Source organism: Rouxiella chamberiensis (assembly GCF_026967475.1).
Lineage (GTDB): Bacteria > Pseudomonadota > Gammaproteobacteria > Enterobacterales > Enterobacteriaceae > Rouxiella > Rouxiella chamberiensis.
In genome coordinates this window covers 1,266,391-1,381,733 of record NZ_CP114058.1, presented here as the reverse complement: position 1 = coordinate 1,381,733, position 115,343 = coordinate 1,266,391, and the positions used below count along the sequence as shown (strand labels likewise).

At 54.9% G+C, this 115,343-nt stretch carries 74 protein-coding genes and 21 pseudogenes (2 of these 95 only partly in view); 34 read left to right on the top strand and 61 right to left on the bottom strand.

What is annotated here, in order from left to right; translation table 11 throughout:
- The 3 genes from O1V66_RS06555 to O1V66_RS06545 form a co-directional block, all read right to left on the bottom strand.
- Positions 1 to 492 carry the beginning of an ABC transporter substrate-binding protein gene (locus tag O1V66_RS06555; protein WP_045047940.1) on the bottom strand. It extends 507 nt beyond the left edge of the window, so only the first 492 of its 999 coding nucleotides appear in the window; it begins with the start codon at positions 490 to 492; its stop codon lies off the left edge, out of view.
- Positions 493 to 722: 230 nt separating this feature from the next.
- Positions 723 to 1,319 (bottom strand): HutD/Ves family protein, encoded by a 597-nt coding sequence (locus O1V66_RS06550; RefSeq protein WP_045047941.1) that lies wholly within the window; start codon positions 1,317 to 1,319, stop codon positions 723 to 725.
- A gap of 7 nt (positions 1,320 to 1,326) precedes the next feature.
- Positions 1,327 to 2,694, bottom strand: a complete 1,368-nt coding sequence (locus tag O1V66_RS06545; protein WP_045047942.1) for a formimidoylglutamate deiminase — start codon at positions 2,692 to 2,694, stop codon at positions 1,327 to 1,329.
- A 183-nt stretch (positions 2,695 to 2,877) separates the two neighbouring features.
- On the opposite strand from O1V66_RS06545, the pseudogene hutC reads away from it, so the two are divergent.
- From hutC to hutG, 3 genes and pseudogenes are all read left to right on the top strand, one after another.
- Positions 2,878 to 3,680, top strand: a pseudogene (gene hutC / locus O1V66_RS06540) (histidine utilization repressor).
- Between the two features lie 151 nt (positions 3,681 to 3,831).
- A complete protein-coding gene (gene hutI / locus O1V66_RS06535) occupies positions 3,832 to 5,082 on the top strand; it encodes an imidazolonepropionase (protein ID WP_045047943.1) in 1,251 nt (416 codons plus the stop codon).
- Positions 5,079 to 5,878 (top strand): annotated as a pseudogene (gene hutG, locus O1V66_RS06530) (N-formylglutamate deformylase). The gene hutI and the pseudogene hutG overlap by 4 nt, the downstream one beginning before the upstream one ends.
- 1,091 nt (positions 5,879 to 6,969) lie before the next feature.
- Here hutG and O1V66_RS06525 read toward each other — a convergent pair.
- Positions 6,970 to 8,088: pseudogene (locus tag O1V66_RS06525) on the bottom strand (dipeptidase); the annotation flags it as partial.
- A 244-nt stretch (positions 8,089 to 8,332) separates the two neighbouring features.
- Here O1V66_RS06525 and O1V66_RS06520 point away from each other — a divergent pair.
- The 6 genes and pseudogenes from O1V66_RS06520 (at position 8,333) to O1V66_RS06495 (ending at position 15,031) form a co-directional block, all read left to right on the top strand.
- Positions 8,333 to 9,927: pseudogene (locus O1V66_RS06520) on the top strand (ABC transporter substrate-binding protein).
- Positions 9,924 to 10,937 carry an ABC transporter permease gene (locus O1V66_RS06515; protein ID WP_045047947.1) on the top strand — a complete coding sequence of 338 codons (1,014 nt, stop codon included), beginning with the start codon at positions 9,924 to 9,926 and terminating at the stop codon, positions 10,935 to 10,937. Before O1V66_RS06520 ends, O1V66_RS06515 begins: the two are co-directional and overlap by 4 nt.
- Positions 10,934 to 11,848, top strand: coding sequence for an ABC transporter permease (locus tag O1V66_RS06510; RefSeq protein ID WP_045047948.1), 915 nt, complete (start codon positions 10,934 to 10,936; stop codon positions 11,846 to 11,848). The genes O1V66_RS06515 and O1V66_RS06510 overlap by 4 nt, the downstream gene beginning before the upstream one ends.
- Positions 11,848 to 12,678 (top strand): ABC transporter ATP-binding protein, encoded by an 831-nt coding sequence (locus O1V66_RS06505; protein WP_045047949.1) that lies wholly within the window; start codon positions 11,848 to 11,850, stop codon positions 12,676 to 12,678. The genes O1V66_RS06510 and O1V66_RS06505 overlap by 1 nt, the downstream gene beginning before the upstream one ends.
- Positions 12,675 to 13,421 carry an ABC transporter ATP-binding protein gene (locus tag O1V66_RS06500; RefSeq protein ID WP_045047950.1) on the top strand — a complete coding sequence of 249 codons (747 nt, stop codon included), beginning with the start codon at positions 12,675 to 12,677 and terminating at the stop codon, positions 13,419 to 13,421. Before O1V66_RS06505 ends, O1V66_RS06500 begins: the two co-directional genes overlap by 4 nt.
- A gap of 71 nt (positions 13,422 to 13,492) precedes the next feature.
- A complete protein-coding gene (locus O1V66_RS06495) occupies positions 13,493 to 15,031 on the top strand; it encodes a serine hydrolase domain-containing protein (RefSeq protein WP_045047951.1) in 1,539 nt (512 codons plus the stop codon).
- Between the two features lie 54 nt (positions 15,032 to 15,085).
- Here O1V66_RS06495 and O1V66_RS06490 read toward each other — a convergent pair whose 3' ends face one another.
- Entirely contained in the window at positions 15,086 to 15,739 is a 654-nt protein-coding gene (locus O1V66_RS06490) for a TenA family protein (protein WP_045047952.1), read from the bottom strand.
- A gap of 2 nt (positions 15,740 to 15,741) precedes the next feature.
- On the bottom strand, positions 15,742 to 16,584 hold the full coding sequence (locus O1V66_RS06485; protein ID WP_045047953.1) for a BtpA/SgcQ family protein: 843 nt from the start codon (positions 16,582 to 16,584) through the stop codon (positions 15,742 to 15,744).
- Between the two features lie 27 nt (positions 16,585 to 16,611).
- On the opposite strand from O1V66_RS06485, the pseudogene O1V66_RS06480 reads away from it, so the two are divergent.
- Positions 16,612 to 17,515: pseudogene (locus O1V66_RS06480) on the top strand (ribokinase).
- Between the two features lie 95 nt (positions 17,516 to 17,610).
- On the opposite strand, the gene O1V66_RS06475 reads toward O1V66_RS06480, so the two are convergent.
- A complete protein-coding gene (locus O1V66_RS06475; protein WP_082051010.1) occupies positions 17,611 to 18,588 on the bottom strand; it encodes an ABC transporter substrate-binding protein in 978 nt (325 codons plus the stop codon).
- Positions 18,589 to 18,945: 357 nt separating this feature from the next.
- Between O1V66_RS06475 and O1V66_RS06470 the strand changes: the two genes are divergently transcribed.
- The 10 genes and pseudogenes from O1V66_RS06470 to iolG all read left to right on the top strand — a co-directional run bounded on the left by O1V66_RS06470 (position 18,946) and on the right by iolG (position 30,955).
- On the top strand, positions 18,946 to 19,929 hold the full coding sequence (locus O1V66_RS06470; RefSeq protein WP_045047955.1) for a hypothetical protein: 984 nt from the start codon (positions 18,946 to 18,948) through the stop codon (positions 19,927 to 19,929).
- Between the two features lie 121 nt (positions 19,930 to 20,050).
- Positions 20,051 to 21,073 (top strand): LacI family DNA-binding transcriptional regulator, encoded by a 1,023-nt coding sequence (locus O1V66_RS06465; protein WP_045047956.1) that lies wholly within the window; start codon positions 20,051 to 20,053, stop codon positions 21,071 to 21,073.
- A gap of 419 nt (positions 21,074 to 21,492) precedes the next feature.
- Positions 21,493 to 22,284 (top strand): annotated as a pseudogene (locus O1V66_RS06460) (ATP-binding cassette domain-containing protein).
- 28 nt (positions 22,285 to 22,312) lie between these two features.
- Positions 22,313 to 23,311 carry an ABC transporter permease gene (locus tag O1V66_RS06455; protein WP_187329811.1) on the top strand — a complete coding sequence of 333 codons (999 nt, stop codon included), beginning with the start codon at positions 22,313 to 22,315 and terminating at the stop codon, positions 23,309 to 23,311.
- A 4-nt stretch (positions 23,312 to 23,315) separates the two neighbouring features.
- Positions 23,316 to 24,401, top strand: coding sequence for a phosphotriesterase family protein (locus O1V66_RS06450; protein WP_045047959.1), 1,086 nt, complete (start codon positions 23,316 to 23,318; stop codon positions 24,399 to 24,401).
- 47 nt (positions 24,402 to 24,448) lie between these two features.
- Positions 24,449 to 25,612, top strand: a complete 1,164-nt coding sequence (locus O1V66_RS06445) for a M20 family metallopeptidase (protein ID WP_045047960.1) — start codon at positions 24,449 to 24,451, stop codon at positions 25,610 to 25,612.
- 369 nt (positions 25,613 to 25,981) lie between these two features.
- Positions 25,982 to 26,521, top strand: coding sequence for a sugar dehydrogenase complex small subunit (locus O1V66_RS06440; protein ID WP_045047961.1), 540 nt, complete (start codon positions 25,982 to 25,984; stop codon positions 26,519 to 26,521).
- Positions 26,514 to 28,118, top strand: a complete 1,605-nt coding sequence (locus O1V66_RS06435) for a GMC family oxidoreductase (protein ID WP_045047962.1) — start codon at positions 26,514 to 26,516, stop codon at positions 28,116 to 28,118. Before O1V66_RS06440 ends, O1V66_RS06435 begins: the two co-directional genes overlap by 8 nt.
- 53 nt (positions 28,119 to 28,171) lie before the next feature.
- Positions 28,172 to 29,494, top strand: coding sequence for a c-type cytochrome (locus O1V66_RS06430; RefSeq protein WP_045047963.1), 1,323 nt, complete (start codon positions 28,172 to 28,174; stop codon positions 29,492 to 29,494).
- Positions 29,495 to 29,959: 465 nt separating this feature from the next.
- A complete protein-coding gene (gene iolG / locus O1V66_RS06425) occupies positions 29,960 to 30,955 on the top strand; it encodes an inositol 2-dehydrogenase (RefSeq protein WP_045047964.1) in 996 nt (331 codons plus the stop codon).
- A 36-nt stretch (positions 30,956 to 30,991) separates the two neighbouring features.
- Here the strand turns inward: iolG and O1V66_RS06420 are convergent, their stop codons facing one another.
- The 21 genes and pseudogenes from O1V66_RS06420 to O1V66_RS06315 form a co-directional block, all read right to left on the bottom strand.
- Positions 30,992 to 31,672 (bottom strand): ABC transporter ATP-binding protein, encoded by a 681-nt coding sequence (locus tag O1V66_RS06420; RefSeq protein ID WP_045047965.1) that lies wholly within the window; start codon positions 31,670 to 31,672, stop codon positions 30,992 to 30,994.
- The gene (locus O1V66_RS06415) at positions 31,669 to 32,556 is read right to left on the bottom strand and encodes an ABC transporter ATP-binding protein (protein ID WP_045047966.1); all 888 of its coding nucleotides are present in this window, start codon (positions 32,554 to 32,556) and stop codon (positions 31,669 to 31,671) included. Before O1V66_RS06415 ends, O1V66_RS06420 begins: the two co-directional genes overlap by 4 nt.
- The gene (locus O1V66_RS06410) at positions 32,546 to 33,412 is read right to left on the bottom strand and encodes an ABC transporter permease (protein WP_045047967.1); all 867 of its coding nucleotides are present in this window, start codon (positions 33,410 to 33,412) and stop codon (positions 32,546 to 32,548) included. The genes O1V66_RS06415 and O1V66_RS06410 overlap by 11 nt, the downstream gene beginning before the upstream one ends.
- Before the next feature lie 5 nt (positions 33,413 to 33,417).
- On the bottom strand, positions 33,418 to 34,470 hold the full coding sequence (locus O1V66_RS06405; RefSeq protein ID WP_045047968.1) for an ABC transporter permease: 1,053 nt from the start codon (positions 34,468 to 34,470) through the stop codon (positions 33,418 to 33,420).
- Positions 34,470 to 36,038 carry an ABC transporter substrate-binding protein gene (locus O1V66_RS06400; RefSeq protein ID WP_045047969.1) on the bottom strand — a complete coding sequence of 523 codons (1,569 nt, stop codon included), beginning with the start codon at positions 36,036 to 36,038 and terminating at the stop codon, positions 34,470 to 34,472. The genes O1V66_RS06405 and O1V66_RS06400 overlap by 1 nt, the downstream gene beginning before the upstream one ends.
- A 230-nt stretch (positions 36,039 to 36,268) precedes the next feature.
- A complete protein-coding gene (locus O1V66_RS06395) occupies positions 36,269 to 38,515 on the bottom strand; it encodes a TonB-dependent receptor (protein WP_045047970.1) in 2,247 nt (748 codons plus the stop codon).
- Between the two features lie 175 nt (positions 38,516 to 38,690).
- Positions 38,691 to 39,383: a gamma-glutamylcyclotransferase gene (locus O1V66_RS06390; protein WP_187329812.1), complete on the bottom strand. Its 693-nt coding sequence runs from the start codon at positions 39,381 to 39,383 to the stop codon at positions 38,691 to 38,693.
- A 267-nt stretch (positions 39,384 to 39,650) separates the two neighbouring features.
- Positions 39,651 to 40,157, bottom strand: coding sequence for an Lrp/AsnC family transcriptional regulator (locus O1V66_RS06385; protein ID WP_009636219.1), 507 nt, complete (start codon positions 40,155 to 40,157; stop codon positions 39,651 to 39,653).
- 201 nt (positions 40,158 to 40,358) lie between these two features.
- Positions 40,359 to 41,675, bottom strand: coding sequence for a 4-aminobutyrate--2-oxoglutarate transaminase (gene gabT / locus O1V66_RS06380; RefSeq protein WP_045047972.1), 1,317 nt, complete (start codon positions 41,673 to 41,675; stop codon positions 40,359 to 40,361).
- 357 nt (positions 41,676 to 42,032) lie between these two features.
- Positions 42,033 to 43,180 (bottom strand): annotated as a pseudogene (locus O1V66_RS06375) (M20 aminoacylase family protein).
- Between the two features lie 61 nt (positions 43,181 to 43,241).
- Positions 43,242 to 44,191 (bottom strand): annotated as a pseudogene (locus tag O1V66_RS06370) (2-hydroxyacid dehydrogenase).
- Between the two features lie 8 nt (positions 44,192 to 44,199).
- Positions 44,200 to 45,102: a GNAT family N-acetyltransferase gene (locus O1V66_RS06365; protein ID WP_045047974.1), complete on the bottom strand. Its 903-nt coding sequence runs from the start codon at positions 45,100 to 45,102 to the stop codon at positions 44,200 to 44,202.
- Positions 45,103 to 46,433 (bottom strand): annotated as a pseudogene (locus tag O1V66_RS06360) (NAD(P)/FAD-dependent oxidoreductase).
- Between the two features lie 50 nt (positions 46,434 to 46,483).
- A pseudogene (locus O1V66_RS06350) lies at positions 46,484 to 48,162 on the bottom strand (ABC transporter ATP-binding protein).
- 35 nt (positions 48,163 to 48,197) lie between these two features.
- A complete protein-coding gene (locus tag O1V66_RS06345; RefSeq protein ID WP_045047976.1) occupies positions 48,198 to 49,067 on the bottom strand; it encodes an ABC transporter permease in 870 nt (289 codons plus the stop codon).
- Between the two features lie 20 nt (positions 49,068 to 49,087).
- Positions 49,088 to 50,041: an ABC transporter permease gene (locus O1V66_RS06340; RefSeq protein WP_045047977.1), complete on the bottom strand. Its 954-nt coding sequence runs from the start codon at positions 50,039 to 50,041 to the stop codon at positions 49,088 to 49,090.
- 13 nt (positions 50,042 to 50,054) lie between these two features.
- Positions 50,055 to 51,671, bottom strand: coding sequence for an ABC transporter substrate-binding protein (locus tag O1V66_RS06335; protein ID WP_045047978.1), 1,617 nt, complete (start codon positions 51,669 to 51,671; stop codon positions 50,055 to 50,057).
- 69 nt (positions 51,672 to 51,740) lie between these two features.
- Positions 51,741 to 53,017: pseudogene (locus O1V66_RS06330) on the bottom strand (NAD(P)/FAD-dependent oxidoreductase).
- A gap of 58 nt (positions 53,018 to 53,075) precedes the next feature.
- Complete coding sequence (locus O1V66_RS06325) at positions 53,076 to 53,744, bottom strand: haloacid dehalogenase type II (RefSeq protein WP_045047980.1); 669 nt, start codon at positions 53,742 to 53,744, stop codon at positions 53,076 to 53,078.
- Between the two features lie 51 nt (positions 53,745 to 53,795).
- Entirely contained in the window at positions 53,796 to 55,268 is a 1,473-nt protein-coding gene (locus tag O1V66_RS06320; protein WP_045047981.1) for an aldehyde dehydrogenase family protein, read from the bottom strand.
- Positions 55,269 to 55,906: 638 nt separating this feature from the next.
- Positions 55,907 to 57,366, bottom strand: a pseudogene (locus tag O1V66_RS06315) (NAD-dependent succinate-semialdehyde dehydrogenase).
- Between the two features lie 544 nt (positions 57,367 to 57,910).
- Between O1V66_RS06315 and O1V66_RS06310 the strand changes: the two are divergent.
- The 7 genes and pseudogenes from O1V66_RS06310 (at position 57,911) to O1V66_RS06280 (ending at position 66,003) form a co-directional block, all read left to right on the top strand.
- Positions 57,911 to 58,057: a hypothetical protein gene (locus O1V66_RS06310; protein WP_160292250.1), complete on the top strand. Its 147-nt coding sequence runs from the start codon at positions 57,911 to 57,913 to the stop codon at positions 58,055 to 58,057.
- Positions 58,058 to 58,154: 97 nt separating this feature from the next.
- On the top strand, positions 58,155 to 59,441 hold the full coding sequence (locus O1V66_RS06305) for an HlyD family secretion protein (protein ID WP_045047984.1): 1,287 nt from the start codon (positions 58,155 to 58,157) through the stop codon (positions 59,439 to 59,441).
- A pseudogene (locus tag O1V66_RS06300) lies at positions 59,434 to 61,533 on the top strand (peptidase domain-containing ABC transporter). The gene O1V66_RS06305 and the pseudogene O1V66_RS06300 overlap by 8 nt, the downstream one beginning before the upstream one ends.
- A 472-nt stretch (positions 61,534 to 62,005) precedes the next feature.
- Positions 62,006 to 62,188, top strand: coding sequence for a hypothetical protein (locus O1V66_RS06295; protein WP_045047986.1), 183 nt, complete (start codon positions 62,006 to 62,008; stop codon positions 62,186 to 62,188).
- Positions 62,189 to 62,304: 116 nt separating this feature from the next.
- Complete coding sequence (locus O1V66_RS06290; protein WP_045047987.1) at positions 62,305 to 62,499, top strand: hypothetical protein; 195 nt, start codon at positions 62,305 to 62,307, stop codon at positions 62,497 to 62,499.
- Between the two features lie 107 nt (positions 62,500 to 62,606).
- Entirely contained in the window at positions 62,607 to 64,073 is a 1,467-nt protein-coding gene (locus O1V66_RS06285; RefSeq protein WP_269128217.1) for an HlyD family secretion protein, read from the top strand.
- Positions 63,961 to 66,003: a peptidase domain-containing ABC transporter gene (locus O1V66_RS06280; RefSeq protein ID WP_269128336.1), complete on the top strand. Its 2,043-nt coding sequence runs from the start codon at positions 63,961 to 63,963 to the stop codon at positions 66,001 to 66,003. The genes O1V66_RS06285 and O1V66_RS06280 overlap by 113 nt, the downstream gene beginning before the upstream one ends.
- Here the strand turns inward: O1V66_RS06280 and pdxR are convergent.
- The 7 genes and pseudogenes from pdxR to chaB form a co-directional block, all read right to left on the bottom strand.
- Positions 65,959 to 67,497, bottom strand: a complete 1,539-nt coding sequence (gene pdxR, locus O1V66_RS06275; protein ID WP_045047990.1) for a MocR-like pyridoxine biosynthesis transcription factor PdxR — start codon at positions 67,495 to 67,497, stop codon at positions 65,959 to 65,961. The two genes, O1V66_RS06280 and pdxR, sit on opposite strands and share 45 nt — an antisense overlap.
- Before the next feature lie 11 nt (positions 67,498 to 67,508).
- Positions 67,509 to 69,526: pseudogene (locus O1V66_RS06270) on the bottom strand (hydantoinase B/oxoprolinase family protein).
- Complete coding sequence (locus O1V66_RS06265) at positions 69,516 to 71,588, bottom strand: hydantoinase/oxoprolinase family protein (RefSeq protein ID WP_045047992.1); 2,073 nt, start codon at positions 71,586 to 71,588, stop codon at positions 69,516 to 69,518. The pseudogene O1V66_RS06270 and the gene O1V66_RS06265 overlap by 11 nt, the downstream one beginning before the upstream one ends.
- Positions 71,585 to 72,100 carry a GNAT family N-acetyltransferase gene (locus O1V66_RS06260; protein WP_045047993.1) on the bottom strand — a complete coding sequence of 172 codons (516 nt, stop codon included), beginning with the start codon at positions 72,098 to 72,100 and terminating at the stop codon, positions 71,585 to 71,587. Before O1V66_RS06260 ends, O1V66_RS06265 begins: the two co-directional genes overlap by 4 nt.
- A gap of 160 nt (positions 72,101 to 72,260) precedes the next feature.
- On the bottom strand, positions 72,261 to 73,217 hold the full coding sequence (uvsE, locus tag O1V66_RS06255; protein ID WP_045047994.1) for a UV DNA damage repair endonuclease UvsE: 957 nt from the start codon (positions 73,215 to 73,217) through the stop codon (positions 72,261 to 72,263).
- Positions 73,218 to 73,302: 85 nt separating this feature from the next.
- Positions 73,303 to 74,829, bottom strand: a complete 1,527-nt coding sequence (locus O1V66_RS06250; RefSeq protein ID WP_045047995.1) for a carboxylesterase/lipase family protein — start codon at positions 74,827 to 74,829, stop codon at positions 73,303 to 73,305.
- Positions 74,830 to 74,852: 23 nt separating this feature from the next.
- Positions 74,853 to 75,083: a putative cation transport regulator ChaB gene (gene chaB, locus O1V66_RS06245; protein WP_045047996.1), complete on the bottom strand. Its 231-nt coding sequence runs from the start codon at positions 75,081 to 75,083 to the stop codon at positions 74,853 to 74,855.
- Between the two features lie 483 nt (positions 75,084 to 75,566).
- On the opposite strand from chaB, the gene chaA reads away from it, so the two are divergent.
- Complete coding sequence (gene chaA, locus O1V66_RS06240) at positions 75,567 to 76,667, top strand: sodium-potassium/proton antiporter ChaA (protein ID WP_045047997.1); 1,101 nt, start codon at positions 75,567 to 75,569, stop codon at positions 76,665 to 76,667.
- Between the two features lie 120 nt (positions 76,668 to 76,787).
- On the opposite strand, the gene phoH is transcribed toward chaA, so the two are convergent.
- From phoH to putP, 9 genes and pseudogenes are all read right to left on the bottom strand, one after another.
- Complete coding sequence (gene phoH / locus O1V66_RS06235) at positions 76,788 to 77,576, bottom strand: phosphate starvation-inducible protein PhoH (protein ID WP_045047998.1); 789 nt, start codon at positions 77,574 to 77,576, stop codon at positions 76,788 to 76,790.
- Positions 77,577 to 77,650: 74 nt separating this feature from the next.
- Positions 77,651 to 78,064, bottom strand: a complete 414-nt coding sequence (locus O1V66_RS06230) for a hypothetical protein (protein ID WP_072045085.1) — start codon at positions 78,062 to 78,064, stop codon at positions 77,651 to 77,653.
- Positions 78,065 to 78,243: 179 nt separating this feature from the next.
- Positions 78,244 to 79,074, bottom strand: coding sequence for an N-acetylmuramoyl-L-alanine amidase (locus O1V66_RS06225; protein ID WP_414058474.1), 831 nt, complete (start codon positions 79,072 to 79,074; stop codon positions 78,244 to 78,246).
- A gap of 69 nt (positions 79,075 to 79,143) precedes the next feature.
- Positions 79,144 to 79,347: pseudogene (locus O1V66_RS21855) on the bottom strand (AMIN domain-containing protein); the annotation flags it as partial.
- Positions 79,348 to 79,611: 264 nt separating this feature from the next.
- On the bottom strand, positions 79,612 to 84,192 hold the full coding sequence (locus tag O1V66_RS06220) for a hypothetical protein (RefSeq protein WP_269128216.1): 4,581 nt from the start codon (positions 84,190 to 84,192) through the stop codon (positions 79,612 to 79,614).
- A 1,266-nt stretch (positions 84,193 to 85,458) separates the two neighbouring features.
- Positions 85,459 to 86,763 (bottom strand): iron uptake transporter deferrochelatase/peroxidase subunit, encoded by a 1,305-nt coding sequence (gene efeB / locus O1V66_RS06215; RefSeq protein ID WP_045048001.1) that lies wholly within the window; start codon positions 86,761 to 86,763, stop codon positions 85,459 to 85,461.
- A 61-nt stretch (positions 86,764 to 86,824) separates the two neighbouring features.
- Positions 86,825 to 87,965 (bottom strand): annotated as a pseudogene (gene efeO / locus O1V66_RS06210) (iron uptake system protein EfeO).
- A 42-nt stretch (positions 87,966 to 88,007) separates the two neighbouring features.
- Entirely contained in the window at positions 88,008 to 88,853 is an 846-nt protein-coding gene (gene efeU / locus O1V66_RS06205; protein ID WP_045048003.1) for an iron uptake transporter permease EfeU, read from the bottom strand.
- 411 nt (positions 88,854 to 89,264) lie between these two features.
- The gene (gene putP / locus O1V66_RS06200) at positions 89,265 to 90,749 is read right to left on the bottom strand and encodes a sodium/proline symporter PutP (protein ID WP_045048004.1); all 1,485 of its coding nucleotides are present in this window, start codon (positions 90,747 to 90,749) and stop codon (positions 89,265 to 89,267) included.
- 444 nt (positions 90,750 to 91,193) lie between these two features.
- Between putP and putA the strand changes: the two are divergent.
- Positions 91,194 to 95,166: pseudogene (gene putA, locus O1V66_RS06195) on the top strand (trifunctional transcriptional regulator/proline dehydrogenase/L-glutamate gamma-semialdehyde dehydrogenase).
- A gap of 94 nt (positions 95,167 to 95,260) precedes the next feature.
- Here putA and tcyN read toward each other — a convergent pair.
- The 5 genes from tcyN to fliZ all read right to left on the bottom strand — a co-directional run bounded on the left by tcyN (position 95,261) and on the right by fliZ (position 99,479).
- Positions 95,261 to 96,013 carry an L-cystine ABC transporter ATP-binding protein TcyN gene (gene tcyN / locus O1V66_RS06190; RefSeq protein ID WP_045048006.1) on the bottom strand — a complete coding sequence of 251 codons (753 nt, stop codon included), beginning with the start codon at positions 96,011 to 96,013 and terminating at the stop codon, positions 95,261 to 95,263.
- Entirely contained in the window at positions 96,010 to 96,678 is a 669-nt protein-coding gene (gene tcyL, locus O1V66_RS06185) for a cystine ABC transporter permease (RefSeq protein ID WP_045048007.1), read from the bottom strand. Before tcyL ends, tcyN begins: the two co-directional genes overlap by 4 nt.
- A 12-nt stretch (positions 96,679 to 96,690) precedes the next feature.
- Positions 96,691 to 97,494 (bottom strand): cystine ABC transporter substrate-binding protein, encoded by an 804-nt coding sequence (tcyJ, locus tag O1V66_RS06180; protein WP_045048008.1) that lies wholly within the window; start codon positions 97,492 to 97,494, stop codon positions 96,691 to 96,693.
- A 218-nt stretch (positions 97,495 to 97,712) separates the two neighbouring features.
- Positions 97,713 to 98,696, bottom strand: coding sequence for a D-cysteine desulfhydrase (locus O1V66_RS06175; protein WP_241481419.1), 984 nt, complete (start codon positions 98,694 to 98,696; stop codon positions 97,713 to 97,715).
- Positions 98,697 to 98,942: 246 nt separating this feature from the next.
- Entirely contained in the window at positions 98,943 to 99,479 is a 537-nt protein-coding gene (fliZ, locus tag O1V66_RS06170) for a flagella biosynthesis regulatory protein FliZ (RefSeq protein ID WP_045048010.1), read from the bottom strand.
- Between the two features lie 322 nt (positions 99,480 to 99,801).
- On the opposite strand from fliZ, the gene O1V66_RS06165 reads away from it, so the two are divergent.
- Positions 99,802 to 99,978, top strand: a complete 177-nt coding sequence (locus tag O1V66_RS06165; RefSeq protein WP_045048011.1) for a GhoT/OrtT family toxin — start codon at positions 99,802 to 99,804, stop codon at positions 99,976 to 99,978.
- Positions 99,979 to 100,045: 67 nt separating this feature from the next.
- Here O1V66_RS06165 and rlmC read toward each other — a convergent pair.
- The 9 genes and pseudogenes from rlmC to nfsA all read right to left on the bottom strand — a co-directional run bounded on the left by rlmC (position 100,046) and on the right by nfsA (position 108,942).
- Positions 100,046 to 101,180: pseudogene (gene rlmC, locus O1V66_RS06160) on the bottom strand (23S rRNA (uracil(747)-C(5))-methyltransferase RlmC).
- Between the two features lie 79 nt (positions 101,181 to 101,259).
- Positions 101,260 to 101,706, bottom strand: coding sequence for a YbjO family protein (locus tag O1V66_RS06155; protein WP_045048013.1), 447 nt, complete (start codon positions 101,704 to 101,706; stop codon positions 101,260 to 101,262).
- A gap of 47 nt (positions 101,707 to 101,753) precedes the next feature.
- Positions 101,754 to 102,600: pseudogene (potI, locus tag O1V66_RS06150) on the bottom strand (putrescine ABC transporter permease PotI).
- A complete protein-coding gene (gene potH / locus O1V66_RS06145; RefSeq protein ID WP_045048015.1) occupies positions 102,597 to 103,550 on the bottom strand; it encodes a putrescine ABC transporter permease PotH in 954 nt (317 codons plus the stop codon). Before potH ends, potI begins: the two are co-directional and overlap by 4 nt.
- A 16-nt stretch (positions 103,551 to 103,566) precedes the next feature.
- The gene (gene potG / locus O1V66_RS06140) at positions 103,567 to 104,715 is read right to left on the bottom strand and encodes a putrescine ABC transporter ATP-binding subunit PotG (RefSeq protein WP_045048016.1); all 1,149 of its coding nucleotides are present in this window, start codon (positions 104,713 to 104,715) and stop codon (positions 103,567 to 103,569) included.
- A gap of 222 nt (positions 104,716 to 104,937) precedes the next feature.
- On the bottom strand, positions 104,938 to 106,047 hold the full coding sequence (gene potF, locus O1V66_RS06135) for a spermidine/putrescine ABC transporter substrate-binding protein PotF (protein WP_045048017.1): 1,110 nt from the start codon (positions 106,045 to 106,047) through the stop codon (positions 104,938 to 104,940).
- 492 nt (positions 106,048 to 106,539) lie between these two features.
- A pseudogene (locus O1V66_RS06130) lies at positions 106,540 to 107,023 on the bottom strand (type III secretion system chaperone family protein).
- A gap of 274 nt (positions 107,024 to 107,297) precedes the next feature.
- Entirely contained in the window at positions 107,298 to 108,200 is a 903-nt protein-coding gene (rimK, locus tag O1V66_RS06125) for a 30S ribosomal protein S6--L-glutamate ligase (RefSeq protein ID WP_045048019.1), read from the bottom strand.
- An 18-nt stretch (positions 108,201 to 108,218) separates the two neighbouring features.
- Positions 108,219 to 108,942 (bottom strand): annotated as a pseudogene (nfsA, locus tag O1V66_RS06120) (oxygen-insensitive NADPH nitroreductase).
- Between the two features lie 328 nt (positions 108,943 to 109,270).
- Between nfsA and O1V66_RS06115 the strand changes: the two are divergent.
- Complete coding sequence (locus tag O1V66_RS06115; protein ID WP_045048021.1) at positions 109,271 to 109,537, top strand: GrxA family glutaredoxin; 267 nt, start codon at positions 109,271 to 109,273, stop codon at positions 109,535 to 109,537.
- Between the two features lie 81 nt (positions 109,538 to 109,618).
- Here the strand turns inward: O1V66_RS06115 and ybjM are convergent, their stop codons facing one another.
- Positions 109,619 to 109,987: an inner membrane protein YbjM gene (ybjM, locus tag O1V66_RS06110; protein ID WP_052673418.1), complete on the bottom strand. Its 369-nt coding sequence runs from the start codon at positions 109,985 to 109,987 to the stop codon at positions 109,619 to 109,621.
- A gap of 300 nt (positions 109,988 to 110,287) precedes the next feature.
- On the opposite strand from ybjM, the gene O1V66_RS06105 reads away from it, so the two are divergent.
- Positions 110,288 to 111,970 carry an aspartate:alanine antiporter gene (locus O1V66_RS06105; protein ID WP_045048022.1) on the top strand — a complete coding sequence of 561 codons (1,683 nt, stop codon included), beginning with the start codon at positions 110,288 to 110,290 and terminating at the stop codon, positions 111,968 to 111,970.
- A gap of 252 nt (positions 111,971 to 112,222) precedes the next feature.
- On the opposite strand, the gene O1V66_RS06100 is transcribed toward O1V66_RS06105, so the two are convergent.
- The gene (locus O1V66_RS06100) at positions 112,223 to 112,468 is read right to left on the bottom strand and encodes a hypothetical protein (protein ID WP_045048023.1); all 246 of its coding nucleotides are present in this window, start codon (positions 112,466 to 112,468) and stop codon (positions 112,223 to 112,225) included.
- A gap of 439 nt (positions 112,469 to 112,907) precedes the next feature.
- Here O1V66_RS06100 and O1V66_RS06095 point away from each other — a divergent pair, with 439 nt between their 5' ends.
- Together O1V66_RS06095 and ybjG are read left to right on the top strand one after the other, a co-directional pair.
- Positions 112,908 to 113,465, top strand: coding sequence for an isochorismatase family protein (locus O1V66_RS06095; protein ID WP_045048024.1), 558 nt, complete (start codon positions 112,908 to 112,910; stop codon positions 113,463 to 113,465).
- A gap of 372 nt (positions 113,466 to 113,837) precedes the next feature.
- Positions 113,838 to 114,461 (top strand): undecaprenyl-diphosphate phosphatase, encoded by a 624-nt coding sequence (gene ybjG, locus O1V66_RS06090; protein WP_269128215.1) that lies wholly within the window; start codon positions 113,838 to 113,840, stop codon positions 114,459 to 114,461.
- A 58-nt stretch (positions 114,462 to 114,519) separates the two neighbouring features.
- Here ybjG and O1V66_RS06085 read toward each other — a convergent pair whose 3' ends face one another.
- Positions 114,520 to 115,343, bottom strand: partial view of a serine hydrolase gene (locus tag O1V66_RS06085; RefSeq protein WP_045048026.1) — the 3' portion only. 445 nt of this gene lie beyond the right edge of the window; 824 of the gene's 1,269 nt are visible here — the last part of the coding sequence; its start codon lies off the right edge, out of view; its stop codon occupies positions 114,520 to 114,522.

Sequence of the window (115,343 nt, the reverse complement as noted above, 5' to 3'; positions counted from 1 at the left end):
GTCTTTCATGCTCATGCCATTTTTATCCAGCATCCACGCCAGCAGGAAATAAGACGACGTTCCGGGCGCATCCACGCCGATGGTTTTGCCCTTCAAATCGCTAATCTTGTTGATGCCCTGACGGACGGCAATGCCATCCGCGCCATAGGATTTGTCGAGTTGAACGATCTGTTTGACGGCTACACCCGCAGCGTTCCAGCTGAGATAGGTTTCAACCGTGGTGGCCGCGCATTGCAGGTCACCCGAGGCGATGGCCAGATGGCGCGACTGCTGCGGCACCCGTTTTAAGGTGACATCAAGGCCGTTTTTCTTGAAGATCCCGGCCTTGTCGGCAAGGGTCAGGGGAGCAAAACCGGTCCAGCCGGAAATGCCTATCGTCACCGGCGTATCGGCAGCCTGCGACGCGCCCGCCGCACACACCCCCACTGCCACCGCAAGACTCAAGCGGATAAAGGATTTCTTCAATTTGGCCTGTGAAAACATCTTGCTCATTTGCCACCTCGGTTTAAAGACCCTGTTGATAATTGCCCGATAACATCGCCGTGTTGTCTATACAAGCTGACTCAAGGATTACGCAAAGTTTGTGCCAGTTATCTTTGAAAAAATCGTCCGTTGTTGCGCCTATCGCGCGCGCTTTAAGGGTCTTTTTCTCTGCCAGTGACCCTTGCCGAGTTAAATAAGTGCACGACGTGCGCTATTTTGGCGCATAAAAGCGCGTCAAATTAGAACAGCGGCAGAATGGCCGCCCACAGTATCAGGCTGTCGGGGCTTTGGGCTTTCAGAAGCAGTTCCAGCGTAACGTCCTGCGTATTGGCCCATACCACGCCCTGATTGGCACGCAGCACGTTTTCGCCCTGCAACAACCATTCACCCTCGCGCACCAGCAATACCCCGCCCATCAACAATGGCGCATAGAAACTCTGCCGTTTGGCGCTGACGACAGAGCGGCAAATACCGCGACGGGTCATGATGTTGAAATCAGTGGTGACGCCACCGGTCAGGTTGGCATGCAAGGCGGTATCGCCCGAGAAGGCAAAAGGTTCGGCGGGGGTGGTGAGGGCATGGTCGATTTCGCCGTCGGCAAACAGATGCACGCCCTCGCCGGTCAATAATGTGATGGAGCGATCGACACCCGAAAAGGCGGAAAACGGGCCGTCCTGCGCAATGGTGGCTATGCTTGCGCGCCAGTTGAAGTCACTGGCGTGCGGCGGCATCGAAATGATTTCCCGCGTTTCGCCCCCGCCGTTGCGCCACGGTGTTACAGGCAAGCTTTCCACCGCGAAGAAGTTCAGGGAATCCGGTATCAAGGCAGTTTGCATAGCGACTCTACTCCTGACCAAGATGGGTTAACAGGGCAAGAAAGTCTGCGGCCGCTTCCGCTTGATGCGGATGACGTCCTGCAATAATTTTAGCCTCTCCGGCAACCCACACATCCTGAATTTGCGCGGCGCTACCGGCAAACAGCCAGCGGTTGAGCAGTTGGTCATCGCTGGCGGCAGCAAGATAGGGACAATCCGCGTCGAGTACCAGCCAGTCGGCGCGAAAGCCTGCCGCCAGCCTGCCAATCGTCACGCCGCAGGCCTGTGCACCGCCCGCCAGCGCCTGCGTATAAAGCACATCGCCGACCGAAGGCTGCCGGGGTGCGGTCAACCGGTTACGGCGCGTATCGCGCAGCCGTTGCCCATACTCAAGCCAGCGCAACTCCTCGACCACGTTTAGTGAAACGTGACTGTCAGAACCGATGCCCCAGCGGCCTCCCTGCGCAAGATACGCCACGCCCGGGAAAATTCCGTCGCCAAGATTGGCTTCGGTCGTCGGACACAGCCCGGCAACGGCACCGCTTTCGGCCAGTAATTCCAGCTCGCGGGCATCGGGATGCGTGGCGTGAATCAGGCACCAGCGTGCGTTGACCTCGACGTTATCGAAGAGCCAGGAAATAGGCCGTTTGCCGCTCCACGCCAGACAGTCCTCGACCTCTTTAACTTGCTCGGAAATATGCAGATGGACCGGCAACGTCCTGTCGCTGACAGCCAGTACCTGATGCATCTGCTCGGCCGATACGGCGCGCAGAGAGTGGAAGCACACGCCCTGATTTTGCGTGGGAATCCCGGCTATCTGCGACGCAATGACTTGCTGTTGCCGCAGATAACTGTCCACGTCCTGAATAAAGCGACGCTGCCCAGGCTGCGGCGGTTGCGCGCCAAAACCGGCGTAGGTGTAAAGCACCGGCAGCAGGGTTAGGCCAATCCCCGCGCCGTGAGCAGCCTGACTGAGCTGTGCGGTCATTTCGCCCGCATCGGCGTAAGGTTTGCCGTCGGGATCATGGTGAAGATAGTGGAATTCGGCGACGTGGGTATAACCGCCTTTAAGCATCTCGATATACAGCTGGCGGGCAATGACGCCTATCTGCTGCGGGGTCAGTCGCCCTACCATTCGGTACATCAGTTCGCGCCAGGTCCAGAAACTGTCCTGAGGATGGCCCGCTACTTCCGCAAGCCCCGCCATCACGCGCTGAAAGGCATGAGAATGCAGATTGGGCATGCCCGGCACCACGGGTCCCTGTAAGACATAGGCATCATCAACAGTAGCGTTGGCTACCGTATCAGTGATAAAACCCTGTGAGTCGACAACAATTCGGACGTTGTGCGCCCATCCATCAGGCAGTAACGCGCGGGCAGCAAAATAAGCGGGCATGGCGATGTTCCTGTAGTAAAAATACTCGAATGGAAATTTTTGATTTTATCGGTGCGACATTTCCGACCAGCTTGTCTATACATATACATACAGCAACAGGCGCTGTAAACTCTGTCTGTGTTATTTTTTAATAAAGCTCAAATAAAATGTTCTGGAAGATTTATGAAAAGCGAGGTGTCGGGCATGTCTGATTCACAGGGGCGATTACAACAGAATGTGGCGCTGCAAACCGTGTCACAGCAAACGCTGTCACAGCTTTCGGCAGCGATTAGCGATACCCCTGCGCCGATATATCAGCGGGTCAAGCAGGCCATCATCAGCCAGATTCGTGCGGGCGTCTGGCAACCTCATCAGCGCGTGCCGTCGGAAAGCGAGCTGGTCAACGAATTGGGCGTCAGTCGGATGACCATTAATCGCGCCCTGCGCGAGCTTACCAGCGAAGGATTTTTGATCCGCATGCAGGGCGTCGGCACCTTTGTAGCCGAAGCCAAGGCCTACACGCCCATGCTGGAAGTGCATAATATTGCTGATGAAATTGCCGACCGTGGCCATCGTCACAGCAGCCGTGTTCTGGTATGCGAGGCACGTCCCGCCACTGCCGAAGCCAGGCACTGCAACTGGGGATTGCCCGTGGTGAACCGCTGTTCTTCTCGCAAATCGTTCATTACGAAAACGAATTGCCGGTACAGATTGAAGAACGTTGTGTAAACCCGAAAACCGCGCCCGACTATATTCAGCACGTTTTCAATAACCGCATGCCTTACGATTATCTGATGCAGGTCGCCCCGCTCACCTCCGGTGAACATCGCGTGGAAGCGGTCAGCGCCAGTGAAGAGCAACGCAAACATTTGCAGCTTGGCGAACACGAACCCTGCCTGCTTATTCACCGTCGAACGTGGAGCGGCAATCAGGTGGTGACCTCGGCGCGGCTGTTGTATCCAGGGTCGCGCTACCAGCTCTTTGGTCGCTTCACCAGTCATGGCTAGGTTAAAGATTCGCCGTGAACGCTTTGGCATCAGACAGTTGGCAGCTCGAGCGATAAGAAAAAGCTATTGCCCACAGGCTTGCCGCCTGAAATAGAATCGGGTAGTTTCATGGCGGTTGTCTATACAAGATAGAATGATTCTGGAGATTTCTATGGCGACACCTCTTTACACCCCTGCGGCGCATGAAGGCGAACTTTACTGCGACAGCCTGTGGTTCGGCGCAGATATCGTGACCATGCACGACGGCCGCTACAACATCGTCGAAGATGGCGCGCTGGCGGTCAAGGAGGGCCGGATTCTGTGGGTAGGCCCGAAGCATCAATGCCCTGACTTCATTACGGAACACAAAACGGATTTTGGTGGCGGCATTGTGACGCCGGGTCTTGTCGACTGCCACACGCATCTGGTGTTTGGGGGCGACAGAAGCGCCGAATTTGAACAGCGGCTCAATGGCGTGAGTTATGCCGACATTGCCGCTCAGGGCGGCGGCATTCTTTCCACTGTCAACGCGACTCGCGAGGCGACGCAGCAGCAACTTTTCGCGCAGGCCGAATTCCGCCTGCGCACCCTGCTCGCCGAAGGCGTGACCTGCATTGAAATCAAATCCGGTTACGGGTTGAGTGTCGACAGCGAGCTGAAAATGCTGCGTGTTATCCGCGAGTTGGGCGCAACGCAGTCCGTTGACGTGCTTTCGACCTGTCTGGCCGCGCATGCCGTGCCGCCAGAGTTCAAAGGCAAAGCCGATGATTACGTTACGCTGATTTGTGACACACTGCTGCCGCTTGTGGCCTCGGAAGGTCTGGCCGATGCGGTCGATGCATTCTGCGAACATCTGGCCTTTTCGCCGGACCAGGTCGAGCGCGTTTTCGACAAGGCACATTCGCTCGGCCTGCCGGTCAAACTGCATGCCGAGCAGCTTTCGTCGCTGCATGGCAGTCAGCTTGCGGCGCGACATCACGCGCTGTCTGCCGATCATCTCGAATACGCCACCGAATCCGATGTCAAGGCGATGGCTGAAAATGGCACCGTTGCCGTGCTGCTGCCGGGCGCTTTCTATCTGCTACGTGAAACGCAGGTTCCCCCGGTTGCGCTTTTTCGCCGTTATGGCGTGCCGATGGCGCTGGCGAGCGATGCCAATCCCGGCACGTCACCCGCCCTGTCACTAAGACTGATGCTGAACATGGCCTGTACGCTGTTTCGCATGACGCCGGAAGAAGCGCTGGCGGGTGTGACCTGCCACGGGGCGCAGGCGCTGGGGCTCGGCGATTCGCACGGCACGCTTGCGGCGGGGAAAGTCGCCGATTTTGTCCACTGGCCGGTCAAACGCCCGGCCGAACTGGTTTACTGGCTGGGCGGTCAACTGCCCTGCACCGTCGTCTATCGAGGAGAGAGTCGTTTATGAGCATCGCTGAACCCTACCAGTTTATTGCAGGCCATGCGCCGTTACTGATCAGTATTCCGCACGCGGGCACGCGCCTGACGCCTGAAGTCGCGAGCGGCCTGACCGATGCCGCGCTGCCCCTTTCCGATACCGATTGGCATCTGCCCCAGCTGTACGATTTTGCCCGCGAGCTTGGTGCCAGCATCCTCATCGGCAACTATTCGCGCTTTGTTATCGACCTGAATCGCCCCGCCGATGACAAACCGTTATACACCACCGCGACGACGGGCCTGTATCCCGACACGCTTTTCGATGGCCGCCCAACCTTCAAAGCGGGTCAACAGCCGGACGACGCGCAGCGCAAAACCTATCTTGATGAGATCTGGCAGCCTTATCATCAAAAGATCGAGCAGGAACTGGCGCGCATCAAGGCCGAGTTCGGCTATGCCCTGCTCTTTGACGCGCACTCTATCTCCTCGGTTATTCCGCGCCTGTTCGAAGGTCGTCTACCGGACCTTAATCTCGGCACCAACGATGGCCTGAGCTGCGCCGCCGGGCTTGGCGAGGTTGTCACTGGCGTCTGCAAGGCACAAAGCACCTTCACTCATGTGCTGAACGGCCGTTTCAAAGGCGGATATATCACCCGCGCCTATGGACAGCCCGAAAAAACCAGCACGCCGTCCAGCTCGAATTAGCCCAGTGCAACTATATGGACGAGATAGAGCCTTATCCGTACATCAATGACAAAGCCGAGCAGTTACAGGGCGTTATCAAGCCTCTGCTGGCGGCCATGCTGCAATGGGGACGGGAGATTTAAGCTTGACCGAGCATGGCGGTTTTAGATTTGGGAAATCTAAAGGCAAACTGGATTTTTAGATTGAAAATCTAAAGGCAACCTTCTGTTTTTTTGCAAAATTTTTTTGATTTCAAATCTAAGATTAAGGTCGAGTTCAAATTCAAAGGCATGCGCTGCGCTTACTGGGCGGCGGCCCAGACCGCCCAAAGGGTGTGCCTGGGCCCACACCCTTTGGAATCCCGGGCCCTTTGCCCTCGCGACGCGATAAGTGCAAAATAACGACATCGTTTCAGTTACTCCGCCGTGTGGCGTAGGTCGCGGCGCTCCGCGCTCCCGTCACTCCGCTCGCGAGCCAAACACGTCTCGCTCACGCCGTTCCGCGCCGCCCTGATACCGCCAATCACAGCCTCTACCCCAAAACCGGCAACCCGCCCGCGGTCAAGACCCCTTCCCTCCAAAGGCGAAACCTATTTTCTTTGAACGGAGACGGCCTAACCCTTTTGAGTTTTAATCATTCTGGAAATGGGGGTAAGTAAGGTCTTTCATCTTTTCGCTTGCAGAAATAAGCCGTTTGTGGGCAGGCGACGCGGAAGGATGAACACGATTTTGGGTAGAAGCTGATACTGGCGGATTCGGGGCGGCGCTGAGTGAAGTTGAGCAAGACGTTTTTGGCTTGCGAACGAAGTGAAGGGACCGCGGAGCGGCGCGACCTACGCCACGCGCGGGCGCGTCTGGAAAGATCTACAAACTTGAGAATGGCACGGCTTGGCGAGGACAAAAGGCGCAGAGATGCAAGAGGTGGCGCCTTCCACCTCTTGCCCGGTTCCGGCGCTGTGGGTCAAATGCCCATTGAAGTATTGAAACCGGAAAAATTCCTCGGAGCCCGTTGCCCTGAACATTGGCATTAAAGCCGCGCCTCCGGGCCGCCGCCCAGTAAGCGCAGCGCATGCCTTTGAACTTGAACTTGAACTCGACCTTAATCTTAGATTTGAAATTAAAAAATAATTTGAAATTAAAAACCCAATCCTTGCCCTAGATTCCCAATCTAAAAACCAAACTTTGCCTTTAGATTTCTCAAATCTAAAAAAACCAACCGCTTTTGGGCGGTCACTCCCCCATGTACGTTCAAGCACAGCTATCCAGTTCTTGTGGCAAATCTTTTCCAGAACGTGCTGGTTATAACCTGCGGAACGAAGCGCGGCTTCGAGTTTACGCAAGCCGCGCACGTCGACCATATCGGGCGTCAAAGTGACGCCGTCGAAATCCGAGCCAAAACCGACGTGGTCTTCACCGAGCTTTTCGACCAGATAATCGACGTGACGCACCATTTCCATCACAGTGCCGTCCGGTGACTTCTGTCCATCTTCGCGCAGGAAAGACATGCCGAAATTCACGCCGACAAAGCCGTTGCTCTCTTTGATGGCCGCCAGCTGTTTGTCCGTAAGGTTACGCGACTGGGCACTCAGTGCGTGGGCATTGGAGTGACTCGCCACCAGCGGCGCATCGCTGTGTTTCGCCACCTGCCAGAAGCCTTTTTCATCAAGATGCGATAAATCGACCATGATGCGTTTCTGGTTACACGCCTTGACCAGCTTGATACCGAGGCCGGTAAGACCCGGGCCAAGATCGGGCGTGGAGGGATATTTAAACGGTACGCCGTGACCAAAAATATTCGGCCGACTCCAGACGGGACCTAGAGAGCGAAGCCCCATCTGATAGAGCACATCGAGCAGATATAGGTCAGGGTCGATAGCCTCGGCCCCTTCAATATGCATAACTACAGCTAATGACTCGTTCTTGATGCATTCACGGATTTCTTGCGCAGTGCGACAGATTTTCACCGCACCCGCCGACGCTTTTTCGATACGCAGCAAAAAGGCCATCATGCCAATTGTGACGTCGCGCGCAGAATTAATGTCCGGCGTAGGATAAAAATCTGGATGTTTTTTAATACCTTCAACGAGGAAACGGGTATCCACCCCAGATTGCGGCACGATACTTGCTTCTTCCGGTGAGTCAGACAAGGACGGTGACGGAACGTAGGCCGCAAACAGGCCACCGGCGAATCCTGCTTCACGACAGCGCGGCATGTCCATCTGCCCGCAGGCGGGACCTTCGAGGAAGGCTTGCTCGGGATTCTGGTGATGATTTAACCAAAGTTGCATTAAAACATCATTATGGCCATCAAAAACCGGCACCAGGTTTTCGTATTCACTGACTTTGCTGTTCATAGAAAAGATCTACCCTTGGTTAGGCACGACGTGAAATTAGCTATTTTCGCTCTTTGAAAGTGCATGTCTATACAAGACTGCACCAGCAACGAGCAGTGATTCACATTACATTTTTTTGTAGGTGAACAAGGCGAAACGGGCAATGCGCTGGCTTTCATTAGTGACAAAGCCCGTTCGACAAGTCAAGGGCGAGACGTAATAATTTTAAAATAAAATCTTATAAATCAACACAATGGGAGTCATCATGGTAACAAGGCGTAGTTTTATCACCGGCTTTTCGGCAATTCCTGTTTTGTCTTATCTGAACTTTAATAATGTGTTTGCCGCAACGCCTAAAACCATTCTGGTGATGGCTATCCAGCTGGACATCATCACAAGCCTCGACCCGCATGAATCCTTTGAATCTGTTGGCAGCGAAGTCACGGGCAACATGTACCAGCAGTTGGTAAAACCTAAAATCACCTCGCCCGATGAAATCGAAGGCGATCTGGCTCTGAGCTGGACCACGTCGGAAGACAAGAAAACCTTTACCTTCAAGATGGATCCCAAGGCCAGATTTGCCGACGGCACGCCGGTTACCGCAGAAGATGCCGCCTTCTCTCTGCAACGCGCCGTAAAACTCGACAAGAGCCCGGCCTACATCATCAATCAGTTTGGGTACACCAAAGATAACGTCGAGCAGTACATCAGCGCGCCGGATAAAGAAACGCTGGTGATTAAAACGACCGATCCCGCTTCCGAATCTTTCCTGCTTTACTGCCTGTCGGCCAACGTCGGGTCCATCGTGCAGAAATCGGCCTGTCTCGCAAACCAGAAAGGCGACGATCTGGGTAACGCCTGGCTGAAAACCAACAGCGCGGGTTCTGGTGCCTTCAAGCTTCGCACCTGGAAAGTCAGCGAAACCGTTATTCTGGAAAGCAACAAGAACAACCCGCACGCGGGTAAAATCGAGCGCGTGATCATGCGTCACATTATCGACCCTTCTGCCCAGATGCTGATGTTGCAAAAAGGCGATATCGATATTGCCCGCAACCTGACCACCGAGCAGCTGCGTCCGTTGAAGGAAGACAAAAACTTCACGCTGGTCCAGAAAGGTATCGCAGGCACGCTGATGGTGTCCGGAAACGTCGCCCATCCGAATCTCTCGAAACCGCAGGTGTGGCAAGCCATCAAGTGGGCTATCGATTACGAAGGCATTCAGAAAAACATTATTCCGCTGACGCACAAGATTCATCAGAGCTTCCTGCCGGAAGGTTTCCCGGCGGCGGTCAATTCCATCATGTACAAACGTGACGTTGCGAAAGCCAAGGCATTGCTGGCCGAAGCCGGTTTCCCGAACGGGTTTGAAATCACGCTGGATCACTATTCTGCCTCGCCATCCACGGATATCGCCCAGGCGATTCAGTCCAATCTGGCCGAAGTCGGCATCAAGGTGACGCTGCTGGCTGCGGAAAGCCGTCAGGTGCTGACCAAGATGCGCGCCCGTCAGCAACAGTTGGCCATCACGCAGTGGGGGCCGACTACTTTGACCCGAACTCCAATGCCGAAGCTTTCTGCAGCAATCCCGACAACAGCGACAAGGCCAAAAGCCGCACGCTGGCCTGGCGTTGCAGCTGGCAGGACAAGGCTATCTCCGACCTCGCCGCCAAAGCGCTGCACGAGCCGGACCCCTCGACCCGCATCAAGCTTTACGAGCAGTTGCAGACGCAGCACATGGAAACCAGTCCGTTCATGATAATGTTCCAGCCGACCCTGACTGCGGCGTGCCGTCATGATATTACGGGCGTGGTATTGACGGTCATGAGCACCAGTCCTTACGAAAAGGTTATGAAAGCGTGAGCAAGAGACTCAACAGTTTTCTGAGTACCTGCATCAGCGTTTGTCTTACTTTGTTTGGCCTGTCGGTCATCACCTTCTTTATCGGAAGAGTGATGCCGACCGACCCGGTACTGGCTGCGGTCGGCGATAATGCGCCGGAGTCGGTTGTCGAACGTGTACGTCACGAAATGGGGCTGGATCAGCCCCTCTGGATGCAGTTTCTCCACTATCTCGGTCAATTGGCGCACGGCGACCTGGGTCGCTCTGCGCTGACCTCGAATGCCGTCACCAGCGACATTGCGCGTTATTTCCCTGCCACGCTCGAACTTGCCACCGCCGCGATAATCATCGCGACGCTGATAGGTATTCCGCTGGGCGTCTGGGCCGCAACGCGACAGGGAAGCTGGATTGACCAGACCATTCGCGTGGTATGTCTCGCCGGTCACTCGCTGCCCGTGTTCGTGCTGGCGCTGCTCAGCCTGCTTGTCTTCTATTCGGCATTGGGCATTGCGCCGGGGCCGGGCCGTCAGGACATCATCTATCAGGACATGATCCCGCAGGTCACCGGGCTGCTTACCGTGGATTCGCTGATAGCGGGCGACATGGGCGCGTTCTGGGATGCGCTGGCGCACATGGTGCAGCCGGTGCTGATTCTGGCCTATTTCAGTATGGCCTACATCACCCGTATGACCCGTACCTTCATGCTTAACGCGCTGGGCGGCGAATATGTGATTACCGCCCGCGCCAAAGGGCTGTCGGCGAGCCGCGTCATCTGGAAACACGCATTCCCGACGGTCGGCGTACAGCTGATTACGGTGCTGGCGCTGACCTATGCCGGCCTGCTCGAAGGCGCGGTGGTGACCGAAAACGTCTTCTCGTGGCCGGGTCTTGGGCAATACCTCACCGTGTCGCTGATGAACGCCGACATGAATCCGGTCATCGGTTCCACCTTGCTGATTGGCGCGATCTACGTGCTCCTCAATCTGCTGGCCGACCTTCTCTATCGTTTACTGGATCCTCGCGTAAAATGAGCCAACTTTCTTCACGACCGGGGACACGAGCCTGGCTGCTCGATGAAACTCCGAAGAACCGTACCCAGGCCGTCTGGGGTCGCCGCTATCGCATCTGGCTCGGGCTGCGTGCCAATCCGCTGGCCTTGATTGGCCTGATAACCGTGCTGCTGGTGCTGGTGATTTCGCTGTGCGCGCCGTTGCTGACCCACTATCATCCGGGCGATCAGGATCTCGCCAATCGCCTCGCCAAACCTTCGGCGCTGCATCTGCTTGGCACCGACGAACTGGGCCGCGACACGTTTAGCCGCATTCTTTACGGCGGGCGCATTACCCTCGGCATGGTCATCGTCGTGGTCGCTATCGTGGCTCCGCTTGGCCTGCTGATTGGTTGTGTCGCAGGCTATGCGGGCGGCCTTGTCGACCGCATTTTGATGCGCATAACCGATGTGTTTCTCGCCTTCCCGCGTCTGATTCTGGCGCTGGCCTTTGTCGCGGCCCTGAAACCCGGCATCGAGAGCGCCATCCTTGCCATCGCCCTCACCGCCTGGCCGCCCTATGCACGACTGGCGCGTGCCGAAACCCTGCAGGTGCGCGGCACCGATTTTATTGCCGCCTGCCGCCTGACCGGCGCAACACCGGCGCGTATCGTGTTTCGCCACATCATGCCGCTGTGCGTGCCGAGCCTGGTGGTCCGCGTTACGCTCGACATGAGCTCGATTATCATCACCGCCGCGAGTCTGGGCTTTCTCGGCATGGGCGCACAACCGCCGTCGCCGGAATGGGGCGCGATGATTGCCACCGCCCGCCGCTTCCTGTTTGCCGAATGGTGGGTGCCGCTGATTCCGGCGATCGCCATTTTCGTCACCTCGCTGGCCTTCAATTTTCTCGGCGACGGTTTACGTGACGTCCTCGATCCCAAGGAACGCTAATGCTGGTTGATATCAAAAATCTGCACATTACCTTTGAAACCCGCAGCGGCAGTTTCGACGCGGTGCGCGGCGTGTCGTTGTCGCTCGGCAAGGAAAAGCTCGGAATCGTGGGCGAAAGCGGATCGGGCAAATCGCTGACCGCGCGCTGCCTGATGAATCTGCTGCCTTCCAGCGCCAAATGCCGGGCCGATACCCTCTCCTTTGACGGTATCGATCTGCGCAACGCCAGTGAAAAACAGATGCGCCAGATCCGCGGCAAACGCGTCGGCTTTATTTTGCAGGACCCGAAATACTCGCTGAATCCGGTGATGACCATCGGCAAGCAGGTCGCCGAGGCGTGGCAGACGCATAAGGGCGGCAGCAGAAAACAGGCGATGGAAGCCGCGATTGATTTACTGGACCAGGTGCGGATCCGCGACCCGCATAAAGTGGCCGCACGCTATGCCCATGAAGTCTCGGGTGGCATGGGTCAGCGCGTCATGATTGCCATGATGCTGGCGCCCGATCCGGAGTTGATGATTGCCGACGAACCGACCAGTGCACTGGACGCCACCGTGCAGGCCGAAATTCTGCGCCTGCTCGATGACCTGGTTTCGAGCCGCGGTATGGGGCTGATTCTTATCAGTCACGACTTGCCGCTGGTGTCGAAATTCTGCGATCGCGTAGCGGTCATGTACGCCGGTCGCATCGTCGAAACCTTGCAGGCCGGTGATCTGCGCCATGCGCAGCATCCTTACACACGTGGCTTGCTGGAGTGCCTGCCATCGCTTGTGCATCCAAGAGAACGGCTGCCGATTCTGGTTCGCGACGAGGCATGGAAGACATCATGATAAATCTGGAACAACTGCGCATCGCCTTTGGTGATACCGAAGTCGTCAAAGGCGTGAGTTTTACCGTCAACAACGGCGAGAGTTTCGGCATTGTGGGAGAAAGCGGATCGGGTAAATCGACCATTCTTCGCGCGCTGGCCGGACTCAACGAATCCTGGTCCGGCGCCATGAGCATTGCCGGTGAGCCTCAGTTGCCGAAACGCCCAAAACGCTTTTACCGTCGCGTGCAGATGGTGTTTCAAGACCCCTACGGGTCGCTGCATCCGCGTCAGACCATTGACCGCATTCTTGCCGAGCCGCTGGAAGTGCATGGCTTTCTGAATATCGAGAGACGTATTGCCGATGCGCTCAATGAAGTCGCGTTGCCGCAAAGTGTGCGCTTTCGTTTTCCGCATCAGCTTTCGGGCGGACAGCGCCAGCGTGTCGCGATTGCGCGCGCCCTTATCTCGGAACCCGACGTGCTGCTGCTCGACGAGCCGACCTCGGCGCTGGATGTGTCGGTACAGGCGGAAATCCTCAACCTGTTGACTGACATCCGCCACGAGAAGAAATTGACCTATGTGATGGTGACCCACAATTTAGCCGTGGTAACGCATCTTTGCACCAGAATCGGAGTGATGATCGGTGGTCAAATGGTCGAGCTTGTGAGTGCGAACGATTTACGGGCCGGACGCGTAACGCATCCGCATACTGCCGAGCTCAGGCGACTCAGTCTTGATCTCGAAGAACCGGAAATCGATTAGGGCAACCTTTGATTTTAGCCGACGCCCATCGTCACAGTACGGATGATGGGCAATGGATAATGGAGACAGGAATGAATTCCTCAAGTTCTGTGAATTGGCAAGCGGCATTGGAAGCGGCAAAGAAAGTGACCGAAGGATGGAATCGACCGGGTGAACCGGGCGGGGCCATTGCTCTGTTTGATAGCGAGTCCCTGCGCGGCGAAGCCTGCGGCGGTCTGGCAAATCTGACCACCGGCGAGCCATTTGGCATCGACAATGTGGTGCGTTACGCCTCGGTAACCAAGCATATTTTCGCCACGCTGGCGCTGCTGCGAAGCGATGCGGGTCTGTCGCCCGATGATACGCTCGGCAGTTATCTCCCCTTCCTGCAACCGCCGATGGCGGACGTCACGATTGGGCAGGCGCTGGACATGACGGGCGGATTGCCGGACGTGCGCGAAACGCTGTCACTGCTCGGCATCTCAGTGTATAACGTGACCGAACCTGACGCACTGCTCGACTTTCTGGCAACGGACGGCAGCCTGAACTTTCCGGCCGGAAGCGAAATCTCTTATTCGAACACCGGCTACCGCTTGGTAGAAGCCATTCTGAAACAGAAAGGCATTCTGTTCGACGACCTCATTCAGCGCCATATTTCATCCCCTCTCGACATTGCGTTTCATGCGCCCGAAACCTGGTTTGATATCGTGCCGAATCTGGTGCCGGGATATTGGAAATCCAAAACGGGCTGGAAAACCTCGAGTGCCGGTCTGCATCTTTCGGCCTCGGGCAGCGTGACGGGCAGCCTGCGTTCCTTAAGCCTGTGGTTGCAGAGCCTGTTGCAGGACAGCGGCCCCGGCGCGGGCGTCCTGTCGGCCCTTAGACAGCCGCGCACCTTGCAGGATGGCACCCCGACCGATTATGGATTGGGCATCACCCATTCAACACTCGGCGAACATCGGTTGCTCGGCCACGGTGGATCGCACGCCGGTTACAAGACCTACTTCCTGCTGCATCCGCAGCTAAAAGTGGGTGTGGCGCTGGTGTCCAATCGCGAAGATACCGCCTCTTATACTGCGCTGCTCAACGTGATGTCTGCCCTGCTCGACACGCCGCTACCCGCCCGAAGCACGGCGCTGAAAGACGGGCTGTATACCAGCCAGGCCGAGCCTTACTGGCTGTCGGTAAAAGACGGCGTCGCGACCTATCTGGGCGCGGGCGAAAATCTCTATCAGGCGCAAGACGGCAGCGCCGTCTCGCTTTCTGCGCATCTGCCTATGCGCCTTAAGATGAATGGCGATGCCATCGAGGGCGAAATCGGTCTGGCGAAACGCTACTTTACGCCTATCGACCCGCATAACTGTCTGGAATTGATTCAGGGGCGCTGGTTCCATCCACAATCGAAAGCCGCGTTTGATATCGAGGGAGACAAACTGATGATGGGCGTGGGTCCGTTACGTGCAAGCGGAACGCTGACTTCGATTGGTCAGGGGCGTTTACTGGTCAATATGCCGGACGGTCCCTGGGAGAAATCCTTCTGTCTCTATTTCCAGGGGTATAATGTTCGGCTGATTTCCAACCGCAGTCGCGTGTTGAGCTTCCGCCGCGATGAGTGCCGCATAAGCTGGTAAAGGGTGAAAGGTTTACCTGTTTCGACAACGAGACAGGTAAACCGGCCAGTGGCGTTAATTGAAATAGGCCGCACTGTGAAAATCGATTTCCCACTGCAACACCTGTGCATATAACGCCGAAAGCTGCGCCCGCTGCAAGTGATTGAGAGTGGCGGCCAGCGTATCCAGTTCTGCCTTCAGCCAGCTTGCCTGCTCGATAAAGGTCCGTTCGGCGTGCATCACCACCCAGTCTTTGACATCCGCATCGCGGATTTCTGCCTGACTTACCCTCTTGCACCACTGGTAATACATCCATTCGGCACCAAACATCAGGGTAAGGATTTCTGCATAGCTGCCGGTTTCTGCCACGCGCAGCATGCCCTGACTGAATCGGTAAACGTCCGGCGTCGAGCGCAGATAAGCCTCGGCGGAGACACCGCGTTTTTGCATGACGCGCTCGAAATAGGCAATCTGCTCGTTGGCCAGCGCGTCCAATACACCAATCAACCTGCGCTGATGGGTCATGCTGGGCGCTTTGATAACCGCGTAGGAAAATATCTGGATGGCCGTTGCGACAAAATCGCCTTCAAAGACCAGATACTGATTAAATACCGACGCATCCAGTTTGCCCTGCTCGATATCGGTGACAAACGGATGCTGCTGCATTGCCTGCCAGACTGCCTGATTCCGCGCCAGTAACTGGTCGGTAAAGCTTGTTTGCGTACTCATCTTCAGTCTCCAAGCTCGGCCTGCGCTATCGCCATAAAATGTTTCACCCGTTCAGGCTCGACCTGATTCCACCACACGCCGCCATATTTCAACGTGCTGGCTACGATAACGCCTTGCGTACGCTGAAGAATTTCGCAAATGTTGCCGGGCGTAACGCCGGAGCCAACCAGCAAGGGCAATGAGGTTGCCGCCCCGATTTCGTCTATTTCATCAAGCGTGGCGGTATCGCCGGTGCGCTGTCCGGTGGCTATCACCGCGTCGGCCTGGAAAAAATCGACATCGCGGGTAAGTTCGGTGATGGTTCTGTCGGCCACAATCGCGTGGCTGCCGTGTTTGACGTGGCTATCGGCAAAAATCTTGATGTGTTCGGCGCGCAGCAGCGAACGATAACGCAGGGCTTTGGCGGCGGCCCCTTCGATAAATCCTTCATTGGCAATATAGGCATTGGCCCACTGATTGACGCGCACAAAGTCTGCGCCACTCGCCAATGCCGTCGCCAGAGCCGGAATGGCGGCATTGGCGAGAACATTAATGCCGAGCGGACAGCCAAACTCTTTTTTTACTCTATCGGTAATGACTGCCATAAATGCCGCCGTTTCATAGCCGATGTCTTCCGGTTTTGAAAAGGGAATATCGCCGTGGTTTTCAATAATCAGTCCATGAACGCCGCCTGTCAAATAGGCTTCGGCATCACTTAATGCAATATCCATAATTTGATTGATTGATTTTCCACGGTAATTAGGCGACCCCGGAAAAGGCTCGCAATGGACCACGCCAATTATTGCTTTCTTTCTTGAAAATATCTCTTGTATTGCGCTGTTTTTTTCTGCTGATATAGATGCCATAACATCACTCTCCTCAAGGAATACAGTATGAAAGTCTTCGTTGTCGGCAATATTGGCGTTGACGAAACCTTTATGATTAATGAATTGCCCGCCAAAGGGGCGTCCATTCATGGAATTAAAACCCATCAGGATCTCGGCGGAAAAGGCGCCAATCAGGCCATCATCCTTTCCCGCTGCGGCATTGATACCACACTTGTCGCCGCCCTTGGCAATGACACGCAGGGGCAATGGTGCAGGGAAACAATAAACCGCGAACCGCTCACGCTGCGACCTGACTATTTTTGCGCGGCGCGAACCGACAGTTCGCTAATATTTACCTGCGCCGACGGAGACAATGCCATAATAACGACAACCACGGCAGCGCAAGCATTGTCGCTGGACGATATTCATCAGGCATTGTCATTATCCTGCGAGCAGGATGTCGTATTACAACAGGGTAATTTCTCGGCCGAAAAAACCGAGGCAATATTTCGCCTTGCCCGTGAAAATAAATTAACCACGGTATTCAACCCTTCCCCCTTTACTATTCAATTCAAGGCGATTCTTCCTCTGGTAGATATTTTGGTGGTCAATCAACTCGAGGCGCAAGGGTTAAGCGGTGTGTCTGACATAGCCCACGCGGCCAAAAGTCTGCTCGAGGCGGGGGTCGGTCAGGTCATTATCACCCTCGGCGCTGACGGCGCGCTGCTTTTGGACGCCCACCAGCGCCAGCAGATAGCCGCTGCGCCCGTTGAAGTCGTCGATACTACAGGGGCCGGAGACACCTTCCTCGCCGTGATGCTCGCGTCGGCACTCAAACGTCGGTTACCGGTCTGCCGGCAAGATTTAGTCTGCGCTGCAATGGCCTCGGCAATCACTATCGGCGAGAACCGGCACGCTGAGCGCCTTCCCGAACCAGCAGGAGCTTGCCGATATCCTTGCCGCGCCCTGACGCGTTATCACTTATCCGCGCTGGACAAACCTTGCGCCAGGCCGATCACTCAACGCATTCAGTGACCGGCTTCGCGCACCCCTCTACTTTTCAGATTATTTAAACTCGGCGCGGTATTTATCGACATTGGCCTGGGTGACCACGGTCGCAGGCACATTGATATTCTTGGTCACGGCCTGACCGGCAACAATCTTGTTCATCGCCTTGACGGCCTCGACGCCCATATTGAGGGGATCCTGCTGCAAGACGGCGGTGACATATCCCTGATCGATACCCGAAATCGCTTTTGAAGTCAGATCCCAGCCAAAGACTTTTATGTCTTTCTGACGCCCCTGATTCTCTACCGCAGCAATCGCGCCGAGCAGCGCGGGTTCTCCGGTGGCATATATTGCTGTCATGCTCGGGTTGCCTGTAATCAGATTTTCTGCCGCGGTCAGAGCATTGTCCTGAATATTTTGCCCATCGACGACGCCCACGACACTAATTCCTGAATGCCCTTTCAGGGTATTCTCGAAACCTTTCTGGCGATCGTTTTGAATAGCGGAATTCAGTGCACCTACAATGCCTACCTTGGCTTTGTCGCCCATGCTCTTTTTAACGTAATCGGTAAAGTAATGACCCAGTATTTCACCGCCCTTGATATTGTCGACGCCAACCTGCGCTTTCTGCTGCCCCGCAGGCAGGACGGCATCGATGGCGATAACGGGAATATTTTTGGCGGCGGCTTCGGCAATGGCGGGCATAATCCCGTTGACGTCAATGGCATCAACCATAATGCCTTTCACACCCTGCTGAATATAGTTTTCAATTGCGTCATTCTGGGCAACAGGATTATTGTTGGCATTGAAAATAACCAGTTTGACCCCCGACTTTTTAGCTTCGTCGGCGGCCCCTTTATTCATCTGATTAAAGAACAAGGCCTGCTGGTTAATTTGCACCATGGCATAAGTTGGGGATTCGGCCGCGTTGACAGTCGCTGAAAATAGCAGGCTTAACGTCGCGACGGCGAGCGTGGTACGGGTAAAACGGGCGAGTTGAGAGGAAAAAGAGGGCTTACCGGCATTAATCAACATAACCACATCCTTAAATTGACGAGGACAACGATAAATATCGACGGAGGATCGTCTCAATAAGTCCACACCTAGCGCGGCTTATTTAAAGGCGATCGGTCGATTGACGTTTGGCGGGTCAGACAGGAAAAGTTCGGTATGTCGTCGAATAGTGGCGTTCCAAACGGCGCTATTTCGATAAAACGGTGATGCGGGTAATTGCCGATAACAATCAAATATGGCGCAAGAATTGTCAAGAGGAAATTGGCGATTAATTTCGCCCTGACAAACCCGTCGAGATTCACGAAGGAAGGGTTCCACCTTATCTGTTTGAAATTAATCACCTAGTCTGAATGATATCTCGTTATCTGGACGTTAATCATGTTTAAAGGCAAACAGGCAGTTCCCAAAGCAGGCACCTCTGCCTCGCCCAGATCCAGCACGCTTCAATCAACCAGCGCCCAGGAACCCAACCCTCGCGTGAAAGAGATTTTATCACATGCGATGGGCATGAAAAAAAACCCCGACTTCATTGAAAAATATAATGAAGATCCCAACGCTACCTTAAATATCCTGAGCGATATTCTCGTAGACAAGGGATTCGCCTTACCGGACGTTCAGGCGGCACTAAGACTTTTTTATCAGCATATTTCATCGATATCGAAAGCGGCTTCGCTGACCTCTGCCATGCAAAAAATGAAGATAAAGGCTCCCACCAAGCCACAACTCGCACCCGAAATAAGGTTGGCTTTTCAGGATGTCTATTCCACCAATGTCGGTTTTACGGCTATCAACAAGAGTTTGAGAAGCGGAAAAATCTCTCTCATTTCAGCAAGTGATGTACAAAGTGAAATTACGAGACGCCACGGTGACGCAGTATTTTATGGTCAGGATGGCAAAAGTATTTTGCAGGATATCAAATCGGTTATCAAAGATTGGAATAGAGGCATGACCTCAATATATACCGATTCGGTTTATAACCGGGAAGGCACCCGACAGACTTACAGTCATCGCGGGCAAGGTTTGAGTGCCGCCGGCCTTGAGCAATTGAAATCCATGAAACCCGGCGATATTGTCCACTCAAAAAGCATTATGTCCGTCTCCAATCAGTCAGACGTCGCCGAAACCTTTGCGGCACAGTCCGATTTACCGGATAAACTCACCTACCGGATTCTAGGAACCAGTGCCTTGCCAAATCGCGGCAGAAATAGGGTCGAAAGTGAGAAAGAGTCGTTATTTTCTCCGCTTGCAAGCTTCAAAATCGTCCGATTTGTCGAGAAAAGAAGAACCCGAAATCATATTCTGGAGCTTGAGGAAATTCATCCCGATCAGGAGGTCGGTGACCGCCAACCTATCCCATACTGATTGTGGAACGTGATTTAATTCGTTTATGTTCGCCGCTTTGTAATATGCTGTCTTTAATTTAGGATTAGTGCGAAACAGGCTTTGTGTCAACGGCCATTCCGCCAGACAGCAGGGATAAATTATGGCTAACAAACGGGTTGTGTTATCGGATGTCGCGAATATGGCGGGCCTTTCAAAAGCCACCGTATCAAGATACATGAATAACAGTATCATCTTGCCGCAGCAGACCATTCAACGAATCGAAGACGCGATTAACACGCTCGGATATCGCGCCAACAGCCTCGCGCGCCGGTTGAGTATGGGCGGCAGCGAGACCATCGGATTAGTATTACCCGATATCGCCAATCCCTTTTTCGCTGAATTGGCCGACGCCGCCGAAGAAGCTGCCTCCGCCCATAAATACAGTCTGGTGCTCTGCGTTACCCGCAACAATCTCGAAAAAGAGTGCCAGTTTATTCGCTGGCTGGACACTCGCCAGGTCGATGGTCTGCTGTTTGCCACCAACCGCCCGGATAACGGCCAGTTATGTATCGAATTAAAAGATCAACGCCATGTCGTGTTGATTGATGAAGATGTGCCCGGATGTACCCTGCCCAAAGTCTTCTCCGACAATGTGCACGGCGGCGAGCTCGCCACCCAGGCTCTGATTGATGCCGGACACCGGCACATCGCGTTTGTCGGCGGTCCCGGCCAGTTGATGAGCGTGCGTGAACGCCATCAGGGATATCAGCAGGCGCTGGCGAATAGCGGTCTGGACTATGCCCCTTCACGGGTGTTGTACGGCAACTACGACCGCACCTTTGGCCGACAGGCGCTGGAGCATCTCCTTGCTCTGCCCGCTCCGCCTACGGCCGTATTTGCCGCGAGTGACTATCTGGCGCTGGGTCTGCTGGACGGCCTGCGTGCCAAGGGATTAAGCGCGCCGCATGCCCTTTCGCTGGTCGGTTTCGATGACGCCATCTATTCCGATTTAATCACACCGCGACTCTCGACCATCCGCCAATCGGCACGTGAATTAGGGCGTACCGCCGTTGAAAAGCTGGTCAAGCTGTTCAACGATGATGACGAAAACGTCGCCCCTGTCACTCGCATTCCGGTTGAGTGGATTGCCCGCGATTCTATCGCTACCCCCCGCATCCGATAATCTCGCCCCACTTTGGGGCTTTTGCTCATTTTTGGCGCAACACGCCTATAATTCATTGGGCTGTGCCGTGCCTTTTAGCGTCTTTGATTTAACGCGCGAACAATTTTTATAGCGGTTCATCATTTTTTATTTCAATGATTATTAAAGGCTTAAAGATGGGGATAGCGCTCAGGCTCGTCGAGATTGCGTCATCGGGGCAGATTAATTGGCATGGTTACTGCTTCTCTCCCTTCGGCGACTCAGATATCCAAACTCATTTTTGCAATAACAGGTTGGGCCGGAGAAAAGATTCGCCGTTATTTTTGTCATTTGGGTAAACCGGTTTACAAGGAGAGAGAAATCGGAAATGACAGTAACGGCGCGTCTTAAAAGCAGGTTTACCTGTTTCCTCCGCCTGCCCTTTGTAATGGAGCCGATTTATGTCCAGAGACCTGTCAGGCCCGCCGAGGGTTGAAATGGTAAACATTACCAAAACCTACGGTTCAATCCGCTCGCTTCGCGGCGTTAATCTCAGTCTGGCTCCCGGCGAAGTTCTGGGACTGGTCGGCGATAACGGGGCCGGAAAATCGACCCTGACCAAGATTCTGGCGGGTGCCGTAGTGCCTAGCAGCGGCACGCTGCGCATCGACGGCGAGGAGGTCGGCTTTGCCAACCCTTCCGATGCCCGGCGCTGCCACATTGAAATGGTGTATCAGGACCTGTCGCTGTGCGACACTGGTCAACGTGGCCGGCAATCTGTTCATGGGCCGCGAGCCGCAAACCCGAATTCTCGGGATCCCTTTTCTCGATGAAAAAAGATGCACGAACAGGCGCGTGACATGCTCAAAGGGCTGGGGATTTCCATTCCCGACACTCGCCTTCTGGTGCGTAATCTGTCGGGCGGGCAGCGTCAGGCGATTGCCATTGCCCGGGCGGCGGCCTTTGACCCAAAAGTGCTCATCATGGACGAACCTACCGCCGCGCTGGCCGTGGCCGAAGTCGAGGCGGTACTGGAATTGATTCGTCGTGTCAGCGCACGCGGCGTCAGTGTGATTCTCATCACCCACCGCTTGCAGGATCTTTTCCTGGTCTGCGACCGCATCATGGTGATGTACGAAGGCACCAACGTGGCCGAAAGAAAGATTGCCGACACCAGTCTGTCCGACATCGTGAATCTGATTGTCGGCCAGAAGTTTGATGCACACTCGGCGCGTGAAACCGTTCATCACTGAGTCCTGTTGAGGTCATTCCATGAGCATCGTGAATATGTCGAGTCCAAGACTGATTAAACATTCTTTCTCGCGCCGCATTTTGCATAATCACTCCGGCGTAGTCAGCATCGCGGTTTTCTTTATCTTTTGCTGCGCGGTTTTTACTTTTTCCACCGACGAATTCTTTTCGCGCTTCAACTGGCTGAATATTCTTCGCCAGAGTGCGCCGCTGCTGATTGTGGCAGCCGCCATGACGCTGGTCATTACCACCGGTGGGATCGACCTGTCTGTGGGGTCCACCCTGGCTTTGGTCGGCGCACTGTCGGCGATTGCGCTTAATACCTGGGGCTTGCCGTGGCCGGTGGTGCTGCTCGGTGGACTGGCGCTGGGCGCGTTCATTGGTGCAATCAATGGCTATTTCATTGCCTACGAAGGCATCCCGGCGTTTATCGTTACTCTGGCAACCCTTGCCGTGATCCGCGGCGTGGCTCTGTTGCTGACGCAGGGTTATTCGATTCCGATTCCGGCAGACAGCAATTTTGTCTGGCTGGGTCGCGCATGGTTATTCGGGCTGCCACTGCCCGCCATTCTGGGCGTGCTCGCGTTGCTGGTCGGCCATATTCTGCTCAACCACACGCGCTTTGGCCGCTATGTCACCGCGATTGGCGCCAATCGCGAAGGTGTACGGCGTGCGGGCGTCAATACCCGCTCCATGACACTCTGGGTCTATATGCTGAGCGGCATGGCGGCGGCGCTGGCGGGCATGATCATTACCGCGCGTCTTGGCAGCGGCTCGTCGAATCAGGGTGAAGGGTTTGAATTGCAGGTCATTGCCGCCGTGGTTTTGGGCAGCACCAGTCTTTTTGGCGGGTTCGGCACCATTATCGGCACCCTGCTTGGCGCGCTGTCCATTGCCGTGATTCAGAACGGATTAATCCTTTCGCACCTCTCGCCTTTCTATACACAGATTGCGACCGGCCTTATCATTTTGCTGGCTATCTGGCTCAATACCCGCATCTTCAACCCGGTTCGAACCCGCAAAGGATAGCGCCATGAATTCAGCCTCACTGTTTCGTCATCCCGACCCTTTCCCGCTCGGCGTCGCCAGCGGCCATGTCACGACCGTACTCGGGCCGATGCCGGTCAGCGCGTTGGGCGTTACGCTGATGCATGAACATATCTTGCTCGATGCCTCCGGAAAATGGGTGCCGCCCTGCTGCTGTAGCGACAGGCATATTGCCGAAATGCCGATGCGGATGGAGAATCTCGGCGAACTGTCGCTCAATCCGCTCTCGAGTCGCGACAACTGCCAGCTGTTCGATGTCGATTTGGCTATCGAAGAACTGATGAAGTTCAAGGCGCTTGGCGGTCAAACGGTGGTCGACCCTACCAATATCGGCATTGGTCGCGACCCTAAAGCTCTGCAACGCATTTCACGTTTAACCGGATTAAATATCGTCATGGGCACCGGATTTTACCTTGAGCCTTCGCATCCGGCCTATGTGAAAACGCATTCGCTGGAAACGCTGACCGATCAGATTATTTACGATGTGGGCGGCTTTGACGATAAACCGGAAGTCATTGCGGGACTTATTGGCGAGATTGGCGTTTCCAGCGCCTTTACCGCCAGCGAAGAGAAGTCGCTACGGGCTGCGGGCCGCGCCAATGCCGCCACCGGCGTGCCCATCGAAGTGCATCTGCCGGGTTGGGAGCGGCTGGGACACAAGGTGCTGGATATTCTGGCGGAAGAAGGTGCCGACCTGCACCACACGGTGCTTTGTCATATGAACCCGAGTTTTGCCGACAAAAATTATCAGCGCACGCTGGCCGAGCGCGGAGCATTTCTGGAATACGACATGATTGGCATGAACTATTTCTATGCCGATGAAAGTGCGCAGTCACCGTCGGATGAAGAGAATGCACGCGCCATCTGCGAGCTTATCGACGACGGCTTTATCCAGCAGGTGCTGCTTTCCCAGGATGTCTTTTTGAAAACCATGCTGACCCGCTTCGGCGGTCACGGCTATGGCTATATTCTCAAGCACTTCGTGCCACGATTGCGCCGTCACGGCGTAACGGGCGAACAGCTGGAACAACTGCTTATCGCCAATCCGCAGCGCGTCTTTGGCAAGCGTTGAACCCTTTTAAACTTTGTCTGACTTATATTGCCCAACACCAGGAACTTATGCGCGACAACCCAATCGACCGTGAACAGGCCATCATTGAACGCAAGGTAATTGAACTTGCGCAGAAACTATTGGCTTTCGACACCATCAATCCGCCGGGAAACGAACAGGATTGCCTGACGTGGCTCGCGGATTTCCTGCAACAGAGGGGATTTGAGGTCACGAGACACACTTTTGGCGACAGGAGAATGAACATTATCGCGCGGTTGCGCGGCACTCACAGCGGCAAGCCGCTGGCCTTTTCGGGACATCTCGATACCGTGCCGCTCGGCAGTGCAGAATGGCAGCACGATCCTTTCGGCAGCGAAATCGCCGAAGGGAGACTCTACGGTCGCGGCAGCAGCGATATGAAGGCCGCCGTAGCCGCGTTTATTGTTGCCAGTCTGGAGGAAAAGCAGGCTATTCAGGCCGGCAACGGTGTTGTGCTTCTCCTGACCGGCGGCGAAGAGACCGGTTGCGACGGTGCGCGTGCGTTAATTGCCGACCCCGATATCGAACTGCCTGTACCCCTTGCCGTTATCGTGGGTGAAGCTACGCAAAACTATCCGGTGATGGGTCACAAGGGCGCACTCTGGCTGCGCTGTGAAACGCGAGGAAAAACGGCGCATGGCGCGATGCCGGAACTTGGCATCAACGCCATTTATCTCGCCGCCGATGCCATTGGCAAAATTCGCAGCTTTGAACTGGGTCCGGCGCATCCGCTGATGAAGCAGCCGACGCTGAATGTAGGTGCCATGCGCGGTGGTCTCAATATCAACTCCGTGCCGGACCGCGCCAGTTTTGATGTCGATATGCGCACCGATCCTACTCTCCATCATCCTGATATTACGCAACGATTACAGCAGCACTTAAGTGACGCCGTCACGATTACGCCACTCGTTGACCTCCCCGCCGTGCTTACCGACGTCCTCGATCCGTGGGTGCTCCAAACCATCGCGCTCTGCCAGCCTTATCATGACGTCCCCATCACGCCGCGTATTGTTCCCTATTTTACCGATGCAGCCATTTTGCTCGCCGCGCTGGGTCATCCGCCCTGTGTGATCCTCGGGCCGGGTGAACCTTCCCAGGCGCATCAAACGGATGAATTCTGTGCCATCTCCTCTCTGAAGAACAGTGTCGAGCTCTATCGGACGCTCATCCTGACCGCCAGTTCAATACCCTGAATACGGTATAAATCCCCTTTATTCCCCTGTTAAAAATAGTGCTATAGCTCACATTTTTGTTTTTTTCCAATTTTGAAATGTATCAATCGGTTCGCAATAGCACAAATTGTATAACCCCAGACATGACGAGGCCTTCAGGCCCGTTTTTTCCCAAAAACCTCGCTAGATACCCCTAATTAATTACTTTACTTACTAAACCATTTATTCACTTACGAAAAGAAGTGAATTAACATCCGCGAAACATTTGAAAATATCTCAGTCACATTTTGGGTTATTCGAACCTATTGATTCGATTGTTTTAAAAAGGCGTTTTACAGGGGCCCGGCTTAAACGGACTGTTTTAACCGAATGATTTTACGGAAAACCACCATGATCAATCTTTCACGCCGCCGAATGGTATTGGGTACTGCGAGCCTCCTTGCGGCTGGTTTTGGAAGCCAGCTGCTCGGTAGCAGTGTATTCGGCAATCAGGCGCACGCTGCGCCGCCAATGGCGTCGGCAGTGACGATGCCAGATAACTTCATGCAGCTTTCCAGAAAGCTGACCGCAATGGAGCACCTCGAGCCGCATCTTGGGCAGGCCTTGTACAGCTGGCTTCACCACGAAGAGCTTGATGTCCAGCTCGACGCGCTGGTGGCGCTGCTCGATGCCCACAGCGATGTGATAGGTGATCCCCTGCATCAGTTGCTGGCACAGCAACCTGCTGCGCTGGGTCAGCTTTATCAGCAGCTGGTCAATGGTTGGTATCTCGGCGTGGTGGGTCAGCCGGGAAGTCAGTTATGTATCGGTTTTGAAAATATAGTGAGCTATGAACTCGTGAAAGACAGCGTATTACCGCCAAGCTATGCGGTCGGCGAACCTAACTTCTGGATCCACAAACCTGATAGCGAGGTCATTACCCGTGGCTGATTCATTACACGCAGACGTTATCGTCATTGGTGCCGGTATCGCCGGTTCACTGGCTGCGGAAAAAATGGCGAAAGCCGGTGTCTCGGTACTGATGCTGGAATCGGGTCCTTTTATCAAGCGCGACGAAGCCGTCGAGCTGTTCCGTCAGTCGCCGCTCAAGGGCGACTTTACCGAGCCGTATCCCCCCAAACCCTGGGCACCTCAGCCCAAGTTCCAGCCAAAGGACAACCACTATCTGATTCAGAAAGGACCGGATATTTATGCGGCCCAGTATCTGCGCGGCGTAGGTGGAACCACCTGGCACTGGGCAGGACAGGCATTCCGCCTGCTGCCAAACGACATGAAGCTGAAAACGCTGTACGGCGTGGGTCGCGACTGGCCTATCAGCTATGAAGAGCTGGAACCTTATTACACCGAAGCGGAAATCCAGATGGGCGTATCCGGCGACGATGACCTGGATTCACCGCGCTCTGCGCCTTATCCGCTGCCGGGCATTCCTCTGTCCTACGGGTTCGAGCGAATCAAAGAACGCGTGGCTCCTCTGGGGTACGTAGTCGGAATCGGTCCACAGGCGCGTAACAGCATTCCTTATGACGGCCGCCCTGCCTGCTGCGGGAACAACAACTGCATGCCGGTATGTCCTATCGATGCGCAGTATCACGGCGGCATCTCCGCGCGCAAGGCGGTGGAAGCCGGGGTGCGCGTCATTGCCAACGCCGTGGTTTACAACATCGAGGCCGACGACAGCGGCAACATCGTGGCCGTGCACTATCTCGATTCTGAAAAACAGACGCATAAAGTCACCGGCAAACGTTTCGTGCTGACAGCGAACGGGCTGGAAAGTCCAAAATTGCTGCTGATTTCAACCAGCGACAAATATCCAGACGGCATCGCCAACAGCTCCGGCATGGTGGGTCGCAACCTGATGGACCACCCAGGCACCGCTGTCGAGTTTCTGGCGGATGAGCCGGTGTGGTTTGGCCGTGGGCCGATGCGTCCGGGCAGCATCAACAACCTGCGTGACGGGGCATTCCGTTCCGAACGTTCCGCGCTGCGCGTCGATTTGGCAAACACCTCGCCGGTGCGCACGCTGACGGAGCGTTTGGTCAAACAGGGTTACTACGGCAAGGCGCTGAATGAAAAGCTGGCCTATCAGGCCGAGCGCTATGTGCTGATGAACTGCCTGCTCGAGATGCTGCCGGAGCCTGAAAACCGCGTCGTGCCGAGCAAAACCGAGAAAGACGAATGGGGCATTCCGCGTCTTGAGGTCTATTACCGTTTCCCGGAATACGTGCATAAAGGCTATGACCAGTCGATGCTCGATTTCCAGAAAATTGCCGAAAGCATGGGCGGCACCGACGTGGTGTTCAGCAAGCGGGGAGTTTACAACAACAACCAGCACATCACCGGCACCATGATCATGGGCAGCGATCCCAAGGATTCCGTGGTCGACGGCGACTGTCGTACCCATGACCACCCGAACCTGTTTATCGCCGGTACCGGGATCATGCCTTCCGCTTCCACCGTTAACTCGACGTTAACCGGTACGGCGTTGGCGCTTCGCATGGCAGATACGGTGCTGAAAAGCCTGGCCTGATTCTTCTGAGCAATTGCGGTCGCCCACTTTGGGAACCGCATGGGGATGTGGAAATGAAAAAGAACTATTTGCTGGCGGCCCTTTTGCCGCTGGCAGCCGCCACCAGCGCTTTTGCCGACGATGCCTCGCATTCGGCAGACCTGATTAAACGCGGTGCCTATCTGGCTACCGCCGCAGACTGTACCGCGTGCCACACCGCGCCGGGCGCGCCGAAATCGGCGGAATTCGGCGGCGGTTATCCGCTGGCTTCGCCGTTTGGCGTCATTTATGGCACCAATATTTCGTCTGACAAAGAGTTTGGTATCGGTGACTGGAGCGATGACGAGTTTGTACGCGCCGTGCGTGACGGAGTGGGCAAGGACGGACAGCAGCTGTATCCGGCAATGCCTTATGACTCTTTTACCAAAATGAAGCGTGACGACGTGCTGGCCATCAAAGCCTATCTGATGTCGCTGCCAGGCGTCCATCAGGCCCCGGCCAAAACCGACCTCTCTTTCCCGTTTAACCAGCGCTGGGGCATGACGTTCTGGAAATGGTTCAACTTTGACAAGGGCGAGCTGAAAAACGATCCGGCAAGAAGTGACGAGTGGAACCGCGGCCGTTATCTAGTCGATGCCATGGAGCACTGCGGCACCTGTCATACGCCGCGTACTCTGACTATGGGCATGGACAACGATAAAACTCTCGGCGGCGGTGACCTTGGGTCATGGACGGCGTTCAACATTACTTCCGACAAGAAGGCAGGCATCGGTGACTGGTCTCAACAGGAGCTGGTGACCTATCTGAAAACCGGCTATGTTGCGGGCAAGGCATCGGCCTCAGGCGCCATGGCGGAAGCCATCGAGCACAGTCTTCAGCATCTGACCGATGCAGACCTGAATGCCATCGCAACCTATGTGCGTTCCGTGCCTGCCGTCGCCGACAAGGATCAAACCAAACCGCGCGATCAATGGGGTAAACCGGCCACCGACGTCTACCCGGATCGTGCAGGCGCGGTTGCCTTCGACCAGTCTGCCTCTGCGCTGTTCAACAGCAACTGCGCAGCCTGTCACGGCGCCAACGGTCAGGGCATTGGCAAAGGTTTCCATGCCTATCCGTCACTGTTTAACCACACCAGCACCGGTGCTGCCGACAGTCGCAATGTCGTATCCGTGATCCTGACCGGCGTACAGCGCCATATGGAACAGGGAGAGGTGATGATGCCGTCCTTTGCCAATCAGCTGAACGACGAGCAGATTGCCCAGGTTGCCAACTATGTCACCACGCAATTTGGTAATCCGGCGGGCGCGACAGTCACGGCCAAACAGGTCGAGAAAACCCGTAAAGGCGAGGATTTAACTTATCCGCCGAAGATTGAAGACGGCACGCAAAAATAATGACATTGCGTAGGCAGGGGAATATCGAGCAAAAATTTTGTCTCGAAACGCCTCTGCGTTTCTTCCTTCAAGATGCGACTTTCTGCTAGTATTCGGAGCAAAAAAGCTAAAAAAAGCGTCCTGCCAGCGCTCAGATACCGCATCAATCTGAACGCTAACGGACGCCTCTTTTATTGAATTTTACCGAGCCAAAGGTCGGTAACTTTATGAAGCATCTTGCGTGCCAACTTTTCATCTCCCCTCTCTGCTTTGCTTCTCAATCACTTAGCTTGTTGCCCTCTTTTCACCGACCGCCGTCTTGCACCGCGGCTGAGCATTTGCACGCTTCGGCGTCACCCTTTTTTATCGGCCATGACGCTCGCCCCACAAAAAAGAAACCAAATATTTCATAATTAGGCAGAATTGAAATAAAGCATCTATATTAATTGGTTGAAAACAACGAATGATAAAGAGATGAGGAACGCTATGTTAAAAGTTGCGCTTTTAGGGGCAGGCAGGATTGCCAAGGTTCATGCAAAACACATCGACGATAATCCCGATTCCGTGCTGTTTTCCGTTTCAGGCCACTCTTCGGAGAGCGCCAAAAAATTGGCCGAGAAATATCACGCCAAGGTGTTGTCTGTCGAAGAGGCTATCAATCATCCCGAGGTGGACATTGTTCTGATTGCCACGCCAAACGATACTCACGCAGATTTTGCCCGGCAGGCCGCGCGGGCGGGCAAGGCCATCTTCTGCGAGAAGCCTATCGACCTGGACATCGAACGGGTCAAAGCCTGCGTCAAGGTCATCAAGGATAGCGGTGTCCCCTTCATGGTCGGCTTCAACCGTCGTTTCGACCCGAATCATGCCGGCTTGCAGCAGGCCCTGTCCGAAGGTGCCATCGGCAAGCTCGAGCATGTGCAAATCAACTCCCGCGATCCCTCGCCGCCTCCGGCCGAAAGCTTCCCGGATTCTGGCGGTATCTTCCGCGATATGACAATTCATGATTTCGATATGGCGCGTTTCCTGTTGCAGGAAGAGCCGGTCTCCGTGTTTGCGATGGGTGCGGCGCTGGTCAATCCCGAGATAGCGGCAGGCGGCGATCTTGATGTCATTTCCATTACGCTGCAAACCGCGTCCGGCAAGCTTGTCACCATTAACAATAGCCGCCGTTCCGGTTATGGCTATGATCAACGCGTTGAAGCACATGGCCAGCTGGGCAGTCTTCAGGTGAATAATGTGCCGTCGACGACCGTGATCAAAATGACCGAAGACCACGGCATTCAGTCGCAAAAACCGCTGTATTCCGTGCTGGATCGCTATTACGATGCCTTTAACGGCCAGTGGAAGGCGTTTATCGCCGCTGTGAAAGACCATAAACCGGTGCCGGTAACGGCGGAAGATGGCCTCAAGGCATTGCTGCTGGCCGAAGCCGCCATCGAGTCTTACAAAACCAAAAAAGTCGTGTCCATTACCCTCTAGGCAAAAAAAGGGTCCCTTCATGAGGGACCCAGTCTGTCAGTTCAACACAATGCCCTTCGCCATCGTCACATGGCGGTCACACATGTGATCGATAACATCGGCATCATGGCTGACCAGAATCATGGTGAGCGATCCCGCCGCTTTCAGTTCGTTCAGCAGATTGAGTATCTCCGCCTGCACCGACATATCCAGCGCCGACGTCGGCTCATCCAGCAGTAGCAGCTTGGGTTTCAGCAGCAAGGCCCGCACGATGGCGACGCGCTGACGCTGGCCGCCCGACAACTGATGCGGATAGCGCTGCATCAACGCCGGATCCAGTCCTACCTGACGAAAACCTTCGGCCACCTTCTGCTCGATATCCTGTTCTTTCAGCAGCTTGAGAGGTTCGCTCAACGTGCGCAGCAGTCGATGTTTGGGATGCAGCGACGCATACGGGTCCTGAAACACCATCTGCACTTCGCGGCGCAGCAGACCCGTGAAAGGTTTGCCGGGCGACAGTCGATGCCCAAGCAGGGTCATGTCCCCGCTCCACTGTGTATTCAGCCCGGCCAATACCCATAATAATGAGGATTTTCCGCAGCCCGAAGGCCCGACCAGCCCAAAACATTCGCCCTGATTGATGGTGAGATCGACATCGTGCACTACGGTGCGAACGTCATAACCCTGACGATGTGACACACTCAGCTGATGCAGCTGGGCGATGATTTCCCGACTCATGATGGCTCCTGCTCGGCGCCGAGACGCGCCAGTAATTCCCTGTCCAGTACCGGCAACACTTCACCGCGCGTCGCCAGACTCGGGCGACACGACCACAGCGTGTGGGTATAGGGATGCGTGGCATGAGCCAGCTGACTGGACGCCAGTCGGTCGACAATCTGCCCTTTATACATAACCATCACCTGCTCGGTATATTCCGCGACCTGCTGCAAGTCATGACTTATCAGCACCAGCCCCATGTTGCGCTCGTCGACCAGTCGTTCGATCAGTTTCAGCACCTGTTCGCGCATTTCAAAGTCCAGCGCGGACGTGGGTTCATCGGCAATCAGCCAGCGCGGATGATTGATAAGCGCGATGGCCAGCATCACGCGCTGCCCCATGCCGCCGGAAAGCTGATGCGGATAGAGTTTGCTGAGCTGGGCCGGATTAGGCAGCCCGACGGCGTTGAGCATATCCAACCGCTGCTCTTTGCGCTCGCTGCGGCTGAAACGACCGTGCAGGCGCAGCGGTTCTTCCACCTGCCTGCCGATAGGTTGCGCCGGATTCAGCGCGTGTTTGGGGTCTTGCATGACCATCGCAATCTGGTTTCCGCGCAGCTGGTTCCACTCGCGTTCCTTGAGGTGCGTCAGACTCTGTTCACCCAGCGTTAACTGGCTGGCCTGCATCACACAGGGATGCGGCAACAGCCCCATCAACGCGCGGGCGGTCATGGATTTGCCCGAACCGGACTCGCCCACCAACGCCACGCGCTGCTGGCCGACGCTAAACGAAATCGATTTCACCAGCTCGACCGGCTGCGGGCCAGGTACATAGACCGTTAAATCCTTGGCGATCAGCAGATTGCTGTCGGCGGCGGCGTCCCTTGAGGTGGAATTAATTGCCATTTCGGGTATCCATCTTGTCGCGCAGGCCATCGCCCAACAGGTTAAAGGCCAGACTGGCAAACAGAATCGCTCCGCCCGGTGCGGCGGCAACCCACCACTGGTCGAAGATGACTTTACTGCCTTCGGCAACCATCGATCCCCATTCGGCGGTCGGTGGCTGAATGCCCATGCCGAGAAAACCCAGACCGGCCGAGGCGAGAATAATGCCGCCAAGGCTCAGTGCGGCGCGCACCACGGCGCTTGGGAGGCACAACGGCAGAATATGGCCGACCATCAGCCGGAAACCGCCAATGCCCTGCATTCTTGCGGCGGCCAGATAGTCGCTGCGGCGCAGCGCCAACGTTTCGGCACGCGCCTGACGGGCAAACGGCGGCCAGCTGGTAAACGCCAGCGCCAGCGCACCGTTCATCAGGCCGGGTCCCATAATCGCGACCAGTGCCAGCGCCATCACCAGGCTTGGCAGAGAGAGCACGATATCGGTGAAGCGCATCAGAATACGTTCGACCCAGCCACCCAGATACCCGGCGCTTATCCCGACCAGCAGGCCAAACGGAATGGTCAGCAGCAGAATAAGCGACACCAGCAGCAAAGTGGGACGCGCACCAAAGATGACGCGCGACAGCAAATCACGGCCGAATCCGTCGGTGCCGAGCCAGTGTGCGGAAGACGGCGGCAGCAGGCGGATTTCAATGTGTTGAATGTTGGGGTCAAACGGTGCGAGCCACGGCGCAAACAGCGCGGCCAGCACCAGCAGCACGACCAGCGCCGCGCCTATCGTCAGCGTCGTCAGGCGGCGCGGCCCTTTACCGGGAACGACGCGGGCGAGCGCAGGTTGTTCGGGAATAAGTTGAGTCATAAGGCTTACCGGGTTCGCGGGTCAAGAAGATAGGTCAGCGCGTCGGCCAACGTATTGAGCAGCACAAAACAGGTGCCTATCAACAGCGTCGAGCCAAGAATCGCGGGCGTGTCCGAGGCAAACAGCGCGGTGGTCAGGTAGCGTCCCACGCCGGGCCAGGCAAACACCGTTTCCGTCAATACCGCGCCTTCGAGCAGGCTGGCATAGGACAAGGTCAGCACGGTAATCAATGTTCCAAGCACGTTCGGAAAAACGTGGCACAGCAGCACGCGCGCACGACCCGCCCCTTTCGAACGGGCAAGGACTACATATTCCTTGTTGATTTCACCGAGCATCGAGGCGCGCAGCAGACGGGTGATACCCGCCATCGACAGCAGCCCAAGCACTGTTACCGGCAGCCACATGTGACGGATGGCGTTAAAGAACATCTCACGGTCGCCGGAAAGCCAGGTATCAATCAACACGAAACCGGTGCGGGGTTCCATCGTATAAAGGTAGACGTCATCCAGCCTGCCCGGCCCGCCAGCCCAATGCAGTACCGCGTAGAACAGCAGCAGACCCAGCAGGCTGAGCCAGAAAATCGGCACCGAATACCCCAGCAGCGAGACGAGCCGCACGACGTTGTCGAGCCAGCTGCCCGGTTTGTAGACTGACAGCAATGCCAGCGAAATGCCGAGAATGGCACCCAGTATAATTGCGCAGGTCGCAAGCTCTACGGTGGCCGGGAAGGTGTGCATCAAGTCGCTGGATACCGGCTGACCGGTAATGCTCGACATGCCCATATCGCCGCGCGCCAGATGCTCGAGATAGTGCCAGAACTGCACCGCCATTGGCTGATCCAGCCCCAGATCCTTGCGCACCTGCGCATAGGTCGCTTCACTCGCGTGGTCGCCGGCAATCTGCATGGTCGGGTCAATCGGCGCGAGATGGGAAAGCGCAAAGGTAAAGGCCAGCAGCCCGAGCAGAGTCAGCATCAACGAAACAAGGCCGCCCAGCAGGCGGCCCGACCAACGCCAACCCTGCCGGACTAATCCGGCAGGAGGAGTTCTTTCAATCATTACTTGGTGACCTTGCTGTAGAACACCATGTCAGGGTTGATGCCCTGCACATAGCCTTTGATGTTGTCACGTACGGCGATAAGGCTGCGCGCCTGCAGGCCAATCACGAACGGCGAACTCTTCTGTACTGCAAGCTGCAATTGACGATAGTCTTCGACGCGTTTCGCCTTGTCATTCTCGGCGGTGGCGGCCAGTGTCTGCTTGCTCAGCGCCGGAATGCTCCAGTTTGCGCGCCAGGCCAGCGTGTTGCTGCCGTCTTCCGGATTATAGGCGAAAGCGGCGGCATTGGTGTTCGGGTCAAAGTAGTCCGGCCCCCACGAAGACAGCGTGGCATCGTAGTTGTGAGACTTCACGCGCAGAGAAATCTGCGAACTGACGCCCGGCTCGAGTTTGACGTTGACGCCCGCCTGCGCAAAGCTTGCCTGCAATGCCTGGGCAATATCCAGATACGGCGGCTGATTGGTTACGGCAATGGTGAAGCTGACATTTTTCAGCCCGGCCTTTTCCAGAATCGCCTTTGCCCTGGCAGGATCAAACTTGTAGGGATTGTCATTCAGCGCGCCCAGATAGCCGTCCGGCAGAAATGCCTGATGCACCTGGAACTGCCCTTTCAGCAAGTCTTTGGCGATATGGTCATAGTCGAACAGATAGCGCGCGGCTTCCCAGAAGGCCGGATTACCCAGCGCCGGAGAAGCTTTGGTGTTGAAATAGAGGAAATACAGCGAGGCATAAGGCACGGCCAGTGGTTTGACGCCCGCCTTGCCTTCCAGTCCGGCCATTTGATCCGCACCCAGATTACGCGCCATATCGGCATCGCCCTGCTCGATAAGCAGACGACGTGCGGCGGCATCCGGCACATTCTTGATAAGCACGGTCGGGATCTTCGGCGCGCCTTCCGGCGAGGCAGGGTTCGCCTGCAACACCAGCACCTGATGCGGCACGTAGGTCCGAATCTTGTAAGGCCCGCTCCCCGCCGAGTGGTCACTCAGCCACTGATGGCCGAGATCATCGCCCTTGGCATTTTGCTGGACCAGCTTCGCATCGACAATGGATGAAACAGGCGCCGACAGCAGGCTCAACACGAAGGTCGGGCTGACATTTTCTGTCCAGCTGATTTTCACATGCTGAGGGTCGACCTTGGTCAGGAAGGTCTCGACATTTTTACTGTTCCAGCCCAGCTGGGTCAGAATAAAGGAAGGCTCAAGATTGAGTTTGACCACGCGCGACAGCGAGAAAATCACGTCATCGGCAGTCAGCGGGTTGCCGCTGGCAAAGGTGGCCTTTGGATTCAGGGTAAACGTCATGCTCTTGCCGTCGGCTCCGGCCTGCCAGGAGGAGGCCAGCGCAGGTTTTAAATCGACGGGATTGGTCGGATCGGATTGCACAAGACGTTGATAAACGTTGTTGAATGCCTGCACGGTGGTCAGTTCAAAACCCTGCGCAGGGTCAAAGCTTGACGCATCATCCAGCGACTGGGCAATGACCAGTGTATTTGACGGTGTCGCGGCCTGTACCCCAAAAGATGCAGCAATGGCTGCAAAAAGCATGGACGGAAGCAATTTTTTCATTGATAGACGCTCTTGTAATATAGCGAAGTTGCTAATGATTTTAGGAGTGTAGGGCAGTTTTGAAGAGACAATAAAGTCCTTTGGGAACTTTAGTTATGCATTTTTGCATAACGTGTCGTAAACGGTTATAAGTTGCGCGAAACGGGCGGGGTTTGCAGAGCGGCGGTCAAAAATTATAAAAAATAAGGGGGAATCATCTTCCCCCTTTATCATGCTATGTGGGGTCTGAATTAGAAGTCGTAACTCGCAGAAAGCTTGAACTCGCGCGGGTCGCCCTGCGTCAGGTAACCGCCGGTGGCAGAAGCCCAGTATTTCTCGTTGGTCACGTTTTCCATTGTGGCACGCCAGGTCAGGGTGCTGTCCTTGAGCGGCATGGTATAGCGTAGACCCAGGTCGAGACGCGTCCAGGCATCCACTTTCAGCGTATTGGTTTCATTGGCGTACTGTGAACCGGTGCGCAGCACTTTACCGGTCGCGGTCACGCCGCTAAGACCCGGTAGATCCCACTCTCCGCCGACAACCCACTGGTAGCGCGGTACGCCTACCGCATCGTTGCCATCATACGCCCCACCCTGTGTTTTGGTGGTTTGCGGATCCATAAAGGTCGCGCTACCGTTGACGCGCACACCCAACACCGGCTCGCCAAACAGGTTCAACTCAACGCCGCGGTTGCGCACTTCACCATAGTTGCCGTAGGTGTAGGTGCTATCGCCGTTACCTGAGTACATGCCCACCGGCTTTTTAATCTCGAACAGCGCGAGTGAGGTCATGACACGGCCGAAATCGGCCTTCACCCCCACTTCATTCTGCTTGGAGGTCTCGACGCCGGAAACCTGTCCACCATTGGTAACCAGTCCGCCGTTATAGGTAGTTCCGGACGTTTCGCCCGGTTGCAGCGCTTCAATGTGGTTGGCGTAGAAGGAGACGTGTTCCCAGGGTTTCACCACCAGACCAAAGGCCGGAGTGACTTTGGTTTCATCAAACTTCGAGGTCTCTGCTCCGGTATAGCCGTAGTTCATCACCATCACGTTCTGGCGACGCAGACCGGCAATAAACTGCAGGCGGTCATCAAGCACGGACAGCGTATCGGAGAGCATCACACCCTCGGACCGCGTGCGGCTGACCACGCCCGGACTGGCCATATCGCCGCCGGCATACAGCGTGCCTGGCTGTACGTCCACAGCTATCGGGTCATAGAGATTGCTGGTAATCGAGCTGCTGCTGAGGGTGTAGGCGCTGCGAGTTTTGCGATACAGCGAGCTGACGCCAAGATTGACGCTGTGGCTAACGAAGCCGGTTTCGAACTTGCCGCGAATGCCGGTCTGACCCGAAACGCTGTCGGCGCGGTAAGGCACCGTCATGCGGCTGGCCTTGAAATCGCCGTCGTTATCGCTGAGCGTAGGCGAGCTGTAGATGCCGTCTTCGTGGTCGTGGTTCGCGCCGACCGCACCATAAACGGTCCAGCGATCGGTAAGGTCATATTCGGCTTTCAACAGGCCGAATTCATTGGTCATGTCGGTATAAGCCCACTTCTGACCGTAGTTGCTGCTCGCCTTCGGCACGGAAGGGATTTCGGTGGCGCTGCCCAGATACACGACCGGACGTCCGCCATGAATCGACTGCTTGGTCACGCCCACATCGAGAGAGGTGCGCAGGCGGTCGCCGCGATAATCGAGGCCTACGGAACCCATCGTCAAACGGTTTTTCATGTTGTCGATTGAGGCATCGCCTTCGCGGTGCACCATATTGACCCGCACGCCAAACTGGTTTTCATCACCAAAGCGACGGCCCAGATCAATGGCTCCCCCAATTTGCGATTTGGAACCGTAATCGACGGAAACGTGGTTGATTGGCGTGTCGGTAGCATGTTTCGGTTCGATATTGACGGTCCCGCCTACGCCCGTGCCGCCCGGCGGAACGCCGTTAAGGAAAGCGCTGGACCCTTTGAGCAGCTCCACACGTTCGGCGAGATCGGTCGGGATAATCTGGCGCGGAAGAATGCCGTACAGGCCGCCGTAGGAGATGTCTTCACCGTCGAGCGAGAAGCCGCGAACGACAAAGGTTTCGGCATAGTTGCCGTAGCCATAGCCCGTCTGTACTGACGCATCGTTGCTCAGCACATCGGCAAGCGTGCGGGACTGCTGGTCCTGCATCAGTTTCGAGGTGTAGCTGACAACGCTAAACGGCGTATCCATTGCACTCTGCTGCCCCAGAAAACCAAGACGTCCGCCGTTGGCAAAGCCGCCGTCAAGATACGCGGGAACCAGTTGGTCGCCACCGGAAGTAAACTTGTCGGGCGCGGCGGTCACGGTAATGGTGTCGCCATTGGCGGCTTTGGTGTTGCCGGTGGAAGCGGTCGCGGGTGAAGTCGCGGCCATGACTGGCAGGCTAAACAACGCCAACGCCGTAGAGATTGAAACGGACAACAGCTTACGTGGCGATTTTATCGCTCTGATAGCCTGTTTTTGCGCGTGCATACATTTCCCTGAAATTGATAATGAGAATAGTTATTAAAACGGTTCACATTATGCTCAGCATCGGGAAGATTGCAACTCCCGTTAAGCGTATCAATAAAGGAATTTGTAAAAGTTCCGCAGAAAGCAAAAAAAAGCCCAACCCTTTTGGGTCAGGCTCTTAGTAACTTGAATAAGGCTAGCCGAGCAGAATATCGGCAGAAGGCGTAGGGGAAATGCCGAGCAACATGCGCACCTGATTAACCAGTTCACTCATGCAGTCATCCCGCATGCCATAGTTTTTCAGCTCTTCTTCCAGTGAAAACAGGTATTGGGCATTGGTACCCAACGGACCTGAAGCCCTGGCAATCAAGGGCGCGATGACTTTATAACTGGTGTCGGCTTCAAACAGAGGATGCAGCGGATTCATGATAAACACCAATGCGGTTACCGTACGTCCGTCGCTAAGCTCAAGCTCGCACCAGGTCGGATTGTAGCAACCCGTCAGCATTTCGCGTTTCCATAAGAGCTCTAGGTCTTCGCGTAGCTTGTCTTCCGGCAGACGAAATGCCAGTCCCGTGGTTTTGCCTCCCTCTTTGAGAGCCAGCATCCGGCCAGGCTGTGCCTGGGTGCCGCGACCGGCAATGAGACGAAGACAGAATGCGCGATGATAGCCGTTGAGTGTGGCCGGACAGGCCTCTTCCGACTCGAAGATAGGGTTCCACATCAGTGATCCATAACCAAAAATCCATACCGGACTTTGGTCGGGTCTTTTCGCCAGCGTACAGTCGAGCGAGGCCAGGCGTTGCTCCGAGGACAGTAACATTGTTTCGTCAATGCTGCCGAATGCTGTTTTGCAGTCTGCGTTACGCAGAAAATCTCGAGTTAACACCATTCAATACCTCCACCCATTAACCTTGCCATAACTTTAAAAGCGTCTTCTCCCTCGCCAGGAATGTATCTTGATTAGAAACCTGATTAAGCCCACAGAATTAACAGGCCGATAGGACAAACCTTATTCGTTTATTCCCCAGCAATCAAGATTGAGATCGATCACAAAACGAAAATAAAGCATAAAAACGTAAAAAAGCCCTCATTATTCTGCAATAAAGGCTCGCGACCCGTTTTCATGGTCGAAAGCCGCAGAAATAAAGCCTGATTAATTGGTGTTTTGCATTTGCTGGGTCAGCAATGTACGCAACGGCACACTGCTTTTAATAATCGGGGATTTAATGACGATATAGCTGAAATACTTATCGATACCAATATTCTTATCGAGTAAAGATTCAATGACTTCCTGATAGTGCTCAATGCTGCGAGTAATGAAACGGAGCAGATAGTCATAGCCGCCGGTAATGAGATGGCATTCAATCAGTTCATCGTATTCACGAATGCAGTTTTCAAACTTGGAAAACTCTTCACGTCTGTGACCTTGTAACGTCACCTCGGTAAATACTGTCACGGAATCGGTGATTTTCGGCAGATTGACGTGCGCCTCGTAGCCCGTGATGTATCCCGCGCTTTCAAGACGTTTGACCCGTTGGAGGCACGGACTCGGCGACAGCCCCACCGCATCGGCCAGGTTGACGTTACTGATACGTCCATCTTTTTGCAGTTGAACCAGTATATTGATGTCGATGCGATCAAGTTTTAAAAAGCCGTTCATAGCACCTCACTGTCATCTTGAGCGTCGACCCGGAATAAAGAGCAGCTGTCCCTCTGCGCCTGATTCGACCCTGAAATTACATATAATTCATGAATACTACACTACGGTATATCACGATATTATATATAAACACCAGCGCCGGACGCAGAGAGTTTTCAGCGGGAAATAATTTCGAAACTCATTGAAATAAATGGATAAAAATTAATCCAACCGCCCGGTTCCACGCGCCAGTGCGATATCAAAGATGTGCATCGCCTCTTCCAGCTGGGCATCGGTCGTCACCAACGGAGCCAGGAAGCGGATCACGTTGCGATAAAGCCCGCATTTGATCAGCAGCAAACCGGCATCGCAGGCGCTGTGCAGAATTTTTTCCGTCAAGGCGGCGTCGGGTTTGCCCGTGTCGTAATCGACAATTTCCACCGCCTGCATAAAGCCCACGCCGCGCACTTCACCGATGCAGGCATATTTTTCTGCCAGCTGCTGCAGGTGCGCTTCAAGCTGTTGACCCAGTTTCACGGAGCGCTCGAGCAGACGCTCGTTTTCCAGCACGTCGAGTACGGCCAGCGCCGCCGAGCAGGCCAGCGCGTTGCCACCGTAGGTGCCGCCCAACCCGCCAGGTGTAGGAGAATCCATGATTTCGGCTTTGCCGACTACGCCTGATATCGGCAATCCGCCGCCGAGGCTTTTTGCCACGGTGATAAGATCCGGCGTGATATCCGAATGCTGGAACCCAAACATTTTTCCGGTGCGACCAAAGCCGGTTTGTACTTCATCACAGACAAGCAGAATGCCGTGACGCTGAGTCAGGTCGCGCAACGCCTGCATAAAGGCTTTTGGCGCAGGCAGGAAACCGCCGTCGCCCTGCACCGGTTCGATAAGAATGGCGGCCACGCGGTCGGGCAAGGTCTGGGTGGCAAACAGGGTTTCCAGCGCTTTCAGGGAATCTTCCGGCGTAATACCGTGGAAGGCATTAGGATAGGGAATACGATAAATATCGCCCGGGAAAGGCCCGAAGTTTTGCTTATAAGGCTGGCTCATGCCGGTCAACGCACAGCCTAATAATGTACGGCCGTGAAAAGCGCCGTCAAATACAATCACGCCGGAACGGTTGGTATAAGAACGGGCAATTTTCACCGCATTTTCGACCGCTTCCGCGCCCGAAGTAAACAGCACCGATTTATAATGCTCGCCCTTGCCGACCACTTTATTGAGACGTTTGGCCAATTCGATATAAGGAGGATAAGCGACTACCTGGAAACAGGCATGAGAGACATTCTCAAGCTGTTTTTGCACCGCCCTGACGACCTCCGGATGATTATGACCGACGTTCAGCACGCCGATCCCGCCGACGAAATCCAGATAGCGGCGACCTTCATCGCTCCAGACTTCCGAGCCTTTGGCTTTGGTTATCACCAGATTATGTGCGGTAACCACACCGCGTGGAACATGCTGTTCACGCAGTGCAAGCCAGTCTGTTTCATCCTGGGTGGCAAGGGGTGTATTCAATACGTTGTGCATGGCAATACCTCATTCGGTTAATTCGGGGCGCAGTCAGAATTTGAATTAGTATCTCAATCCCCCGATTTATTTCGTGCCGTAATGACGGTGTGAAAAAAATATCATGCGGTTTTCGGCGCGCTAACGCGGTTAATTTCGCTCTGCTTAATTTTCATTTCAGGTTGCCCTCGCCTTATCCTCACGACGGGAATATCTGCGCCCTATTTACTGACAGGCTTTGAATGAATTCGACTCGGTGCACAATGGTATTAAGAATTTTAGTATGTTGTAACTAATGAACGTGCTCTGAAGAAAGGCGAGAAAATAAAAGGCATCCGCCGTGGGATGCCCGTGAGGAAATAAAACGCGGGAAATAAACTAGAGAGTCAGTCGATGTTCGAGCTGCTTTTTGACAACCTCGACAAACCATTTCACGCCCAGCGGCAGCACATTGTCGTTGAAGTCATAGTTTGGGTGATGCAGTGGCGCAAGCGGTTTGGCGCTGCCATCGCCCTGCCCCAACCACAAATAGGCGCCCGGCTTTTGCTGCAACATAAAGGAGAAATCTTCCGAGGTCAGCGCGGGTTTCGGGGCCACGCTGGTGTCAAGTCCTGCACTGGCCGCCGCCTGCAAGGCGATGTCGGCCTCTGCCGCCGAGTTGATGGTCGCCGGATAATAACGTTTATATTTTACCTCGGCCTGCAAACCATGCGCAGCCGGAATGTATTCGGCGAGACGGCGAAGGCTGGCTTCGATAATATCCTGCGCACGCAGGTCAAAACTGCGTACCGTGCCGGTGATGCGGGCTTCGGCCGGGATCATGTTATGCGAGAAGCCGCCCTGCACCTGCGTTACGGTTAACAGCGCGGGATCGGTCGGGTCGATGCAGCGTGAGATAATCGTGTTGAGTTGCACGACAAGCTCGCTGGTCGCCAGCATGGTGTCCGGCGAAAGATGAGGCTGCGCCGCATGGCCGCCTCCACCGAATACGCGAATATCGAAACGATCCGCCGCCGCCATGATGGCGCCGTGACGCGTCTGTGCAACGCCTTCGGGCAGTTCCGGCCAGTTGTGCACCGCAAACACGCTGTCACAGGGGAAACGGGTAAACAGGCTATCGTCAATCATCGCTTTCGCGCCCGCCTGCCCCTCTTCCGCAGGTTGGAAGATAAAGTTGACCGTGCCGCTGAACTCTACCGTTTTTGCGAGCAACCATGCCGCGCCGAGCAGCATGGTCGTGTGGCCGTCGTGCCCGCAGGCGTGCATTACGCCGTGATTCTGGCTGACATACTCGGGCGTACCCTGTTCGATAATCGGCAAGGCGTCCATATCGGCGCGCAGGCCCACACTCCGGCTGCCGCCCCTTTGCGCAGCACACCGACCACGCCGGTTTTTCCGACGCCTTCATGAACCTCAAGCCCGATTTCACGCAGAAAATCGGCGACAATCTTCGCCGTACGGTGTTCTTCGAAGCCGAGTTCGGGATGCATGTGCAAATCCTGGCGCATTCCCACGAGTCGCGGCAGGATCTCCTTGAGCGCTTCATCAACGTAAGCCTTTTCCTGGCCACCGGTCATACTGCTCATATCAATACCCCCTGATTTTATCTATTTCGCCCTGCATGGGACGTCCTTGTTCGAAACACTGCAAATTGGCCAGCAGCGCATTGACTGCCGTTTCGGGCTGAGTCTGGCTTGCGATGTGCGGTGTAATCCAGACCGCCGGATGCGACCACAGCGCGTCGTCGGCCGGTAAGGGTTCGGGGTCTGTGACATCGAGCACCGCCGCGCCAAGCTGGCCGCAGTCCAGAGCCGCAAGAAGGTCGTCGGCCACCAGATGTGCTCCGCGCCCCACCTGAATCAACGATGCGCCTTGTGGCAACAGGGCAAAGAGCTCTGCGTTCAGCATGCCGCGCGTGTCGGCGGTTAAAGGCAGCAGGCACACCAGAATATCGCTGTGCGCCAGAAATTGCGCCAGTTGTTCTACGCCGGCCCACCCTGTCACGCCCTCGATAGCTTTCCCGGAACGGCTCCAGCCATGACACTCGAAGCCGAAATTCATCAACATCTTAAGTGTAGCCTCTCCGAGTTCCCCAGCCCCATCACGCCGATACGCCGTTTGGACGCACTGACCATCGGGTGGCTTTTCCATTGCTGTTCACGCTGCTGGCGCAGATAGCGCGGCATGTCGCGATGCAGACCCAGCGCGGCGAAAGTGACATATTCGACCATGCCCTGCGTCAGTCCCGGCTCGACCATTCTGACCACCGGCAAACCGGCTGGCAGTGCACCGAGGTCGAACTGGTCGACACCGGCACCAATCGAGAATAGCACTTTCAGCTGCGGAAAACGTTGCGCCAGACCTTCTGGCGGCATCCAGACGACCAGATACTCGACCTCGGCGAACACGGCCGGATCGCCTCTGGAAAAATCGAGGTCCGTCCACTGAATGAATCGATATTGCGGTGCGATGTCGGCCAGAATCCGTTGCCATAATGCACCGCGCGCGGGGTCGGACTTATAGAGAATGGTTTTCACGATAACTCCTAGCCCATGGCCTGTGTCGCCAGCACAAGATTGCGCCAGCCGTTGGACGCGCGAAGCGGCGCACCGTCTTTGTACATGGTGGTCGGGCTATCGACACACGCCAGCCCCAGCGTATCGAGCCATTCGGCCAGACCGCTGTCTGCTTCAACGTCCAGACGCACAAACTGACCCGGAATTTCGTGCAGCAACTGGGCAATCAATTTTTGGGCATCCTGCACATTTTGCGTAATCACGGGACCCAGCGCATAACCGCGACCAAATTCACGCAGCATGGCGAAACCGGCGGGTTCGCCGTCCCGGGTCAGCATCAGGCCTTTCACCATGCGCATCGCGCTTGTCGGGTCGCCCAGCGCCTGATACAAAATGCCACGCTGCATACCGCTCGACTGGGCATCCAGCGCCGTCATCTTGGTCACATCGTCGGCATTCAGGGCACGCAATGCTTCGTCGACGGTCAACTCTGGCGGCGCAATGGCGGGCAATTCGCGGCTCTGCTGCTGACGGATTTCACCGGTGGCGACGAAACCGAGTTTCTCGTACAGCGGGCGGCCTTCCGGCGTAGCGTGAAGACGAACGATGCTGCCGTCGAGTTTGCCGGTCAAGGTCAGCAGCAACTGCTTGCCAATCCCGCGCCCCTGACATTCGGGGCTGACGATGACCAGACCCAGCGTGGCGTAGTCGCTGCCCCACTGCCAGTAGATGGCGCTGCCGACTACCTTGCCTTCGGCTTCGGCCACCCAGCCTTTGCCGCAGTGCAGCGCCAGTTGCCAGTCTTCCAGACGATGCGGCCAGGAAACCTGCTGCGATAATCCATGACAGGCAGGCAGATCGTCGGCCGTCATCTCACGAAGGGTAATAGGAGAAAGCGTATTGGGGTGCATCACTGCGGACTGTTCTGTCATTTACATCATTCCCGGTTTGTTAATGTCACTGCCATCGTTGAATCGGTTATAACGGAAAGGCGTCGGATCGACAACCGGCACGCTGCCGGTGACCAAATCCGCCATCAGGCTGCCCGCCCCCGGACCAATGCCGAAGCCGTGCGCGCTGTAGCCTGCCGAAATAAACAGGCCAGGCAGTGTGTCCACGCCAGAGATAACCGGCACCGCATCGGGCGTACTGTCGATCATTCCGCCCCACGACTGCACGACCCGCACCGCGCCCAACGCCGGAAACTCACGGCGCATGGCGTCTATGCCCTCCTGCACCATGGCACTGTCGGCGGCGGGGTCAAGCACGCGGACCTTTTCAAAAGGCGATGGCGCGTCGAACTGCCATTTCCCGAGCGCTTCCGGCCCTCTAAAAAAGGCGCTCGGACTGAAATGCACCTTGAGATTTTTACGCCGTGCCTGAAAGGTCGGATAGAATTTTTGGCGTAGCGAAGACCCTGCGGCCCGATAGCCACCCGGCCACGACCCGACACCGACAGCGTGTAACTGCCGTCGAGCTGCGGGCGGCAGGCAAAGCCTTCCGTGTACAGCGGCATCTTGATGACCTGCTCGATAGGCGCTGTCCGCATGGCGGTGCCTATCACATTGCCAAGCGGCAGGTCGATGCCGTGACGACGGCAGAACATCGAGCTCCACGCGCCTCCCGCGCACACGACGGACGCCGCCCGAATCAGACCGCGTTCGGTCCATACTCCGCTGACGCGCCCTGCCGAGACATCGAGTCCCCGCACGGCGCAATATTGAAACACCTGCGCGCCGAGCTTCTGCGCGGCAATAGCCAGTCCGGGTGCCGCGAGCGAAGGTTCGGCGTGGCCGTCGGTGGGCGAATAGACTCCGCCACGCCATGTTGAAACACTGCCTGCGGTCAAGGCCTTGGCGCGCTCTGCGGTAAGGATTTCGCTGTGCATGCCGTAATTTTTGGCCATCTGGCCCCACGTTTCCCAGGCATCTATCTCCTCCTGTTTTTTGGTGGCGTAAACCAGACCCGTGTTGCGAAAACCCAGCTCCTCGCCGGTTTCCTGCCTGAGCGTTTTCCAGCGTTGCAGCGCATGAATCGACAGCGGCAGCTCGCGCTCGTCGCGATTCTGCTGACGGCACCAGCCCCAGTTGCGGCTCGACTGTTCGGCGCCAATCAGGCCTTTTTCGAGCAGTGCCACCGAAACGCCGCGCCGCGCCAGCTCATAGGCGGTCGCGACTCCGGCAATACCGCCGCCTATCACCACGACGTCGACTGCGTCGGGAAAATGGGGGCTGTCCTGTACAAATCTAATCGGTGCGGGCATGAACGGCGGTTCCTTGTTAAACGTCGTGTCTAAAGCAAAAAATGTCGGCATTATTCGGCCAGCGGCAGACCCAGCGGTTCGCCGTCCTGCTCTTCGAGCCAACCCTGACGCAGTTCCGGCACGGCGCGTTTCAACCGCTCGTAATAGAGACTGCTGGAGGCCTTGTCGTAATCGTTGCGGCTCACCTGCGTGGCTATCTGGCCGTTGTTGATAACGATGATGTCGTCGCACACGGAGCGCACGGCATGCAAATCGTGACTGATAAACAGGAACGACACATTGAGCTCGCGGCGCAACTCCGAAATGAGATCCAGCACGGCGGCGGCCACGACGGAGTCCAGCGCCGAGGTGACTTCATCGCAGAGGATAAGATCCGGCTCTGCCGCCAGCGCCCGCGCCAGATTGACGCGCTGCTTCTGCCCCCGGAAAGCCCGGCCGGTTTACGATGCAAAATGCTGTGCGGCAGACGCACCAGATCCAGCAACTGTTTCAGTCGGGCATCCAGCGCCTTGCCGCGCAGACCGTGGAAAAACACCAGCGGGCGTTTGAGAATGGTGGCGATGGTCTGACTCGGATTGAGTGCGGTATCGGCCATCTGGAACACAAACTGGATGCGGCGCAGCTCGTCGGGGCTTCTGGCCGTCATGTCGCCTTTCAGATAACTTTCATTAAACAGAATATAACCGTTGCTCGGCGCAATCATGCCCGCCACCGCCCGCGCCAGCGTGGTCTTGCCGGAGCCGGACTCGCCGATTATGCCTATCGCCTGACCCGGATAGAGCTTGAAATTGATGTCCTGCAAGATGCTGATTTTCGGGTTGCCATTATCATCCAGCGGACCATATCCTGCGGCGAGGTCTCGCACTTCGAGCAAGGCCTTGAGCGGTGCCGCTTCCGGCTGCCACGGGCTGTTACGCGGCTTGTGCTGCGCGGCGTCGAGCAAACTGCGGGTGTAAGGCGACTGCGGGCGTTGCAGCAACTCTTCCGTCGTGCCGTACTCGGCAATCTGCCCTTTCAGCAGCACCAGAATCTTGTCGGCCATCTGCGCCACTACGGCAAGATCATGACTGACGTAGATGGCCGTGGTGCCGCGCTGTTTAACCACGCGGCGGAAGGTTTTCAGCACTTCAAGCTGGGTGGTCACATCCAGCGCCGTGGTGGGTTCATCGAGAATCACGACCTCAGGATCGCCGATAAGCGCCATGGCCGCCATCACGCGCTGCAACTGTCCGCCCGAGACTTGGTGCGGATAGCGCTTGCCGATGGTTTCCGGCGAAGGCAGCGCCAGTTCACGAAACAGGTCGACGGCTTTTTTCTCGGCCTCGGCGCGTTTCATGGTGCCGTGAATCAAGACGGGTTCCACCACCTGATCCATCAGGGTCATGGCCGGATTAAAGGACGCGGCGGCACTCTGGGCAATATAGGCCACCGTCGAGCCGCGAAACTGGCTGAGTTGACGGGCAGAAAGGTGTGTGACGTCGGTGCCTGCCAGTTCAATGTCACCGCCGCTGATGCGACAGCCATGACGGGCATACCCCATCAACGCCAGCGCGATAGTGGTTTTACCGGAGCCGGATTCGCCGATCAGCGCCAGCACTTCGCCTTTTCTGACCTCGAAATTGATGTCGGACACCAGTGTAATCACCTCGTCCGCATCGTTTTTGGCCTGCACCTCGAGATGGCGAACGTTGACTATCACCGGCTTGTCGGTTTGAGGTGCCTGTGTCATATCGTGATGACCCGCAGAATGGATGGATTGACTCTTCATGCCGCCTCCTCTTCAAGTTGCAGACGAATGGTGCGACGCGATTGCAGGCTGTCGATGAACAGATTCACGCCGATGGTCAGGCTGGCGATGGCGAGCGCCGGAATAAGCACGGCGGGCGATCCGTCAAACAGGGCCTGAAGATTTTCATGCACCAGTGTGCCCCAGTCGGCATAAGGCGGTTGCACGCCCAGGCCGAGAAAGCTCAGACCGCTCAGCAGCAGCACGATATAGACAAAACGTAGCCCGAAATCCGTCAGCATCGGGTGCAGCATGTTGGGCAGCACGTCGGTCAGCGCAATATAGAGTTTGCTTTCACCGCGCAGATGCGCCGCCTGCACATAATCCATCGAGCGCAGATTCGAGGCCATCGCATAGGCGATACGGTACGCACCCGGCCAGTAGCTGATAACGGCGGTGACGATAAGCATCGGCAGCGAGGAACCAAACACCGCCACAATCAGCAGCGCCATGATCTTGCCCGGCATAATCAAAAGCGCGTCATTGATGCGGCCCAGCAACTCTTCCAGCCAGCGGCCGGACATCGCGGCCAGCAGCGCCAGCAAGGTGCCGAATACGCTCGCCAGCACGGCGGCGGAAAGCGCAAGGCCAATCGAGTAGCGCGCGCCATAAAGCACGCGGGTCAGCATGTCGCGGCCGAGATAATCCGTGCCGAGCAGGAAGGCACGGCTGAACCCTTCGTTCATGCCGCCTGCGCCGAGGTCTTCGACGTTATAGGGCGCAATCCAGCCGCCAAACAGCGCCATGCACAGCCAGAATAGGCTGATACTCAGGCCCACGCGACCGGTCACGGAGAGCGATAGCCAGAAGTTCAGCGCCGTTTTTAACACTCTTACTGTTTTACGCATCACGCGTCCCCTCTGGTAACTTACTGTTTAAGCTTCGGATTGAAGGCGATGGTCGCGATATCGGCCAGTAGCAGAAGCAGCAGATAACAGCCGCTGAACAGCATCACACATAGCTGCACAATCGGCAGATCGCGGTTACTGACGGCATCGACCATCTGGCTTGCCAGTCCCGGATAACTGAAAATGGTTTCGATGATAATCACCCCGCCAAACAGATAGGAAAGGCTCAGCGAGATGGCGTTGGCAATCGGCCCGACCGAATTCGGCAAGGCATGACGCAGCACAGCGCGCAGCGGACTCACGCCCTTCAGCAACGTCATTTCGAGATAGGAACTGTCGAGCTGGTTGATGATGGCCGAGCGCGTCATCCGCGCCATTTGGGCTATCAGCACACAGCAGAGGGTAAAGACCGGCAGCGCATAGGCGCGCAGGTAGCTCAGGAAATCCTGATCGGTGGAACCCAGCGACATCGCCGGGAACCAGTGCAGATGTACCGCGAACACCATGACTGCCACCGTCGCGACCAGAAATTCGGGCACGGCGACGACAGACATGGTGCCGACCACCAGAATGCGGTCAATCAGCGAACCCCGTTTCATCGCCGCCGTAATGCCTATCAGAAGCGCCAGCGGCACGGAGACCAGCGTGGTGATTCCGGCCAGTTCGAAGGTGGCGGGAATACGCTGGGCGACCAGTTTGCTGACCGGCAGATGATTGGCAAACGACGTGCCAAAATCACCGTGCAGCATCCCGCCGAGCCACATGAAGTAGCGCTGCCAAATCGGCAGGTTCAGGCCGAGCTGTTCACGCAGGGCCGCCACCGTTTCGGGGGTCGCGGCCTGCCCCAGTGCCTGCTGCGCCGCATCGCCCGGCAACAGGCTGGTGATGATAAACACCAGCGCCGAAACGATGAACAGCGTCAGCACGCCAGAACCGATACGACGGAGAATAAGGAACAGGATAAGCTGATTCATTGTTGCCTCCGGACTACGCGGTTAACCAGACAAACTCGGTAAAGCGATACCCCATCATCATGCCGGACGGATAGGATTCCACCCCTTTGACTTTATTGCTGTAGCCATCCAGTGCGCTGATAAACAAAGGAATAATCGTGCCGCAGTGGTTATAGACCAACTCCTGCATATCGCCGTACATCTGTTTGCGCTTCGCCTGGTCGCGCTCGCCGCGTGCCGCCGTGACCAACTGGTCGAACTGCGCGTTTTTCCAGCCGGATTCGTTCCACGGCGCATCCGACTTGTAGAACTGGCTGAACAGCATGTCCAGCGTCGGGCGCGGGTTGACCGAGCCGTAGCCGAGCGGATGTTTCATCCAGTGCTGCGACCAGTAACCGTCATAAGGAACGCGGCGCACCTTGAGATTCATGCCGACCTGACTGCCCAGTTGTTGCAGGAACTGCGCCCCTTCCATCGCACCTTCGATGTTGTCGGTGGCGACAATTTCCAGGCTCGGTTTGACGAGTCCGGACTTCTTGAGGTGGAATCTGGCCTTGTCCAAATCATTTGGCCGCTGCGGCAGGTCTTTGTTGAAAAACGGATGCCAGGGCGGAACCGGATGGTCGTTGGCCATCGTTCCAAAGCCCTGCACCACGGTTTTCAGCAGCATTTCGCGCGGCTGAAGGTACTTCATCGCCAGCACGAAATCGGGATTGCTGGTGATGGCGGCGTCCTGGCGCAGGATTAAATCGCTGTACATGCCGGACTTGCTCTCCAGTACCGAACAGGTGCCGGAACCGTTGACGCGCTTGACGTCGCGCGAGCTCAGGGTAGAGACAAAATGCAGTTCGCCGGAGAGCAGCGCATTGACGCGTGCGGCGGGATCGGTCACTCCCAGCAGCTCGACTTCATCGAGGTGCGGCAGGCCGGGCTTCCAGAAATTCTTGTTGCGCTCGCCCACGGTGCGGGTCCCCGGCGAAAACTCCTTGCACGTATAGGGGCCAGTGCCGATAGCCTTGCTGAAATCCTTGGTGCCGTCCTGCAAAATCAGGAATGCGGGAGTGCCCAGAATCGACGGCAGGTCGAAGTTGGCCTGTTCGAGTTTTAGCTCGACTTCCATCAGGCCCACGGCCTTGATACTGGCAAACTGCTTGGCGAGCGCGATTGCCGTGGACGCCGTAGCCGGGTCCTTGTGGCGCGACAGTGAAAACACGACATCTTGCGCCGTCAGCGATTTACCATCATGGAAGGTCACGCCCTGACGCAGCTTGATGCTCCACAAGATGCCGTCACTGCTGGTGATGGATTCGGCGAGTCCCATCTGCGGAATGAGCTTGGTGTCGAGTTCGGTCAGGCCGCTGTAGAACATGTACTGGCGCATGTAGTCGCCGCTGTTGTTGGCCTTGGCCGGATCCAGCGTATCCGCTGCCGACGAGTTGGCCGCGGCGGCGCGCAGTTTACCGCCTTGCACCGGCGCGGCCTCTACGGCCCATGCGCTGTTTGGCAGGCTGATTATCCCGGTGCTCAGAGCCGCACCGGCGGAAAACATTTTCATCATGCCGCGACGAGAAATATTGATGTCAGCGAGTGAACCCGCTGTTGATGCTGACTTCGGTGTATCTGGACCTGATTCTTTACGAAATTTGCTCATTGAAATCTCCCCGAATGCGGTATTTACCGAAAAAAGCCATGAAGTAACTGCGTTGTGTGTGCCGCCGACTCAGGAAACCTTGTCTTTGGCTTTGTAATACAGGCCCGCCACCGGTAAAAACCAGGGCTTGCCAAAATATCCCGGCATGGCGGCCCACTGGCTGCGCTGCCAAGGATTTCCAACCGGTTGACCGGTTATCAAGGCTGCCATCACTTTGCCCATGTACACCGACATTTGCGTTCCGTGACCGCTGTAGCCCATTGAATAGAACAGGCCCTCGTGTTCACCGGCGCGTGGCAGCCTGTCTGCGGTCATATCCACCAGTCCTCCCCAGCAATAGTCGATTCTTACGTCGGCCAGTTGCGGGAACAGTTCACTCAACCCCTGACGCAGCACGGCACCGCTGCGTGCGTCCGACGTAGGATTACTGATGGCAAAACGTGCGCGCCCGCCGAAAATCAGACGATTGTCGGCCGTTGTGCGGAAATAGTTACCGATATTCAGCGACGTGACATAAGTGCGATTGTTGACAAACGCCTCTTTGAGCTGGCCCGGCGTCAGGGGCGCGGTGGCGATAATAAAGCTGCCGACCGGCACGATACGGCGTTGAAACCAGGCGAACGGCCCTTTGTCCGAGGTGCCGGTGGCAAGCAGCACGCGTCCGGCATCGATATCGCCGCGTGCGGTACTGACGCGGTAACGGTGGCCGTCAATCTGCTGCAGGCCGGTAACCGGCGTATGCGCATGAATAACCGCCCCTTTTGCCGCAGCGGCCTGCGCCAGCCCCACGCCGAACTTGCCCATGTGCATCTGGCCGCCGCCTTTTTGCAGCAGACCGCCGTGAAAGGCGTCGGAGCCGATTTCGTCGCGAATATGGCTGGCATCAATCAGCTCGACATTGCTGTCGACGGTGCGCCTTAGCAGTTCATAAGTTTTAACCAGCGAGGGGAAATGCTTGGCCTTGCTGGCGAGTTTAAGCTTGCCGGTGCGGATAAGGTCGCAGTCGATCGCCTCTTCCTGCACCACCGAGTGCACATAGTTCACCGCATCGGCGTAGGCGTGATAATAGATAGAGGCTTGCTCGAGGCCGACACTGTCAACCAGTCCGGCAAAGTTTTGCGCCACGCCGGTGTTGCAGTGTCCGCCGTTGCGACCCGAAGCCTGACTCAGAACCTCGCCCGCTTCCAGCACCACGACATCGACTCCAGCCTTCGCCAGATTGTAAGCGGCAGACAGCCCGGTAAATCCCCTCCAACGACCACCACCTCGGCTTTTGCCGGAAGCTCGCCCGCCGCCGCACCGGTGAATACCGGTGCCGTTGCCTGCCAAAATGATTCAAGTTTCATACCTGTGCCTCATCCAGATTTACCGTGCCGTCTATCGCCTGCCCGCAGGCGTTGTGAATTACAGTCCGACTACGCCTGCCAGGCCGCCAATGTCCTTGATTTCGGTGTATTCGTAAGCCGGGTTGGCAGGATCATGCCCGCGGTTGACCCAGACTTTATTCTTGATCCCCATGTCGTAGCAGGTCATCAGGTCGTAACGCAGGCTGGAAGAGACATGCAGAATGTCTTCGGGACCACAGCCCAGCTCATCGAGCATGTACTCGAAGCCTCTCATTTTCGGCTTGTAGGACTGTGCCTGCTCGGCGGTGAAGATGCGGTGAATCGGTGCGCCAAGACGCGCGGCATGCTGCGGAATCAGGTCATTCATGGTGTTGGAGAGCAGCACCAGCGGGAATTCCCTGGCGACTTTCGCAAGACCGGCCGGGACGTCAGGGTGGGGACCCCAGGTTGCACAGGCTTCCATGATGCCCGCGCCGTCGCTGTCTTTGTATTCCACGCCCCATTTCCTGCAGGTTCTGATCATCGCCTGACACACGACTTGATCATAAGGTTTCCACGCACCCAGCACTTCGTCGAAACGGTAACGGGCGAAATCGGTGGTAAAGGCCGACATCTCTTCCGGCGAGACGCGATCGGCAAAAATGTTTTTAGCCGCACCGGCCATGTCGAAATTAATCAGCGTGCCGTAACAGTCGAAAGTAATGAACTTAGGTTTGAATACCGCCATGATAATCCCCTTCTCTGATAGTGATGTCGTGGTTAAAAGTGGTGATAACGATTAAAAATCAATCAGAACGCTCTTGTAACGCAGGCAGGCTTCGAAGGCCTGACGGCCAAGATCCTTGCCGATTCCGGACCCGTTGAAACCGCCGGTAGGAATAATGAAATCGCCGGAGCGGCCATAACGATTGATCCAGACGGTGCCTGCGGCCAGTCGACGCATGGCGCGCAAGGCGCGGTCGATATTCAGGGTGTGAACGCCCGCCGCCAGTCCGTAAATCGCGTGGTCGGCCAAAGCCAGACCCTGCTCTTCGGTTTCAAAGGTTTGAATAGTCAGCACCGGGCCGAAAATTTCTTCCTGCACGGCGGCAGATTCAGCGCCGACCCCCGCGAGCAGCGTGGGCTTGAAGAAATAGCCCTGCCCGGTATTCGGGAAGAACTCGCCACCCGCCAGCAGTTGCGCACCTTCGTCGATAGCCGCCTGCACAATGGATTCGATTTTTTTGGCCTGACGCACGTCGATAATGGGCGCGTAGCGGCAGCCGCCTTGCCAGGTATTGCCCGGTTCGACGCCTTCACACAACGCCACCAGTTTGCCGACAAGCGCCTCGGCAATGCCGGATTGCACCACGAGACGGGTTCCGGCCACACAGGCCTGTCCTCCGTTGGCGGTAAAGCCGCGGAAGATGCGTGCGGCGACCACATCGATATCCCCGGCGTCATCAAAGACCAGTTGCGGGCTTTTGCCGCCGAGTTCGAGGGTGACCGGTTTCATGCCATTCAATGCCGCCTGGCTCATAATCTGCGCGCCGGTGGCGGTAGAACCGGTAAAGGAGACTTTGCGGATGAGCGGATGATTGACCAGCGCACTGCCGCAGCTTGCTCCTCGCCCCTGCACAATATTCAGTACGCCTGCGGGCAGACCGGCTTCGATAGCCAGTTCCGCCAGACGAACGCTGGAGAATGGCGTCAGTTCCGAAGGTTTGAGCACCACGGCATTCCCTGCCGCAAGCGCCGGGCCGAGTTTCCAGGAGGCCATCGACAGCGGAAAATTCCACGGGGTGATGGCACCGATGACACCGTAAGGTTCCGGGACCAGCATGCCGAGACTCGCAGTGCGGGTGGGCAGCACGTCGCCGCTGTATTTGTCACAGCATTCGGCATAGAAACGGATGGCTTCGGCAGTGAACGGAATTTCATGATTGACCACGTCAAAGATAGGACGCGTCGAGCTTATCGCTTCGAGGCGGCCAAGGTCTTCGGCGTGGGCGTCAATCAGGTCGGCCCACCGACGCAGGACTTTGGCCCGTTCGCGCGGCGGACGCGTCCCCCATCCGCTTTCCAGCCAGGATTGATGCGCGTTGGTGACCGCAAGGTCTACCAGTGCGGCATCACCATCCGGGATCTCGCCGAGAAATTGTCCGTCAGACGGGCGATTGACACGCAGGCGTTCGCCGTCACCTTCATGGATTTTGCCGCCAATCAGATGCCCCTTTGGCAAAGACACGCTTTCCGGATCAAAACTCAACATAGTGAACCCTTCCTTCTTGATTACTGGTAAACAGTCACAGGCATTAATGTCATGGCGATTATTTCCCTCACGCCAGCGCGATCAATTAATAACCACTTTTACAAACTGGCTTTTATTTTCCCCCGGATAATCCTCATTGAATGAGCCGGTTAAAATAAACGCTTTCTTGGCTAATCAATTTACTCGGCATTTCGATTCGATTATTTTTTTGTCGACCCTCAATGCGGCTTATAAATAAGTAAGCATAAAGCGTGCCATATTATGGAAAACGTAATCTGCGGAATAACGAGTCCAAAAAACGTTTTATGCCGTCTTGCGGGGTAAAACTTCACGGATCGATTTTTGCAAAACAGCGCATCTCTGTTTATCGACGAGCGCTGCACCATAAGCAGGAAAAAGCCCGCGCAACCTGCACCAAAATGGATGCAATGAAACGCACGAATTGGCTTAACCCGTTATTTTTCATGGTTAAAAAGAGACTGCACCGTGAAAGTTCACGGTAAATCCGCATGGCACGCAGGCAAAAATCGGCAAGATGGCGGGAGGTAAAAAGGCGGCTGTCGGGGAGGTGACAGCCGCATTCCTTATGCTTTCAAGGATAAATCACAGAACACACAGCAATTAAGGGGAGAGATTAATTAATTCAGTCCGCCAATATGGAAAGATTTCATTTCGAGATATTCTTCGATACCGGCTTTCGCGCCTTCGCGACCAATGCCGGAAAGTTTAATCCCTCCAAATGGCGCTATTTCCAGCGAGACAGAACCCGTATTAAGCCCTACCATGCCGAACTCGAGTTTTTCCGCCACCCGCCACGAACGGCGCAGGTTTTCGGTAAAGTAATAGGCGGCCAATCCAAACGGCGTGGCATTGGCCAAATCGATAGCTTCCTGTTCATCGTCAAAACAGAACAGCGGCGCGACGGGCCCGAATGTCTCTTCATTGGCGATAAGCATGCTCGACGTCACATCGGCAAGCACGGTCGGTTTGGCAAAATGGCTGTCACCTTCTGCCATGCCGCCCGTCAACACCCGCGCGCCCTGGCTCAGGGCATCATCGATATGACGATTCACCTTCTCGACTGCGGCTTTATTGATAAGCGGGCCTATCGTGGTTGAAGGCTCGAAACCGTTGCCGACTTTGAGCTTCTGCGTCTCCTCCACCAGCCGCGCCGCGAATTTGTCGTAAATGCCGCGCTGCACCAGAATACGATTGGCGCAGACGCAGGTTTGCCCGCCATTGCGGAACTTGCTCACCATAACGCCTGCGATCGCCAATTCGAGGTCGGCATCGTCGAAAACAATAAAGGGAGCATTTCCGCCCAGCTCGAAACTCAGGCGCTTGACGGAGTCGGCACATTGGCGCATCAGCAATTGCCCTACGCGGGTTGAACCGGTAAACGACAGTTTGCGCACCAGCGGATTAGACGTCAGCTCGGCACCGATGCCCTGCGGCATGCCGGTCACAACCTGCAAAACGCCGGAGGGGATCCCGGCGCGCGTCGCGAGTTCGGCCAGCGCCAGCGCGCAGAGCGGGGTTAAATCCGAAGGTTTGACAATTATCGGACAGCCTGCGGCTATGGCAGGTGCGCATTTGCGGGTAATCATCGCAATCGGGAAATTCCACGGCGTAATCGCAGCGGCAATGCCAACGGGCTGTTTAAGCACCAGAATACGGCGGTCGCGGGTAGGCGCGGGAGGGTTTCGCCATAAATCCGGCGTGCCTCTTCGGCAAACCATTTCACGAAACTCGCGCCGTAACGCACCTCACCCCGCGCCTCCTCCAGAGATTTTCCCTGCTCGGCGGTCATTAAGATCGCCAGATCTTCGGTATTATCGAGGATCAGCTGATGCCACCTTTCCAGCATGGCAGCACGTTCTGCTGCGGGCGTGTCGGCAAACTCGTGACGGACATTCTCGGCGGCCATAATCGCCTCGCGGGTATCCTGCTCATTCATCGCCGGAACCCGGGCAATGATGTCACCGGTTGCCGGATTACTCACCTCGAGAGTCTCTTTACTGTGCGCATCGACCCAGCGGCCAGCGATAAGCGCCTGCTGGCGATAGAGGGTTGAATCCTTCAGGGGCAGTTGCGGCATATTCTCTCCATTCAGTCGTTCAATGTTTGGCCGTAAATAACCAGGCCAAAAATAATGAGGTATGAATTTACTTTACCGACAATGCCGAATTTTTTGTGGGGAATGCGCGCATTGGCACAGCACAATGTGCGTTATCCATGCGGCAAAAAACATTTCGTGTTTACCTGCCAAGGGGGGACAGCAAGCGGAAGGACAACAGATAGCGGCTCAAAGCCGTTTAAGACAACATTAAAATATCGACGCAAAAAGCTAACTTTACGTAAATTATTGGATTAGTAGACCTATCAAAAGATTTAATCCAGCATAAAACCCCTTATAAGTTTTCACGGCAAAATATTCACCCCGATATTGACTTACCTGCCAAATATTTCTCCGCCCATAAAACCACCAGGCGTTGCCTGACCCGGGAATTTATTTGCGCGATGTTGCAGCCCGTTGAGGGATAAGCCGAAATCCTTATGCGGCAGGTTATGCCGTCGGCGTTGGCCCGCATGGCGCGTGTTCAGTGCGGCGTATACCCTTAATACAGACCTCCGGCACCCGCTTGAGCGTCTCTCAATTGCAGGCAATTGCGGCAGCAAATGCAAAGCAGGCACTTAATACCGTGAACGAAGTGGCTAAAGAAGAAGTCGGTGACCTCGGCGACATCGCGGCTGAATCAGAAGATATTCTGATAGGAACGTTGAGATAACAAAGCGGGTAGCTGACTCTACTGTGACTTGAGCTGTCAGTCGCTAAATAATGAAGCACCTACAGAAATTGTCGGTGCTTTTAAAACTGGATAAACCATGCCCCCACTCTTTCGCCCTGAAGTCGCGACGCATCAGCAGTCACAGTGGCTCGGCAAGGCGCTGCTGCTCAAAGGCTGGCCGCCGTGGATTATCGTGATGCTTACGCTGGCGTTTATCTTCGCGCTGCTGGCCGCACTTATTTTTGCGAGCTATGCGCGGCGCATCAATGTGAATGCCGAAATCATTACCCAGCCGCAAACCATCAACCTTTTCTCCCCTGAACAGGGCGTGATAGCCAAACTGCTGGTGGGCAACGGAGAACGCGTCGGCGTCGGCACGCCGCTCTATCAGATTGACCTGAGCCGCAATACACAGGCCGGTAACGCCAGCACGTCAACACTCGCCGCGATCGCGAGGCAGCATCAGCAACTCGACGATATCATCTACCAGCTCGAAGGCAATAAACGGGCCACACTCGCCAATCTGCAACAACAGCTCGAGCAATATCAGGCTGCTCAACGCGGGCTAAACGAAATGGTCGCCTCCTCACAGGAAGGACTCAACGCCATGCGGGCCAGTCTCGCTTCCTACGCCACCTCATTGAAGCGCGGGTTGATCACCACCGATCAGCTCAATAATCAGCGTTATTTGTATTATCAACAGCAAAGTTCGCTGCAAAGCCTGAACGCGCAGATGATTCAGCAGTCACTGCAAATTAGCGGCCTACAGAGTGGCAAGGTGACAAAATCGGCAGAGTTCGATAACCAGATCTCGCAGTCGCGCTATCAGCAGCAAGGACTGGATCGCGAAATGGCGCAGGCGGATGTGAGAAATCTGCTGATGATCAACGCGCCATCCGCAGGCCGCGTTTCGTCGTTGAGTGTTACGGCCGGACAAATGGTGAATGCGGGCGACAGTCTGGCGCAACTTGTGCCCCTCTCCGGCTCGGCGTTTTACCTGATAGCCTGGCTTCCCGACGAGAGCCGCCCCTATATTAAACGGGGCCAAATCATCACGATTCGCTATGCCGCCTTCCCGTTTGAAAAATACGGTCAGTTTCCGGGTCGCGTGCTGTCTGTCGCCGACGCGCCGAGCACCGACAAAGAGATGCAGGGTTATATCAGTGCGCCGCGCGTCGCCAACGGCACGATAAGCGGGGCGTATTTCAAGGCCATTATTGCTCTTGATGATCGGTCGATGAGTTGGCGCGGCCAGCGGTTGCGCCTGACCAGCGGCATGCAGGCCCAAACCACGCTGTTTCTCGAGCAGCGTCCGCTGTATCAGTGGATGCTCGCGCCCTATTACCGCCTGAAAACCAGCATTATGGCGCCCGCTCATGAATGAGACATGGCATGAGGTGACACAGAAGCTGCATTTCGGTTTTCGCCGCCGCGTGCCGCCCATCATTCAAACCGAGGCCGCCGAATGTGGTCTCGCCTGCCTGGCGATGGTCTGCGGCTATCATGGCTTGCAAACCGATTTGCCGAGCCTGCGCCAACAGTTTGAGGTGTCGGTTCGCGGCGTGACCCTTAACACCTTGATGGCTATCGCCAGCCAGTTGCAGCTGAAATCGCGCGCCCTGCAAGTCGACATCAGTGATCTGAACGCGCTGAAAAGGCCGTGTATTTTGCATTGGGACATGAATCATTTCGTCGTGCTGGTTGCGGTGCGGCGTGGGCGGCTGGTGATTCAGGATCCGGCCTTTGGACGTCGCGTGTTAAGTCTGAATGAAGTGTCGCTGCATTTCACCGGCGTGGCGCTCGAGCTATGGCCCGACAGCGAGTTCAGCCGCACAAAAAAACGCCATCGCCTGAATTTAGGCCGTCTAGTTGGCAATGTCAGGGGACTGCTCGGCGCCCTGACCAAGCTGTTTTGCTTCTCGTTACTCATCGAGTCAGTAAATCTTTTACTGCCGGTCGCCATGCAATTGGTGATGGACCACGTCATTCCCGCGCAGGACAGCGCGCTTTTAACGCTGATTTGTCTGGGTCTGCTGTTTTTCGTGCTGTTTCGCACCGGCATCGGCATGCTTAAATCCTGGACTCAACTGGTCATGAGCACGCTGATTGACGTGCAATGGAAAGCCCGGCTGTTCGACCATCTGCTCGCCCTGCCGCTGGCCTATTTCGAGAAGCGCAAACTGGGGGACATTCAGTCGCGTTTTATCTCGCTGGATACTCTGCGCACCACGCTCACCACCAATGTGGTCAACAGCCTGATGGACGGCATCATGGCGGTCGGGCTGATTGTGATGATGATATTGTACGGAGGATGGCTGGTTTGGGTCGTGCTTGGCTTTACGCTGCTTTACTGCCTGTTTCGCCTTGCTACCTATCCGACCTATCGGCAGATATCAGAAGAACCAGCTGGTCAAAAGCGCCCGCGCCAGCTCGCATTTTATGGAAACCCTGTACGGCATGGGCACACTGAAAGCGCTGGGTCTGTCTCCCCAACGCGCCCAGCGCTGGCTGAATATGAATATTGACACCGCCAACGTCATGGTGCGAAAAACGCGCTTCGAGATGCTTTTTCCGGCGGCAACACGCTGATTGCAACACTCGACCAGATAGTGCTGCTGTGGCTGGGGGCAACCCAGGTCATCGACGGTCATATGACGCTCGGGATGTTTGTGGCATTCAATACCTATCGCGGTCAGTTTTCCGAACGCGCCGCCAACCTGCTCAACATGCTGTTGCAGTTGAAAATGCTGTCACTGCATTCGGAACGCATCGCGGATATCGCATTGAATGAAGCGGAACATTCTATGCCGACACGCACGATGCTGCGTCCCGGAGGGGCGGCCTCGCTCGAGGTGCATGACGTGTCATTTCAATACGATCCATTGTCACCGCCCGTTATCTCCCACTTCACGCTGACGGTCGCCGCCGGAGAAAGCGTGGCGATTACGGGCCCTTCCGGACAGGGCAAAACCACGTTGATGAAAATGCTTGCCGGTTTACTTTTGCCCACATCCGGGGAGATACGGGTTAACGGGCTGGATATCAGCAAGATTGGAGTCAACAACTATCGCGCCTGTATCGCCTGTGTATTGCAGGATGACACTTTGTTTGCAGGATCGATTGCCGAGAACATTGCCGGATTCGACCCGCAGCCTGACCCCGAACATGGGGTCGATTGCGCTCGCCGCTGCAACATTCATGCGGATATTCTGCGCATGCCGATGGGCTATGAAACCTTGATAAGCGAATTGGGCGGCAGTTTAAGCGGTGGTCAAAAACAGCGGCTGTTGCTGGCGCGGGCGCTGTACCGGCGACCCGGCATTCTGTTTCTCGACGAAGCCACCAGCCATCTCGATGTCGAAAACGAAGCGCATATCAATGCCTCGATTGCGGCGCTGAAGATGACTCGCGTCATTATCGCCCATCGGCCTTCCACCATTGCTTCTGCCGATCGGGTGATTATATTGGGCGAGTAATGACTCCTGTCTGTAATAAGTCTGCCGGTTTGACCGGCTATTTTCGCTCTCGCCCTGCCTTGGCCGAAATATCGACACCGCCGCGACATTCATTGACCTCTCTCGTTGCGTAATAAGTTACCAATACCCCTATAAATTTAATGTATTAATGTCGTACTAAATTTAATCATGCAATTTAACTTATCTATTAATGCCGTGTTTATCCGTTAAGAGTGTCATGCCCAATACCGCCAAGCCTCTGGTTATAAAGATAATAATCGGCACGTTATTTTTTATGATGCTAATAAATAAGAATTTTAATCTTTTTTAAGAAAACCAAAAGTCAAACTCATCAAGATAGTTTAGAGTAATTTCCGTCATCGCCGAGGGGCTAAATGTTTCAGCACATTTAATAATCAGCGATTACTGTTAAATTTTACTTATCTATTTTCTTGCTTTTTACTTAACTTATTTGTCAATAACAGAGGTGACTATGAAAGAACTGAATTCAGTTGAAGTCGAGCAGGTAGCAGGCGGCGGTTTACTTTCAAGTCTGGTAGGCAACGTCGTTGATACGGTGAGCCCGCTGGTAAGCCCCATCGTTAATACCACGATTCCTAATGCGGTAAACAGCGTCGCAACCGGCGTATCAGACGTCGTCACCGCGCTGGTTTAAGCCGCACGGACGGAACCTCGCGTTCCCGTTTCTCGCTCTCATTATCATCACCCGCGCTCGACTTGCGTGTTTACACGAAAGTCATCGAGTCGGGTCAATAAAATCTGGAGATTATCGTGAAAGAACTGAATATGGTCGAAGTTGAGCAAGTAGCCGGTGGCGGTCTGATTTCAAGCCTGCTGGGTAATGTCGTCGGTACGGTTGCCAACACCGTCGGCACGGCGGTGGACACTTTGGTGAACACCACTATTCCTGACGCGGTGAGCAGCGTTGAGTCAGGTGTAAACGACGTGCTGAAAGCACTGGTTTAAGTCCTGATTTAAAAGAATTCATGCGACGGGTCGCGCCATGCGTGCCCGTCGCATGACTCTGCCGCACTCGCCGCAGGGGATCCTTTATCTCCCACCAGAGTATGTTGATGTCCGCACTTTTCCGACAGGAAGCCACCACCCAGCAGCAAACCCAGTGGCTCGGCAAGGCGCTGCTGCTCAAAGGCTGGCCGTTATGGGTCACCGTGACCTTGACCGGCACCTTTATTGTCTTGCTGCTGCTGTTTCTGACCTTTGCGAATTATACCCGCCGCATTAACGTCAACGCAGAAGTCATCACCCAACCCTATACCATCAATCTCTTTTCGCCGCAGCAGGGCGTGATTTCCAGATTGCTGGTGCAAAACGGTCAGCAGGTCGAAGCAGGAATGCCGCTGTATCAGATTGATGTCAGTCAGGTTTCGCAATCCGGCAATGTCAGTACCTCGACACTGGACGCCATCAATAAACAGCGACGTCAACTGGACGACATTATCGCCCAGCAGCGCAACAACAAAACCGCGACGCTTGCCAACCTGCAACAGCAACTTGACCAATATACGCGGGCGCAGGTCGGCCTCAATAACATGGTGGCATCGGCAAAGGAAGGATTGGCGTCCATGGGTAAAAGCCTAGACTCCTACTCTGACTCGTTGAAAAAAGGGTTGATTACCACCGATCAGCTCAATAACCAGCGCTACCTTTATTACCAGCAGCAAAGCGCCTATCAGAGCCTGACCGCGCAGGTTATTCAGCAGTCATTGCAAATCAGCAATCTGCAAAGCGAAAAAGTGACCAAAGCCGCCGATTTCGACAACGAGATCTCGCAGTCGCTGTATCAGCAGCAGGGGCTTGACCGCGAGTTGGCGCAGGCCAACGCCAAAAACCTCATCATGATCACAGCCCCTACCGCCGGAAATATCTCGTCGCTGAGTGTCACGCCGGGCCAGATGGTCAATGCGGGTGACAGCCTGGTACAGTTGGTGCCGCAAAGCGAACATGATTTCTATCTGGTCGCCTGGTTGCCCGACGCCAGCCGCCCTTACGTGCATTTGGGCGAGAAAATCAACGTCAGCTACGCCGCCTTTCCCTTCCAGAAATATGGCCAGTTTCCGGGCAAGATTATCTCCGTCGCCAGTGCCCCGAGCACCGCAAAAGAGATGGCGGGTTACGTCAGCGCGCCACACGTCAATGCCGCCACGGCCGATGGCAGTTATTTCAAGGCAATCGTCTCGCTCGACCGGGGGTCGCTGCTCTGGCACGGCCAACCTCTTGCGCTGTCTAGCGGAATGCAGGCCGAATCGACCCTGTTTCTCGAGCAGCGCCCGCTGTATCAGTGGATGCTCTCGCCTTATTACAGCCTGAAAAAAGCATTACCGGACCGGTTAACAGCAGGACAAGTCTATGAACAAGCTACAGCTCGATGCACTGGTCGAGAGACTGCACTTCGGCTTTCGCCGCAGGGTGCCGCAGATTATTCAGACCGAGGCCGCCGAATGCGGGCTGGCCTGCGTAGCGATGATCTGCGGTTATCATGGGCGGCAAACCGACCTGCTCAGCCTGCGCCAGCAGTTTGATGTCTCGACCCGTGGCGTTACCCTGAAAACGCTGATGGCGATGACCCGGCAGCTAAACCTGAAATCCCGCGCGTTGCGACTTGATATCGATGAATTGACCGAGCTCAAGACCCCCTGCATTCTGCACTGGGACATGAATCATTTTGTAGTGCTGATTTCGGCAACGCGCGGGCGCATCGTGGTGCATGACCCCGCGTTCGGCAAGCGCGTGCTTGGCACGCAGGAAGTCTCGGCCCATTTCACCGGCGTGGCGCTGGAGCTGTGGCCCGATGCCGATTTCAGCCACAGGAAGAATCTCAACCGGCTGAATTTGCGCCGCATGGTCAGCAACGTCGGCGGTCTGTTTGCCACACTCACCAAACTGTTCTGCTTCTCGCTCCTGATCGAATCCGTCAATCTCCTGCTGCCGGTCGGCATGCAGTTGGTAATGGACCACGTTATTCCCGCGCAGGACCCCAATCTGCTGACGCTCATTTGCCTCGGGTTGCTGTTTTTTGTGCTGTTTCGAACCGGGATAAGCATTCTCAAGTCCTGGACGCAGCTGGTCATGACCACGCTGATTGACGTGCAGTGGAAGGCGCGGCTGTTCGACCACCTGCTGGCGCTGCCGTTGTCTTATTTCGAAAAGCGCAAACTGGGGGATATTCAGTCGCGCTTTGTCTCTCTCGACACCCTGCGCACCACGCTGACCAGTAATGTCGTGAACAGTCTGATGGACGGCATCATGTCGGTCGGACTTATCGTGATGATGGTGCTTTACGGGGGCTGGCTTGTGTGGGTCATCCTCGGGTTTACGACACTTTACTGCTTGTTTCGTCTGTCGACCTATCCCACCTACCGGCAGATTGCCGAAGAGCAGCTGGTGAAATCCGCCCGCGCCGGTTCGCACTTTATGGAAACACTTTACGGCATGGGCACACTGAAAGCGCTGGGATTATCTCCTAATCGCGCCCAGCGCTGGTTGAACATGAATATCGATACGGCCAATGCCACCGTGCGTAAAACGCGCTACGAAATGCTGTTTCAGGGTGGCAACACGCTGATTGCCACGCTGGACCAGATTGTGCTGCTGTGGCTCGGGGCAACCCAGGTGATAGACGGCCACATGACGCTCGGGATGTTTGTGGCATTCAATACCTATCGCGGTCAGTTTTCGGAACGCGCCGCCAACCTGCTCGATATGGTGCTGCAACTGAAGATGCTGTCGCTGCACGCCGAACGCATCGCCGATATCGCGCTGACCGACGTCGAGCATAATGTGCCGGAACGCGCCCTGCTGCGGGTCGGCGAGGCCGCTGCACTGGAGGTACAAAACGTCTCCTTCCAGTACGACGTGCTGTCGGCCCCGCTGATAAATCACCTCAATCTCAAGGTTGAAGCCGGTGAAAGTGTCGCCATTACCGGCCCCTCGGGCATGGGCAAAACGACGCTGATGAAGATTCTGGCGGGTCTGCTGCCGCCCACGTCGGGCGAAGTACGCCTGAACGGCATGGATATCAGTAAGGTCGGGGCGAATAATTACCGTGCCTGTACCGCCTGCGTCTTGCAGGAAGATACACTGTTTGCCGGGTCGATTGCCGAGAATATCGCAAGCTTCGAAGATGAACGGGACGTACAACACCTCGTCGATTGCGCCCGGCGCTGTAATATTCATGAGGACATCATGGCGATGCCGATGGGCTACGAAACCTTGATTACCGAATTGGGAGGCTCGCTTTCCGGCGGTCAGAAACAGCGTATTCTTATTGCCCGCGCGCTCTACCGTCGTCCGGGCATTCTGTTCCTCGACGAAGCCACCAGCCATCTCGATGTCGAAAACGAAGCGCACATCAACGCCTCTATTGCCGCCCTCGACATCACCCGGGTGATTATCGCGCATCGGCCGTCAACCGTGGCTTCCGCCGACCGCGTGATCGTGCTCGGCGAATAACGGCTCGGCGTTGATTTCGCCGAGCATCTCGTCCACCACCGCGCCGACGATAGCAATACCGTCGGCAATATCTTCCATCTTGATAGAAGAAAAGCCGAGACGCATATAGTGCGTAGGCCGCGTGCGCTGCGGGTCCTGCAGGAAATAGCTTTCACCGGGCTGAATGTAGACATCGCGCCGATAGGCACGCTGCGACAGTTCGCGAGTATTGATAGAGGGCGGAAATTTCAGCCACACGGAACTGCCGCCTTCGGAACTGGCAATGTTCGCACAGGGGATGTATCGCGCCAATGCCTGTTGCAGCGTTTGCCAGCGCCCTGCGTATTCATCATGAAAGCGCTTCAACAGCGATTCGTAATAACCGCCTTTCAGAAACAGCGCCACGGTGCGCTGATTATTGGCCGCCGGATGACGAATGCTCATTCGCCGCAGCGCCCTGGCCTGACGAATAAACGGCAGCGGGCCAACCAGAAAACCGACTCGCAGCCCCGGTGACAGCAATTTGGACAGGCTGGTGACATACACCACGCGCCCTTCGGTATCGATGGACTTCAGGGCGCTCGACGGAAAGCGGCCAAAGCGCGATTCCGTATCATAGTCATCTTCAATGATAATAAAATCGTGTGCGCTGGCCATTTCCAGCAACTGCCGACGTCGAGAAAGTGACAGCGTCACAGTGGTCGGTGACTGATGGCTCGGTGTTACATAGATAATGTCGCAGCTTTTCATCGCCTCGCAGAGAATAACGCCGTCTTCGTCGACCGGCAGCGGCTTGAGCACCGCACCGTGAAACAGCATGAGATTGCGAACATCGGGATAGGACGGATCTTCAATGCCCACCACCATGCCCGGTCGAAGCAGACATTGAATAGCCAGATACAGCGCGTGCTGCGCCCCGACGGTGACCAGCACTTCCTGTGTTGAGGCCGTAAACCCGCGCCGTGGCAGCACACGGCGACGAAACGCGTCGAGCAGCACCGGATCGTCTTCATCGACATAATCCACCGTCCAGTCATACATATCATGCAACGACAGGGAATCGCGGCTACATTTACGCCAGTTATCAATCGGGAAGATCCAGCGATCGTGCTGACCATACATAAAGGTGTATTTCTTGCTGCGCCAATCCCGAGGGTGTGTGATGTGCTCCATCGCCGCGGGATTGATGACGAGCTTGCTGTCCCAATCGACCGTCATTGGCCGCGACGACACCGCGTGACTCTGCGGCAGGCGAGAAACGGCGTCCGGCGCGACATAAAATCCGCGGCGCTGTGCGGAGACAAGCACGCCTTCCGCTGCCAGCGCTTCATACACCAGAGTCACGGTATTGCGCGAAATATCAAGCTGCCCGGCCATTATGCGCGTCGACGGCAGCGTTTGGCCCGGCTCGAAATCCCCACAGGCAATCGCTTCGGAAATTTTTTCGCGCAGCCTGGACTGTAGGGAACCTTGCGCCTTGCGGTCCGGCATGTTGGGAACAGAAAGAGTAAACATCGCGCCTCGCCCTATGGTTGATGAAGATTGTCCTCCGTCCGGGACTGGCGAACGACAATCGCCGGAAATCGGCGCGTCAACTCATGCAAGATATCGGCCATTTGTGCCTGCATCTGTTGTTCATCATGCACGGCAGGCTCGGCGGCGACCGCGGCAAACACCTGATGTTTGAGGAAATGCCGCCACACCACCGGCGCGGCGGCAAGAAAGTCGGTGAGAATGGCATAACGTTCGCGTGTCCACACCTGTTCAAAGGCCGTTCGGGCGCTGCCGTAATCAAAGTGGGTGGCTCGGGTATCGGGCATCTGGCTGCGGGCTATTTCGGTGGCGGCGATATCAATCTCGCCATCAAGAATAACCACACCATAATCACGACGTGCGCCCTCGACGGAAACGAATCCGCACTGCACGTCTCGCAACACGCTATGCGGCAGGCGTTCGCGGGCAGGCCCGTAGCCGCCCGCGCCGGGGCCGGTCAAACGCACGATGTCGCCGGGTCCGCATTTGATGACATCAATATTGCCGTGTTCGATACAGTGCGGCGTATCGGGATGGGTCTGAAAGCGCGAGTTTTTTCCGGCGTTGCCGCCCACCGCGCCCGCCGAGGCAAATACCGAGCGGTTGCGGTTTCGCGCCGTGACAACCGTGTTTGGCGCGGTGACCTCAAACTCCATCACGGTCGCCAGTCCGCCGCGATAACGCCCGGCACCGCCGCTGTCGGGCGACAGGCCATAGCGGCGAATCAGGATAGGCACTTCGGCTTCGTTGATTTCCACGGGAGTGTTTTTGAGAAAGGCAGAAAGCCCGCCGGAGCCATCGGGACCGTCGTGTTTTGGCGTGCCGCCCGCGCCACCGCCCACCGGACCTATCGACGCGACCACCGTTCGACTGCGGGCATCCACCGTCTTGATATTGACGATGGAATTACCGCCCGGTGAATTGGCAGGCAAACGGTCCGGTACCGCCAGCGAAAACGCCCCTAAGGTTGCGATTTGCGAAACCGCGCAGGTCAGGGAACGCATTCCCACCGCCGCAGGAGAGTCGCAATTCATTACCGTGCCGCTCGGCAGGATAGCACGCGTGGGTCGCAGCGTGCCCGCATTGAGCAACAGCCGCCGGTCTAGCGTCGACAGCACATAGGTAACCCCGACCAGCGCCAGCGGATGCCGCTCGCGACCGCCGGTGGGCATGTTCAGTGAGGACGTGAGCTGCGGATCGCTGCCAGTGTAGTCCAGTTCAAGGGTCTCGCCAGTAATGCGCAGCGTAACCGCAATGCGGCAGGGATAACCGCCATCAGTATCTTCATCGGCATAATCGGCATAGAAATACTCTCCGTCAGGCAAGGTGGCGATGATATTGCGCGCCTGCTGCTCGGCATAATCCAGAATTCCCTCAATGCCCTGCAGGAAATCCTCAATGCCAAAACGCGCGATAATCTCAAGCACCTTGCGTTCGCCCATATTGACCGACGCTATCTGGGCATTGAAATCACCCCAGTTTTGATCCGGCGCTCTGACATTAAGACGCATGATTCGTGCCACATCTTCATTGATTTTGCCGTCGGTGATAATTTTCAGCGGCGGAATGCGTAGCCCTTCCTGCACGATTTCAGTCAGGAACGCGACAAAGAAGCCGGTACTGCGCCGCCGACGTCGGTATTATGGATATGCCCAACCACGAAACAGGCTATCTGCCCGCCATAAAATACCGGCTTCCAGATGTGGATATCGGGTGAATGCGTCGCCACATTCCCGGCATAGGCATCATTCGTAATGCAGATATCGCCCTCGTGGTAGTCCTCAATCAGCGCCAAAACGGGCGCGTAATCGATGCCGCTGTACCAGGGTGCACCAAAACTGCGCGGCGAAGCAAACGCCAAGCCCTCGCGGGTCACTATCTGGCAGGAGAAATCCTCCGTCTCTTTGACAAAGGTCGAATGTGCGGTGCGCATCAGCGTAAACGCCATCGCGTCGGCTGCGGCGGCGCAGTAGTTCGCCAGAATTTGCAGATTGCGTCCATCAATAGCCATGCGGTGCGGCCTCCACTGAGGTGATGATCAGATTGCCAAAGTCGTCGACCTCCACGCGCATGCCGGTGGGCACACAGGTGGTACAGTCGTCCTGCGCGACAATTGCCGGGCCGTCAAAGCGCTGACCGGCGAGCAAGGTGCTGCGACGCACGACCATGACGTCGTGAAACGCGCCGTCGACCCAGGCATTCACTACCGATTGCGCCACAACGGGCGCAGCACTGCGCGCAAGCGTTTGCAGGTCGGGTCGGGACGTCGGCGAGGTAATCACCAGCCGCAGGTTGATGATTTGAATCGCCGCCTGTGCATCGCTGTGGCCGAAAAGCTGTTCGTGCTGCCGATTGAAGGCGTTGCCGAGAGCGACAAGCGCCCCGTCTTTCGCATCGGCCTCAAGCCAGCGGTTTTCAAGCGGCACCTCAATCTCAAACGACTGGCCGCGATAGCGCATATCGGCCGAAAACTGCAGGGTAAAAGCCAGCTCCGCGCCATGTTCGCGCTGCAGCCAGCGTTTGGCGTCCTGCTGCAATGACGCGGCGGCGGCGACAATGTCGTCCAGACAATCCGCGGTCAATTCGCGGTACAAGGTGAGAATGAAATCGTTTTTGATGTCGGCGACCAATCCGCCCAGCGCCGACAGCACGCCCGGTGTCGGCGGTACAATCACGCCTTTCATATTAAGCTCGCGGGCCAGATAGCAGCCCATCATCGGGCCAGCCCCGCCGAAGGCCAGAAAATAAAATTCACGCGGGTCGAGACCAAAACGTGAAATCAGCCCGCTGGTGTCGGTGTACATGCTGGAGATGGCCAGCTGAATGACGGTCTCGGCGGTCTCTTCGATGGAAATACCCAGCGGTTGCGCAAGCGCAGCGACCGCACGGCGCGCGGCCTCGACATTCACGCTGACCGCACTGTAACCCAATGCGCCGTGCCCGAGCAGACCGCTGGCGGCAAAGGCATCCGTGACCGTAGCCTGCGTGCCGCCGCGTCCGTAACATACCGGCCCCGGCAAGGACCCGGCGCTGTCCGGCCCCACCTGCAAGACGCCAAGACGGTCTATCCACGCCAGTGACCCACCGCCCTGACCCACGGAAGTCACCGACACGGACGGGATGAAGATCTGAAACTCGCCAATCACCTCCCCGCTGCCGTATTCCGGCCTGCCGTGCTGAATCACCGCAACGTCGGCGCTGGTGCCGCCGATATCCAGACTCAACAGCTTGTCGAACCCGCACTGGTCGGCAATATACCCGGCGCCAATCACTCCCGAGGCGGTGCCTGAAAGGATCATCTGCACGCATTCGGCCTTGGCCTGCGCCACGCTCATCACCCCGCCGTTGGACTTGGTCATGCGCGGCGGCACGGGCACGCCCATTTCATTCAGCGCCTGTTCAAAGGCACCGAGATAGTGAATCACCTTCGGCTGCACATAGGCATTGATGGTGGCGGTGATTGTGCGTTCATACTCGCGAATAATGGGCCAGATTTCGGCAGAACAGGAGGTCAGCATCTCGGGGGCCATCTCGGCGATAATCTCCCGCACCTGCCGTTCATTATGACCATTGCGGTAGGCATGCAGCAGAGAGACGACAATGCCTTCGCAGCCGAGCGCACGGGCTTTTTCAACCGCAACACGTACCGAGTCGGGGCAGACGGCCCGCAGGATCCGGCCCTGACTGTCGGTGCGCTCTTTTATCGCAAACACCCGGTCGCGCGAGACAAGCGGTTCGGGACGTCGCGAGAACAAGTCATGAATATGGGGGATCTTAAGCCGTGCGAGTTCAAGCACATCTTCGAAGGCTTCGGTGGTGAACAGCGCCAGTTTGACGCCCTTTCGTTGAATCACCGCGTTGACGCCCACGGTTGTGCCGTGCGTGAAGTAATGCACGTCGGCAGGTTCGATGCCAAACAGCGCGCGCAGTTGATTCAGACCGGTGGTTATCTCGCTGCCGGGGCTGTCCGGCCGTGACAGCACCTTCAATGTGCGAATGCGGTTGTCGCGTTCGTCCAGTACGGCAAAATCGGTGAACGACCCGCCGATATCTACGCCAATGCGGTAGGTCATTGCCCTTTCTCCCGAACATTCATCACGGTATGGTTCAGAAGTGTGGAGGCCCGACCCGCAGGATTGGCGGGCGAGATTTCCATCATCGATTCAGGATGATTCAACGCATTCCAGCCCGCGCGTTGATACACTGCCTGCGCATCGCGGGTGGTCAACAACCATTTGGGGATATCGAGCAACGCTGGATGCGTGCGCACCACTTCGGCAATCCAGCGGCCAAGACCGCGTCCGCGAAAAGGGGTGGCAATAAAGATATCCATCAGGTAGGCGAGACGCGCATAGTCGGTGACGATACGGGCAAAGCCGATTTGTTCGCCCTGATAATAAAGGCCGAGCGCCAGCGAATGGGCAATGGAGCGCAGCAGCTTTTCACGAGTCTGCCCCTGCGCCCAGTAAGATTCCACAGAAAGAAAATGATGGATGCGGTCGATATCGAGCCGCTCGCGATCGGTGCTGAGCTGAAAGCCCTCATACTCCCATTCCACAACCTTTTGGTCGTCTTCCCAAGCCATACGTTTGCCCTTCTGGTTTCTATTGCACGATAACTGCACGCGGAGTGCCTACAGTTAAAACATAGAAAGCCGGCCTGTGTTAGCGCCAGTCTCAGGGATTCGATGGTGCCAGTGAAGCGCGGTCGCCGACCAGAGGCAACAAACCCGTGGCAGAAACGGCCTATTTCGCCAGCAGATGGGCGTAAAGCTTGTCGCGCGCGAGATTCTTCATTTTGACTTCGCACATGATATCGAAGTCGGTGAAGGACAACGCCCAGTCGTTCAGGGTGTCATTGAAATAGAAATCCGAGTGCGCCCGCAGTTTGGATTTCGACACGCCGAGCGTTTCCTGATCCGGGTAGCCGTGCTCGGGAATCAGCCCTTCGACGGAAATCGAGTAGTGCATGACTGGCCTAACGCCCCGCCACGAGGCCTTGACGAGCGCGATACGCGGATCGTCATGGCGGATAAACTCGTTCTCCTTGACCCAGTGGTGATGAATATCCAGCACGATGGGACAAAGTTCGCGAGCCTGCAACACGTCGTCCAGCGAGCACGAGATCTCGTCATTTTCCACCGTCAGCATTCGTTGAGCTTCGGGGCTGAGCTTGTCGAAAGATTCCTTGAAGCCGTCGAAACCGCGTTTGCCGTTCATGTGGATATTGATTTTAAAATCCTGAAAAGTCTTGCCGTAGCCCATTAATCTGGCGCACAGCGCGTGATACTCCACATCGTCGATTGCCCTGTCGACGACCTGCGGATTATCGGATGCCAACACCGTATATTGCCCCGGATGGAAAGAGAGCCGGATGTCGTTGCGCCTTGCAAACTCGCCGCATTGTTCAAACAGCGGAGTCAGGTCAGGCAGAAACGCCTGATACAGCAGTGTAGCTTCGGGCACGGTATAGAGCGGCAGGAGGTCGCTGCCAATGCGCATCATGCGCAGCGCCTTGGGTTGTTCGGCCAACGCAGTGAGATTGAGAAAGAGATTATGCAGATTGGCGCGGGCAATCTCCTCAATCAGCTTGAGCCTTTCTTCTTTCTCCAGTCCCAGAAAACGGGTACGCGTTGTCGCCCTGAAGGGAAAAGGTTGTTTAAAGTTCGAGTCAAAATATTTGCATGCAAAGCCAAGTTTCATGTCTTCCCCTGTTAATTCTTGAAATTCCGGCCTCTTCCCGAGGCCCTTTTAATGGATAATCTGCATTAAACGGCGTGAATACTGGCTACTCAAGCTTGACCAGCCGCGTCATGAGAAGGCGAAAAAGCCGCAGTCGCAGACGCATAAAACGGGACTCGACCTTGAGCTCCCGCTGCCCGTGAAGGCCGAAACGCAGCGTCTTGTCGCCACGAGGTCGCCATCGCGGCCAGTGAACCGCCCCCTCGATGTAGGCACTTTTTGGCTGCACATCGCGCGCAAAGTTAAGCCAGTATTCGCTGACCACCTCGGCAAAGGCGCGGTCCTGCGACGTGAATTCCCCGCCGACCACCTGTGTGCTTTCAATCAGGTGCATATTGTTCATCACATAAGGGATTTCGCTGCCGTGCCAGGTGCCATTGGGACACAGGGCACGGGCATTTTCAGAAACGTAATCGAAATAATAGCGCCAGCCGGGCGCACCGGCCTTGTGCTGGCCGAGCATCGCGACATGGCTCATGGTCGTAAAGGCCATATCTCGGCTGATTTGGCGGCCTAGCTCACTTTCGCTTTTCACCCCGGGATAGAGCCACTTGATGAGCCGCAGTCCGAGAGGATGTTCCGCTTTTACCCGCTGAACCACCCCCGCCACGTCGATGTTGAAATAGCTGAGCACGCTGGCCTCATCGCTGTTACTGCCCACGATAAGCGGCAAGGGATGCTGCCTGCCGTGGCTGAAAACCTCCATCATAGGATGCGGAAGCACCGCGTCCCCGGCAATCGGCACGGGTGCCACGCCAAGCTTGCCACTCAGCGGCCAGAAGCTGTCGGCAGGCAATGCTCGTAGCTGTTCCGCCGTGGCCTGCGCCAGACCGAAATGACTGGCGAGCTTCTCCCCCTGTCGCAAGGCCTTGGCGCGAGGCGTATCGGGCAGCGTATAGGCGCTTTGCACAATGCCTTTATGAAACAATCCACTGGCACGCGGTGAGGCAAACAGTGACAGCACGGAGCGCGCCCCGGAAGACTCGCCAAAAATCGTGACGTTGTCAGGATCGCCCCCAAAAGCTGCGATGTTGTCCTGCACCCATTGCAGCGCCGCGATTTGGTCCAGCAGGGCAAAGTTGTTCACCGCTTCACCTGCAGGATACTCGGCATCCAGCGCGGGATGGGCAAAAAAGCCGAGATGACCCAGCCGATAATTCAGCGTGACCAGCACCACGCCGCGTGACGCCAGCGGTGCGCCGATATAGGGCGAAAGCCCGCCCGAACCAATGCTGTATCCGCCGCCGTGGATCCACACCATGACCGGTTTTTTATCACGTTCGGTTTCAAGTGCCGTCCAGACGTTGAGGTAAAGGCAATCTTCGCTGAAAACGCCGGGATCCCCGCCCCCGACCGCCATGCAGTAATCGCGGTTCTGCCAGCTCGAATGTGCGAAACGGTTGGCTTCTCTAATACCCTGCCAGCCAATAACCGGCTGGGGTGGCCGCCAGCGGAGCGACCCCACGGGCGGCGCGGCAAAGGGTATTCCTCTAAACGAGGCTATCTCGTTGTCCCATTCTCCTGCGACGGTGCCGCTTGCCGTTACAACCTGAGGAGCCTGTTTGTGGGGCATGCTGTGTCCTTATGCCAGAAACGCTATTTCTTGGGATGCCACTTGTCGTCATCCCCTTTTTTATAGGCGTGCTTCACCGCCGCCCAGGCGACCTTGTGCGCCGTTTCTTCACGACTGTCGTCGCCGCGCCGATCGCTAGAATCCTTGTATTCATCCCACGCGCTGTTGAAGGCCTCTTTATAGATATCCTGCGCATGGGGAGGAAGAACATGTTTCACCGAGTCGGGCAAATCAGTACGTTGCTTATAAGGCATGGCTTTCTCCTTTTACACTGTGTAACGCGTTTAACTTCATTTATCAGTCTAGCTGCTACGCTTGAAGATTATGGAGTTTAGGAACAATCAGGGCATTGTTCACTCTGCATCTCCCATGCCTTAAGAGAACTGCTTTTAAGGCAAGATTATTTACTTAATTTTTCAAATGCCCTTCTCGCGACAAATATCATTTTATATCGTTGTAAAATATGATTATATTTTCAAGTAAACTAGACTTGCAGCAGAGGATATTTGAGATAAAAAACCTTAAAAGCGCCTAAAACGGCCATTTCAAACAAAATACGCCATTAACGTCATTTTTACTGTTAATTGATTAGTTTATCGACTACAATGTTACAAGAAATTACTGTTTTATATTATAGAGGTAGCAGACTCTTCTTCAGATAGGCGCAATGTTTGCATCTTGGCAATTCTGACTTTTTGCCGAGGCGTACAGCATCATTTATAAGGAAAATATCTATCATGGTGTCTTCACAGAACCCACCCAAGCAAAAATCCCGTCATAAAGAGTTTTCTCTTATTTTCCCTATTATCGCCCTCATCGTATTGATGTTGTGGGGCAACAGCAGCAACTTCGGCTTTGTGGTTGGCATCAACATGATTGCGCTGGTCGGTATTCTGGCAAGCGCGTTCAGTGTGGTCCGGCACGCCGACGTCCTCGCGCACCGGCTTGGCGAACCTTATGGCTCGCTGATTCTGAGCCTGTCCGTGGTGATTCTCGAAGTCAGTCTGATTTCCGCACTTATGGCCACCGGCGATGCCGCACCGGCGCTGATGCGCGATACCCTGTTTTCCATCATCATGATTGTCACGACAGGGCTTGTGGGCGTGTCGCTGCTGCTCGGCGGCCGCAAGTTTGCGACTCAATATGTGAATCTCGGCGGCATAAAACAGTATCTGATGGCGATTTTCCCGCTGGCGATTATCGTGCTGGTGCTGCCCGCCGCCCTGCCCGGCGGTAACTTCACCACCTTGCAGGCACTGTTTGTTGCCGCAATTTCTGCCGCCATGTACGGCGTATTCCTGCTGATTCAGACCAAAACACACCAGAGCCTGTTTGTTTACGAACATGAAGACGAAGACGAATCCACGCCGCACGGCAAACCGTCTTCCCATAAAAGTCTGACTCATGCGCTGTGGCTGATTGTGCATCTGGTGCTGGTCATTGCCGTCACCAAGTTTAATGCCAATCCGCTCGAGACACTGCTGACGGAGCTCAATGCGCCTGCGCAGTTCACCGGCTTCCTGGTGGCGTTGCTGATTCTCTCTCCAGAGGGATTAGGTGCATTGAAAGCGGTGCTGAAAAATCAAGTTCAGCGCGCCATGAATCTGTTTTTTGGATCGGTACTAGCGACCATCTCGCTCACAGTGCCTGCGGTGACTATTATCGCCACGCTGACCGGTCAACAGCTGATGTTCAGTCTTGACCCTGCCAATATCGTGGTGATGCTTGCGGTACTGATTCTGTGTCAGATCTCGTTCTCGACCGGTCGTACCAATGTGTTGAACGGCACCGCCCACCTTGCATTATTCTGTGCCTACATGATGATTATCATGCTTTAAATACCCTGCACGGCGTCGGTCAATCTTTGACGCCCTATTGAGCCGAGCTGAAATAATAAAGGCCGCCATAATTGGCGGCCTTTTCTTTGGTAGTGATTGAATAAAACAAGGACCGGTTAATCAGGAATAGGCATTCAGAGTGCGTTGACACAGTTCCGAGCGCACACAGTCCTCTTTATTGAATCGAATGATGCCGACCATCTCGTCTTCTTCGAAGCGAGAAAGCGCATCGCTAAGCCCTGATACCACGCCACGCGGAAGGTCGCACTGGGTGATATCCCCGTTCACGATAACCGTCACGTTTTCACCGAGACGAGTCAGGAACATTTTCATCTGTGCGGCGGTCACGTTCTGGGCTTCGTCCAGAATAACCACTGCGTTTTCAAAAGTACGTCCGCGCATATAGGCGAATGGCGCAATTTCAACCTTGCCTATTTCCGGTCGCAGACAGTACTGCATAAAAGATGATCCCAGACGACGCACTAATATGTCGTATACCGGTCTGAAATAAGGAGCGAACTTCTCAGAGATATCGCCGGGCAGGAATCCGAGGTCCTCATCGGCCTGTAATACCGGACGGGTAACGATAATTCTATCTATCTCTTTATGAATTAATGCCTCTGCTGCTTTCGCAGCGCTGATAAAGGTTTTACCGCAGCCAGCTTCGCCTGTGGCAAAAATTAACTGCTTATTCTCTATGGCTAGTAAGTAATGACCTTGAGCTTCCGTACGCGCTTCGATAATGGAGGTATCGCGAGTGTCGCGAGCCATACCGATGGATTCCAAACCGCCCATTTGTACTAATGAGGTGACTGACTCTTCCTCACGTTGGCGGTGACTGCGTGAGTCACGTCTAATGACACGTTTCGCTTCACGACGAGCTTGGATCACTGCTTTTTGTCTTCCCATAGTGGCACCTTACAGTTTGTTTCACTTAACGCAAAAGGCCGAGGTGGCCCGTACGATTATGTTTCACATACAGATTAGGTTTGGTCTCCTTTTAGACCAAGTTGAGCCAATGAATAACGTAAAGAGGAAACGAGCGTGCTCAGGTTATTAATTAACCGTGCTGCTCTTTTCTTTTCACGTGGAGGCATTGTCATAAATGACAAACCACTGACCATGACAGTCAATAAGCCAGTAAAAAAACCAATAACAGAGTCGGGTTGATTCAGTGAGTGAGTTAGGTCAGTTAAAGAACGGGGTTGCTGAGAAGGTATAAATAAAGAGAATCTTTTAAATGTAAAACTGGACAATATATAAGAGCCTTTTTGACGACTCCTTGCTGCTGATAAATTCGAACGGTAAATCGTTGGTTGATACAAAAAGTCTGAAGGACGCATCAAGCACATCAGCGCTTTATTTTTACAGCCTAGCCCAAGCATGGACTTTACCATTCGACTTCCCCGCAGTGTCTGCTAGTTAATTTCAGTATAACGATATCTGGAAACTTCGCTAGGGGCATGACATGAATGTAAAAAAATAATTAGCATAGTCAACAGCCACCCGGATCCTTTTTGGATCAAACGCTCCGGCGATAAACCGGAGTGTTTCAACAAGATGACAGCGGTGTGGATCACGCGATCAGATTTTCCTGCCTCTCCTGATTCAGATAACTATGAATGCCTTTCGCCAGCGCGCTTGCCATTCGTCGCTGAAATACCGGCTGTTGCAGCAGTTTCTCTTCCTGATGATTGGTAATAAACGATGTTTCTACCAGCACCGAGGGAATGCGCGGCGATTTCAGGACCACAAAGCCGGCCTGCTCGATATGCTGATTGTGCATCGGATGAACCGAGGCAATATTCGTCGCCAGATGTTTGCCAAACGCCAGGCTGCGATTGATGGTTTCGGTCTGGTCGAGATCAAAGAGCGTCTGTTTCAGATAGGCATCATTGGTTTGTACATCAGTATCATAGATGGCATCGACGCTGTTTTCGCTTTGCGAGAGATAACGGGCCATCGCACTGCCTGCCCCGTGCTCCGAAAGCGCAAACACCGACGCGCCATGAACCTGGCTGTTGGTAAAACCATCGGCATGAATCGAGACAAAAAGATCCGCCTCGTGCTGGTGCGCCAGATTAACGCGATGATAAAGCGGGATAAACACGTCTTCCTGCCGCGTCAGCACGGCGTGAATTCCATACTGCTGCTGCAATTGGGCTTGCAGTCGGCGGGCGATATCCAGCACCACATGTTTTTCATAAGTCCCACTGCCGCCGATGGCGCCGGGGTCCTTTCCACCGTGGCCCGGATCTATCATCACCAATAAGGGCTTTTTCACCGCCCGTGGTTTCAAGGAGGATTCGTCGGTGGCTTCCTGCGCTAAGGCAGCCATGCCCGCTGTGGCTTGATGCGCCACGGTCACGGCATACTGGCTGACGCCCGAACCGCGTTGCCGTGCAATAACGGGCGGTTGAGCGAGCTCGAACACTATCCGCGCCGTCTCGGGGGTGAAATGCGCAATCTTTGCCTCTTTTACCCAGGCAAACTTTTGCTTCACTACCACCAGCGAATGCGTGAGTGACGACGGAAATGCCGTCATCGAGACATCAATGACCAATCGGTCTGGGTGTTGCAGGGTAAATACCCGCGCGCGCGAATCATGCGCAGGCAGACTAATATGCAAACTGTCGTGACTTGAACGAAAATCCAGCAGCGCCAATTTTTGAGCAGCCATTATTTTTGGCGATACCAGCGTCATGCCCATTCCAAAGATAAGCCATTTTCTTCGGGATTGATTAATGGTCATCGGTTACTCACTCTCCACAGAGCACGTTTGAAATTCATAAAGCGTGTGCGGATTTTGGCGTAACCTCATTAACGCGACCAGTAACAATCGATAAGTATTGTCTTTATTTGATGACTGTTTATGTCTGCAGGTTAAATATCATCCACTGGGTCATGCGCTTTATTATCTGTTTTCAGTTTTACAATTTTTGCATTACTTTGGCGATTTTTGTTGCAGATGTTTTTCAAAAATAGCGCTCAGGATGAGTGATGAAAAATAGTCTTCTTCTACGGTCTGCGCATTCACGGCGCGTTTGCTCGAATGTCCACGCGGCGCGCTCAGGGCCAATGCATGCTCATAGGCATAACCAAACAGCCCGCAAAAGATATCCGGGTTGAAATACGCCATGTTCAGCTGCATGGAAGGTTGCGAGAACAGCATGCTAATCAAGGGCCTCAACTCCCTTTTACGCGCCGCCGGATCATATTGATAAAAGGTGCCGGAACTGAAACTGTCCAGAAAGGTGGAAAAATATTCATGCAGGGCTTCTTTATGGACATTGTCCGTGGAGTGAGCAGTGAAATGTCGATAAAAAGCCAGGGCGAAATCAAAATCGCGGGCAATATAATCGAGAAAAAATGCCCTGTCGCTCATCAGTTTTCTGGCAACTCGCGATGCGCCGTAAATATTGAAGTTCTTGAGAATGCTGTCGGTGTTTAAATAAATTTCTTCCGGCATGGCATATTTTTTATTGTTGAAGGTTAAATGTCCCAGCTCGTGAGCGAGTGAATATTCGATAAATTCTTTGTTGGATAAATAATCCAGTAAATAGATGTGGTTGTCCTTGTCATTACTGTAGACAAAGCTCAGGACATTCTCACTGAACGCCAGTTTTTCCAGCGGCGTATTCAAACACCCCGCCACCAGTCTTCCTGCGGCGTAGCGGTCGGCGACCACGATAATATTGGTCATATCAACCCGATGAATCTTCTCAAGATACGCGAGCAGATTTTCTTTAAAACCCTGTACCTGAATATCGCTAAAAGGCGCACAAAAGAAGCTCTCGAGCACCTGTTTAAGATAATCGGGGAATTCGGGACTGGACAGTTTTGTGCCGATTTCTTCGGCCATTTGATTGAGTTTTGTGAAGGCATCACTGGCACCCTGATAGAGAAAACTGTAATCACGGGCAATTTTGGCGGGCGTTCGCGCTTTTATGATAAATTTTCCCTGGACCTTGTTCGGGTTTTTTATTCTTTCAATCCAGCGGTTGAGCCAATGGTTGGCTTTAAGATTATTGGCAATAAACGCGTTGAAATAGTCCACTCTGCTGGCATGAAATTCGAGTTTTGACTGCTTGTTGACGATGGACTTTTCCTTGAGCCGCTGGAATTGCTCCAAAAGCAGCTGAGTCCGTTGCACAAAGGCCAGACACTTTTCTCTTTCCTCTTCATCCAGAACTGCATCATGGCTAATCGAGTACGAAAAACGTGCCAGCGTATACAGCAAAGAAGGAAAAGCCTCGAACTCGCTGGCATCAATATTCCAGGCCAGTAACTCCCCCAGATATTGACGTAGTAAATCGGGCACTTCCTGCCAGATATCGCTGAAGTCTTCAACAATTGAACGCGCCAGATCGGCGCATTCGATCCTTTTAAGAATAAGGGGTTCAGGTAAATTACTGAATTCGGTCGAAAGCGCATTCAAGGCTTCGGCGCGGCGCGGATCACTTACGGGCGGGACAATCAGATAGCCGCAATGTGCCGGTGAAAATAACTGGGTGACAGACGGCCGCTCCGCCGGATTATTTCTCCTGACGCGCGCGGGCATCAGGCAGGAGATCTGTTGCATCCCGGATTCCCAGCGCACCCATCGATTACCCTGACCCAGCTGACGAAAATGACGGTTTCCTTCTTTGTCCAGCCATTCCACGACCAGCTTGTCTGTGGTCTTCTCCTGTAACCATATGGATTGAATGCGCCAACCGTTTGGAATATTTTCTATGTGATTCAAAATATTGTCGTAGATATTCTCACTGCCCGTGATGGACAGACGCGAAGACGGCGCAATCAGGCGCATCGCGTTATCGCCGCAATACTGCAGGCCATGCTCCGTCTGCTCGACAATGACCCACTCATCCTTTGCCAAACCCGGCGGTGACAACATCAGTTGAGGGCGAAGACCACTTTTCATCGTGGCGGGATAATAGTTCACCCCTTCGCCCGACTTGTCTGCGACAACAATAAACTCTTCGCCGATTTCACTGCCGGATTTCAGCGCGTACCGGGCCACATTGCGCATTTTGTCTTGCGCATAGAGGGCTTCACGCAGCGGTTCGGCATCTCCCGTGCGTAACGTCTCCGCCAGCAGACGCGGCTCGGTGATGTGCGCTTCATTCAGCATTCGCGATATCAGCCACGGCGAAGGGTTCGGCATCAACAGTCGATTGAGTTCATCGAGACGGTAGGCGCAAAGCTGGTCTTTGGTCGGAGACAGCAGAAAAAACAGCGCATTATGCAGGGGATCTCGCCACACCAGGGCCGCCCGAATGGAGGTAGACAGTGAGTTCAGAGGCAAGGCGGTATTGAGCGGTTTTGCCGCCAGAAAGGGTTTAAGCCTGTTATCCGCCGTCAATGAACGTTTTACCTGCGCAATCGACAGCAAATTCTCGCTAAACAAGTCTTCAACTTCTGAAATCGTGCTATCGAGTTTTGAGAGCAAAGATTCTCCCTCATCGGCTTTAAGCAATCCCTCAATGGATTTTTTCAGTACTTTTCGAATAACCGTGCCGACGGTTTTAAGCCCTTCCTCCTCTTCTGTCCCGCCCGGAAGAAAGGCATAAATGCAGAATCCGCCATCCAGTAATAAATTGCCGATATGCCCTTCAATCAAATCTACGACGGCGTCTTTACAACTTCCGAGAGGCGTAAGATAAATCATTTGCCCCAGAAGATGGCCCAGTCTGGCAATCATTCCGGCCGGGGTGGGCGCAGGTGATAATGTGGTAGGCGCTACGCCCGGAAGTAATGTCGTACTGATACTGAATTCTCTGTCGACAATATTTTGCACCAGCGGGTCAATCATCTCCTGCCAGTACAGCAAATCGGGCGACACCTTAAGTCCGCCGCTCAGATGGAGATCAAAATGATAGCGTTCAGATTGTCTGGCCATATCGTGGGACAAACGCTCCAGCAACTCGATTTTCCCCTGCTGATTAAAATAGTCCTGCCACTGAGTCACCTCCGCCGGCAACTGGCTGGCCATATTAATGAGGATGGGCTGGGTGGTGTCACTTTGAATAGGCAGCAGAGAGACAAAATACACCGGATTTATTGTTGAAGCGGTAGGCGTTTGTGCATTCGGGGTGAGAGATAACAAGAATCCTATCGATGGGCGATAATGACGACGCCGTTGTTCGTCATCACCCAGCCGGACAAACTGTAACCTGACTCCGTCAGCGCCCCGTAGATGATGAATAAACAGCGCCTGATCAGTTTCCGGAACACTTTCCAGCGCCAGCGCATAGAGTTGCAGCTTAAGTTGGCGATAGCGCTGAAACGCCTTGATATTGTCTTCGGGCGAAATGTCTGCGGTATGATAACTGGCGACCAGCCGCCGTTTGGCTTCCATAAACTGAATCAGCAACACGCCTTTTCGCTTGAGCTGTTCAACGGCATAGCGAATACCGTGACACGCCTCGCCTTTAAGCGCCGTGCACAATACTTCCATCTCGTTGAACTCTTTTAATAACGCGCCAAGAGGATTGTTGAGCAACAGATCCTGCCCCAGCTGAATCAGGTTTTCAGGGCTTAACGACAGTATCAGCTGCGCATCCGCCACCCTTCGCACCCCAAGATTCAGCAACAGGCCTTGCTCGGAGAGACAGGAGATATGCTGCAAACCCAGATTGCCGCGCAGCAGCATAAACGGGAAATCGTACTCGATCATCTGTTTGTGCCACTGGGCGATTTTGGCGAAGCCGCTGGTTAAGGGCGACATAAACACCGTCTCCGCCGGTGCATCCAACAAGGCGAAAAAACGGGCCTCGAAAGCGCCCTGAATCTCTGCCATGAGATAGTCCAGCTCGCGATAGGTCAAAGGCTCACGTTGGCCTATGCGCGTTCGAATGAAGTGGTAATTGTTCCGTATCAGCTGGCCGCTGACGGATAGCTTGTCGTCCAGCACCGCCAGCAGGCATTTCGACATCATGGGCGCGATAAAGGCGGTGGCCAGCAATGCAGCCCTCAGCTCTTCGTTGTGGTCAAACGGGGTATCGGCAAACAGCTTCGTTAGAAACAACTGAACCTCATCGGCCTCGAGGTGCCAGCTTTCATTGACGGGATCCCGTCGCAACAGCCATTCACTGGCACAGATGACCGTGTTCAGAAGCGGAAAAGCCTCACCGGCCAACTGCACATTCGGAGGGTTCGTCCCCTGCATGGCCCTGCTGTGAACATAGTCAGTCAAGGCCTGTTCGACGCGGGCAAGCGGAAGCGTCTCGCTATAAAGCAGCGCCTTTTCAATCATGTCACCCATATCGGTGGCGCGAACCGGTTGCACGGCAGCGGGCAGGCAGGACAAACAGTCAATGACGCTCTCCGGCGGAGCAAAAAGAGGTTGCTCCAGACCTTCGTCCACCAGTCGCAACTGATATAGCGGGTCGGCAGCGGGTTGACTTACGGCTGCGACTGGCCGCGAGGTCGAGCGGCCTTTGCTCATGACAAGCGCGAGCGGGCCATCGTGGATAACACCGCGCGCAGCCCGCAGACTTTGGCGGGCATCCGGTTTCTGCATAAAGGGGTTGCAGAGGCCAAGGCATCGTCGTCTCACGCTGGAGCGGCTCTGCCGACGCCGCAGGAAGACTCAGTAAATTCCCGGGGATCAGCGCACCAAGATGCCAAGCTGCTGGTGAAGCTTCACCCGCTGTATCGACTAGCAGCGCGTGATCGACTGGCTCAGGCGGCGTTGAATACGCCCGTGCGCTCACGGACTGCACATTGACGTGGAAAGTCGGCACAGCATCGGCCCGCGTGGTGACTGCCAGTGGCCTTTGCCCGGTGCTGATGGCATAGACGGCGTGATGCGCGGCATCGTCAAACCACAGATACAGCTCGGTTTCCGTCGCAGGCGTCGTCATGGCCGTGACATTGGCAGTCGCTGCTTTGTCAGGAGGCGCTACCGTCGACGGGCGATACCGGCCCGCAAAAACTGTCGATGAGGCGGGTGCCAACGTGTAATACCCGCTCGGGGAAGGACGTCCGTAACGCGGTTGCGCATCGGGAAGCCCCATCCGCGGCAGCGTTGAAGACATCGGCTGCACCTCGGCTTGCATCAACCCCTCCGGGTCGGAGTAGGTCGACACGCTCTGCCATGTGGGCGTAAATACGCGTGGGGAATGACTAATCGGCTCCGGGCAGACCATTTCGCTGGCACCGGCAAGATAGGCCGCCAGATACGAGCCATAAGGCGACGCAACCTGTGAAACGGGATGGTTGCAGGCGTTGGCAAACAGCGGATAAAGCCCGCAAAAAATGGCGCAGGGCCCAAGGAGATCAAGTGCCGAAAGCGCATGGCCCTGCTCGCGTAGCCAATGGTTGACACTGGCGAGTATCAGCGGCTCATTAGCGGTATATCCACTGCCATCGGCCCGCTCGCTTCGAATCTGCATCTGTTGCAGATAATCCACCGCCAAATTGAACAGGCTATCCCCCGCTTGCCAGCAGAAGAGGCGCAGTGAAGCCGGCAGGTTAAAGGAGACGGGCAACACCGGCTTCGGGCTGAGAGTTTGCAGATTATCCCTATAGCTATCAATTGCTTGACGAGGTTCGGTGGGCGCGTTGAAGGAGTTAGGATGAACCTGTCGATAGGCGGCATCAGGAGATGAAACAGCAGGCGTCGTCACTGGCATCGGTTTTTTATTCCCTGAAATAAACAGGTTTTTATAACAGACTCCGTGAACCGCAAACTCTAACGTTTCGATTAATATGTCGTGTTAATGAGCGTTTAATTGCCCCATTTGCCTGTATGAAAAGTGGGCCTGCCAGGCCCACCGAGGGGGAATTAGGCGTCGATCAACGCCTGCCCGAGATAATGATTTTCATCGGCAACACCCGGCAATGCAAAGAAAAATCCGCCACCGACCGGACGAATGTACTCTTCCAGCGCTTCGCCGTTGAGCCGTTTCTGCACGCTCAAAAAGCCTTTCTCCAGGTCATGCTGATAACAGATAAACAGCAGTCCCATCTCGAGTTGACCCGAATTGGACACCCCGAGCGAATAGCTGTAACCCCGACGCAGCATCAGATTGTCGTCGGTGGCCTTTGTGCGCGGATTCGCGAGCCGAATATGGGCATCCAGCGGAATCACCTTGCCTTCGGGATCCTTGCTGTAGTCCGGCACATCATGCTCTTTCTCCATGCCGAGCGGCGCTCCGGTTCCCTTGTGGCGACCAAAAATGGTTTGCTGCTCGTGCAGCGGCGTGCGGTCCCAGAACTCGACGCGAAACGGTATGATGCGCGCGGCCTGATAGCTGCCGCCGGTCATCCACGCGGGTTCATTCTGATCGGCAGTAACCCAGATAGCCTTGTCCATCAACGGCTTGTCCTGCGTGTCGGGATTTGCGGTGCCATCCTTGAACCCCAGCAGATTGATGGGCGTTTCTTTGCCCTGACTGCGCGCCGCATGGGAGGAGATAAACCCGTCCCGCCGCCAGCGCACCGCCAGTAAATCAGGGGTGTGCTTGATGATATCGCGCAACGCGTGCAGCGCCGTGTCGGCATTGTTGGCGCAGATTTGCAGCAGCAGGTCGCCGTGGCACAGGCTGGCATCCAGCGAATCGTTCGGAAAACGCGGCATACGCTGGAGGTGTCTGGGCTTTTGCGGCTGTAAACCAAAACGCGCATCAAACAGCGAATCGCCTACCGACAGGGTCATTGTCAGATTGTCGGGATAAATTTTCGGCCCGAGAATACCCGAATCCATCGGAGGGAAACGGGGATCCAGACTCGGTGCCTCGCCGCCCGTTGTCAGAAACGCGAAACGCGCGCTCAACAGGCGAAATAACCGCTCGAGATCGGCCTTGTTGGCCGCCAGCACGTCGAAGGCGACCAGCGAGAGTGCCGACTGTTGGGGCGTAAGGATCCCTGCCTGATGGTCGCCATAAAAAGGCTGGGCGCGGTAACGTTCATCGGGGGAAACGGTACCCGGGGTATATTCCGGCTTGGCTCCCGGTGCCTGCGCCGCGTGCGTTGCCGTTCCGCCAAGGGCAAAGGCACCGCCCAGCAACCCTGCGCCTTTCAGCAGACGACGGCGGGATGAAGAAACAGTCGGGGTCCTGTCAGGAGGAGTTATCGCTTTTTTACTCATAATGGCCTCAACTCACCCGGCACGAACGCCGGGTGAGACGACTTCTACAGTCTGCTACAGATTAATCCAGACCCAATACGCCACGCAGTTTTGCCAGGTCCTCGGCCAATGTGGTGATCGGTCCTTTCATTGCGGTGCGATCAGCGTCGCTCAGCTTCTCGTAATTTTCATACCCGTCTTTGGTGCGGTACTTGTCCAGCAGAGTATCTACGGTTTTGAAGTTGGCGTCGATTTTATCCAGCAGCGGCTTGTCGGCTTTCACCAGCAGCGGACGCAGCAGGTTGACAATTTTCTGTGCGCCGTCAAGGTTGGCACGGAAATCCCACAGGTCGGTGCGGCTGTAACGGTCTTCTTCACCGCTGATTTTGCTCGAGGCCACTTCTTCAATCAGGCCGGCGGCCCCGCCCACCACCTTGTTCGGCGGGAAGGTCAGATCGGTGATGCGTTTTTGCAGATCTTGAGTATCGGTCAGCAATTTACTCGCCAGTTCCGCGGTCCCCTGGGTGGTTTTATCGGCGAAGAGGATTTTTTCAAGACGGTGGAAGCCGGTGAAATTCGGGTCTTCGGCTTTCTTCTCGAAATCGTCTTCACGGGCATCGATGCTGCCGTCGAGGTCAGAGAACAGTTCGGCGATAGGCTCGATGCGCTCGTAATACACGCGGGTTGACGGGTAAAGCTGTTGCGCCAGCTTGAGGTTGCCCTGCTTGATGGCATCGGTAAAGGCCTGGGTATGGGTCACCAGTTCGGCCACCTGCTGAGTTACATAGACTTTATATTCGGCAATCGGACCCACCAGCGCCATGGCGTCCGGTTTGCCCGCCGTGGCGTCCGAGGCGGCGGTCACGGTCAGCTTGCCTTTCGGATTGCTCAGCAGGCCGCAGGTCATGTCGTATTCGCCCGGCTCCAGATTGGCCGTCATTTTCTGGGTAAAGCCCGGTGCGACGTTTTCGCGCTCTTCAACCACCATGACGCCTTTCAGAATCTCCCACTCAAGGCCCTTCTTGCTGGCATTGTGGATAACGAACTGCGTTTTGCCTGCCGGTACCGACAATTGCATGGGATCACACTGTTTGTCGGTGACGGTAATCTTTACCTGTGGCACGTCAGCGGCCAGCAGGCTGGCGCTGAACGAGAACCGCGGGCAGCGACAGCAGTGCCATCTGCAATGCCTTGCGGCGAAACGAGGTGCTTGAAACGGACATAACGTACTCCCTGACGATAGAGGTGTTTGCTGTGCGCCTGACTTAGCGCTGTGTTTTTTGACCCACGGTCGCGCCGCCGGGCTGTTTCTGAGAAGGCAGGAAAAAGAGAATCAACGCCGGGATCAGATAGAGGAAATACACGATAACCTCACTGACCGAGGGCGCCTGCTGATAACCAAATATGCCTTCCAGCAGCGTGCCGAACAGAGAATCGGTCGACAGCACATTGCTTAAATCGAAGGCCGTAGCCTGCAGGCCGTTCCACAGTCCGGCTTCATGGAAGGCACGAATGGCACCCGCCGCCAGCCCTGCCGCAACGAACAGGATAAACAGGCTGGTCCATTTGAAAAATTTGGCCAGTTGCAGTTTTACACCGCCGTAATAAATCGCAAATCCGAGAATGATGGCCGCCACCAGGCCGAGTACGGCACCAATCGGGGCTTCAATGCCCACATCCTGCTGAAAGGCTGCAAGCAGGAAGAACACCGATTCCAGCCCTTCGCGTGCCACGGCGAAAAACACCATGGCGACCAGCGCCCAGCCCTGCCCCCGATTGGCGTTCAGCGCCTGATCGATTGCCCCTTCAAGATGAACCTTGATGGACTTGGACACCTTGCGCATCCAGAACACCATGTAGGTCAGGATGCAGACGGCAACGACCGCCACAAGCCCCTCGAACAGCTCCTGCTCTTTCTGCGGGAATTCGCCGGTCGTTTCGTTGATGACGATACCCAGCCCCAGACAGAGCGCGGCGGCGATAATCACCCCCAGCCAGACGGTTCCCAGCCACTGTCCGCGCTGCGTGCGTTGGAGATAGCTTGCAATCAGGCTGACAATCAGGGCAGCTTCAAGCCCCTCGCGGAACATAATCAGAAATGGAACAAACATAGGGACGACTCCAGATTCAGGACATAACAACAAGGCGTCGGCATCGCTACCTTTAATAAATCTGTAAAGTTAGGTAAAAATGAAAACGATTGTGATTATCATTCCATCAGGAATAAAAACAAGGGGGCAGCGCGATAATTTCGAAAATTAATTCTCTCTTTTTTGGTGATTATTTAAGGATATTTTAAGGTTTTAAGGCAGGTGCGGTTGAATATTAACCCTTTTAGGTTTTTGACCGCTGCTGTTGTTCAAAATCATTAAAGTCAGCGCGATGTCTGAAAAGAAGAGAACACGATTGGCAGACCAAAATAGCCACATTATTGATAGGGATGGGGAGCGAGGGAACAGAAGGAAATTGACAGGGAAACGCCGGGTTCATCCCCCTGCGAATACAGGGGGATGAATTCACACCTAGACTGAGCGATACACCGCTTCGGCATCGCTGAAACGTTTGTCGATGGAAGCCGAAGGCTTGCGGCCCATCAAACTGACAATCACGATAGCCAGCGAGGCAAAGATGAAACCTGGAATGATTTCGTACAATTCGGTCCAGCCGTAGTTCTTCCACAGCAGCACCGTTGCGGCACCGACTATCATACCGGCCAGTGCGCCGTTGCGGGTCATGCGCGACCACATCACGGAGATAAGAATTACCGGACCAAAGGCTGCGCCGAATCCTGCCCAGGCATAGCTCACCAGACCCAGCACCTTGTTATCGGGATTTGCCGCCAGCGCAATGGCGACAACGGCCACCAGCAGCACCATCAGACGACCGATCCACACCAGCTCCTTCTGGCTCGCGCCCTTACGCAGGAAGGCCTTATACAGATCTTCGGTAATGGCACTCGAACACACCAGCAGTTGACAGCTCAGCGTGCTCATTACGGCGGCCAGAATAGCTGAAAGCAGCACACCGGCAATCCACGGGTTAAACAGGATTTTCGCCAGTTCGATAAACACGCGTTCGCCGTTTTGCGACACGTTCCCTGCTTCACCCGGATTATTGGCGAAATAGGCGATGCCGAAGAAACCGACGGCAATGGTTCCGGCCAGACACAAAATCATCCAGGTCATGGAAATACGGCGTGCATTGCGGATGGTGTGATGGGAATCGGCAGCCATGAAACGCGCCAGAATGTGCGGCTGACCAAAGTAACCCAGACCCCAGCCCAGCAGCGAAAGGATGGCGACCAGATTCATGTTCTTGAACATGTCCGTGTATTCAGGGTTTTTGGTATTGATAACCAGCATGGAAGAGTCGATGCCGCCTACTGCCAGAATCACGATAACCGGGGTCAGGATCAGGGCAAAGATCATCAGTGACGCCTGCACGGTATCGGTCCAGCTAATCGCCAGGAATCCGCCGATAAAGGTGTAGATGATAGTCGCAGCCGCCCCGGCCCATAGCGCCGTTTCATAGCTCATGCCAAAGGTGCTTTCAAACAGACGCGCACCCGCCACCACGCCGGAAGCGCAATAGATGGTAAAAAAGATAAGGATAACCACGGCCGAAATGATACGCAGCAGTTTGCTGGAATCCTCGAAGCGGTGCGTGAAGTAGTCCGGCAGCGTCAGCGCATTGTTGTTGGCTTCGGTGTGCACGCGTAAACGCCCTGCCACCAGTTTCCAGTTCAGATACGCGCCGATGGTCAGGCCGATGGCTATCCAGCTTTCGGAAATTCCGGAGACAAAAATCGCGCCGGGCAGCCCCATCAGCAACCAGCCACTCATGTCTGAAGCCCCTGCCGACAGCGCGGTGACCAGACTGCCTAAACTGCGTCCCCCAAGGATATAGTCATCAAAATTTTTCGTCCGTAAATAAGCGATAAGCCCGATGAGTATCATGCCAAAAATATAGACACAAAATGTCACCAGCATCGGTGTGTTCATTGTCATGCAAGTTCTCCATGTAGTTATCTTTATCTATCAGTCACACCCCAAAAACGGCAGGTTACCCGCCTGCGTTTTTAAAAGTTTCCGCCCCAAAGGCGAGCGCCCCTTTCCCTTTTGGCGTTGTTTTGCTTTTTCCGGCGAGGGGATACTAGTGGAGCATTTTGTTCAGGCCAAGACTTTTAACGTCTTATCAACAAGAAACCAACCCTAAAAATTCAACTCTGTGACATCGGGTTGCATCTTTTTTAACAGCCTTGTTTACAGGGTTGTACCTGTCACAACCTGCAAACGGGTTAAGCAATAATCATGCCGTTAGTAAAATGTTAAATAGATCACTATTTTCAAACTAGGCACGGTTCCTGCATTCAGTTAGGTTGCACTAAGTTGCAACTTGATTGATAGTGATGAAAATTTACTGGGTTTTACTTAAAAACGGAGTTCTTGGTAATGGCAACAACGACTATGGGCGTGAAGCTGGATGAAGCCACGCGCGACAGAATCAAACAGGCCGCACAGGGCATTGATCGCACGCCGCACTGGCTTATCAAACAGGCTATTTATTCCTATCTGGAGCAGCTTGAGACCGGCGCAGGGTTGCCTGAGCTTGCGGCAGGAAACGGGGCAGACAGCGAAGATGCCGCGCCGCCCGTCATTGTTGAACATCAGCCCTTCCTCGACTTCGCCGAGCAAATCCATCCGCAGTCGGTAAGCCGCGCAGCCATCACGGCGGCCTACCGTCGTCCCGAGCCGGAATCCGTTGCGATGATGCTCGAGCAGGCTCGTCTTGCCGCGCCCCTCGATACCGCCGCACACAAGCTGGCCTATGACCTCGCCGATGCGCTGAGGCACCAAAAAAGTGCAAACGGGCGCGCCGGAATGGTGCAAAGCCTGCTGCAAGAGTTCTCCCTGTCGTCACTGGAAGGCGTGGCGCTGATGTGTCTCGCCGAAGCCCTGCTGCGTATTCCCGACAAACCGACGCGCGATGCGCTTATTCGCGATAAAATAAGCAACGGCAACTGGCAGTCCCATCTGGGTCGCAGCGCCTCCCTGGTTCGTGAATGCCGCGACCTGGGGCCTGCTGTTCACCGGTCGTCTGGTCTCTACCCATAATGAAGCCAAACTTTCAAATTCACTGAGCCGAATTATCGGTAAAGGCGGGGAGCCGCTAATCCGCAAGGGCGTGGACATGGCGATGCGCCTGATGGGCGAACAGTTTGTCACCGGTGAAACCATCGCGCAGGCGCTGGCCAATGCGCGCAAGCATGAAGATAAAGGTTTCCGCTACTCCTACGACATGCTGGGCGAAGCCGCGCTGACCGAAAAAGACGCGCAGGCGTATCTGGTTTCCTATCAGCAGGCGATTCATGCTATCGGCAAAGCGTCGAACGGTCGGGGCATCTACGAAGGTCCGGGGATCTCCATCAAGCTTTCCGCCCTGCATCCGCGCTACAGCCGTGCCCAGTACGCGCGCGTGATGGACGAGCTTTACCCTCGCCTGCTGTCGCTGACCCTGCAGGCGCGTCAATACGATATCGGCATCAACATTGACGCCGAAGAGGCCGATCGTCTCGAGATCTCGCTCGATCTGCTGGAAAAACTCTGCTTCGAACCTGAACTGGCTGGCTGGAACGGCATCGGGTTTGTTATTCAGGCCTATCAGAAACGTTGTCCGATGGTCATTGACTACCTCACCGAGCTGGCGCAACGCAGCCGCCGTCGCCTGATGATTCGTCTGGTCAAGGGCGCGTACTGGGACAGCGAAATCAAGCGCGCCCAGGTAGAGGGTCTGGAAGATTACCCGGTCTACACCCGCAAGGTTTACACCGACGTCTCCTATCTGGCCTGCGCCCGCAAACTGCTGGCCGTGCCGAACCTTATCTACCCACAGTTCGCGACCCACAACGCGCACACGCTGGCGGCCATTTATCAGTTGGCGGGCAACAACTACTATCCGGGCCAGTACGAGTTCCAGTGCCTGCACGGAATGGGTGAACCGCTGTACGAGAAAGTCGTGGGTAAAGTCTCCGACGGCAAGCTCAACCGCCCTTGCCGCATCTATGCGCCGGTGGGCACGCATGAAACCCTGCTCGCCTATCTGGTGCGTCGACTGCTCGAGAACGGCGCAAACACCTCCTTCGTTAACCGCATCGCCGACGCCACGCTGCCGCTCGACGAGCTGGTTGCCGATCCAGTGAAAGCCGTTGAACAGCTGGCCGCCGAAGAGGGTCAAATCGGCCTGCCGCATCCGCGCATTGCGCTGCCGCGTCATCTTTACGGCCCTCATCGCGCCAACTCGGCGGGTCTGGACATGTCCAACGAACATCGTCTGGCTTCCCTGTCCAGCGCCCTGCTGACCACCGCCGCCCATCCGCTGCGCGCCGAACCCATGCTTGGCGACAGCCTGCCGGACGACGTCGCGATTGATGCCCCGTTTGAAAATGTCATTAACCCGGCCGAGCCTACAGACATTGTGGGTCAGGTGCGCGAAACCACCGATGCCGAGATAAGTCTGGCGCTCGACTGTGCCACCCATGCGGGCGCTATCTGGTTTGCCACTCCCCCGCAAGAGCGCGCCGCCATTTTGCATCGCGCTGCCGAACTGATGGAATCGCAGATGCAGAACCTGCTTGGCGTGCTGGTGCGTGAAGCGGGGAAAACCTTCAATAACGCCATCGCCGAAGTGCGTGAAGCGGTCGATTTCCTGCACTATTATGCCGGTCAGATCGAAGAGGCGTTCAGCAACGACAGCCACCGTCCGCTCGGCCCTGTCGTCTGTATCAGTCCGTGGAACTTCCCGCTGGCCATCTTCACCGGTCAGGTTGCCGCAGCGCTGGCGGCGGGCAACAGCGTGCTGGCCAAACCGGCCGAACAAACCCCATTGGTGGCTAGCGAAGCGGTACGCATTCTGCTTGAAGCAGGTGTGCCTGCGGGCGTGCTGCAACTATTGCCGGGTCGCGGTGAAACGGTGGGCGCACGCCTGGTCAATGACGAGCGCGTTCACGGCGTACTGTTTACCGGGTCCACCGACGTTGCGGGCATCCTGCAGCGCAACATCGCGGGCCGCCTCGATGCACAGGGCCGTCCGACACCGCTGATTGCCGAAACCGGAGGGTTGAACGCCATGATCGTCGACTCTTCTGCGCTGACCGAGCAGGTTGTGACCGACGTGGTGGCTTCCGCCTTTGACAGCGCGGGCCAGCGTTGCTCCGCCCTGCGCGTGCTCTGCATTCAGGAAGACGTGGCAGACCACACGCTGCAAATGCTGCGCGGCGCGATGGCCGAATGTCGCATGGGCAATCCTGAACGTCTGTCTACCGACATCGGACCGGTTATCGATGCCGAAGCCAAAGCCAATATCGAAAACCACATCGAAGCGCTGCGTGCCAAGGGTCGCAAGGTTTATCAGGCGGCGCAAAACAATGTCGATGACAGCAAAGAGTGGTCTCGCGGAACCTTCATCAAGCCAACGCTTATCGAACTGAACGGCTTTGACGAAATGAAGAAAGAGATTTTTGGTCCGGTGCTGCACGTGGTGCGCTACGCCCGTCAGGACCTCGACAAGCTTGTCGACCAGATCAATGAAGCCGGTTACGGTCTGACGCTCGGGATCCACACGCGTATCGATGAAACTATTCTTCGCGTGACCTCGCGCGCCAAGGTCGGCAACCTCTACGTCAACCGAAATATGGTAGGCGCCGTCGTGGGCGTGCAGCCTTTCGGCGGCGAAGGTCTGTCGGGCACAGGACCTAAGGCGGGTGGACCGCTGTATCTTTACCGCCTGCTGGCGAGCCGTCCGGACAGCGCGGTCAATGCCCTGCTCAATACTCCCAAGGATCCGCTGCCTCTGGACGCCGCCGTGCGTACGCAACTGCTGACACCGCATCAGGCGCTGACTGACTGGGCATCCCGGGAACACAACAATCTGTCCGCGCTGTGCGCCGACTATGCAGACTGGAGTCAGGGCGGCACGCTGCGTACCCTGCCTGGCCCGACGGGTGAGCGCAACACCTATGCCCTGCTGCCGCGCGAGCGTGTGCTGGCGCTGGCCGACAATGAAGAAGATGCACTGATTCAGCTTGCGGCTGCCACCTCAACCGGTTGCCGTATTCTGTGGCCGGAAGACGGCGTTCAGCGCGAGCTGTTCAAACGTCTGCCAAAAGCGGTTCAGGAACGAATCGATTTCGCAGCCGATTGGCAGACAGGCAATCTGGAGTTTGATGCGGTGATTTATCACGGCGACGCCGATCAGCTTCGTGACCTGTGTCAGCTGCTGGCAACACGTCCCGGCCCGATTATATCGGTACAGGGCTTTGCGCGCGGCGAAACCCATATTCTGCTCGAGCGCCTGCTCATCGAGCGATCTCTCAGTGTCAATACCGCTGCCGCTGGCGGTAACGCGAGCCTGATGACCATCGGGTAACGGTAATATCGCAAAAAAAGGGGCTCTCAACGGGAGCCCCTTTTTTATTGCCGAACTCTCCGGCAAGACTTTGCCGGCCAGAGATTGCCAAAAACTACTTTTGCAGGAATTTTTCCAGGAACTGTTTTGTGCGTTCGTGTTGCGGGGCGGAGAACAGCGCCTTGGCGGGACCCTGCTCGACGATTTTTCCCTGATCCATGAATATGGCTCTGTCCGCCACATCGCGGGCAAACCCCATCTCGTGAGTGACGATAACCATGGTGCGATGCTCCTGCGCCAGCGCCTTGATGGTGTTCAACACTTCGCCGACCAGCTCGGGGTCGAGCGCAGAGGTCGGCTCGTCAAACAAAATGACCTCGGGGTTCATGGCGAGTGCGCGCGCAATCGCCACGCGCTGCTGCTGACCGCCGGACAGACGACGCGGATACGCGCTCTCCTTTCCGGAAAGTCCGACCTTGGCAAGCAACTGACGGGCGTTGGCCTCGGCCTTGGCGCGAGGTTCACCTTTGACTATCGTCGGGCCTTCGATAATGTTTTCGAGCACCGAACGATGCGGAAACAGATTGAAGTTCTGAAACACAAACCCGACCTGCTGACGCAGTTGGCGAACCTTTTCTTTCTGCTTGCCGATAGGAATACCGGCATCGATTTCAATCTCTCCGACTTTGATGGTGCCGGATTCAGGCACTTCGAGCAGATTGATACTGCGCAGCAAGGTGGTTTTCCCGGATCCGCTCGGCCCGATAATCGCCACCACTTCACCGGCATTGACCTGAAGGTCGATGCCGTGCAACACCGTCTGACCATGAAATTTCTTGACCAGTTTTTTCACGTCGATGGTACTCATGATGGCTCCTGATCCTGACGGTTTACACGATCTTCCAGACGATTTTGCAGATACGACAACACGGTTGCCAGCACCCAGTAAATCACGGAGGCGGCAAGGTACATGGTAAAGACTTCCAGCGTGCGCGAGGTGACAAGCTGCGCCTGACGAAACAGTTCAGGAACCTGAATGGTCGCGGCAAGCGAAGTGTCTTTCACGAGGCCGATAAAACTGTTGCCGAGCGGCGGCAAGGCGGTACGGGCGGCCTGCGGCAATACCACGCGGCGCAGGGTCTGCCAGGAGTTCATGCCGATGCTGGCGGCGGCTTCCCACTGTCCTTTGTCGATAGACGAAATCGCGGCACGCAGCGTTTCGGAAGTATAGGCGGCCGTATTGAGTGACAAGCCAATCATTGCCGAAGGTATAGGGTCAAGCTCGATACCGAACTGCGGCAGGCCGTAGTAAATCATGAACAGCTGGGCGATAAGCGGCGTGCCGCGAAAAATCGATACATAGCAGCGCGACAGCCAGGACAGCGGCCAGAAGTGCGACAGGCGCATCAACGCCAGCAGGAACCCCAGCAGCAAACCAAACACCATGCCCCCCAGACTCAGCTGGAGGGTAAACAGGGTGCCTTTCAATAAAAATGGTGCTGAATCCAGCACCAGTTGGAGACTCTCTTGCATCAGGCTTCGACCTTACTTGGTGACGTCTGCGCCGAACCACTTGTCGGAAATTTTCGCCAGTGTTCCGTCTTTTTGCATCTCTGCAATGGCCTGATTAATGGCAGCCAGCAGCTCGGGGTTGTTTTTACGCAGGGCAACGCCCGCTTCCTGACGCGCAAACGGTTTACCCGCTACCGCCAGCGTATCGCCGGTTTTCTTGACCAGATCCAGCGCGGCCAGTCGGTCAACCAGAATCGCATTGATACGGCCTACTCGCAGATCCTGATATTTGGTCGGGTCATCATCATAGGTACGGATGTCAACGCCCGGCTCGTTCTGACGCAGCCATTGCTCATAGTTGCTGCCCAGACCCACACCGACTTTTTTGCCCTTGAGATCGTCCGGTGAAGCGAACTGCCCTTCATTGCCTTTTTTGGTCAGGACCTGAATTCCGGAAACGGTATAAGGCGTCGAGAAATCGTACTTTTTCTTGCGCTCGTCGGAGATGGTGACCTGATTGATAGCCACATCGATACGTTTGGAATCCAGTGCGGCCAGCATACCGTCCCATTTGGTAGGCGAAAGCTTGGCCTTGACGCCCATGTGCTGCGCCAGCGCATCGGCGAATTCCACTTCGAAACCGGTCAGTTTGCCGTCATCGCCCTGAAAACTGAAAGGCGGATAAGTCCCTTCCAGACCCACTATCAAGGTGCCGCGCTGCTTGATTTTACTCAGCACATCTTCCGATGCCGCAAAGGCGTGACTGACCATGCCGGCGGACAGACTCATCGCCACGGCACCCAGAAGTAAACGACGACGCAATTGTGAAAAAGCCATACTCACCTCGTTATTCGAATGTTTTAATAATGACAGTTATGACGACCGATAAATGACAATGCATGTCAGGCTGAAATCCCGAGCCGCTCAATGCTTTTGTGCGCGTCGAGTGGGCAGGAGCTTAACATTAAACAAGATAAATTAAGGTTATATCATCAATAGGCGTTGCGCCATTTATGGCGCGCAAACCGCCGGTCGGGACAACCTCGCAATATCTCTTACAAATAGGCAAACAGCGCCGGTGATCCGCCGGTATGCACAAAGAGAATCGGGCCATCGCCCGGAATCAGCTGACGTTCCAGACCGTCGAGCAGGCCTGCCATCGTCTTACCGGTATAAACGGGATCAAGCAGCATGGCTTCCTGCTCGGCCAGCAATTTGATGGCCGCCAGACCTTCTTTGCTAGGCTCGCCGTAACGTGGAGCAAAGTAGTCATCCCAGAGCGTAATTTCAGGAATGTCGCCTGCCAACTCGAGCAGTTGCATCAGTTCGGTGGCAATGGCCTGCACTTTCGGACGCTGTTCGTCGGCTTTGCGTGACACTGTCACACCAATCAGTTGAGTTGACGGCATCAACTCGCGCAGTGCAACGGCAAGCCCGGCGTGGGTGCCTGCGCTCCCCGAGGCCACGACGACGGCGCTGAAGTCCACAAAACCGGCCGAACTTTGCTCGGCAATTTCGATGGCGCACTGCACATAGCCCAATGCGCCAAGACCGTTGGAGCCGCCCACGGGCACGATATACGGACGAAATCCCTGCGCTTCCAGAAGCGTTGCCTGCTCGGCCATCTGCGCCATCGGGTCGTGCAGCGCCTCGCACATCACGACCTCGGTGTTAAACAAATCTAACAACAGGCGGTTGCCGTTGTTCAGATAATTTTCCGCATCGGTGCCAATCGGGTTTTCCAGCAGCGCCAGACATTTCAGGCCCAACTTTGCCGCAACGGCCGCCGTCTGGCGCACATGATTGGACTGGATTGCTCCGGCGGTGATTAAAGTGTCTGCGCCCTCTTCGATGGCCGCCGCTGCCAGAAACTCCAGCTTTCTCAGCTTGTTACCGCCTAATGCCAACGGCGTGACATCGTCACGTTTGATATAGATATCACGGCCTACGTAATCGGAAAGGCGGTTCAATCGTTCGAGTGGCGTGCTGTTACCGACAAGATCCACCCGGGAAAAATTTTCCAGACGATGCTTGAGAATTGAAAGTGACGAAGGTGCAGACGAAGTTGAAGGCACGGTGTATCTCCGGAGCAGGTTTAGAGTAAGGTCCAGTGAGTCATTTATGACAGCGCTTTCCATTATATCAGCGAATTAGCCCTAGATAAGTCGTTATTCCTTCAAGGCGTTATGCTTTAAATGGCATTGGATACAAAAACAGGCTTCCGAAGAAGCCTGTGTGTTTACTGTATTGGCGTGCAAGACATTAGCGATTATCCTGCCGGATGTTCAAGCCTGCTCGAAATGTAAATTGTTTGCAGGTGTTTCTCTTTGCCAGGCGAGATATTGGTCATATTTTCGCAAGGCAATCCGGTAGTTATCCGATGCGGCCAACGGCACGTCTTCCATGATGCGCTGATGAATACTTTCCCCTTCAGTTCTCTCCCGGGGATAGTTGCTCGACGACAGGATCTCGTCCAGCCTGCGCAAGCGCACCACATATTCGCGCACTGTGCTGTGGTTCATTTCTGTCTGTTTAAACAGATATTGTTTGAAAGCCACAATGTCGAAATACATCGAACTGCTGTTAAAAGAGATTTCACTACAGAAACGGCAGAGCGCGGTGAGTTCTTTATGCAAGTCCTCCCAAAGCGCTTCATCGATAGGTTCGTCCATTTTGGCAATGGCGTCTTTATTGATGACCTGACCGCGAAAAACCAATGCCATTCTGTCCAAGTCTTTACCGCACTGGGAACAGTTGGTTTGGGTATGCTTGTAATCTTTGAGATAACGGCTCAAAGGCCTGGTTTTATTTCCCGCTGGCATAATTCACTTCCAACAAATAGTGATAAATCTGGATGGCCTCTTTGTGCCTTTGTAGAAAGATTTAAAATCTTTTATCCAGCTTAAACCACTACCTTGGCTTGGGACAAGACATGATTGAGCTTAAAGCAAACGATTACGCTGTTTTTTATCATTGAATCTTGTGGCTAACGAAAATTAAACCTCAACGAAAACAAGTTACTTATCATTAACATTTTGGCTACTTTGTAAATTTGTGAACACACTCACTTACTAATTGATTGCAAAATGTTAACCGCTTAGAATACCCCCGTCTTGTTAGGGTTTTCTAAACAAAGGGGTTACTGTGCATTTGTGGTGGGAAGTGATTAAAACGATTTACTGGGGTGGTTTGGGTATTGCTGCGCTGTTCACGCTGCTTGTAAGCCGCGATACCATTAAAATCCGTTTGCTGACCTCAGGGATTATCGGACTCACCTGGCCAATGAGTTTGCCGGTCGTGGTGATGTTTTCACTGTTCTAGATAAGACGATGTCGTCGTCAAGCCTTGCTGGCGGTCGCTATCAACGCCCTACCGCCAGCCTGAATCTTTAATGTTTCTCGCGCACCAGCAGCGTTAACACCTCGTAATGCGCCGTATGCGGGAACATGTCAAACAGCTGTACGCGCTCAACGCGATAATTTTTCAGCAGCGCAATATCCTTTGCCATCGTCTGGGCGTTGCAGCTCGAATACAGCAGTCTTTCGGGTGCCATAGTATCGAGGTAGTCGCAAAGCTCGCGGCCTATGCCACGACGCGGCGGATTCACCAGCACCAACTCGGGTACGGCATCGTTACCTGTGGCAAAACCGGTGGAATCCAGCGCCTTGAACTCGACCTGCTTTAATCCGAGACGTTCTGCCGAAATTTTGGCGCAGACGATAGCCTCGGCGCTGATTTCGATTCCCGTCAGCTTGGTGTCAGGCTTGGCGCAGTGCAGACCAAAACCGCCAACACCGCAGAACCAGATCCCACATGCTGGCAATATCGCGCTCGGCGACCCAGTCGCGTGCCGTGGCATACAGCGCCGCCGCCACCCGTGGGTTGGTTTGAAAGAAACTTTGCGGGCGGATAAACAGCGGCACCTGATTGAAATGCTCTTCAAGCGCCTGCTGATGGGTCAGCGGAATTTCTCGTTCACCTTCGAGGATAGCCATGTGAACCGGCTGAATATTGGCCGAGATAACCTTAAGCGCAGGCACCTGCTGTTGCAGCCACGGCAACGCCGCGCGCAACTGGGCCAGCTTGGTCTCAGAACGCAGCACAAAGCGCAGCATCAGCCCGCCATTATATTCACTCTGGGTCAGCAGCAGATGTTTCAGCTCGCCGCGTTTACGCGCCACGTTATAAGGCGTTAACCCGGCACGGGCGATAAAACGCTTGAGATGGGTAAACACCTCGCCAAAGCTCGCCGGATACAGCGGGCAAGCGGTGAGGTCAACGGGTGTGCCGTCGCGATGCAGCATGCCGAGCAGCGGACGTTCAACGCTGCCGCTAACGACCATCTTGGCCTTGTTGCGAAACGCCTGTTCCGGACCGGCAATCGGCGCGCGCCACTCTCCGACGCTTATGTCTTTAAGCAGTTCAGCGAGATCCTGCTGTTTGTCGGCAAGCTGGACAGCATAGGGTTTTTCCAGCCATTGGCAGGACCGGCAGGTTCCGGCGGTGTATTGGGCGCAGTGCATAAATAAGGACCGTTGTCGCTAAGCGTATCTAACCGTTAAAAAGTTGGCGCGAAGTGTATCACCGCTTGCCGCCAAAGGCTCATTTATCGCGATTGAAAAAACGTCGGCTGCTGGGCGGCAGATAAAGCAAAAGCAGCACCAGTAGATCCGGCAGCCTTCTCTGGAGCAGTTCAGCCAGCAATTGGGGCGTGCTTTCGCTGTCAAGGCGGAACAGCATCGGACCTATCCACTCTTCCGAGGCGCAGAAAAGATAGATGACGGAAAGAAGCTGGCAGGCGAAAAATACCTGCCGACTCCACCGGCGGCCGCGCATCATGGCGTATGCGCACTGGCACTCAATAAGCAGGATGAGCAGTCCCGCCAGCATGATAAAGCTGTTGAACCAGGATTCACTGCTGACACTCAGCAGTTCCTTGATGCCGACATAGCCGTAGGCATCAAACAGTAAAACAAATTCAAGCAGGCGCGTGGCGACAATCGCCGACGCGCCGACCATGACAGGAACCGGGATAAATGCCAGTTTCATACGTCCTTGTTGCCCTTTATTTTCTTGTTATGGTCTCGTCACGAGAATCAATGGCGCGTCGCTTTCTGCATGTCCTTGACGCGCTGTTTTTCGGCTCGGTGCATAAACCACCACGCAATGATGCCGATAATCCCGACCACCAGCAGAATCAGCGTCGCCAGCGCGTTTATCTCGGGATTGGTGCCCAGACGCACACTCGCAAACACCAGCATCGGCAAGGTCGTTGACCCCGGCCCCGCCACGAAACTGGCAATCACCAGGTCATCCAGCGACAGCGTAAAGGCCAGCAGCCACCCCGACACCAGCGCAGGCGCTATCATCGGAATGGTGATGATAAAGAAGACCTTAAGCGGCGTAGCGCCGAGATCCATCGCCGCTTCTTCAATCGAACGGTCCAGTTCGCGAAGACGCGCCGACACCACGACACAGACATAGGCACTACAGAAACGTCACATGCGCGAGCCAGATGGTAAACATACCGCGTTCGCTCGGCCATCCAAAAGAGTGCCCCATCGCCACGAACAGCAGCAACAACGCCAGACCCGTAATGACGTCCGGCATGACCAGCGGTGCCGTCAGCATAAAGGCAAAACCCGTCGACCCTTTGAAGCGGCCATAGCGCACCATCACCACCGCCGCGAGCGTGCCGATAACCACCGCCATGCTGGCCGCCGCCGTCGCAATGGTCAGACTCATGCTCACCGCGCTTATCATTGCCGAGTCATGAAACAGCTGTGTATACCAGCGTGTCGACCAACCTGCCCATACCGTAACAAGCTTGGAACTGTTGAACGAGTAAATGACCAGCATCAGCATGGGCGCATAGAGGAAGGCGAATCCCAGCACCAAAATCACGATTCGCCACGGCGAGCGCACAACCGGTAACGGATTCATTGTTTATCTCCCAACTCACGATTCTGATACTTATGGAACCAGATAATAGGCAGGATAAGCAGCAACAGCATCACCACCGCAACCGCAGACGCCACCGGCCAGTCGCGATTGTTAAAGAATTCCTGCCACAAAATACGGCCAATCATGATGCTGTCCGGCCCGCCGAGCAGTTCCGGTATCACGTATTCGCCCACTGCCGGAATAAACACCAGCATCGAACCGGCGATGATTCCGCCCTTGGTCAGCGGCACTATCACCTTGATAAAGGTTTTAAAGGGCTTGGCACCTAAATCCAGCGAGGCCTCGACCAGCGAGTAATCCAGTCGGGTCAGCGCCGTATAAATCGGCAGCACCATAAACGGCAGATACGAATAGACGATGCCGATATAGACCGCCAGATTGGTGTGTAAGATAACCAGCGGTTGATCGATAATCCCGAGCCACATCAGGAAATTATTCAGCACGCCGTTGTCTTTGAGAATCGCCATCCAGGCATAGACGCGGATGAGAAACGAGGTCCAGGACGGCAGAATCACCAGCAGCAACAGAATGTTACGCGTTGCCGGCGGACTGTGCGCTACCGCCCAGGCCAGAGGATATCCGATGACCAGACACAGCAGTGTGGAGATGGCGGCCACTTCCAGCGACTGGAGATACGACTCGATATACAGCGGGTCATCGGTCAGCTGAATGTAATTGCCAAAATTCATTGCAATATCGAGTACGCCATCCGCCCAACTCATCAGATCCGTATAAGGCGGAATGGCACGCGCCATCTCGGCGAAGCTGATTTTGAGCACGATTAAAAACGGCATGACAAACAGCAGAATAAACCATACCAGCGGCAGCAGAATTACCAGCTTTCTGCCGTGTGCCTGCCGCAAACGGTTGAACCCCGAACGGGCCCTGCCCGGAGGTTGCGCCTCGGGAACTGGAGAAACATTAGTCATAATTGTTTACCTCGCCCTAAACGGTTAACACAACGCAGCTGTCCGCTTCCCAACACAGGCGGACTTCGTCACCCCAGGTCGGCATTCCTTTACGGAAGCGGTGGCCGTTTTGCAGCTGTGCGGTGATCATCTGGCCACTGTGCAGTCTGACGTGATAGATGGACAGGTCGCCCAGATAGGCAATATTGACCACTTCACCAACCGCAAAATTACAGCCATCGGCGGGCACGTCTTCGCAGAGCATGATTTTTTCAGGACGCAGCGCAACAAATGCTGGCACGCCGTCAATCACGGAAGCGTCGGAGGACACCTTGAGCGGATGCACCAGCCCCGGACTGCGAATAATCAGCGCCTCTTCCTGACGGGCTTCCAGCAGGCCTTCAAACACATTCACCGAACCAATGAATTCTGCGCTGTAGCGACTGTTCGGATGCTCGTAGATCTCTTCCGGTTCACCTATCTGCACGAATTTTCCACGGTTCATGATGGCAATGCGCCCTGCCATCGTCATGGCCTCTTCCTGGTCGTGTGTGACCATGACGCAGGTTGCGCCCACCCGCTCAAGGATATCCACAACTTCAAGCTGCATACGATCGCGAAGTTTTTTGTCCAGCGCGCCCATAGGTTCATCGAGCAACAGCAGTTTCGGGCGTTTGGCCAGACTGCGTGCCAGAGCCACGCGCTGACGCTGACCGCCGGAAAGCTGGTGCGGCTTGCGCTTGGCGAACTCCTGCATATGCACAAGCGTTAACATCTCGGCCACTCGCGCCTTGATATCCGCCGACGGCATCTTGTCCTGCTTCAGGCCAAAGGCAATATTCTGCTCGACGGTCATGTGCGGGAACAAGGCGTAGGACTGAAACATCATGTTGATCGGACGCTGATAAGGCGGTACCTGCGAAAGGTCCTGCCCGTCAAGCACGATTTGACCGCGAGTTGGCGATTCGAATCCGGCCAGCATGCGCAGCAGTGTAGACTTGCCGCAGCCTGATGCGCCCAGCAAGGCGAAAATTTCACCTTTGTAGATGGTCAGGTTCACATCGTCGACGGCAGGTTGGCCGTCATAGTTTTTCGACAGATTACGAATTTCCAGCAGAGGGGATAAAGCTTTCAGCGCTTTCTCCCCTTTATTTTGCGACTGAGGGCGTGGCGTTGCATCATTCACTCAGGGATATCTCCGTCAAAGCGAGTTAAAAAGGTTTCTATATAGCAAGAGATATAGAGAGATAATTCAAGCATAACAGTCCCGTCGGAATTCGTCGGAATCATTGCTTATTAATGAATGGAATCAGCGCGGAAGGTGAAAAGCGAAGCGGCCCCGAGGTCTTTCCGGAGCCGCTGGTCACGCGGTATCGCTTTTCAATACATAGCGTCTGATGCTGGCGAATTACTTGCCGCTTTTCACTTTGGTCCACGAACGGGTGATCACGCGGTCAATCTTCGGATCCTGAACTTTCAGGGTGAAGAGTTTGGCGCGCACCTCGGCCGATGGATAGATGCCCGGATTGTTGCGGATTTCCGGTTTCACCAGCGGCGTTGCGGCCGCATTGCCACTCGCGTAATACACCGCGTTGCTGATACCTGCCATCACTTCCGGCTTCATCAGGTAATTCAGGAACTGATAGGCTTCGTCGGTGTTTTTGGCATCGGCCGGCATGGCGAAGACATCAAAGAACGCCAGTGCGCCCTCTTTCGGAATGCTGTAGGCAATATTGACGCCATTTTTGGCTTCTTTGGCACGGTTTGACGCCTGAATCACGTCGCCCGCCCAACCCACGGCCACACAGATATCCCCATTTGCCAGATCGTTGATGTACTGGGAAGAGTGGAAATAACGAATGCTCGGACGCAGTTTCAGCAGCAGATCGGTTGCCGTGGTGCTGTAGTCGCTGGCCTTGGTGCTGTTAGGGTCAAGATGCAGATAGTTCAGCACGGTGGCATAGATTTCAGCCGGAGCATCGAGGAAGGACACGCCGCAGCTTTTCAGCTTCTCGAGGTTTTCAGGTTTCAACACCAGATCCCAGCTGTCGACCGGCGCATCCTTGCCTAATGCCGCCTTGACCTTGTCGACGTTGTAACCGATACCGGTCGTCGCCCACAGATAAGGGATGGCATATTTGTTGTCCGGATCGTGCTTGCCCACCATTTTCAGCAGTTCGGGATCCAGGTTCTTGTAGTTGGGCAGTTTGCTCTTGTCGAGCGGTTTGAATACGCCCGCCGCCACCTGACGTTCCAGGAAGCTTGCAGAAGGCACCACCAGATCAAATCCGGTGCTGCCCGCCATCAGTTTGCCTTCGAGCACCTCGTTGGAGTCAAAAACGTCGTACACCACTTTAATGCCGGTTTCTTTCTGGAAATTGGCGATAGTGTCAGGCGCGATATAATCGGACCAGTTATAGATGTGCAGCGTTTTGTCTTCCGCAGACGCAGCGACTGAAGCAGCCATCGCCACACCGGCAATCACGCCGGACAACCATTTTTTACGCAGGGTAAACATCCGTTATACCTCCAACAGGGGTGATAAATGAGGGGGAACGTCCCCTTAAAACTGCACCAGTTGATGCGGCAGGCGTTGCGCACACATCAGTCACGTTAATACATAGCGTAGTCAAAACTTTACTTATCGAGACATTTTGTTGCCTCTCCGGGCACCCACGCCAACTGCATAGACATGCAGACGCAAACCTTGTTGGCGTATGATTAAACACTTGGTTTTTCACGGTATACGCCGCTCCCTGTCTTCTTTGCAGCATAACGCCGTGAGGCACGTCACACCATACCCGAAGACAAAAAAGACCATTCATCGATTATTTATGCAGTTTTGTCTATAGCCTGCGCCATTTCCCCGGATACAAAGAGAAATAAGGCGTAATAAAGAGTAATGATTAGCATAAAATAGCGTGAAACATCACAAAGACAGCGCAGCCATCGGAATGGCTGCGCTATTTATAAACAGGTTGGTGGGAAAATCTGCCGAACGGCGAGTTAATCAGTGAAGCAAAGGCACGTTGAGGTTAACGACAGGCGCACCCTCTTCTTCGTCGCCTAAAAACAGAAGCTCATTGGCATGGGCTTCAAGGATTATCATCGACATCTGCTCTTCGCCCTGTTGCAGGAAATGGGCAAACTGTTCGAGGGTGATGCCGACCACAACGCTAATCGATTGACAGACAATCAGTTTTGGCAGGTTGTCGTCCTGAATATCCACGAAGGCCTTGACGGTCAACGAACTGGCGTTGATTTGGCTGAGGTCGGCAACCAGCGGGATAAGCGCCGTAGGTTTTACCTCCGCCAGCGCGGAAAACAGAATAACGCCGTCAACCAGGTCGACCTTGGCATCGAACCACGCCGTCGAAATTTTGCATATGGGGCAGATGAAGAGCCTGACAGGAATCACACTCGAAAAATGAGATGCCCAACTGATCAAGCCAGCGTCTAAGTAACGCCAAATCAGGGACGGTGAGTGAATCCATATATGCAGCCTCAGTGTGTCGAAAAGCACGATGACAAATCGAAAATTTCGGAACTTGAAATGAGCCGATGTAATATCGACGTAACAGGTCATTTTAAGCGAATGTTTAAGAGCCACAGCTTACGGAAATTTCCCGATAAGCGCCACGATCAATGCCGAGATTCGCCGCTATTCGCTTAAAATATGGGTGCCTTTGTAACAAAAAGCGGCAATTGCTGCTTTATTGATCGCCCTAGGCGCAGTATCCGCAGGCATGGGGGAAACTGGCCGTCACCTTACCCGCCGGACTTGAGTTTGAATCCGGGTTTGGCGCGGTGCTCGAGGTAATCTATCATCATTCCGGCAATATCCAGCCCCGTTGTGGTTTCAATTCCCTCCAGTCCGGGTGAGGCATTGACCTCCATCACCAGCGGGCCGCGCTCGGCACGCAAGATATCTACGCCCGCGACATCCAGACCCAGCGTATGCGCGGCCTTTAACGCCATCTCTTTTTCCTGTGCGGTAATCGTCACCTTTCGGGCCGTTCCACCGCGATGCAGGTTGGAGCGAAATTCGCCGGGTTTGGCCTGACGCTCAATCGCCCCGACCACCCGCTTCCCGACCACCAGACAGCGAATATCGCTGCCATTGGCTTCACGAATATATTCCTGTACCAGAATATTGGCGTTGAGGCAGCGAAAGGCATCAATCACGCTTTCCGCCGCCTGACGGGTTTCGGCCAGCACCACGCCAAGCCCCTGCGTGCCTTCCACCAGCTTCACCACCAGCGGCGCACCGCCGACCAGAGCAATCAGGTCAGCGGTATCATCGGGGGAATGGGCAAAACCGGTGATCGGTAAGTCGATACCGGCGCGGCCAAGCAACTGCATGGAGCGAAGCTTGTCTTTGGCGCGCGTAATGGCGACCGATTCGTTCAGGGGAAAACTGCCCAGCATCTCGAACTGGCGCAGCACGGCGGTGCCATAAAAGGTAATCGCCGAGCCGATTCGCGGAATGACTGCATCATACTTGTCCAACTGACGCCCGCGATAATGCATGCTGGAGGCGGCACAGTTGATGTTCATATAGCAGGAGAGCGGGTCGATGATATCGATATGATGACCCCGCGACTCCCCTGCTTCCTTGAGACGCCTGCACGAGTAAAGGCTTCCGTCGCGCGAAAGTATGGCAATTTTCATCAGACACTCCGAGGTCTTCTAGCGCGTGATCCAGCCTTGTTTATGCAGCGCTGCCAGCATAAAGGGACGCTGTTCTTTCTTGAGCGTGCGGATAATCAGGTCGCTGAAATTGTCACGGCGGGCATTGCTGTCGCGACTGGCGTAATAGGCTTCAAGCTCGGCATCGTATTCAGCCAGCACGTTTTTATCCAGCGGCTGATAGCTATTTTCATGCACCAGCATACTTTGCGGCATACGCGGCTTGAAATCGTTGACGTGCGCAGGATGTCCGATACAAAAACCAAATAAAGGCAGCACAAATTTCGGCAGTTCCAGAAGTGTGGCAACCTCTTCGACGCGGTTGCGGATGCCGCCGATAAACACGCCGCCCAGCCCGAGCGACTCGGCGGCCGCCATCGCGGTTCTGCGCCATCAGCGCGGTATCGACGCATCCCAGCAACAGTTGCTCGGCAAGACCCAGCTCGGCCTCGGGATTGATTTGCTGATTGCGATTGAAATCGGCGCAGAATACCCAGAACTCTGCGGCCTCGGCCACCCATTGCTGGCCGCCGGTGTACTCGACCAGCGTTTTGCGCTTTTCGGGATCTGTGATGCGAATAATGGAGGAGCACTGTAAAAAGCTTGAGGTTGAGGCAGCCTGAGCGGCAGAGATAATGGCTTCACGCTGCTCGTCGGTGACCGGCTGGCCGGTAAAGGAGCGCACGGAACTGTGCGCGCGAAGCAGGTCAATCGTAGGCGTCATAATACGTTTCCTTGGGAAAAATCGAAGCGAAAAGTGTGGCGTAAAGCAGGCAATAATTCCTGTTCGGCGTCACCATTGCAAGCATGGCCGCACGATTTGATCTCCTCCGGCTCGCCCTGATGCGCAGCTTTTCGGCAAAGCGTCGGGAATATGTCCAGATAGGCACAGCACATCAAAGCGACAGGTAATTCCTGCTTTTTTTACTCGTCGAGACAGGCATAGTAGCGGCAGGTAGTGAGAGCTATGCGCTAATTTAAAAATTTCTGCGATATCTTTCTCAAATTTACAAAGTCCTGGTCTTCAGGCGAAATTAAATCAAGGAGTCTCCATGTTTGCAGTAATTTTCGGGCGTCCTGCGTGTCCTTATTGTGTTCGTGCAAAAGAATTAGCTGAAAAACTGACCGAAGAACGTGATGATTTCAACTTCCGTTACGTTGATATCCATGCGGAAGGCATCAGCAAAGCCGATCTGGAAAAGACCGTGGGCAAGCCGGTAGAAACCGTTCCGCAGATCTTTATCGACCAGAAACACATCGGTGGCTGCACTGATTTTGAAGCTTACGCAAAAGAAAACCTGGCGCTGTATCAGTCTTAATCGACCTCGATACAACGCTGCACGGTGAGCGAAGCAAAATGAAAGGCACTCTGAAAAGAGTGCTTTTTTATGACTGGACCTTTAGCTCGAGCGAATCCTTCCCATAACGCGATAGAGAATGACAAACATGGCCCCGAGCATCGACCAGAAAACGGCACTGACGAGATAGGCCAACTCCTGCCAGTAGCTGCGTATTTCGAGCAGGAAATAGTGGCGGATAATCAGACACAGCGGCACGCTAATTAATGCGCTAATAAACAAGGCCACAAAATGTTCACCCCGGCCGACAAAACAGGCCGCCATTCCTGGAACAAGGTAGAGCAGCATACATAAATCACCTTGGGGAATAATTCTATTAACAGAAATGACATGACCCTTTAACGAAATAAAAACAATAATAAATAATATTGCCTGTAAAGCGCCGCATAAAAGGGAAAAATACTTTTTCACGCCTTCTCTCCATAGTTGATGATCGTCCACACCTTCGTGTAAACGCTGCTTTGCTCAATAAAAGCAGGGACCTGAAGCCCTATCCATTGGGCTAGATAATTGTTTTTACTCTTAAACACGGTGCAGGGCTAGCCGCCGATCGGTTCAAGGTCTAGAATATGGGCCGTGATTTCGGATAAACAGTAACAGCAATAAAGAGAGTGTTAAAAGCGAAATAATTTTTCTTAAGTCGCTTCATTGAATTTATCCTGTGCTGTTATATATTTCAATAAATTGCTGGTAACCAATAAGTAATACTCTGTGAATATAAATGTCGCTAGTTTGTTAAATGGTAACTACATCCTTTTACTTTTTGTGGTGCTGGCGCTTGGCCTGTGCTTAGGAAAGGTTCGACTGGGTTCGGTTCAATTAGGTAATTCCATTGGCGTTTTAGTCGTCTCCCTCCTGCTCGGACAGCAACATTTCAGCATCAACACCGAGGCGCTCAATCTCGGCTTTATGCTGTTTATTTTCTGTGTGGGTGTCGAAGCGGGTCCGAATTTCTTTTCCATCTTTTTCCGCGATGGCAAAAACTACCTGATGCTGGCGTTGGTCATGGTCGGCACGGCGATGCTGCTCGCTTTTGGACTTGGCCGCTTCTTCGGCTGGGACATCGGCCTGACCGCCGGTATGCTGGCGGGATCGATGACCTCGACACCCGTGCTGGTCGGCGCGGGTGATACGTTGCGCAATACCTTGGGCAGCCCCAAAGTGCTTGGCCCCGAGCTTGACAACTTAAGCCTCGGCTATGCCCTGACCTATCTTATCGGCCTTGTCAGCCTGATTTTCGGCGCACGATATCTGCCAAAACTTCAGCATCAGGATCTCTCCACCAGCGCGCAGCAAATTGCCCGCGAGCGCGGGCTGGACACAGACAGCCAGCGAAAAGTGTATCTGCCGGTGATTCGCGCCTACCGCGTAGGGCAGGAATTAGTGGCCTGGGCAGACGGCAAGAACCTGCGCGAACTCGGCATTTACCGCCAGACAGGATGCTATATAGAAAGGATCCGCCGCAACGGCATACTCGCCACGCCCGACGGCGACGCAGTGTTGCAGTATGGCGATGAAATCGCGCTGGTAGGCTATCCCGATGCCCATTCACGTCTCGACCCGAGTTTCAGAAACGGCAAGGAAGTTTTCGACCGCGATCTGCTCGATATGCGCATCGTGACGGAAGAAGTGGTGGTGAAAAACAACAATGCCGTGGGCAAACGCCTCAGCCAGTTGAATCTCACCGATCACGGATGCTTTCTGAACCGCGTGATCCGCAGCCAGATTGAAATGCCCATCGACGACAGTATTGTGCTGAACAAGGGCGATGTATTGCAGATAAGCGGCGACGCACGGCGTGTAAAAAGCGTGGCCGAGCGCATCGGGTTTATCTCCATTCATAGTCAGGTCACGGACCTGCTGGCGTTTTGCGCCTTCTTTATTGTCGGCCTGATGATTGGTCTGATTACCTTCCAGTTCAAGAGCATTACATTTGGTATCGGTAATGCGGCGGGCCTTTTGTTTGCCGGTATCCTGCTTGGCTTCCTGCGCGCCAACCACCCTACTTTTGGTTATATTCCGCAGGGTGCATTGAACATGGTAAAAGAATTCGGCCTGATGGTGTTTATGGCAGGCGTAGGACTCAGCGCCGGGGCGGGTATTAACCACGGGCTTGGCGCGGTTGGCGGTCAGATGCTGCTTTCCGGTTTGATAGTCAGTCTGGTTCCTGTCGTAATCTGCTTTATTTTTGGCGCCTATGTCCTGCGGATGAACCGCGCATTGCTGTTCGGGGCCATTATGGGCGCGAGAACCTGCGCACCCGCCATGGAAATCATCAGCGATACCGCCCGCAGCAACATTCCGGCGCTGGGCTATGCCGGAACCTATGCCATCGCTAACGTATTGCTGACGCTGGCCGGTACTTTGATAGTGATAATCTGGCCCGGAAGCTAAAATAAGCCGTTGAGCCGCAAGGCAGTTCTAAAAAACAATAAATATTTGTATTTTTTTTGAACCGCCGAGAACTTTCGATTCTGGAAGTAGTCTGAATTATTGCCACTGCTTTTCTTAGAAGTCCCCATATTGGAGAGCCCGATAACCCCGCCTGCTTAGGTTCAAGGTTATCGGGTTTTTTCTTGCCTGAAATTCGGCAATGAAAAACCCGCATTGCTGCGGGTGAGTGTGAAAATGAATGTGCGGTGTAGGTTAGCGGTTGTTGATCCATTTCGAGCGGGTAGATGACGAGTCTTCCATGTAACTGGCCTTGAGATCGGCGATATAGACCTGAAGTCGCTGTTTCACCTCTTCGTCCTGTTCTGCATCCACTTTCTTGGCGACGTTGTTTAAAACCATTCCCGCCTCAATGACGCCAAGCCGGTTCAGAATCTCGGAAATGAATAAAATCGTGATTTGGTCACGGCATGACTGTTCGAATTCAGAAGCAGTAGACATGGTGTCTCCCTATAAAAAGGTCATTAATGCCATCCAACAGGATGTTAGTTAACCAATATTAATGTTAGACACATTTTTGATCTTGAGAGAACTCATCGGGTTAATAAAAGTAAAATTTCGGAACAACGTCGTGGTCGCTAAAACCTAAAAACAGATCGTTTCAGTTTTCGGTGTTCGAGCATAAACATTTCATCAAAAAAACTTATGTTTCGGTATTGACGGATTTTTTACCTGATGAGATAGTCAAATCATGAACCTGTATCGCGCACTGACCCGAACCCCAACGACAACGATTACCGCTTGCGGTGGGTCGCAGGTCGTCGTGGATAACAGTGCGCAATAAAGCGTTTCAAGCACAGTAACACTACTTCCCTAGCCCCGCCGAGAATGGCAGGGGCCGCTTTTTCTCCTGCTGTAACGGCATTTCAAGGAGAAAGATATGCCCTCAGCCTCATCGATGCCCAATCTGGCCCTGTTAGTTATTGATATGCAAATCGGCCAGTTTTCGGTCGAGCCCTTTCCCTTTCAGCATCAGCTGCTGTTGACCAATATCAACCGTCTAATTGAACACTTTCATCTTCAGGAGCAACCGGTGTTTTTCATTCGGCATGCTGGCCCTGCGGGTTCGCCTTATGCTGCCGGTGAGGCCATCTGGAATCTTGTCCCTGAGTTGAAAAGAGATGAAGAAAAGGATGTTATTGTCGACAAAGTTCGCGCCAGTTGTTTCGAGGGTACGCCGCTTACCGAATTACTTCATCAGCAACAGATTGGCGAGGTCGTGATCGTGGGGCTGAAAACTCAATATTGCGTAGACACCGCCTGCCGCTCGGCAGCACTTTCTGGATTTAAATCGATACTTATCTCTGATGGACACAGTTGCATAGATACGCCGCAACTCAGCGCAGAGCAAATTATTAATCATCATAATGCCTGTTTGCATGGCCCTATTTCCCGAGTCATGAGCACCGACATTTTTATTGATAATAAAAACACCTGATCGGAATATAACAGCAAGAATATTGATAATTATGGCCAGGAAATACCTTGGCCATAATTTCGACAACCTGATAGATTAATAGTCAACCAAATGTAATTTAAGACTATTCTTGAATGCTGTTTCATTTTTAAACGATTGAATCCTTAATTTAAGCTTATCTTAAGATAAAGGCTTTAATATCAAGTCTCTTGCTTACCTAGACAGAAGTTAAATGAAAGACAGATATTGCGCAATGTCGCTTTACGCTTCATGAAGTTAGTCCTAACGTGGAACTGATGCTGTTATTCACGGTCAGTAGGTCAGTAAACTTGGGTTAGTGAATGTAATTAACTTTTCGGCGCCTATTTTGCCGGCAAATAGATGAGGGTATTTATGGAGCAGCTTAATCACACGCTGTTTACCTGGATCAATGCGACACCAGATTCGCCAAAATGGCTATTGAGTATCGCGCTATTCCTGGCAAACGATTTAATATTTATTGTCCCGGTGCTAATCGTCACGCTTTATCTTTGGGGACACCACCACCGCATAGCTTTCCAGCGCGAGTTAGTGAGCAAGACGGCTATCGCTTTGGTGTTTGCCATGGTCTGCGCCAAAACGCTCTCCGAGCTATTCCCTCATGCGCGGCCGTTTATGGAAGGTTTTGGCTACAACTTCCTGCACCACGACCCTGACAGCTCGTTCCCGAGCGATCACGGCACCGCTATCTTCACCTTTGCTCTGGCATTTTTGTTCTGGCATCGCGTCTGGTCCGGCACCCTTTTCCTGGTCGTCGCGCTTGGAATTGCCTGGTCTCGCGTTTATGTGGGCGTGCATTGGCCGTTGGACATGGTGGGCGGCTTGCTGGTCGGTATGCTGGGTTGCCTGGTTCTCGCAGCTGATTTGGAATCTGTTTGGCAACGCAATCAGCGCCATGCTCGACAAAATTTATCGCTTCAGCTTTGCGCTGCCTATTCGCAAAGGCTGGGTCCGCGAATAACGGCATTGGGAATCTGATGGGCATAAAAAAGGCGAGGAATTTATCCTCGCCTTTTTTTGCATCAAAAATTCGAAATTACGAAGCAGATTTTCCAAACACGCTGTCGTACAGACCGCTGATTTTCATCATCACGAAATCAATGATTCGGCTGAAGAAGCCACCTTGTGGCACATCGGCTTTCGCCACGAGTGGACGTTGGTCGATGACTTTACCATCCAGCGAGAAGTTGATGGTGCCAACCACCTGATTTTTGGTAATCGGCGCTTCAAGCTGTGGATTGGTCAGCGTGAAACTGGCCTTCAGATTTTTGAGCTGCCCTTTCGGGAACGTCAGCGAGGCATCTTCCGCTACGCCAAGCGGCACCGTTTTGTCGGCTCCGAACCAGACACGCTGGGTGGTGAAAGCATCTGCGGCCTTGATTGGCGTAATGGTTTCATAAAAACGGAAGCCCCAGGTCAGCAAGGATTCGCTTTCGCTGAAACGAATGCGATCGCTTGGCGCACCCATGACGACCGCAATCAGGCGCATTCCGCTGGAATCGACCGCCGAAGACACCAGATTGTAGCCCGCGCCCGACGTGTAGCCGGTTTTAATGCCGTCAACGTTGAGATTGGTGCTCCACAACAGGCGGTTACGGTTGACCTGGCGAATTCGGTTAAAGGTAAATTCTTTCTCTTTATTGAGTGCATACTCTTCCGGCGTATCGTGGATAAGCGCGCGGGAAAGCAGTGCCATGTCGCGAGCCGAAGTATATTGCCCGTCAGAGTCCAGACCGTGTACAGTTTTGAACATCGTATTGCCGAGATTCAACTGCTGCGAGTAGCGGTTCATCAGGCCCACGAAGGCATCCTGACTGCCGGCAACATAATCACCCAACGCGATACTGGCATCATTGCCTG

Coding starts and splice junctions, on each gene's coding strand:
- O1V66_RS06305 (WP_045047984.1), top strand. CDS start 58,155: ATGCCCCCACTCTTTCGCCCTGAAGTCGCGACGCATCAGCAGTCACAG.
- O1V66_RS06495 (WP_045047951.1), top strand. CDS start 13,493: ATGAATTCCTCAAGTTCTGTGAATTGGCAAGCGGCATTGGAAGCGGCA.
- pdxR (WP_045047990.1), bottom strand. CDS start 67,497: ATGTTTACTCTTTCTGTTCCCAACATGCCGGACCGCAAGGCGCAAGGT.
- ybjG (WP_269128215.1), top strand. CDS start 113,838: ATGGAGCAGCTTAATCACACGCTGTTTACCTGGATCAATGCGACACCA.
- O1V66_RS06440 (WP_045047961.1), top strand. CDS start 25,982: ATGATCAATCTTTCACGCCGCCGAATGGTATTGGGTACTGCGAGCCTC.
- O1V66_RS06320 (WP_045047981.1), bottom strand. CDS start 55,268: ATGTTGAGTTTTGATCCGGAAAGCGTGTCTTTGCCAAAGGGGCATCTG.
- chaB (WP_045047996.1), bottom strand. CDS start 75,083: ATGCCTTATAAGCAACGTACTGATTTGCCCGACTCGGTGAAACATGTT.
- O1V66_RS06445 (WP_045047960.1), top strand. CDS start 24,449: ATGCGCGACAACCCAATCGACCGTGAACAGGCCATCATTGAACGCAAG.
- gabT (WP_045047972.1), bottom strand. CDS start 41,675: ATGCACAACGTATTGAATACACCCCTTGCCACCCAGGATGAAACAGAC.
- O1V66_RS06545 (WP_045047942.1), bottom strand. CDS start 2,694: ATGCCCGCTTATTTTGCTGCCCGCGCGTTACTGCCTGATGGATGGGCG.
- O1V66_RS06260 (WP_045047993.1), bottom strand. CDS start 72,100: ATGGCTTGGGAAGACGACCAAAAGGTTGTGGAATGGGAGTATGAGGGC.
- O1V66_RS06470 (WP_045047955.1), top strand. CDS start 18,946: ATGTTTAAAGGCAAACAGGCAGTTCCCAAAGCAGGCACCTCTGCCTCG.
- O1V66_RS06420 (WP_045047965.1), bottom strand. CDS start 31,672: ATGAGTCGGGAAATCATCGCCCAGCTGCATCAGCTGAGTGTGTCACAT.
- uvsE (WP_045047994.1), bottom strand. CDS start 73,217: ATGAAACTTGGCTTTGCATGCAAATATTTTGACTCGAACTTTAAACAA.
- O1V66_RS06365 (WP_045047974.1), bottom strand. CDS start 45,102: ATGACAGAACAGTCCGCAGTGATGCACCCCAATACGCTTTCTCCTATT.
- O1V66_RS06100 (WP_045048023.1), bottom strand. CDS start 112,468: ATGTCTACTGCTTCTGAATTCGAACAGTCATGCCGTGACCAAATCACG.
- potF (WP_045048017.1), bottom strand. CDS start 106,047: ATGTTTACCCTGCGTAAAAAATGGTTGTCCGGCGTGATTGCCGGTGTG.
- O1V66_RS06500 (WP_045047950.1), top strand. CDS start 12,675: ATGATAAATCTGGAACAACTGCGCATCGCCTTTGGTGATACCGAAGTC.
- O1V66_RS06095 (WP_045048024.1), top strand. CDS start 112,908: ATGCCCTCAGCCTCATCGATGCCCAATCTGGCCCTGTTAGTTATTGAT.
- fliZ (WP_045048010.1), bottom strand. CDS start 99,479: ATGCCAGCGGGAAATAAAACCAGGCCTTTGAGCCGTTATCTCAAAGAT.
- O1V66_RS06285 (WP_269128217.1), top strand. CDS start 62,607: ATGTCCGCACTTTTCCGACAGGAAGCCACCACCCAGCAGCAAACCCAG.
- O1V66_RS06465 (WP_045047956.1), top strand. CDS start 20,051: ATGGCTAACAAACGGGTTGTGTTATCGGATGTCGCGAATATGGCGGGC.
- O1V66_RS06385 (WP_009636219.1), bottom strand. CDS start 40,157: ATGAACGGCTTTTTAAAACTTGATCGCATCGACATCAATATACTGGTT.
- tcyJ (WP_045048008.1), bottom strand. CDS start 97,494: ATGGCTTTTTCACAATTGCGTCGTCGTTTACTTCTGGGTGCCGTGGCG.
- tcyL (WP_045048007.1), bottom strand. CDS start 96,678: ATGCAAGAGAGTCTCCAACTGGTGCTGGATTCAGCACCATTTTTATTG.
- O1V66_RS06265 (WP_045047992.1), bottom strand. CDS start 71,588: ATGACCTACCGCATTGGCGTAGATATCGGCGGGTCGTTCACCGATTTT.
- phoH (WP_045047998.1), bottom strand. CDS start 77,576: ATGGGAAGACAAAAAGCAGTGATCCAAGCTCGTCGTGAAGCGAAACGT.
- O1V66_RS06325 (WP_045047980.1), bottom strand. CDS start 53,744: ATGGCGGTATTCAAACCTAAGTTCATTACTTTCGACTGTTACGGCACG.
- O1V66_RS06155 (WP_045048013.1), bottom strand. CDS start 101,706: ATGAAACTGGCATTTATCCCGGTTCCTGTCATGGTCGGCGCGTCGGCG.
- O1V66_RS06230 (WP_072045085.1), bottom strand. CDS start 78,064: ATGGTAAAGTCCATGCTTGGGCTAGGCTGTAAAAATAAAGCGCTGATG.
- tcyN (WP_045048006.1), bottom strand. CDS start 96,013: ATGAGTACCATCGACGTGAAAAAACTGGTCAAGAAATTTCATGGTCAG.
- O1V66_RS06505 (WP_045047949.1), top strand. CDS start 11,848: ATGCTGGTTGATATCAAAAATCTGCACATTACCTTTGAAACCCGCAGC.
- O1V66_RS06415 (WP_045047966.1), bottom strand. CDS start 32,556: ATGGCAATTAATTCCACCTCAAGGGACGCCGCCGCCGACAGCAATCTG.
- O1V66_RS06250 (WP_045047995.1), bottom strand. CDS start 74,829: ATGCCCCACAAACAGGCTCCTCAGGTTGTAACGGCAAGCGGCACCGTC.
- O1V66_RS06550 (WP_045047941.1), bottom strand. CDS start 1,319: ATGCAAACTGCCTTGATACCGGATTCCCTGAACTTCTTCGCGGTGGAA.
- chaA (WP_045047997.1), top strand. CDS start 75,567: ATGGTGTCTTCACAGAACCCACCCAAGCAAAAATCCCGTCATAAAGAG.
- O1V66_RS06510 (WP_045047948.1), top strand. CDS start 10,934: ATGAGCCAACTTTCTTCACGACCGGGGACACGAGCCTGGCTGCTCGAT.
- O1V66_RS06410 (WP_045047967.1), bottom strand. CDS start 33,412: ATGACTCAACTTATTCCCGAACAACCTGCGCTCGCCCGCGTCGTTCCC.
- O1V66_RS06340 (WP_045047977.1), bottom strand. CDS start 50,041: ATGAATCAGCTTATCCTGTTCCTTATTCTCCGTCGTATCGGTTCTGGC.
- O1V66_RS06430 (WP_045047963.1), top strand. CDS start 28,172: ATGAAAAAGAACTATTTGCTGGCGGCCCTTTTGCCGCTGGCAGCCGCC.
- potH (WP_045048015.1), bottom strand. CDS start 103,550: ATGACTAATGTTTCTCCAGTTCCCGAGGCGCAACCTCCGGGCAGGGCC.
- O1V66_RS06395 (WP_045047970.1), bottom strand. CDS start 38,515: ATGCACGCGCAAAAACAGGCTATCAGAGCGATAAAATCGCCACGTAAG.
- hutI (WP_045047943.1), top strand. CDS start 3,832: ATGGCGACACCTCTTTACACCCCTGCGGCGCATGAAGGCGAACTTTAC.
- iolG (WP_045047964.1), top strand. CDS start 29,960: ATGTTAAAAGTTGCGCTTTTAGGGGCAGGCAGGATTGCCAAGGTTCAT.
- O1V66_RS06295 (WP_045047986.1), top strand. CDS start 62,006: ATGAAAGAACTGAATTCAGTTGAAGTCGAGCAGGTAGCAGGCGGCGGT.
- O1V66_RS06405 (WP_045047968.1), bottom strand. CDS start 34,470: ATGATTGAAAGAACTCCTCCTGCCGGATTAGTCCGGCAGGGTTGGCGT.
- O1V66_RS06115 (WP_045048021.1), top strand. CDS start 109,271: ATGTTTGCAGTAATTTTCGGGCGTCCTGCGTGTCCTTATTGTGTTCGT.
- O1V66_RS06450 (WP_045047959.1), top strand. CDS start 23,316: ATGAATTCAGCCTCACTGTTTCGTCATCCCGACCCTTTCCCGCTCGGC.
- O1V66_RS06485 (WP_045047953.1), bottom strand. CDS start 16,584: ATGGCATCTATATCAGCAGAAAAAAACAGCGCAATACAAGAGATATTT.
- O1V66_RS06400 (WP_045047969.1), bottom strand. CDS start 36,038: ATGAAAAAATTGCTTCCGTCCATGCTTTTTGCAGCCATTGCTGCATCT.
- O1V66_RS06220 (WP_269128216.1), bottom strand. CDS start 84,192: ATGCAGAAACCGGATGCCCGCCAAAGTCTGCGGGCTGCGCGCGGTGTT.
- efeB (WP_045048001.1), bottom strand. CDS start 86,763: ATGAGTAAAAAAGCGATAACTCCTCCTGACAGGACCCCGACTGTTTCT.
- O1V66_RS06335 (WP_045047978.1), bottom strand. CDS start 51,671: ATGAGCAAATTTCGTAAAGAATCAGGTCCAGATACACCGAAGTCAGCA.
- O1V66_RS06490 (WP_045047952.1), bottom strand. CDS start 15,739: ATGAGTACGCAAACAAGCTTTACCGACCAGTTACTGGCGCGGAATCAG.
- putP (WP_045048004.1), bottom strand. CDS start 90,749: ATGACAATGAACACACCGATGCTGGTGACATTTTGTGTCTATATTTTT.
- rimK (WP_045048019.1), bottom strand. CDS start 108,200: ATGAAAATTGCCATACTTTCGCGCGACGGAAGCCTTTACTCGTGCAGG.
- efeU (WP_045048003.1), bottom strand. CDS start 88,853: ATGTTTGTTCCATTTCTGATTATGTTCCGCGAGGGGCTTGAAGCTGCC.
- O1V66_RS06475 (WP_082051010.1), bottom strand. CDS start 18,588: ATGTTGATTAATGCCGGTAAGCCCTCTTTTTCCTCTCAACTCGCCCGT.
- O1V66_RS06345 (WP_045047976.1), bottom strand. CDS start 49,067: ATGCGTAAAACAGTAAGAGTGTTAAAAACGGCGCTGAACTTCTGGCTA.